We start from the raw sequence: 113,275 nt of genomic DNA, 5'->3' as shown, positions 1-113,275 counted from the left end.
CCGAGGCCTGCTTGGTGGGGGCCGCGAACTTGTTGAGGACGCTGCGTTTATTGGTGTCGACCTTGAAGTAGGCGATGTCCGAGATGGTGAGGGCCATGGCGAACTGCTTGACGATCTGCCAGCGGGCGCCGAGGCTAAAGGACATCTTGTTCATGTCCATGAGGGCGGCGTCGAGGGTCTGGGGGCGGACGGCGCTGCTGTCGTAGCCGGCGCCGACGTAGGTCTCCAGCTGGGGGAGAAACCAGTAGGAGGCGCCGGCCCGGACGCCGCCGGCGTCCTTCCAGAAGCGGGGGAGGTGCTGGATGGTGCCGTTGGTCGGTGACTTGAGGGGGCCATCGGGGCCGTCGGGATCCTTCTCTTCGGCGCCGAATCCTTCGGGCTCGGTGAGGGCTTTGTCGGCGCCGGTGAAGCCGCAGCCACGGTCCTTGACGCTGGCGTCGAGGACACACTGCTTGTCGAACACGGACCAGCGGGTGTAGTCGGCGAACAGGCGCAGCTCGACGCGCTCGGTCGGGCGGACGCGGAAGCCGAGGCGGATGATGTCGGGGAGGGTCTGGGTGAGCTCGGCTGGGGACTTGGTGGGGACCATCGGGCTGGCGAGGGCGTTGGAGAGCTTACCCTTGAGGGTCATGCCGCCGACGACGTTGGGCTGGCTGGTGTAGGAGGCGCCGATCCACAGGCGCTGCTGCCAGTTCCAGATGGCGCCGATGCCGAAGCCGCCCTGCCAGCCGGAGGCCTCGAGCCAGCTGCGGCCCTCCTTGCGGCTGCCGATTGGGGGGGGGATCACGAGGTCATCGCTGCCGTCGGCGTTGCGGGCCCGGATGGTGTCGGTCTCGCTGCGGATGGCGCTGCCCGAGACGCCGATGCTGAGGCCGATCTGGGGGATGTTGAAGGCCATCGCGCCGGTGATGTACATCGAGCGGATCTTGCCGTCGATCGTGTACCAGCGCTGGGGGCCGTCGTGGGCGCCGGGGTAGGCGCTGCTGTTGGCGTAGGCGGAGTTCTGGCCCCACACGGCCTGGCCGCCGAAGGGGAAGTAGAGGGCCGCGCCGGCGGAGAAGATCTTGGTGCCGAAGTCGGAGTGGGCGCCGAAGAAGGGGCTGACCAGGGTGTTTTGCAGCTTGGCGGTGCCCGAGTTGGCGGCGGTGCCGTCGTCCGGCGTGCCGGTGCCGGGGTTGTTGATCGCGGATTCGGGGCGCTGGTAGCTGGCCCAGCGAAACGCCAGGTTGGCGTCCAGCATGATGCGTGTGCCGGGCTTCAGCGCGATTCCCGCGGGGTTGTAGTAGATCGCGGTCGGGTTGTCCGTGGTGGGGTGTCCGTGCTCACCGCCGAAGCGGGCGGCCGAGAGACCCGAGGCGTGGGCCGTGGTGTCAAGGCTGACGCTGAGGGCCGCCGTGACGCCGCCGGAGAGGCCGAGGATCGCGGCGCAGCGGACCAGGGCAGAGAGGGGTGCACGACGCGGACGGGAGCGTAGCGGGCGGGCCATGGGAATCCTCGCGGTGGGCGGAGCGGCGGAGAGAAAGCGCGGCGAGTCGAAACGGCGCTTGAGCGGAGAGGCGGTCGCACTCTACTATGGAAGCCGGTCCCGGCGTGCAACAAAGAAGGCCATCCATGACGCGAGTACAGGTCGAACACCATGTGGTGAGGGGAGTCGGGGGGCTGGGGATGCTGGCCGTGTGCGGGCTGCTGTTTGGGCCGGGCTGCGGTCCGGACCCGCAGGGCAAGTTCGATGAATTCACCGAGCAGACCAAGGAGGGCAGCTCGACGGGTGATCCCGGGACGACCACTGCGACGAGCCGACCCACCGGTGGCACCGGGGCCACGACCGGGGGGCCGCCAGCGTTCGACATCAGCGGTGATTTCTTGCTGGCGGTGTCGACCACGGTCGACCGCAGCAAGCCGCTGCAGTTCATTGCCACCAACATGGTCACGGAGATGGACGGGAAGATGTTATTGGCGAGCTGCCTGCAGCCGCTGACGCTGATGGCGGGCAAGGTGACGGTGCCGCGGGTGCCGATCGGTGACCCGCTGTGCTTCGAGGGGCTGGAGATCGTGGACGGTGCGTTCACGATCGACGCGGGGATCGTGATGGTCACGGGTGAGGCCAACCCGATCACCGGTGCGAACATCGTCGCCAGCCTGATCATGGCCGGGACGATCAAGACCGACGACTTCTACTGCGGCACGGTCACCGGCGAGGTGAAGGAGCCGCCGGTCGGCGATATCACGGGATCGAGCTTCGCGGCGGTGCGTCTTGCGGACAAGAAGGTGCTGCCGACCGACGTGACGATCACTTGCGACGGCAAGACCGTCACCGACATGTGAACAAGACCGGGCACGTCGGCAAGTAGCAGCATTTTGATTCAGGCCGTCCGAGACATCCTCAAAGATCCCAGCATCCGCGTCGCGTACATGATGTGCCTGATGCTGGGCATCGCCTATGGCATCGTCATGGCGATCGTCGCGGTGTATTTGAACAAGGAGCGGGGGATCGACGAGCAGACGATCGGCGGTCTGGCGTTCTTCTTCTCGGCCGGGATCGCGATCTTCGCGGTGCCGATGGGGGCGCTGGTGCGGGTGCTGTCGCCGCGGGTGATGCTCGCGGTGGCGCTGGCGGGCTATGGGGTGGCGACGGCGGTGTTCCCGTTCCTGACCACCTTCACGGGGCTGGCGACGGCGCGGGCGATCGACGGGGCCTTCTCGGTGGGGGCGTGGATCAGCATCGAGACGATCTTGCTGATGCGGACCACGGCGCTCAATCGCGGCTTCGTCACCAGCCTGTACAGCATCGTGCTGGCGATCGGCTACGTGATCGGCAGCGTGTTCGCGGCGGGCTTCGTGTACATCGGGCCGAGCAAGCTGGCCTTCGTGTGCGCGGGGATGCTGGCGGTGCTGGCGGCGCTCTTGGGGCTCCTCCGACTCGACAAGCACATTGGGCCGGTCGCGGGCTCGGACCACGCGGAGCACGGCGACGCGTCGACGGCGTTGGAGCCGGAGGGCCCGCCGATTGGGGCGCTGCAGCTGTACTGGCAGATCAAGACGGCCTGCCTGACGACCTTCACCTACGGGTACTTTCAGGGCTCGCTGGTGCTGTTCTTGCCGCTGTTCCTGATCGATCACCGCGGGGTGGCGGAGGGGCCGACCAAGCTGCTCGTGGCGTTCTTCGCCGCGGGGATGGCGGTCAGCGTGGTGATCTTCGGGCGCATCGGCGACCGCCACGGGCACCTGAAGACGATCCGGGCGCTGGTGGCGATCGGGGCGGTGATCACGGTGAGCGTGGTCTATCTGCCGTGGTTCCCGGTGGTCGCGGCGATGGTGTTCTTCGCGGGGGCCGTGCTCGCGCCGGTGTACCCGCTGAGCATCGCGCTGCAGAGCTTGATCGCGGAGCCGCGCGACTACAACCGATCGAACGCGCTGCTGAACGTCTCGTATGCGCTTGGGACGCTGGCGGGGCCGCTGCTCTGCGGATATCTGTACGTCACCTACAGCGTCGGCCCGGACGGGACCAAGGTGCCCTTCGGCGGCGAGCTGCTGTTCTGGCAGCTCGCGGCGCTGTGGCTGCTGGTGCTGGTGGCGACCAGCGTGTTTCGTAGCGATGACCCGTCGCTGTGGCGGCGGCGGGCCAAAGCGCAGGGCTGAGGCGCTGGCGCGCTGGCTGGGCCGAGCCCAGGCCCAAGGTCAGGCCCAAGTTCAGGCCAGGCGCCGGGTTCAGGGCCGGCGGGCGATGATGCCGGTGACGAAGAAGTCGAGCGGTAGGCCGTCGTCTTCGCGAAACTCGCCGTCGAGGTGGGCGCCGAAGAGCTCGACGAGGCCGTCGAGGACCTCGCCTTCGAGGCCCTTGAGGGCGGGGTGGGTGACGTAGCCGGTGTCGAGCAGCCAGCGGGTGGCTTCGACGCCGGAGCCGAACCACAGGCGAAAGCCGTGCTGCCATGAGTCGTCGATGCGGAGGCCGCCGCGGGCGAGCAGCTCCTCGACGATGCCGATGTTCTTGGGGGTGGGAGGCTCGTTGATCTCCATCTCCATGCTCTCGGCGATGCGATGGTAGATGGTGAGGGCCTGCGGGGCGCTGGTGGCGAGCGAGGTGAGCACGCCGACGCGGCCGCCGCTGCGGACGAGGCGGCCCATCGCCGGGAGCACGCTGTGCCAGTCGAGGTAGGCGAGGGCGAAGCGCATCGACAGGACGTCGAAGGAGGCCGCGGGCGCGGCGGCGATGAAGTCCTCGGCCTTGGCCTGGATGGCGCTGAGCGCCAATCCCTCGCTTGCCGCGGCCTCGCGGGCGAGGTGGAGCATGCCGGCGGAGGGGTCGACGGCGACGGTCTCGCCGGGAGCGTTGAGGCGCATCATCGGCAGGGTCGCGGCCCCGCTGCCGCAGGCCAGGTCGGCCACACGTTCACCGCGGCGCAGGCCGAGGCCGCGGGTGAGGCGGTCGTTCGGGGTCTGGACGTGGCGACTCCATAGATCGTCGTAGCGGGCGGCCACGCGGTCGTAGGTGCTCTGAAACAGTTCGTCGGTGTTCGGCGTCGTCAACGAAGGCTCCGATCGGCGCAATCGATACACCGAGCGACGGAGCGGCGCAATGTCATGACCGAAGTATGACGGTCAGTGTGCAAATGACTGCACGGTTCGACCCGAATTCGCGGTCGCCCAGGCAGCTAGTGGGCAGCCGACTGCACGGCCTGACGACACACGAACACGTCGGCGGGCGGGAAGTTTGCCATCACTCGCTGCTGCTGGATCTGCTCGAAGTGGCCCTGGAGATAGCGCTGGAGGTTGAAGCGCGACCACCCGCGGACCGGGCTGTAGACGACGACGCGGGCGTGGAGGTAGCCGTACTGGACGAACACGCCGTCGCTGCCGAGCATGGCGATCGAGCTGGCGAGGATCGACTGGCGCAGCTCGGGTGTCAGCAGGCTCATGCCGAGGCAGGAGACGACGGCGTCGACGGGGCCCTCGTGGCCGGCGGCGGCGAGCAGCTCGTGGAGGTCGGCGGCGGAGCCGTGGATCGGGACCAGACGCGGGTCGGGGAGGCGGCGGGCGGTGGCGTCGAGGAGGGGGCCGTCGATCTCGACGGCGTAGAGCTTGGCGTCCGCGGGCATGGCGGCGAGCAGGGCTGCGGTGACGGTGCCGGTGCCGGCGCCGAGCTCGACCACCGCGCGGGCCCGCTTCAGCGCGGCGCCCTGAACGATCGCGTCGACCAGGAAGCGCGAGCTGGGGACGAAGGAGGCGGTCTGATCCCAGTCGCGAAACGCGTTGGAGAAGAACCGCCACACGGCTTGGAAACGGTCGAGCGCGGGGGGCACGGGCGGCCGGGATTGTAACGAGATCCGGGCGAATGTCACGCGGACAAGGCCGCGCGCCTGCGTGGGCACAGCCTTTTGGTGGCCGCATGCGGCGACCTGTGCAGCGGGCGCCGCGGGCCGATCAGCGGGCCGATCGGTGGACCGATCGGTGGGCTAATCAGCGGGCGATCGGTGGGCCGATCGGCCCACCAATCGGCAGCCAGCTCAGGCGTCGTGGGCGAGCGGCGGGTTGGCCTTGAAGGTCCAGCTGAACGTCGCCTGGCCCTCGCGCTGGTCGACCGGGTCGAGGGTGAGGCCGTCGACGGCCTTGACGATGCAGGAGCTGAGGGCCTCGGGGGCCTTGGTGCGCTCGGGGTCGATGGCGGGGTCGAGGATCTTGCCGGTCTTCTTCTCGACCTTGAACTTGACGGTCACCTGACCGTCGAGGTTGGCGTCGGCGACGAGGGCCTGGTCGTAGCACTCCTTGAGGGCGCCGGTGCGGGTCTCGAGGAGGGTGCGAGTGTCGGCGCGGTAGGTCTCGGCGTCGCGGGCGACGCAGGAGCAGCCGGGCAGCACGGAGGACACGGCGACGAACGCGAGGCAGGAGAGGGACTTGAGGATCTTGCTGGTCATGGTGGTTCTCCTGATTCCCTACGGCGCGGGCGCGGGGGCGGGCGCAGCAGCGGGGTCGCTGGCGGGCGGGGCAGTCTTGTCCTCGTGGTCGACATGCTCCTCGAGGACCTTCTTCTGGCCGGACTTGGGGTCGATCTCGACCTTCTTCTCGGTGACGTCCTGGGCGGTGATGTTGAACTCGACGCGGCGGTTCTTCTCCTTGCCCTCCTCGGTGGACTCGTCGGCGATCAGCTTGGTCTCGCCGAAGCCCTTGGCGGTGAACAGCTCCTTGGCCAGGCCGCCCTTGGTGATCATGTAGTCCATGACCGCCTTGGCGCGGGCGTCGGAGAGCTTGAGGTTGTGGCGGTCGGAGCCCTCGCTCGAGGTGTGGCCCTCGATGGCGATCTTCTTGATATGCGGGTTCTCCTTGATGACCTTGATGATCTCTTGCAGGAGGCTGTCCGACTCGGGCTTGATGGTGGCCTTGTCGAGGTCGAACTGGATCTTCTCCTCGAAGGCGATGCGGTTGTTCTCGACGACGACGCGCTTGGGCGGGTCCGGCACGGGCTCGGGCTCGGGCGGGGGCGGCGGGGGCGGGGGCGGCAGGCGAGGCGGGTCGCCGACGACCTGGAGGGCGGTGGCGTCCTCGAACACGGTCGGACCGCAGGCCGCGGCCTGGAGCGCCGCGAGCGTGGTCAGCGAGAGGAGCAGGGAGCGAGAGTGTTTCATGGGGTGTGTGCGGGGTGGGGACCGAAGCGGCCGCCAGGGAGGCGGGCCAGCCGGGGAGATCGCGAGGATCTACGGCCGGGCAAGGGTCGCCCAGGCGAGCGCGCGGCGCAAGTAGTCAGCGGGCGACTTGCCGAGGTCGGCGCGATCCCGGCCAATTGCCGCGGCTCGGCTCACTGCGGGGCAGTCGGGGCGCAGGTGGAGACGCCGGCGCCGACGATCAACAGCGGGGCGGCGTCGGTGAGGAGGGTGAGGTCCTGCTTGCCGTTGTTGTCGCTGTCGTCGTAGTCGAGGTGGGTGACCTCGCTGTTGGTGAAGTCGTTGTCGCTGTCGGTGAACAGGTAGAAGTCGCCGGCGAAGAAGGCGAAGGCGAAGGCGCCGTTGTTGATCTCGAGGGTGCCGAGCGGCAAGACGTTGACGACGCTGCCGTCCTGCTTGTCGAGCTCGACCAGCTTGGAGGGGTTGCTGCCGCCGAAGATGAAGGCCCGGCCGTCGCCGGTGCCGGTGACCTCGGCGCCGTCGAAGTTGGTCTTGCCGAGCTTGGACAGCTGCAGGTTGACGGGATCGATGGTGATGAAGTCGCCGATCTTGTTGCCCTCGGCGAAGGGGCCGTTGCCGCTGTAGGTGTTGCCGTAGATCTGGTCGCAGGCGTCGTTGGCGGAGTTGGAGACGAAGGCCATGCCGAAGTTGGTGACGCCCTGCTGGCCGACGACGTAGCCGGGGTCCTCGCACTTGCTCACGTCGGAGACGGCGATCTTGCGCAGCTCGCCGGCGGTGAACTGGACCCACGCGAAGCCGGTGCGGTCGACGGCCATCGAGAAGGTGCTGGGGAACAGGCCGGGGCAGTCGAGGGCGCCGAGCATCTCGAAGCTGTTGGTCTTGGGGAAGTACTTCCACAGCTCGGCGTCGCCGGAGAGCACGAAGATGCCGTCGTCGAGCGGGACCTCGATGTCGGGGCAGGCGCAGGCTTCGACGTCGCCGGTGGTGCCGGTGTCGGTGCTGCTGCCGGTGCCGGTGTCGTCGACGGCGCCCGTGCTGGCGGTGCTGGTGCTGTCGGTAGTTGTTGTGGTGGAGGACGAGGCGGTGGCGGTGGTGGTGCCCGGGTCGCCGGTGGAGCTGCCGCCGAGGGAGTCGCTGGCGGAGCTGGTGGTGGTCGTTGGGTTGGGGTCGTCGCCGGTGGTGGGGGTGGCGGTGGTGACGGTGGTCGAGGGGGCGTCGGTGGTGGCGGTGACGGAGGTGTCGCTCTGGCTGTTGCCGGCAGTCGTCTGGGAGGAGTCGCCGCAGGCGGCTGCGAGGAGGAGGGCGGGGGCGAGGCGAGTCAGGCCATGCATGGGGGCGAGGATACATGGGCTCGACAGGCGGGGGACGGACGGCGATGCTGCGGCCGTGACGGGAGCCGGGTGGTGGTTGCTGGTGATGCTCGTCGCTCCGGGGAGCGACGCGGGTGAGGCCCGGCGGGCGGCCTGCATGCGGCGCAATGAGGGGGCGCCGGTCCGCTACCGCGGGTTGGTGCGGGCGCTGTGCGCCGATCATCGCAACCTCGGCGGGGTCGGGGCGAGCGTGGCGGTGGGTGAGGGCGGGGCGCTGCGCTTCGTGGCGACGGCGGGCGAGCGCTGCGCTGGCGGGCCGCCGGTGACCGCGGAGACGGGGTTTCGCGTCGGTTCCTTGACCAAGCTGGTGACGGCGGCGCTGGCGTTGACGGAGGTCGACGCGGGGCGGATGGAGCTCGACGCGGCGATCGTGACGCTGCTGCCGGAGCTGGCGGCGTGGGACGATCGGCGGGCCGCCGCGATCACGCTGCGCGAGCTGCTCACGCATAGCGCTGGGCTGGCCGATCTGCACCCGTGGTCGGCGCCGGGGGACGAGTGGATCGACGTGCTCGGTGAGCGTCCGCTGTGGACGTCGCCGGGGACGCTGTGGAGCTACAGCAACGCCGGCTACGCGCTGGTGGGCGCGGCGATCGAGCGCAGCGCGGGCGACGACTACGCGGCGCTGGCCTGGGCGCGGGTGCTGGCGCCGCTCGGGCTGCGCCACGCGACGCTGGATGTGACGCGGGCGCTCCGCGGCGACGTGGCGTGCGGGCACCTCGGGCGCGGGGCGGGGGTGTTCACGATGGATCTGGCGGAGGACCTCGAGATCGGCGCGGGCGGGGCGAGCTGGACGCGACCGGCGGGCGGGATGATCGCGTCGGCGGGCGAGCTGGTCACGCTGGCGCTGGGGCTCGGTGATCCGCTGGTGTCACCGCTGTCGGCGGGGGCGATCGCGGCGCTGCTGCGGCCGGAGTTGGCGACGCACGAGCGGCCGGGGGAGTTCTCCGCGTTGGGGCTGCGGGCGCGGCGGCTGGGCGACGGGAGCTGGCTGTACATACACAGCGGGAACACCGGGGACTTCGCGGCGGAGCTGGTGCTGGTGCCGGCGCGGGGCTTCGCGCTGGCGCTGCTCGGGAACACCGGCGACCCGCTGCAGGCGACGGCGCTGGTCGGGGTGCAGGAGCTGCTGGGAGAGCGCGTGCCGCTGCCGCTGCCGGCGGGGCCGACGAGTGATTATGCGGGGGTGTACGTCGCGGGGGACGATGCGATCGCGGTCGAGCTTGTGGGTGGGTCGCTGACGATCGCGGGGCGCGGGCTGCAGGGGCGACTGACGCACGCGGGCGATCATCGCTTTCGGGCGGAGGGGCTGCGCGAGACGCTGACCTTCGTGTTCATGGGGCCGGGGCCGGCGAGTTATGTGCGCGGGCCGGCGTTCGTGGCGAGCCGGGTTCAGGCGCCGCGGCGGAAGTAGGCGAGGAAGCGGCGCAGGTCGAGGAGGCTGCCGTCGACGTCGAGGTGGTCGCCGAGCAGGGCCCAGGCGGCGGAGTCTTGCTCGAGGGCGAGGCGCTTCCAGGTGTCGGTGTCGGTGGTGATGCTGGCGAGCGGGGTTGGGGTGCCGGGGAGGGGTTCGCCGCGCACGACCTCGGCGACGCCGCGGCGGACGGTGACGACGTAGTGGTCGTCGGTGTCGCGGAAGTGGACGGAGATCGATTCATGGGCCGCGCCGGCGCGCTCGGGCATGAGGCGGGCGCCCATCGCCGCGAAGAACAGGTCGATCGGGAGGCCGGCGCGCAGCTCGTCGTCGACCGCGACGGCGAAGGGGGCCACGGGGCGGCGCAGGCGGATCGCGGCCTCGAGCAGGTAGGCGCGGCCGTTGCTGTTGTTGGTCTGTTCGCCGAGGGTCTGGAGGGCGCGGATGTTGAGCTCGGGGCTGGGATCGGGCGACCCGGCGGCGCGGAGCTTGGCGAGCAGGTGCAGGGCCCAGCGCGGCTCGTCGCGGGCCAACGCGGCCTCGACCTCGCGCAGCAGCGCTGGTGGGCCGCCCATCATGGCGACCTCGCGGGCGGCGGCGTCTTGCTGGGGGTAGAGCTGTTCGGGGCGCTCGTCGAACCAGCCGAGCTCGGCGCCGTAGATGGCGCGCACGGACCAGTCGATCTGGCCGTAGAGCTCGGTGAGGGCGGGCTTGTCGGCGAGCTGCGGAGGCAGGCCGATGCTGGCGGCGAGGCTGTCGACGTCGCGGCCCGCGTTGGCGCCGCGGAGCACCTCCGCGAGGACCCAGGCGATCGCGTCGCGGTAGTCGGTGAGGGCGGCGCCGATGGTGTCGCGGCCGCGGAGCGGGAGGGTGTGCGAGGGGATCAGGTGCTCCGGGGCGAGCCGGCGCATGCGGTCGAGGCTGTCGATCCAGGCGCGCACGGGGCGGGGGCTGGTGCCGCGGATCGTGTAGAGGTTCGGGAAGGCGGCGTAGTAGTTGTCGCCGGGGAGGAGCACGCTGCGCGCGGGGATCCACACGAAGAGCTGGTCGTGCGTCTCGCCGTGGGCCTCGTGGAGTTCGATCTCCGTGTCGCCGAAGCGCAGCGTTTGCAGGCCGGAGAAGGTGTGGGTCGGCATGCGGGCGCCGGTCGAGCCCGCGTGGTCGAGGTCGGGGGTCGGGCCGAGGGCGGTGCAGGGGAGCAGCTCGGGGCCGACGCTGCGGCCGAACTGGTGCTCGCCGCGGCGCGACTCGGCGGCGCGCAGGGCCTCGTATTGCTTGATGAAGTGGCCGGTGAAGGCGTCGGTGGCCCAGATCTGGGGCGGCGGGCCGTCGCTGATCCAGGCCCGGGCGCCGCCGACATGGTCGATGTGGCTGTGGGTGTAGATGATGGCGAGGACCGGTCCGGGGGAGCGGGCCAGCAGGGCGTCGCGGGCGAGGGCGGCGCGGGCGAGGTCCATGCCGGGGTCGACGACGACGTTGCCGGCGGAGGTACGCAGGACGATCGTGTTGGCGAGGTCGTAGCCGATCGCGACGAACACGCCCTCGGCGGGCTCCTCGACGCGGGGCGTGAACTCGTCGCAGCGGGCGGCCAGGACGCCGGGTAGGGGCATCGTGCGGGTCTGGAAGATCGGCGGCGGCGCGGGCCACAGCAGCGCGGTCAGACCGCCGATGAGGGCGAGCAGGAGGAGGAGCGAGAGCCCGCGGGCGCGGCGAGTCATGGCGGATCTCAGGCGGCGAGGAGGTCGGGTGTGGCGAGTGGGTCGGTGTCGCTGCCGCCGCTGCCCATGGCGGCACCATACCTGGTCTGGTGGCAACTCACGTGAGCGCGTGCGGTTTGATCGCGGACGGATCTCGGACCGGTCGCGGGGGCGGGGGCGTTGACCCCCTTAAACACGAACACCCGGGCCATGAGGCCCGGGTGTGCATGGAGGGGTTGGAGTTCAGTAGCGGCCGCGACCGCCGCGACCACCGCCGCCGCCGCCGCGACCACCGCCGCCGCCGCCACGCCCGCCGCCGCCACCTTCGTAGCCGCCGCCGCCGCTGTCGCGGTCACGGAAGCCACCGCCGCCGCCGCCACGCCCGCCGCCGCCGCCGCCGAAGCCGCCGCCGCCGCCGCCGCCGCCACCACCGCGGGGACCGCCGCCGGGCTTGTCCTCGGCCGGATTGACGCGGATCGCACGCCCGTCGAGGGACGCGCCGTCCATCTCCTTCTGGGCCGTGACGCCGTCCGCGGCGTCCGAGTAGCTGACGAATCCGAAGCCACGTGAGCGCCCGGTCTCGCGATCGGTCACGACCTTGGCCTCCACCACCGAGCCGAACTTCTCGAAGGCCTCACGAAGACCCTCATCCGTTGTGTTCCAGCTCAGACCACCGACAAACAGTTTTCTCGACATGCTTCTCTTCTTCCGACGTTGGCGCGGCGAACCGGGCCGGCAGGGCCACGGGTCGTAATTCCGGCGCCGACAGCCACCTGGGGGTGCCTGTCGCGCGGCACGATGCGCTCGTTCGCCCGGGATGTCAAATGGGGCCGGGCCGCGGGAAATCACGCGAGGATGCGGAGATGGCGGTAATTGGCGGCGTCTTTGGGTAATTGCCTGGCGAGGATCAGTGGCTGGTGGGGTGGAACACGCGGCCATGGAAGTCGCGGATCTCGCGGGCGTCGAGGCCGGCGAGATCGGCCTCGCGGCGAGCCCGACCGGTGAGGCCGGCGGCGAGGTCGTCCTCTTTCTCGGCGATCACCACGGTTGCGATCGCTGGGTGGTCGTAGGTGACGAAGTAGACGAACTCGCCGGGGAACCAGGCGTCGAGGCAGACCGGGTTGAAGTCGCCGGCGGGGCTGCCAGCGATGACCGGGCCGAGCTCGGCCATGGCGATCCTCGCGGCGGCGACGAGCTCGTCGAGGGTCGCGTCGCTGCCGAGCTCATCGGTGGGTGCGGAGAAGAAGGCGGTGCCGTTCTCGAACACCACCCACGCCATCAGCTCCGGCGGCTGCGAGCCGGTGGTCGGGTTCTCGTGGGTGAACACGTGCTCGAGCACCGAGCCGACGCTTCGGTTGTTCGCTGGCATCACGGCGCAGCATGCCCGGGGCGGGGCGGGAAGCCAAGCGCCGGCGGGCTCGCGCAGGGCCGCGCGGAGCTGGTTCGTGGGTTCGCGGTCGTTGTGGATGCACGCGAGGGCGTCGCTTCAGGCGGCCCACAGGGCGTCGGCGAGGCCGGCCGCGAGCTGCATGGCGCGGGCACGCCCCGGGACGCCGGCCTCGCGCACGAGCGCGTTGGCGGGCGAGTCGGCGGCGACGCTGGCGAGCACGGCTGCGGCCATGTTGGCGCGGGCGGCCGCGATCTCACTGCGGGTGTCGGCGTCGACGCGGGTGTCCAGCCAGGCGTCGATCGCCCACGCGAGCTCGGCGTGGCGGGCCTCGTCGGCGGCGATGCCCCGCATCACGGCGCGCAGCTGCGGGTCGGCGGCGTGTTCGGCCTGGTGAGCGGCGAGCAGGGCGGCCCAGGTCTCGCGGACACAGCCCTCGCTGGCGTTCTCGATCGCCAGCTCGCGGAGGCTGCGGGCGGCGATCGGGCGGCGCTGCGGCGGACGGCAGCGACCGCCGCGGGCGGCGACCAGGCGGGCGACGGCCTCGGCGTGGCGCAGCTCGTCGGCGGCGGCGGCGAGGATGCGGGCCAGCAGCTCCGCGGGGGCGCCGTGGGCCGCGAGCTCGCCGGCGAGGGTGGTGAAGGCGTAGACCGAGGCGGCCTCGTCGTGGGCGGCGCGGGCGAGGTAGGCGGCGACGGGGTCCGCGTGGGCGAGGGCGCCGCGGGAGGTGATGCATGCGTGGCTGCGGCCGTCGCAGTTCTGGACGATCTCGACGCAGAGGATCGTGACGGTGCCATCGGCGTCGACGCTGGTCTTGTCGCAGCTGACGATGTTCCACGCCTCGGCCGAGGTGAGGGCGTCGCAGATCTGGTTGCACAGCTCGCTCGACCACTCGAGCGCGCCGGTGGTGTCGGTGGCGCCGGTGTCGCCGGTGCTGGTGCCGGTGCTCGTGTCGCCGGTGGTGCTGGTACCGGTGTCGGTGCTCGAGTCGCTGGTGGTGCCGGTGCCGGTGTCGCCGGTGGTGCCGGTGGTGCCGGTGGTGCCGACCTCGCCCATTCCGTGTAGCCAGGCGTCGTAGGCCTCGGGCGTCAGCACGATCACGTGATCCTCGTAGATGCACTCGCCGGGGTCGTTGGTGTCGATCGTGGTGCTTGTGCCGGGGACGCTGGTGGTGCTCGGCGAGGTGGAGCTGGTGCCGGGCGCGTCGGTGGTGGGCTCCGCGTGGCTCGTGCCGGTGTGCGGGCTGTCGGTGGTGGTGGCGTCGGTGGTGGTGGCGGTGTCACTGGTGCCTGGCACGTCGCGCTCGGTGCAGCTTGCGAGCAGGGCGGCGAACAGGGCGGCCAGCGGTCGGGCGAGCTCACGTCGAGGTGTGGTGGTCAGCATGGCGGCGCCGCGATGCAAGCCACTTGCCAGGGCCTTGCGGGCTGCCGGGGGGCCTTCAGCGGCTGCGGGGAGGCGCGACGCGTCGCGGCGCCGGGGCGCTGTCAGGGTCGGCATGACACCGTCGTCGCGGTGGCGACGCGCGGCTCGGGTCGGTGGTGGACCTCGGAGCGACCTGTCCGAAGGGTCAGCTGCGTCGCAGGCTCGCGCCGCGGAAGCGGGTGGCGAGGCCGAGGCGGCGCAGGCCGATCGCCACGTAGTCGGGCTCCTGCTCGACGCCGACGCTGCGGCGACCGAGGCGCTGGGCCACGGCCGAGGCGGTGAAGGTGCCGGCGAACAGGTCGAGCACGAGCTCGCCGGGGCGCGAGCTGGCGGCGACGATGCGCTCGAGCAGGGCCTCGGGCTTCTGGGTCGGGTGCTCCTCGTACTCGGGCATGCGGTAGCGGACGCGGGGGAAGTACCAGACGTTGCCGGGCACCTTGTCGGCGCTGTAGAGGGCGGGGGTTGGTTTGCGGTAGTCGATGAGGCGACGGCGGGCGCCGGTGGGGGCCTCGACGCGGATCGCGTCGGCGTTGAAGGTGTAGCGGGCGGGGTCCTTCACGCAGTGGAGGATCGGCTCGTAGAGCGAGCCGAAGCGGCGGCGGGCCTGCACGCCGGAGCTGTCGTAGCGCCAGACGACGCGCGAGAGCACGTGCAGGCGGGCGCGCAGGAAGATGTCGAGGTGCGGCATGGACTGGGTGCTCGCCATCAGGTAGAGGCTGCCGTGGGGGGCGAGGCGCTCGACGCAGAGCTCGAGCCAGCCGGCGCACCAGGCGAGGTAGCTGGGCTCGTCGGGCCAGCGGTCGTGGCTGGCGCCGAAGCGCTTGCCGAGGTTGTAGGGCGGGTCGGCGACGATCAGGTCGACGCTGGCGGGCGCAAGGGTCCGCAGGGCCGCGTGGACATCGCCCCAGAGGATCGTCGCGGTCTCGCCGTGGTACTTGCGGACAGGCACGAGATCGCGCGAGTCTACGCGAGGAGAACCCCTCATGGAACGAGTCACCGGTATCGGCGGAATTTTCTTCAAGGCCCGCGATCCGCAGGCGCTGGGCGCCTGGTACGAGCGTCACCTCGGGCTGCAGCTCGGCTGGGAGACCGGCGCCATGCTGCGTTGGGACTCGCCTGGCGGCACGGTGTGGAGCCCGTTCAAGGCGGACACGCAGTACTTCGCGCCGAGCGGCGCGCCGTTCATGATCAACTACCGCGTGGTCGATCTGGAGCGGATGCTGGCGCAGCTGCGCGCGGCCGGGGTGGAGGTCGACGAGCGCACGGAGGTGTCGGACTTCGGCAAGTTCGGCTGGTGCATGGACCCGGAGGGCAACCGGGTCGAGCTGTGGGAGCCGCCGGCAGGGGGGTGAAGTGGCGGCTGAGATTGGCGGGAAATTTAAAAGTGTTGACATAGCCGCGGCGTTGCCTTAGATAGGACGCCGCTCGCTGAAGGCGGGTTTTTGTCATGCTGCGCCTCTGATCCATATCGCTCCTCGTGAGCCCGCGCCCCCCGATAGCTCGGCGTGCCTTGACGTGTGACGACGCCTGCGATGTTCCAGCAGGCGGTCGTCCGCGCCGGAGCGCGCGCCAGCGGCGGGAGTGAGCCGCACAGAGGCCTTGCACGGGCCCTGGCGGCGGGTGTGGGCGTGGGTGAGGCGGGCCTTGGAGCCGCGCCGACCGTGGGTCGGTGGCGGGTCTGCGGCGCCGCGGGTATGTGCATTGTCGGTGCGCACGAATGTGTGCACTTTGAGCGAGGCGTCATGCGCTGGGATATGTTCAAGGTGATCGTGGAGCGGCCGCGGGTGAAGGGTAAGGAGCACCCGCGCGGGCGGGACTCGGAGCGGGTCCGTCAGGACCCGGAGCACGCGCCGCTGCGCGAGTCGACGGCCCGGGGTCGGCAGGCCAATGGCAAGTACCTCAACGAGAATCTGGCGCCGCTGCGCCGCTTCGTGCTCGGGCAGGTCGGTCGCCCGTGGGACAAGGTGCACGCCGAGATCTGCGAGCACCTGCGCCTCGGGAGCGCGATCCAGCGGCACGTGCTCGAGCACCTCGACGATTTTGTGGTGCGCGAGGTCGAGGTGGTCGACGGCTGTCCGGTGCACCGCCGCCACGGCCGGCCGGTGGTGGCCTCGCTGTGGCGGCACATGACCTGGGTGTGCCCGCATAGCGGCATCCTGCGGCGCTCGCCGCCGCGGGAGCGGAGCGTGGCGGCGGCGGTGCGGGATCGGGTGGAGCTGGCCGATGGCGATCAGCTGCAGCGCCTGGACGGGGTCTGGTATCACTTGAGCCTGATGCCGCTGTCGACCCTGCAGGGGGAGCGCAAGTACGACGCGGTGCTGCACCTGCCCCTCGACGGGTCCGACTACTGGGCGGTGCGGCAGAAGCTCAAGGCGCAGTACGGCCGCGACGGCGTGTACGCGGAGAAGAAGATCCAGCTCGGCAAGCGGGCGCTGGCCCGCCTGCTCCCGGAGGGGATGCGATGAATCAGGACACACCCGCGCTCGTTCGCCTGCTCCCGGGGGATGCGATGGATCAGGACACACCCGCGACCGTTCGCGTGGTCGCCTCGGCGCGCACCTGGATCGAGGGCGACGCGGTGCAGCAGCTCGAGGCGACGGCCCGCCTGCCGGGCATGCGCGCGGCGATCGGCATGCCCGACCTGCACCCCGGGAAGGGCTCGCCGATCGGCGCGGCGTTCCTGTGCGAGGGGCAGCTCTACCCGCACCTGGTCGGCAACGACATCGGCTGCGGGATGGGGCTGTGGCGGACCGATCTGCTGCGCCGCAAGCAGAAGCGCGACCGCTGGGCCGATCGCCTCGAGGACCTCGACGCGGCGTGGGACGGCGACATCGCGGCGGCGCTCGGCGGGCTGGCGGCGAGCGAGCACGACGGCTCGCTGGGGACGATCGGCGGCGGCAACCACTTCGCCGAGCTGCAGGCGGTCGAGCGGGTCGACGACGCGGCGGCTCTGGCGGCGCTCGGGCTCGTGCCGGAGCAGCTGTGCCTGCTGGTCCACAGCGGCTCGCGCGGGCTCGGCGAGTCGATCTTGCGGGCGCACGTCGATGCGTTCGCGGCCGCGGGGCTCAAGGACGACGGCCCGGCGGCGGCCGAGTACATGGCGCGGCATGATCACGCGGTCGCGTGGGCGCGGGTCAACCGGGCGGTGATCGCGGGTCGCTTCGCGGCGGCGATCGGGGCCGAGCTCGTGGGTCTGCTTGACGTGTGTCACAACAGCGTCGAGGCGCTGCCGGGGACGCCGTGTTGCTGGTTGCACCGCAAGGGCGCGGCCCCCAGCACGCAGGGTCCGGTGGTGATCCCGGGCTCGCGGGGGAGCTTCAGCTACCTGGTGGAGCCGCTGCCGCGCGACGACGCGGGCCTGAGCCTGGCGCACGGGGCCGGGCGCAAGTGGAAGCGCGGCGACACCAAAGCGCGCCTGAAGGACCGCTACCGTCCGGCCGATCTCGTGCAGACGGCGCTCGGCAGCCGGGTGATCTGCGAGGACCGCGAGCTGCTCTACGAGGAGGCACCGGAGGCCTACAAGGACATCGACAGCGTGATCGCGGCGCTGCTCGAGGCCGGGCTTTGTCGGGTGATCGCGGTGCTGCGGCCGGTGATCACCTACAAGACGCGCCGACGCTGAGCGTGGGCGGGCAGGTCGAGACGCCGGCGCCGACGTGACTGCGGGCGCTGGGGCTCACTGCGGGGCCGTGGGCGCGCAGGTCGAGACGCCGGCGCCGACGATGCTGATCGGTGCGTTGGCGACGACCTCGGTGATGTCCTGCTTGCCGTTGTTGTCGCTGTCGTCGTAGTCGATGTGGGTGACCTCGCTGCCGGGGCCGCCCTTGCTGTTGGTGAAGAAGTAGAAGTCGCCGGCGAAGAAGGCGAAGGCCCAGGCGTTGCCGAGCTCGACGCCGGGCAGGGGGATGACGTTGAGCTTGGCGGCGGTGGCCTTGTCGATCTCGACCAGCTTGGCGGGGTTTTGCCCGGCGAAGAAGAAGGCCCGGCCGTCGCCGGTGCCGGTGACCTCGGCGGTGCCGTAGTCGGACTTGCCGATCACGCCGACCTGGAGGGTCATCGGGTCGATCGAGAAGAAGTCGGAGATCGCGTTGCCCTCGGGGATGCCGGAGGCCTTGTTGCCGTAGATGCGGTCGCAGGCGTCGGACTCGCTGTTGGACACGAAGGCCATGCCGAAGTTGGTGACGCCCTGCTGGCCGACGACGTAGCCCGGGTCGGTGCAGTCGTCGACGTTGGTCACGGCGACCTTGCGCAGCTCGCCGCCCTGGTACTGGACCCACGCGTATCCGGTGCGGTCGACCGCCATGGAGAAGGTGGTCGGCGGTAGGCCGCAGCCGAGCGGCCCGAGCTGCTGGAACATGTTGGTCTCGGGGAAGTACTTCCACAGCTGCGCGGTGATCGAGAGCACGAAGATGCCGTCGTCGAGCGCGACCTCGAGGTCGGGGCAGGGACAGGCGTCGACGAAGCCGGTGCTGGCGTCGCCGCCGGTGCTGGCGTCGCCGCTGGTGCTGCCGGTGGTGGTGTCGCCGACCGTGGTGGTGGTGTCAGCGACGCTGGTGTCGGTCTGGACCGGCATGCTGGTGCTGGCGTCGGTGGTGGCGGCGGTGGTCGAGGTCTGCGGGGTGTCGGTGGTGGCGCTGTCGGTCTGGCCGACGGTGCCGCTGACGTCGGTGGCCGTGTTGGCGGTCGTCGACGTGGGCGTGGTCGGGCCGGCGGTGGTCGGGTTGTCCCCGGACGTGGAGGCGCCGGTGCCGGTCTCGGTCGCGCTGGTGCCGGTGACGGGGTCGCCGCCGCAGGCGGTGAGCAAGGTTGCGAGGCAAAGGGAGGTGTGGCGCATCCGGGCAGGATACCCAAGCCGCGTCGCGGTCACGGGAGAGCTTGCTCGCGCACAGGACCGCGCGGGGCCGGCGTTGGCCCGGCTTCACGGCGTCGTTGGTCGACGATCGGTGCCGGGCCGCGGGGGTGTTGTCAGCCTGGCTTCACGGCGTCGGTCAGGTCGACGATCGCCTTCCATTGCTCGAGCTGGCGGGCGCGGGCGTCCTGCTCCTCCTCGAGGGTTCGCACGCGCAGGCGCAGGTTGGTGGCCATGGCGTCGGCGAGCTCGGCGAGCTCGGCGGAGCGGGCGGCGCGGCGGAAGGGCTGCCACTTGAGCACGACCAGCGCGAGCACGACGGTGCCGCCGAGCACCAGACCGCCGGCGAGCTTGGGGTCGCCGAGGGTCGCGGTGTAGGCCCCGGCGGCGAGCACCGCGATGGTGAGGACGGTGACCGCGACGGTGGCCTGGCGCAGGCGGGCGTGGCGACGGCGCAGCTGCTGCGCGGAGCGCAGGGCCAGCAGCTCGAGCTCGGCGAGCGGCTTGACGGCGAACACATCGGGCGCGGCGACGCCGTGCAGCAGGTTGGTGCTCCAGCTCTTCTCGAGGTCGATGTTGGGGCGGGCGCCCGGGTGGGCGGCGGAGGAGGGGGCGCGCGTGCGGGGCTGGACGATGTCGTCGCCGCCGGGTCCGAGGTCGCGAGCGTCGAGCACGGTGTCGGCGACGGCGGCGTCGCGGATCGCGGCCTCGGCCCGCTGCCGCAGCTTCTTGAGGCTGTGGGCGATCGCAGGGTTGTGGCGGGCCGCTTCGACGAGGAACTCACTCATGGCGCCGCTGCGACTGTGGCACAGCTTCGCCGGGTCGGCGCGGCACGAGTTCTCGCGGGTGTCGCCCGGATGGTGTGAGCTTGCCGCACACACCGCTCGTGTTCGCGCTCGGGCCTCAGAGGCGGGCCTGCACGCGCCGGCCACCGCCGACCAGGCCGGTGTAGATCGTGGGCGCGGCGAGGCCGAGCCAGGGGTCGCTGCGCGGGGTCAGGAACAGCTCGTTGTAGACGCGACGATTGAGCGCCTCGAGGTCGAGGCTGGCCGCGTCGGCGACGAACCAGCGGTGGATCCGCTGGTGGAGGTCGAACTCGTTGCGCACGGTGTCGAGGGCGACGGCGCCGCGGAGGTCCGCGAGGGCGCGCTCGAAGTCGGCGGCGTCCTGGGCGGCGTCACCGGAGCGCCACTGCTGCTTGCGCAGCAGGCTCAGGCTGGCCGACGAGAGCTCGAGCTCGGCGAGCCGGCGCTCGCCGAGGCGGGCCCACAGCTCCTCGTCGCTGAGGCGCTCGACGTCCTCGCCGAGGGCGCCGAGCATCGGCACCTCGATGCGAGCCTTGGACACGGCGATGGGTGCGGCGCGGCCGGCCCGCGGTGCGGCCTCGAGGCGGCCGCCTTGGCCCATGCGGCGCGGGCCCTGGCCGATCGCCGCGAGCTCGGCGTTGAAGCGGCGCTCGAGATCCGCGAGCCGGGCGGCGTGGTGGCTGCGCAGGGCGGCGGCGCGGGCGGTGGGACTCAGGCCGGCGCTGCTGCGGGCGAGCTGGGCGGCGCGCTGGAGGTCGGCGATGAAGGTCTTCGGGGTGGTGAGACCGGGGAGGACGTCGACGGGGCGGCCGTCCTGGTCGAGCACGTGGTGGGCGCTGTTGCCGGTGATGGTGCTCTCGATGCTGCGGCCGTCGCCGAAGTCGATCGTGATCTTCGGGGCCGGGCGCTCGCTCTGCCAGTGCAGCACGAACTCGGTCTGCAGCAGGGCGGCGACGGCGGGGTCGGGGTAGAGGAGGGCGCGGAAGAAGCGGCTGTTGGCGCAGCTGAGCTCGTCACGCAGGTCGCCGAGCAGGCGCAGCGAGACGATCGGCTTGCCGCTGGCGCGGGCGGCCGCCTTCGCTTGCTCGAGGTCGGTGTACCAGTAGAGGCGGGCGGCGGCGCAGTCCCTCTGGGCGCAGATCTCGTCGAGGCTGTCCTGCAGCTGCAGCTCGGCGGCGCTGGGACCTGTCCCGGCGGACAGGCCGAGCATCCGCGCGAGGGCGCCGGCGTCGGCGCGCGGGCGCAGGGCCGTGGCGAGGGCGTCGGCGTGGAGCTCGGTGAAGGCGGCGAGCCCGGCGGGGCCGGCCGCGCGCAGGCGCTGGCGGGCGAGCGCGGCGACGTGGGGGTCGGCGGCGGTGGCCAGGGCGGCGAGGGTGCGCAGGTCGTGGATGCTGGCCAGCATCGCGTCGGCGATCGCGGTGACCTCGGCCTCGACGCGGGCGGCCTGCGCCTCGGACCCGACCGGCGCGGCGCCGCAGAAGACCGCGCCGATCGTCATCACCCACGCCCGTAGTTTCTTGCTCGTCGTCATGTGCCTCGCTCCGTGTTGCTGTCGACGAGCAGTGTCGCCGAGGGCTGCGAGGCGGGCGGTCAGGGTTATGTAAAAGGTCAGGCGTCGTCGGGGTCGGCCGGGTGCAGGAAGGTGTACGGGCTCGGCTTCCACGCGGACGGCCAGGTGTGATCGACGCTCGGCCGGTTGCGCATGCGCTGGTAGAGCGCGCGCAGGTTCGGGTAGGTCTCGCCGAGCAGGAGCCCGAGGTGCACGGCGGTGGCGAGGTGCACGAACACCGCGAGGTCGGCGAAGGTGAGCTCGGAGCCGGCGGCCCAGTGGGCCATGCCGTAGTAGTACTCCCAGAAGAACAGCTCGTCGTGCAGGCCGTCGGCCAGCGCGTACACGGTGGCGGGCTCGAGGTCCTTGCCGCGTGTGGTCGAGAGGTACGAGTAGAGGTGCTCGGACACCTCGGCGAGGTTGTGGACCTCGTGCATGCGCGTGAGGGCGAGCGCACGGAGGGCGTTGGTGCCGGGGAGCAGCGGCGGGTCGGGGTGCGCGTGCTCGAGGTACTCCATGATCGCGAAGGGCTCGAACACGACGATCGCCCCGTCGGTGAGCACGGGGAAGGTGCCGCGGGGGTTCTTGGTGAGCAGCTCGGGGCTCGCGTGCTTGCCGGTCAAGGGCGGCAGCAGCTTCACCTGGTAGGGCAGATCCTTCTCCTCGAGGGCGAGCTGGATCATCCACGAGGCCGGCGAACACTCGACCACGCGCACGCCGCTGCACTCGGGGAGATACACCTTGATCTCGGACGAGCTCATGCGAGCGCAAGGTTTACAGAAGCGGCCAGATCGCGTCAAGCGTGGACCCGGGGCGGGTGGCACCGTGGTGGCGCCATGGTGGCCGCGGTGGCTGACATGGCTTGCTGGGCGCATCGGGATATACTGCGCGGCACCATGCCTGGGCCTGCAAACGCTCCTCCCGCGCGTCATGTCGTCATCGTCGGCGGGGGCTTTGGCGGCCTGTGTGCCGCGCAGGTGCTCGCGGGCGCGAAGGGCGTCGAGGTCACGATCATCGACCGCCGCAATCACCACCTGTTTCAGCCGCTGCTTTATCAGGTGGCCATGGCGGGCCTCAGCCCCGCCGAGATCGCGTACCCGATCCGCACGATCTTCAGCGGCAAGCGCAACGTGCGGGTCCTGCTCGCGCGGGCCACCGGCATCGACCTCGGCAAGAAGCTGCTGCGCACCGATGACGCCGAGATCCCCTACGACAACCTCATCCTCGCCTGCGGCGCCCGCCAGAGCTACTTCGGCCACAACGAGTGGGAGACCTACGCCCCCGGGCTCAAGTCGCTCGAGGAGGCGACCGAGATCCGGCGCCGGGTGCTGACGGCCTTCGAGCTCGCCGAGAAGGAGCCCGACCCCGACAAGCAGCGCAAGCTGCTCACCTTCGTCGTCATCGGCGGCGGACCGACCGGGGTCGAGCTGGCCGGCGCTCTCGGCGAGATCAGCCGCTTCACGCTGTCGCGCGACTTTCGTCGCATCGACCCCCGCCGCACCCGCGTGATCCTCATCGAGGCCGGCCCGCGCATCCTCGCCGCCTTCGATGAGAAGCTGGCGAGTCGCGCCACCGCCGACCTCGAGTCGCTCGGCGTGACGGTGTGGACCTCCACCAAGGTCACGCGGGTCGACGCCGACGGGGTCGACCTCGGCGAGGAGTCGGTCCAGGCCGCCACGATTTTGTGGGCCGCCGGCGTCGCTCCGTCGGAGCTAAACAAGAGTCTGGGGGTCCCGCTCGACCGCGGCGGCCGCGTCATGGTCGAACAGGACTGCTCGCTCAAGGACCACCCCGAGGTGTTCGTCGTCGGCGACCAGGCCCACTTCCTCCACAACGACAAGCCGCTCCCGGGCCTCGCCCCCGTCGCCATGCAGCAGGGCCGATGCACCGCGCGCAACATCCTGCGCGAGGTCAAGGGCAAGCCGCGTGAGCCGTTCCGCTACCGCGACAAGGGCCAGATGGCGACCATCGGCCGGCGCCGGGCGATCGTCGAGTTCGGCCGCTTCAAGTTCGCCGGCTTCTTCGCGTGGCTCGCGTGGCTGCTGGTCCACATCCTCTACCTCGTCGGCTTCAAGAACCGCCTCGAGGTGGTGCTCAACTGGAGCTGGAACTACTTCGCCTTCAGCCGCGGCGCTCGCCTGATCGTCGGCAAGGACTGGCGCTCCGCGGCCGGCCCAGCCCCGGCCCCGCGCGCAGTCGTCGAGGAACCGTCGGGCACGACGGCTGCTCCGCCCGCTCCGGTGGCCGCACCGGCGGCCGTTCCGGTGGCCTGAGCGCGCAGGCTCGCTCGCCGCCTCGCGGAGCTGCCACCGCGACTGGCAGGTGCGCAGCGGCTCGCGCACCCGGGCCGGCGAAAAATTGGCCGCTGTGTGCAGCAGGTCGATGAGCTGGCGGCCGAGCGACGCTCGTATAATGCCGCCGCCCCGGAGCCCGGATGCCCACCGCTGACCGTCGCAACCAGGTCGAGATGCACGCCGCGCCGCACACCGCGGAGGAGGCCGCCAAGCTCGACATGAGCGGCCCCTTGTACATGCGGGTGGTCGACGCCAGCAGCATGCTGGCCTTCTTCGTGCTCGAGTACCTGCTGGCCCGCGAGGTCTGGCGCGCCTTCATCGCCCTCGACGCGACGGCGCACGCCGGCTGGCTGGTGCCGGCCGCGTTCATCGCCGGCTACATCACCGCCGACTTCGCGTCGGGCGTGTTCCACTTCCTCGCCGATAACTACGGCTCGACCACCAAGCCCTTCGTCGGCCCGGTGTTCATCCGGCCGTTTCGCGAGCACCACATCGACCCCAAGGCGATCACGCGCCACGACTTCCTCGAGGTCAACGGGGCCAACTGCGCCATGAGCGTGCCGATCTTGCTGGCGACCTACTACCTGCTGCCGGTCGGCGCCAACCTGTTCACCCTGTTCCTCGGCGCCCACATCGGGATGTTCCTGTTCGGCATCTTCCTCACCAACCAGTTCCACAGCTGGGCCCACCTCGATGACCCGCCGCGGGTGGTCCGCGCGCTCCAGCGCTGGGGCCTCATCCTCGGACCCGAGCACCACCAGCGTCACCACACGCCGCCCTTCAACACCTACTACTGCATCACCAGCGGCTGGCTCAACCCCCTGCTGGCCCGCACTCGCTTCTTCGAGCGCCTGTACGAGCCGCTGCGCCGCGTGCTCGAGCCGATCTTCGGCGTCGCCGACGAGGTCGGCGGCACGAGCCAGTGTGCCGGCGGCCACAGCGACGAGCACGGGCCCGATCGGCCGGCGTGATCAGGCCCCGCGTGATCAGGCCCCGCGTGATCAGGTCCGCGTGGGCTCAGGCCCCGCGTCGGGGCGGGGCGTCGTCCCACACGGCGAGGCACTTGCGCTCCTGCCAGAATTGCTCGAGCGATCGCTCGGGGTCGGCCGCGCAGCGGATCGTCAGTGGGCTCAGGCGCACGCTGAGCGGGTGCGAGGCGCCGCCGTGCCAGGTGCCGATGTCGACCACCTCACGGCCTCGCAGCGAGAGCCCGTGCCGCTGCAAATAATCGGTGATCGCCGGCACCTGGAGGTCGACGCCGGTGGTCGCCTCGGCGTGCGGGTTTCGCAGCACCCGCGCCAGGTCGATCAGCGCCGCGAGGTCCTCCGGGTGGGCCGCGAAGTGGAGCTCGTAGCTGCGGTAGTACACCGACTCGAGCGCGTGGTCCTGGCGCACGAACTCGCCGTCCATCACGTAGCCGATCGCCCAGCGGTCCTCGCCGTACTTGCGGTCCCACTCGCGCTGCCGGGTCGTGCGCTGCTTCTCGCCGCCGGCCTTTCCGAGCCGTCGCTCCACCACGCGCCAGGCCATGCTTATAACCCCATGCTGCGGTTGGTCGCCGCGTCCGTGCGCTGGGCGCTGTCGATGATCGACTGGAAGATCGCGTCGCCGGTGAGGCCCTTTTGTTGGGCTCGTTCGAGCAGGTACTCGAAGGTCGGGCCGTCGGGCGAGTTGTACTTTTCGCGGTCGCGCGCGCGCAGGGCCTCGACCGCGGCGGCGTCCTGCATCATCGCCCGGGCGGTCATGCGCGCCTCGTGGCGAGCGGTGAAGGCGGCCCGTGCCCTGGCCTCGACGGACTTGCCGGCGCGCTGCAGCTCCGCGTCCGCGTCGGCGATCTTCGCCACCTGGTCGAGATAGAACTGCCGGACCTGCGGGTCGGTCCACGCCACGCCGGACGCCTTGAGCGCGCTCGCCTCGGCGGCGCTGGGCGGCCTCGGCAGCCCCGTCGGCCACGGCTGCGCCGGGGTCGCGGCCAGCTCGGAGCCCTCGCAGGCCGACGCCAGCGTCGCGCTGCCGGCGAGCAGCAGCGCCAGCCCCAGGCGGCTCAGTTGCATCCGCATACGGCCAGTATCTGCCACGGCGACGCGTCCTCGCAAGCCGTGTAAGCTCGCGGCCGGTCCCCGCGTTCGGGCCTGACCCGAGCCCCTCTCGCCATACGAGGCCCCCGATGTCGCGATTGTCCCTGATGCTGCTGTGCTCCGCCCTCCTGGGCCTCGCGCCGGGCTGCGCCAAGCGCAGCTACTCCGACGCAGCCTCTCCACCAGCGATGCCGGAGTCCGCCGGCTTCAGCGGGAGCGGCGGCGGCGGCGAGATGGAGGAGGCTCCTGGCGCGCCGTCAGCGGACTACGCCGAGTCCAAGAAGAGCATCGACTACGACGACGCCAAGGACGAGTCGTACAGCCGCAGCGAGCCGACCTCGGTGACCGCCGCGCCGGCGCGCAGTCCAGCGGGCGGGGTGCCTGGCACGGCGACGGGCAGCAGCGGCGACAACCGCATCGCCGAGCCCAAGCCCAAGCCGAGCGAGGCCCGCGAGGGCGACCCGCCGGCCGACAGCAGCGAGGCGAAGAAGCAGTTCGCCCGCCAGATCATCTACACCGCCGAGATGCAGGTGTCGGTGTACAAGCTCGAGGACGCCATGCAGCGGGCCGAGGCGCTGACGCTGGCCGCTGGCGGTTATGTGGCCAACATGTCGCAGGGCTTCTACGTGCTGCGGATCCCCGCGCCGGCGCTGCGCGGCGTGATGGACGAGCTGGCGCGCCTGGGCGTCGTCGAGGCGCGTACTCTGCAGGCCCGCGATGTCTCCGAGGAGTACGTCGACCTCGTCACGCGCATCCGGGTGCTGCGGGAGACCCAGCAGCAGTTGCTGGTCCTGCTCAAGCAGGCCCGCAACGTCGACGAGGCGCTCAAGGTCCGCGAGTCGGTCGACCGCATCACCATGGAGCTCGAGCAGGCGATGGGTCGCCTGCGCCTGTTGGAGAGCCTCATCGGCTTTAGCACCCTGACCGTGCGCATGAGCCAGCGCGGGCCGCAGAACACGATCCCCTCGAGCAACGATCCCTTCCCGTGGGTCGATGGCCTCGGCGTCGAGGCGACGGAGTGGAACTGACATGAACCACCGCAACGCATCCACCCTGCTCCTCGCCGCCGCCCTGCTCCCGGGCTGCGCCGCCTACAAGATCGAGCCGCCCGCCGGTTTCGCCGTGGTCCACGAGCACGGCTGGGAGACCCGCATGAAGGCCCAGGACAACGTCGGCCTCAGCGTGCGCCGCTTCGACAACGTCAAGGGCGGCACGCTCGCGTTCTGGGGCGCCGACCTGGTCAAGAAGCTCGGCAACCGCGGCTATGTGCTGAAGGCTCAGAGCGCGGTCAAGACCGGCAACGGTCAGGTCGGCACCCGCTTCGACTTCGACTACCAGGCCTACGACACCGAGATCCCCAAGTTCTACACGGTGGTGCTGGTCGTCACCGACAAGTACAAGGTCGTGCTGCAGGTCGCCGGTGGGCGCGAGCACGTCGGCGAGTACGCCCCGCGCGTGCCCGAGATGCTCGACGCGTTGAAGGTCCGCGGCTGCAAGGTGGGCTCGAAGATCTGCGGCGGGCCGCAGCCGCCCCCGCAGTCGACGCCGGCGCCAGCGGCCAGCGCGGTGGCCACGGACACGCCGGCCGCCGTCGCGCCCGCGGTCACGCCGGCCGTGGCCACGCCGAAGCCCTGAGCCAGCGCCGCCAGATTCAGGGCGCCGCGTGCAGCTCGCGGACAGCGGCGCGTGGGCTCGCGTGGCGCAGCTGGCCGGCGACGACGAGGCGCAGCGCGTCGACCTCGGCCCAGCGTGGCGGCAGCGGTGCCGCGACGACCTTGGCGCTCGAGTCGGGGATCTCGCCGACGCTCGCGGGCAGCGTGATGGTTTCGCCGGCGATCGCGAACTCGACGCGGGTGTCCGAACTGCGGCCGCGCAGCGGGGCGCTGCCGCGGGTGGTCCACCAGGTCGCGCTGCCGTCGCTGTGGAGCGTGCCGACCAGCAGCGGTGCGTCCTCCGCGGGGGCGCCGGCCATGTCCCAGCTCGACAGCTCCTTGATGAAGCCGTAGGTCAGGTCCCAGCCGTAGTCGGACACGAAGCTGTTGTCGCAGTAGGTCATGTAGTCGCGATAGCCGGTGGGCGAGCGCAGCTGGGTGTCGTGGATGCCGTAGCCCCACACGCCGATGCGGCCGTTGGGGTGGGGATAGTCGGGGTCGGTGCCGGCCTCGCCGCCGCTGCAGCGGATGTGATAGCGGCCCTGGCTGTGGCCGACCTCGTGGACGAAGGTATCGCGCGCGTCGGCGCCGCTGCCGAGGTAGCGGCCGGTGGCGATGCGCTGGAAGGCGAGGCCGACGGTCGGGGCCTCGGGGATGCCGTAGGCCTGGCCGAGCAGGCCGATCGGGTAGGCGTCGCAGCTCTGGAGCAGGCCGTACCAGTACACGTTGGCGGCGGGCTTGACCTTGGCGCGGTGGATGCCGAGCGCGGTGAGGACCGGTACGAAGCCCTCCTCCGCGGTGCCGATGGACTCGGTGTACTCCATCGGCTCGGCGACGGTGAGCTCGGCGCGCTCGACCGCGTTGTGCTGCTCCATCCACTTCTGCATGTCCAGCACGTCGTCGTCGGTGATCGTGGGCATGCAGGTCATGCCATCGAACACGTGCTTGACCGGGATGAGCTCCACCTTGATCACCATCGGGTTGTCCTCGACCACCAGCTTGCCGCGGCCGGCGAGCGGCAAGATCGGGGGCGGGTCGGAGACCTCGCCGCTGGCCGCCTCGGGGTCGGCCTCGAAGGCCTCGATGCGGTACTCCATGCCCGGGCGCACCAGCTCGGCGGGCAGCTGCCAGCGGAAGGTCCTGGTGAAGTCGCCGTCGTTGCTCGGACCCTCGACCAGCGCCTTGTACTCGTCGACGTGGGTCTCGCCCTCAGGCGTGTACAAGGTCAGTCGGGCCAGGAGCTCGCGCGGCACGAAGCTGGCGTGGAGGCTCCAGTCGGCGCGCAGCACGGTCTTGCGGCGACTGATGAGCGCCACGGCGTAGTCCTCGGGCGGCAGCTCGAGCCCGTCGCGGACGATCTCCGTCTGCACGCCCTGGGTCGCGGTCACGCGCGTGAGCCGGATGCCGCGCGCGATCGCGGGTGGTTCGGGGGCTTCGCCGGTGCTCGCGGCGGTGGTCGGCGTATCTGAGGTGGTCGGTGGTTCTGCGGTCGTCGTGGGCGCGGCGGTGGTGGTCTCTGCGGTGGTCGCTGCGGTGGTCTCTGCGGTGGTGCTCGCGGAAGTGGTCTCGCTGGTCGCGACCGGGTCCTCGCCGCAGGCGATCACGCTGAACAAACACACCGGGGTGAGGAGCCCGCAGGATCGCACGCGCATGAGCGGGGTCAGGCTATCACGTCGCTGTCAAGCGTGGTGTCAGGGGGGTCGAGGATTCGGGTCCGAGGATTCGCGGAGCCGATCGTGATCCGATCGAGATCGCGGGTGGGCTTGCGTCGGCGCTCGTGCCTCGCGTAAAAGGGGGAGGTCGTGAAGCTGATTCGCCGCGTCTCCCTGGGCGTCCGAGAGGGCAACTCCGACAAGGTCTACATTGTCGACCTGTGCGAGGTGAGCCGCGGCAAGTTCGTGGTGAACTTCCAATTCGGCCGCCGCGGGCAGCCGCTCAAGGATGGCACCAAGACGGACTCGCCGGTCGCCGAGCCGACCGCGCGATCGATCTTCGCCAAGCTCGTCGAGGAGAAGCAGCGCAAGGGCTACAGCGAGACCGCCGAGGCGGCGGCCGCCGCTTCCTCGACAGCTGCGAGTGAGCGCGCTGCTCCGCCGCCGCCGCGGGCACGCGGGCTCGGGCGGGAGTCCGCCGTGCTGGCCCGGCTCGGCAACAGCGCGAGCTTCCGCCGGCCGTGGGACTACGGGCGGGTGGTGTGGCGCGCGGGCGAGATGCGGCTCAAGGCCGCGGTGCCGCTGATGCTGGCGAAGCTGGGTTCGGGCGACGTGCGCCTCGAGTACAGCCTCGCGTGGGCGCTGGCTCGCTGCGGCGACGAGACGACCTTCGCGGCGCTGACGACGGCGCGGCGCCAGCTCGGGCTGACGCCGGACAAGGCGCTGGCCAACCTCGGGACGCTGGTGCCGAAGTCCGCGAAGTCGCCGATGGTGCAGCGGGTGGCGCTGGAGATGCTGCGCGCGTGGGGTGGCTCGCTGCGCGCGGCGGTGGTCGCGGAGGCGCAGCAGGAGCTGCCGCCGGGGCTGCGCTACGCGGCCTCGCAGGGGCCCGCGGAGGCGTTCTCCGAGGTGTTGGCGCGGGCCCTCGCGGCCGGCGAATCGGCGGCGGTGCTGGAGACCCTCTACCGCATCGACGACGAGATCGTGCGCCCCGGGTTGCTGGCGGCGCTGCGGCAGGTCGAGCTCAAGCCGGGCCGCTTCCGCGAGATCCGCCACATCTTCAAGATCGCCGAGCTGCGCGGCGACGCCGAGGTGTTCGGCCTGCTCGCGCACCGCTTCGAGAAGACCCCGGGCAACTACGCGGCCAACCGCCGCGGCACCCACGTCGACGGCCGCTACACCGTCATCGCCACCGAGCTCAAGAAGCCCGACAGTCGCCTGGCCTACGGCAGCAAGACGCGGACCTACCTGCGGCGGCGCTGTTGGAGCTCGCTCGATCGCCTGGGCAGCCTCGGCGACGCCGCCGGCTACGTGCGCATGGCCGTCGGCGTGCTGCTGCCCTTCACCGACGCGGACGCCGCCGAGCCGCGCAGCATGTCGCGCTACGACTACAGCACCCGCAAGCGCAACCACACCCACTTCGATCGCTTCGCGCCCTACCTCGCGCTCAACTACATCCTGTACGGTGAGAGCAGCCGCTACGAGCTCAAGGGCGTGACCCTGGCCTGGCGCTGCAAGGGTCGCTTCAAGCCGGGCGACCCGGCGCCCGAGGTCCGCGAGGAGGCGTACCCGAAGCTGTGGGACGAGATGCCGGTGGGGCTGCTGCACCTGCTGGCCGAGAGCGCGTGCGGGCCGGTGCACGAGTTCGCGGCGCGGGCGCTGCGGGCCAACAAGGAGTTCTGCGATCAGCTGGACGTCGACGCGATCGTGATGCTGCTCGGGCGGCCCTACGAGGTGACGGCGCGGCTCGGCTACGATCTGGCGCTGGCCCGCTACGACGCCAACCACCCGGACTTCGAGTTGGTGGCGGCGCTGGCGAGCTGTCCGGTCGACGACGCTCGTCGCACGGCGCGCAGCTGGATCGACGCCGACCGGGCGCGCTTCGCCGGGGCCCGCGACCTGATGGTCGGCCTGGTGCTCTCGGCCTACGCCGACACGCGGAGCTACGCGCGGACCCTGCTGGCCAGCGTGACCCTCGGGGGCGGCGCGGCCGAGGCCCTGATCGCCGGCGCCATCGCGGTGATGCTCGGCTTCCCCGATGACGCGGCCCACGAGCTGCGCGCGCGTGAGGGCGGCGAGACGCTGCTGCGCGCCTTCCCCCGCCCGCTGCGCGGCCTCGGCATCGACGTGCTGCACGACCTCGTGCGCCATCCGCTGGCCGGCGTGCAGACCTTCGCGGCCGACGTGTTGCTGGCCCACGACATCCGCCCCGAGGATCTGCCGGAGGAGCTGATCGTCGCGCTGGCGGTCGAGTCGAAGCACGCCAGCGTGCGCAGCCTCGGGGTGCGCCTGTTCGGGGGTTTGCCGGACATGACCCTGCTGACGCGGGTCAACCTGCTGCTGGCCTTCGCGACCTCGGCGCTGCCGGACCAGCGAGCGGCGATCCGCCCGGTGATGCAGCGCCTGGCCGCCTACGCGAGCTTCGGCGACTCGGTGGTGCCGCCGCTGCTGGTCGTGCTGCTGACCAAGGAGGAGCACGAGGGGGTGCACAGCTTCGTGCTCGCGCTGCTCAAGACCGATCTGGCGGCCGCGCTCGGGGCGGTGAACAAGGACGTGGTGCTCCGCCTGCTGCGCTCGAAGCACGCGCCGGCGCAGGAGCTCGGGGGCATCTTGCTCGGCCGCAACGTCGACCCGGCCAGCCTCGAGGTCGCCGAGGTCGCCCGCCTGGCCAGCCACGAGATCCTGTCGGTGCGCGAGGCGGCGTGGAAGTTCTTCCGCGAGAACAAGCCGCGCCTGCTCGCCGACATGAGCGCGGCGATCAAGATCCTCGACGCCAGCTGGGAGGACTCGCGCCGGGTCGCCTTCGAGCTGTTCCGCGGCTTCTCCGAGCACGACTTCACGCCCGACGTGCTGGTAGCAGTGTGCGACAGCGTGCGGGCCGACGTGCAGGCCTTCGGCCGCGAGCTGGTGACCCGCTTCTTCCAGGAGGGCCACGGCCACGAGTACCTGCTGCGGCTCAGCGAGCACCCGTCGGCCGACGTGCAGCTGTTCGCGACCAACTACCTCGAGGCCTACGCGGCGGGCTCGCTCGAGCGGCTGCGGGCGCTCGAGCCGTACTTCCTCGGCGTGCTGTCGCGGGTGAACCGCGGGCGGGTGGCCAAGGCGCGGGTGTTCGCGTTCCTGCGGGCCGAGCTGGAGAAGTCGCCGGAGGCGGCGCAGCTGGTGGCGACGCTGATGACGCGGCAGAGCCTGACGATGGCGATCGGCGACAAGGCGGCCAGCATCGAGGCGATGGTCGGGGTGGCGCGGCGCTTCCCCGACACCCCGCTGCCGATCGAGATCAAGGAGCCGCCGATGTGGGCGCGCAAGCAGGGCAAGGGGCAGGCCAAGGGGGAGGTGCGCCGTGGAGTTTGAGTACCGGTATCACGGCAGCTCCGCCGTCGATTCGAGCGCGCGCGCGACCAACATGTCGTTCGCGCCGGACACCAAGCGCGAGCCGACCTACTTCCGCGGCGAGCTCGAGAAGGCCCTCGAGTTCCGCGAGGCCATCTCCGCGTTGAACGCGGTGGTGGTCTCGGACCTGCGCTTCAAGCCCAAGGACAAGACGGTCTACCTGGCCTGGCTGGCCCAGCAGGAGCAGCTCAATTGGCAGCAGGTCGCGGTGCAGCGCAGCCGCAACGCCGCCCAGGTGAAGGACCTGCAGGCCGAGCTCGATCGCCTGATCCGGACCAGCAACGAGCGCATGGGCCCGTATTACGCGGCCAAGCGGCGCTACTTCGACTATCTGTACAAGAAGGACCTCGACGCCTGGTTCGTGCTCGACCCGGTGATCACGGTGCACCCGGACGAGGTCTTCTTCGAGTGCTTCAGCCAGGACGAGTCGACCTACGGGCGCCTCGGGGCCAGCTACGAGGTCTTCAAGAACATCGGCGAGTTCGCCTGCGGGACCACCAACATCGACTATTCGGCGGACCTCTACAACGAGTTCCAGAAGATCCGCCGCTACAAGACGACGATGTTTCAGGTCGACCCCTCGGGCTTCGAGGTGCAGACCCAGGCCGAGGATACCTTCAAGGAGCTGAAGATCGACCTGCCCGACACCTGGGTGCGCGGGTTCTTGCAGGTCAGCTCGGCGATGACGCTGCCGACCGTGAGCTTCGACCTGCACCCGATGGACGTGCACAACCTGTGCTTCGTGCTGCGCCGCAGCAAGGAGAAGACGGGGCCGCGCAGCCTGCGTTATCTGCTCAAGCCGGGCCAGCCGGTGCAGGTGGTGTTCGAGCCGTGGAACCTCAAGCTGACCTTCCCGCGCTCGCCCTATCTCGGGGACAAGGAGCACGAGATAAGGGTCTGGGGTCGACGCCGGATCTTCATCCTCGAGCGGCTGATCCAGCTGGCCAAGAAGTTCACGGTGCACCTGCTCGGCAGCGGCCTGCCGTCGTTCTACATCGCCGACCTCGGGCACATGAACTTCACCCTCGGGCTGTCGGGCTGGACCGCCAATGACTGGTCGCAGGCCGGCAACTTCGACCTGATGGCGCCGCGCGCCGAGGTCGACGAGTTCACCAAGCGGCGGGTCTTCGAGGGGCTCAAGAAGCACTGGGTCGCCAGCACGGACGAGCTGGCGCGCAGTCTGGAGCTCGACCGCGCGGCCGTGCTGGCGGCGCTCGGCATCTACACCCAGGCGGGCCGGGCCATCTACGACCTGAACAAGCAGGTCTACCGGGTCCGCGAGCTGAGCCGCGAGCCGCTGCCGATGAGCAAGCTGCGCTTCTCCAACGAGCGCGAGCAGTCGGCCAATCGCCTGGTCGACGAGAAGGCGGTGTCGCGCGTCCTCGCCGAGGACAGCCCGGCGGGCCTGCGCCTGCGCGGCAAGGTCAAGGACGGCCGCGTATACGAGCCGGAGCTGACGATCGACCGCGACCAGCGGCTCGCCAGCGCCACCTGTACGTGCAATTTCTACACGCAAAATAAGCTGTACAAAGGCCCCTGTGAGCATATACTGGCGCTGCGGATCTCGCACCGCCGCACGCAGGGATAATCACCCGTTCCCGAGGTACTCCCCCCAACCACGATCCACGATTTTGTCACGACAACGACGAGGGCAAGCCTTGCAACCCGGGCGGCGGATCGCCGTCCTTGTTCCATGCTCATCCACGCTTCACTGGCCCGCTCTTGACTGTGCGGTACATCGGGTAGCAGCGGCTATTCCGGTGTGGCTTCCGAGAAGCGAATGAGCCGCTGCTACCCGGTACCGCTGGAGTTGAGCGGTCCAGTCCTGAGAGCCTTCGAAGGGCCCTCGTCGTTGTCGTGACGCTGTTCGTCTCCGGCCCGCCTTCGCGGGTCGGCCCTGCGTGAGAGGTGCTCCCCGCCATGGCCGCCGGTCAACCGTCCACCCGCGAAGCGTTGTACGAGAGGATCCGTGCCTCCTCCAAGGATGAGTACATCCTCGAGGAGATGATCCGGCTCGGCTTTTGGCCGGCCAGCGGCGCGGCGCCGAACGACCCCGCCGACGAGATCCGCCGCCGCGGCGAGCTGCAGCGCCAGCTCGACGAGCTGCGCGAGAAGGGTCGCCGCCTCTACAACGAGAAGGCGCTGATCGCCGAGGCCCGCAAGCTGCGGATGGCCGAGTCGAAGCGCAAGCAGAAGGAGACGAAGGAGCGCCGCGAGGGTCAGCGCATCGCCAGGGCCCAGCTGTGGGCCCAGCGCAAGGCCAAGGAGCTGCTGTACCTCGGCGAGGGGGTCTCGGGCGGGCTGTCCGACAGGGTCTCCGACGCCGGCAAGCTGAAGACGCACGGGCAGCCGCACATCGACAGCGTCGAGCAGCTGGCGCAGGCGATGGGCGTCGAGCTCAAGGCGCTGCGCTTCCTGGCGTACAGCCGCCGCACCTCGCGGGTGAACCATTACCGCCGCTTCCTGCTGCCCAAGAAGACGGGCGGTCACCGCCTGATCTCGGCGCCGATGCCGAGGCTGAAGAAGGCGCAGCGGTGGGTGCTCGAGCGGGTGCTCGACAAGGTCGCGCTGCACGACGCGGCCCACGGCTTTCGCACCGGGCGGTCGATCGTCAGCAACGCGCGGCCGCACGTCGGCGCCGACGTGCTGGTGAACCTCGACCTCAAGGACTTCTTCCCGACGGTGTCGCTGCCGCGGGTCAAGGGCGTGTTCAAGTCGCTCGGCTACAGCGAGGCGGTGGCGACCGCGCTGGCGCTGGTGTGCACCGAGCCGGAGATCGACGAGGTGGTGCTCGACGGCATCACCTACTTCGTGGCCCGCGGGCAGCGGCATCTGCCCCAGGGTTCGCCGGCCAGCCCGGGTATCACCAATCTCCTGTGCCGCCGCCTCGACCGCCGCCTCGCCGGCCTGGCCGCCAGCCTCGGCTTTGTCTACACCCGCTACGCCGACGACCTCAGCTTCTCGGCGCGCCGCCCCGCGGTCGGATCGATCAAGGTCGGTAAGCTGCTGCGCGCGGTCGCTGACATCATCCGTCACGAGGGCTTCACCGTGCACCCGGACAAGACCCGGGTGATGCGCAAGGGCAGCAAGCAGGAGGTCACCGGGGTGGTCGTCAACGACCGCCTCTCGGTCGACCGGGCGACGATCCGCAAGTTCCGGGCGACGCTCTATCAGGTCGAGAAGGACGGTCCGGCGGGCAAGCGCTGGGGCGCGCCGGGCGGCGACCTGCTGGCGTCGCTGCACGGGTATGCGTGCTTCGTCGCTCAGGTCGACCCGCAGCGGGCCGCGCCGCTGCTGGCCCAGGTCCGGCGGATCTTCGAGAAGCACGGCAGGCCGCTGCGCGGCGGGCCCGGGCCCGGAAAGCCGCCGGGTGGTGGCGGCGGCAAGCCGCCCGAGGCGCAGGTCGCGGGCAAGCCCGGGCCGCAGGCCGAGGCGCCAAGGACCGAGTCGAAGCCGGAGGCCGAGAGCACCGCGCCGAAGAAGAAGCCGTTCTGGAAGCTGTTCTGAAGGACAGGTACACACATATGAACCGCGCCGCCCTGATCGCCCTGGTGTCCGCCCTCATCGCGGCCGCGTGTGATAACACCGCCAATACGATCCCGCCGGAGCCGGCGGGTCCGACCAGCACCACCGAGTTTCGCATCTCGGTGATGAACGCCTGCGCGACCGACGTGATCGTCAAGCTGGCCGACTCCGCGGGGGCGCCCGGGCGCGAGCAGGTGCTGCTCAAGAATCAGCGCGACACGATCACCGGGACGCGCGAGCAGGTCTACCTGATGGCCGGCAGCGAGGTGGCCGCCAGCTACCGGCCGAAGCAGGGGAATCAGAAGATCACGATCTCGAGCGACTGCTCGGCGCTCACGCCGGAGTCGTGAGACCGCGGCCCGCTTTAGACCCCTGGCGGACCCGGGGCCGCGGCCTCTCCTGGCGGGCAAATGTCAGGATCCGCCGAGGCACCGGTAGGACAGTGCAAGGATTGCCGGGTGGCGCAGGGCAATGATTCGCCCGGGCGCAGCGGATGGCTTATCGCAATGATTCGCCCGGCGTTCGTGCGCCCTTCGCACGTGCGCTGAGCCACAGAGTTCGCCGCGCCCGCGGGCCCGGGGCCCTTTCTCCGGCTGCGCGGGACCGTGTATGGTGGCGCCATGTTCGTGCGCCGTCGTCCACGTCACGCCGCGCTCCTGGCCGGTCTCCTCGCCTGCAGCCTCGTGGGCGCGTGCGCGGGTGACGGGCCGCCGGCGCGGGTGGAGCTGCAGCTGGCCGACGGGGCGCACACGCTGACGCGCGAGCAGCTGGCGGAGCTGCCGGAGCTGAGCGTGACCTACAAGGACCGCAACTACACGGGTGTGCGGCTGCGCGACCTGCTGGCCGCGCAGCGCCAGGAGCTCACGGCGCTGGTGGCCACCGCGGTCGACGGCTACAGCCAGGAGCTGTCGATCGAGGCGGTGGCCCGCGACGACGCGATGCTGGCCTACGCGGTCGATGGCGGGCACTTGACGGCCGCGGACGGGCCGCTGCGCCTGGTCGTGCCGAGCTCGCCGGGGCTGTCGGTGAAGCAGCTGGTGCGCCTCGCTCGCCCCTGACCTTTGAGACAGGTGCCACGGACATGTCGGATCGGACGTACTGCTTGCCCGCCGAGTGGGCGCCTCAGTCCGGCGTGCTGCTGACCTGGCCGCACGCGGACAGCGACTGGCGGCCGCTGCTGGCGGCGGTCGAGCCGGTGTTCGTGCGCATCGCGGCCGAGGTGGCGCGGCGTGAAGATGTCGTGATCGTCTGCAACGACGCGGCGCTGGCCGGGCGCGTGCGCGGGCTGCTGACGGACGCTGGCGTGGACCCGGGCCGCGTGCGCCTGCACGTGGCGGCGAGTCAGGACACCTGGGCCCGCGATCACGGGCCGATCACGGTGGTGCGCCGTGGCTGCCCGCTGCTGCTCGACTTCCGCTTCGACGGCTGGGGCGGCAAGTATCCCGCGCAGCTGGACGACCAGATCTCCCGCACGCTGCACACGCTCGGGGCCTTCGAGCTGGCGGCGATGGCCAGCGTCGACCTCGTGCTCGAGGGCGGGAGCATCGAGTCGGACGGCGAGGGCACGCTGCTGACGACGCGGCGCTGCCTGCTCTCGGCGGGCCGCGGCGGCCGCTCGCAGGCCGAGCTCGAACACCAGTTGATCGCGCTGTTCGGGCTCGATCGAGTGCTGTGGTTGGAGCACGGGCAGCTCGAGGGCGACGATACGGACAGCCACATCGACACGCTGGCTCGCTTCACCGACCCGCAGACGATCGCCTATCAGGGCTGCGACGATCGCGGCGACCCGCACTTCGCCGAGCTGCAGGCGATGGCGGACGAGCTGGGCCGGCTGCGGACCCTCGCGGGCGCGCCGTATCGGCTCGTGCGCTTGCCGTGGCCGCGAGCCTGCCACGCGGCCCCTGGGGCCCCCGGTCGGCGCCTGCCGGCCAGCTACGCGAACTTTCTGATCGTCAACGGCGCGGTGCTGGTGCCCACCTACGCCGACCCTGCGGATGAGCGCGCACTCGCGAGCCTGGCCGCTTGCTTCCCGGGGCGCGAGCTCGTGGGCATCGACTGTCGGACGGTCATCGAGCAGGGCGGCAGCCTGCATTGCCTGACGATGCAGCTGCCAGCGCACCTGTCTCTCGGGCCAGGTACGGCGTAGGCAGCGCAGGCGCCTGCTAGCGGCTGCGGTACGCAGGGCCGCGGCTCGTGGTACAAGCGCGTGATGCGACCTGTCCTGCCATGGGGGCTGCTGGCGCTCGCGCTGGGTTGTAGCTTCGACGCCTCGGGGATCACCGAGTCGGGCGGCAGCAATGGCGTCACGGCGAGCAGCGGCGCGGTCGACTCGACGAGCAGCGGCGGCGCGGCGAGCAGCGGTGACCTGCCGAGCAGCGGCGACGTGCCGAGCAGCGGCGCGGAGGGGACGGCGGCGGGAAGCTCGGGCGCGGTGGAGCCGGTCACCACGGGCCAGGCGGCGACCGGCGACCTGTCGACGACGACCGCCGCGTCGGACCCGGGCACCAGCGACGCCAGCGGCCCGGCGAACACCACCGGCGACCCGCCCGACGACAGCACGGGCGGGCCGAGCTGCCCGCAGCCCTACAAGCAGATCGTTCTGGTCGCGGACGCCAGCGTGCTCGCGCCGATGGAGAAGTCGCAGAGCATGATGGGCGAGGGCACGGTCGCGTTCTCCGGCGAGGCAGAGAAGGGGATCGTCAACTTCCCGGTCGCGCCGCCCTGCGCCGGGCCGGTCGCCGTGTGGGCGCGGGTGCAGGACCTCAAGGAGGGGGTCAATGACAAGGACCCGGACTCCTTTTACACCCACGCCGATAACGAGGCCGAGACCGCGTGGCTGTACGGCTGTCAGACCTACGACATGCCGGTGGGCTACCACTGGCTGCGCGTGCAGAGCGGCGTGCCCGGCGAGAAGTGCAACACGTACACCGACTGGATCCCGCAGCTTGACGCCGGCGCCCATACGATCTCCTTGCGCAACCGTGAGGGCCAGAGCGGCATGGCCGTGGCCGCGGTCGCGCGGCTGCTCGTCACCTCCGACTTCAACTACGTGCCGACGGGCAACGATTAGGTCAGGTCGCGGGCGCGGGCCCGCAAAGCTCGCGGCGATGAGGCTGGCCTGAGGGGCATGTCCTGATAGACAGGTCTTAAAGGTCAGCCGCGGAGCGCCGAGACCCGGTGGGTGGCGAGCCAGGTGTCGACCTCGACGCGGAAGCGGTCGCCGCCGGGCTGCGCTGCGTAGGTCTCGCGGGCTTGCTCGGCCAGCTGGCGGGCGCGGCTGCGGTCCTCGCGGCTGTCCCACAGGGCGCGGGCGAGCTCGAAGCGGGCCTGGGCGAGGTATAGCGGGTCGCGCGGGGTGGCGAGGAAGATCGCCAGGGCCTCCTCGAGCGGGGCGATCGCGGCGGCCGGGTCGCCGGCTTCGACGTGGGCGATGGCGATGCCGGTGAGGTATGCGGCGAGGTCGGGGTGGCCGGGGTTGGCGCGGCGCTGGGCCGCGGCGGCGCGTTCGAAGCTGGCGAGCGCGGCGGCGGGCTGCTGCAGGCGGATGAGGCTGGCGCCGAGGTTGTAGGCGACGCGGGCCTCGTCGGGGTGTGGACTGGCGAGCGCGGCGAGGATCGCCAGGGCCTCGCGGTAGCGTGGGACGGCCTGCTCGGGCTGGCCGCGGAGGACGGCGATGTTGGCGAGGTTGACGATCGCCCCGGCGGTGCTCGGGTGCCCGGGGCCGAGGCTGTCGCGGAAGATCTGGAGGGCGCGGCGCTGCGCGGCCTCGGCGGCGTCGAGGTCGTCGACGGCGAGCAGCGCGTTGCCGAGGTTGTTGCTGAGGTTGCCGACCTCGGGGTGGTCGCGGCCGAGGCTCGGCTCGGCGATCGCGAGGGCGCGGCGGTACTGCTGGGCGGCGCCGAGGTGGTCGCCGAGCATGTAGAGGCTGACGCCGTAGTTGCTGATCGGCTTGAGCTGGCGGGGATCGTCGGCGGGGAACGGGCTGTCGGCGAGGGCGGCGGCGAGGGTGTCGCGGGCGGCGGCGAAGTTGCCCTCGACGATCGCCACGGCGGCCTCGCTGGCGCGGGCGTCGGCGGTGAGCGAGGCGTCGGCGCCGTGGCGGGCGATCGCGGCGCGTGCGTGCTCGAGGGCGCGGCGGGCGTCGGCGGGGCGGGCCAGCTTCTCGGCCACGAGCGGGGCCATGCGGGTCCATGCGCGGGCGTCGCGGGCGTCGTCGCGGGCGGCGGTCGCGGCCCACACGGCGCGGTACAGGGCCTCCTCGGCGGCCGCGGCCTCGCCGATCTGCGTCAGGGCCTCGGCGAGGGTGGTCTGGCCGTCGGCGACTTGCGGGTGCCAGGCGCGGGTCTCGGCGACCGCGAGGGCGTCGCCGAGGATCGCCCGCGCGTCGCTGTAGCGGGCGGCGCGGACCAGGGCGGCGGCCTCGGCGATGCGGTCGCGGACGTGGCGGACGACGGGGTCGTCGCGGTCGGTCGGGTCGTCGCCGCCGCGTGTGACGCAGGCGCTCGGGTCCTGCAGGCCGTGGGCGATGGTGACGGCGCGCTCGACGAGGTCGGGGTCGGCGCGGGCGAGCAGGTCGACGGTCTGGCGCAGGTCAGCGCGGTGGTCGTCGAGGCAGCGCATGCGACTCGTCAGCTCGGCCTCGCTCTGGTGGCCGTAGACGCGGGTCGCCGCGCACACCCGGGTGTGCGCGTCGATCCAGGCGGTCGCGTGGGCGTCGAGGGCGGCGGCGGTGGTGTGCCAGGTGGAGGCGGCGTAGCGCGGGCCGGCGGCGAAGCGGGCCGCGATCGTGGCGCGGCGTTGCGGGTCCCACACGCCGGTGAGCTCGGCGGCGGCGCCGTGGCACAGGGGCGCGGGCGCGGGCGGGCTGCGCAGCGCGAGGCCGGCGACCAGGGCGAGGGCGAGGATGCTGACGCTGGCGAGGGCGAGGCGGCCGGGTCGCGAGCGACGGCCGCGCTCGCAGGCGGCGATGAGCGCGTGCATGTCGGGCCAACGGGCGGCCGGGTCGCGCATGAGGCCGCGCTGCAGGACGCCTCGCAGCCAGCGGGGGAGCTTGCGCGGGTCACCGTCGTGGCGGGCGAGCGGGTCGCCGCGGGCGGCGGTGGTGGGGTGGGCGTCGCCGGGTCGGGTCCCGAGCAGCGCCTCGTGGAGGGCGACGCAGAGGCTGTACTGGTCGCTGCGGGCGTCGGCGGGGCGACCCTGGCGCTGCTCCGGGGCCATGTAGGCCGGCGTGCCGAGCAGGGCGCCGTGGCTGGTCAGTGGATGTGTGGCGGCGGATGTGGCGTGGGCGGTCGCGTGGGAGAGGTCGCGAGGGGTCGGATCTGCTGTCCCTGGGGACATGTCGTCGGGGACATCCGGGACGACCGCCGAGGGGTCGCCAGTGCCTGTCCCGAGGGACAGATCTTCGCCGAGCTCGGCGGTGCGGGCGAGGCCGAAGTCGACGACGCGGACGCGGCCGTCGGGGCCGAGCAGGGCGTTGCTCGGCTTGAAGTCGCGGTGGACCACGCCGAGCTCGTGGGCCTGGGCGAGGCCGCGGGCGGCCTGAAGATAGACGCCCAGGACCTCCCGCCAGCCGCGCGGGCGCTCGGCCTGCCAGGCGGCGAGGGTGGGCCCGGCGACGAACTCCATGGCGAGGAAGACCTCGTCGTCGACCACGCCGACGTCGTGGATGGTGACGACGTTGGGGTGGGAGATGCGGGCCAGCAGGCGGGCCTCGCGGGCGAGGCGCTCGCGCAGGCGGGTCTGGTCGCGCACGCCGGCGGTGCGCACCAGCTTGAGGGCGACCTTGCGGTCGAGCTCGGGGTCGAAGGCGCGGTAGACCACGCCCATGCCGCCCGCGCCGACGGCGTCGACGATGACGTAGCGGCCGAGGGTCGCGCCGCGGGCTCGCGGGGAGGGGACGCGACCGGGGGCCTGCAGGCGGGCGAGGGCCGCGAGGGCGCCGCGACACGCGGCGCAGACGTCGAGGTGGGCCTCGGCCTCGCCGCGGGCGTCGTCGCAGAGCTCGCCGGCGGCGAGGGCCCACAGGGCGTTGTCGTCGGGGCAGGGCATCCCGGGGTGGCGGGCTATATACCGGAGTGGTCGGTGCCCGAGTAGGTGGTCCGCGGCGGGCTCTCTACTGGTCGGTGCCCGAGTGGGTGGTCGGGTCGTTCACAGCTGCGGGGCGCAGGCAGTAGGATGCACCGCGTATGAGCGGGTCCGAGTACGCCAGCTTCCTCGCCGCGCTGGCGGAGCCGTTGCGGGTCGCGGCGAGCTGCGAGGAGGCGGCGCTGCGGGCCGCGCTGACGGCTGCGATCGACGCGGGCGCGGTGGCCTGGCCGGAGCTCCGCGTCGCGCGGGCCGAGTTCGCGGCTGCGCTGGCGCAGCGGCTGGCGTGGGCGAGCCCCGGGGCGCTCGCGGCCGGGTTGGCGACGCTCGACCACGCCGGGCTGTGGCTGGCCCACGCGTGTGTCCTCGGGGACAGCAAGGCGCTGGCCCGCTTCGATGCCCGCTGCATCGCGGACCTCGACGCCGCGCTGCGGGCCGCGGGCGTCCCGGACGGGCAGGTGGCGGAGGCCAAGCAGCGGGTGCGGCACAAGCTGCTGGTGGCCGGGCCCGAGGGTCCGCCGCGCCTCGCCAGCTACGCCGGGCGCGGCGACCTGCGGGGCTTCGTGCGGGTGGTCGCGGTGCGCGAGGGCATCGGCCTGCTGCGCCAGACGGCGCGCCGCGAGGCGCACGAGCTGCCAGCGGCGGACGAGCAGCTCGAGCGGGCGACGGTCGGCGAGGACCCCGAGCTGCTGCTGATCAAGGAGCGCCACCGGGCCGTGCTGCGCGAGGCCTTCGCCGAGGCGCTGGCGCAGCTGGAGGGCCGCGACCGCACCCTGCTGCGGCTGTCCGTGGTCGAGGGCCTGACGATCGACCAGCTCGGGGCGGCGTTTCAGGTCCACCGCGCGACCGCGGCGCGCTGGCTCGCGGGCGTGCGCGAGGGGTTGTATCGGGCGACGCGTCGCGGGCTGATGGCCCGCCTGCAGATCGACCGCGGCGAGTTCGAATCGCTGGTGCGGATGATCCAGAGCCGATTCGAGATCAGCGTGTGTGAGATCTTACGGACTCCGGCGGGCTGAGGGAAAATTCGCGGCGGATGAAAAAAACCTGCGACCGCCGCGTGGGGCCGGCGTCGTGGGGGCATGTCGATCCACATCATGATGTCTCGCTCGCTGGCCTCCCTCGTCGCCGTCTCGTGCCTCGCGCTCGCCGCGTGTGAGAAGGAGGAGAAGGACAGCGCCTCGGACGGCTCGGGCGACGGTACGGGCAGCGCGAGCGCCAGCGAGGGCGGCGACACCGACCCCAGCGAGGGCGGCAGCGACCCCACCGACGGCAGCAACAGCAACAGCGGCAGCGCCAGCGACAGCGGCGATACCAACGGTCAGACCTGCGAGGGCGACTGGACGCTCGGCTCGGTGCCCTTCTCCGGCGACCCCATGCTCGGCCAGGCCTGCGACGGCGTGGTGCCGAAGAACTGCGCCGACGGCACCTTCATCAACTTCGCGTCGACGGGCGAGTGCATCTGCATCGCCGAGTGCTCGAGCCTGGGCGTGTCGGTCGGCGAGAATTGCACGGAGGACGGCACCTGGGTGTGCGCGGAGATCAAGGCGACCAACGCGAGCATGAACTCGGCGACTGTCTGCGTGAACAAGAACTGGAACCTGTGCACGGCGGCGGGGTGAGCACCGGCTCGGGCGTGGGATCTGGCCAAAAGGCCAGGTCCAACCGCAGTGGCCTTAGCGCCGGCGCCGGCGCATGAGCAGCAGCAGGGGCACGAGCAGGGCGGCGAGCGGGAGGCCGCGGCTGCCGGCTCCGGCGCGGTCGATGCCGCACAGGACCTGGCCGTGGTGGGTCTGGTAGACCGCGTAGAGGTTGCGGTCGACGTCGGCGCCCGCGACCTTGGTGAGGGTCATGTCGCGGAGGTCGGCGGCGGCGAGGGTGCTGCGCAGGCGGGTGATGCGGGCGTCGCTGATCGGGACGCGGGCAGCGAAGCTCGCGACGCCGTCGCGGAGCGTCCCGGTGGGCAGGTTGTCGGCCTCGGCGGCGAGGTCGTAGGCGTCGAGGATGCTGGCGGCGGAGAAGTCGGCGACGCTGGCGTCGATCACCCAGCCCGGCTCGCCGTCGCCGGCGACGCGCTCGTCGTAGAGCTCCTGGTAGTTGGTCTCGGTCTCGCTGGTGGCGATCAGGGCGGCGGGGTCGATCGCGGCGGCCGGGTAGTTGCCGGGGGCGAGGCCGCCAGCGGCGATGAGGTAGGCGGTGATCGTGAGCGACTCGCCGGGCGGGAGCGAGTGGGCGGCGAGGCCGTAGGGGATCTTGAAGGCGCCGGGTTCGATCGGGGGCAGGTGCAGCTCGATCGGCGCGAGCGCGCCGGTGGCCGCGTCGGTCTTGAGCTTGGCGGCGAACACCACGTCGCCGGCGTCGAGGTAGGGCTGGAGCGCCGCGGCGTAGTCGGCGGGCAAGGTGTAGCCGGACGTGTCGAGCCACTGCGCGACCGACATGCCGGTGTCGCCGGCGAGCAGGGTCCAGTCGTAGTCGGCCGTCTCGCCGCGCTGCAGGACCATGACGTCCCCGCGGTCGCCGCCGAGGTTGCCGCCGCCGTCCTTGAGGCCGCCGGCCGAGCCGCACAGGCCGCCGCCGCCGCTGTCGCCGTCGTCGACGGTGATGTGGACCTCGGGGGCGGTGAGGTCGTCGAGGGCCGCGAGCACGCCGAGCTCGGACTGCAGGACCATGGTCGGCTCCTGCGCGAGCGGGAGGATGAAGGCGGGCGCCCCCCCGGTGGCGCCCTTGTAGCCGGCCGAGGCCAGCAGCACGGTGCGCTCGGGGGTGAACGCGACGAGCAGCTCCTGCTCGCTCATGCCGCCGACGCGCTCGCTGTGCGACGGGAACAGCATGCCGCCGCAGGCGTGCGCAGGGGCGGCGGGCGCGAGGACGAGGGCGGCGATCAGCGCGGGGAGGGCGAGGCGAGCGAGCTGCGTGCGCATGCCGCATCATGGCACGCGCCGCGGGGGTGGTGTGCGAGCGGGCGCGGACGTATACGGGGGTTGCCATGAGCAAGCGCAACCCGACCTGGACGATCGGCCTGGTGCAGCAGCGCTGCGGCGAGGATCGCGAGCACAACCTCCGGGCCTCCTTCGCGGGCGTGCGTGAGGCCGCGGCGCAGGGGGCCGAGCTGGTGCTGCTGCAGGAGCTGCACACTGGCGTGTACTTCTGCCAGACCGAGGACACCGCGCGCTTCGACCAGGCCGAGTCGATCCCCGGACCCACCACGCAGCAGCTCGGTGAGCTCGCGCGCGAGCTCGGGGTGGTGATCGTCGGCTCGCTGTTCGAGCGGCGGGCGCCGGGGCTCTATCACAACACCGCGGTGGTGCTCGAGCGCGACGGCACTCTGGCCGGCAGGTACCGCAAGATGCACATCCCCGACGACCCGGGCTTCTACGAGAAGTTCTACTTCACGCCCGGCGACCTCGGCTTCACGCCGATCGACACCTCGCTGGGTCGCCTCGGGGTGCTGGTGTGCTGGGATCAGTGGTACCCCGAGGCGGCGCGGCTGATGGCGCTGGCGGGGGCCGAGCTGCTGCTGTACCCGACGGCGATCGGCTGGGACCCGCGCGACAGCGCGGACGAGCAGGCCCGCCAGCGCGACGCGTGGATCACGGTGCAGCGCGGGCACGCGATAGCGAATGGTTTGCCGGTCGTGGTCGCCAACCGCGTGGGTCGCGAGCCCGACCCGTCGGGGCAGGGGCCGGGGCTGGAATTTTGGGGCTCGAGCTTCGTCTGCGGGCCGCAGGGCGAGCTCCTGGCCAGCGCGGCGATCGAGGAGGCGAGCGTGCTGGTGACCCGTATCGAGCGGGCGCGCAGCGAGCAGGTGCGGCGGCTCTGGCCGTATCTCCGCGATCGTCGCATTGATGCGTATGCCGACATCACTCGCCGCTATCGCGACTGAGCCGGCGTGTTATCGTCGGAGGCGCGCTCCGGTCCCCATGAAGGCGCGCGCTCAAGCGCCAGTCGGCGATCTTTCACCGCCCCCAGCGACGGACTCGAGGTCGTCATCGCTGAGGTCTTCAGCGGCCGGCACGACGTTTGGGTCCGCGGGCTTCCTCTGGGTCTTCGGGTTCTCGGGCGTGATGACGACGGTCGGCTGCTCGGTGCTCATGGGGGCTCCATTTCAACGGGGTGAATGCGACTCCTGAGGTCGCGAGTTTGACATGCGAGTCAAGCGCACGGCCGGCGTCCTGGCCGACCGGGCCGGGCTCAGAGTGTGTTGATCTGACCGCCCCCAGCGACGGACTCGAGGTCGTCATCGCTGAGGTCTTCAGCGGCCGGCACGCCGTTGGGGTCCGCGGGCTTCCTCTGGGTCTTCGGGTCCTCGGGCGTGATGACGACGGTCGGCTGCTCGGTGCTCATGGGGGCTCCATTTCAACAGGGTGAATGCGACTCCTGAGGTCGCGGCTCGGACATTCGAGTCAAGCGCACGGCCGGCGTCCTGGCCGACCGGGTCGGGCTCAGAGGGTGTTGAGCTGACCGCCCCCAGCGACGGACTCGAGGTCGTCATCGCTGAGGTCTTCCGTGGCCGGGACGACGGTGGGGTCCGCCGGCTTCCTCTGGGTCTTCGGGTCCTCGGGCGTGATGACGACGGTCGGCTGCTCGGTGCTCATAGGGCTCCATTTCAACGGGGTGAATGCGACTCCCGAGGATATCGAGTGTGACAGTGGAGTCAAGCGCGAGGCGAGGAATTCCCTGGAGCCGTCGAGGTCTCAGCGCATGTTTGCGAGCCCTGGCGAGGATGTCCCGGCGCGGCCCTGCGATGAAGCTCGCTCGTGCGAATCCGGGCCTCGCGTTCGCACGCGATCGATCGGCGATTCGCAGGGCTCTGGCGACAGCTCGGTCCGAATGAGGCCGGTTCAAGTATCATCGCCCGCGCGTGACGGCATCCTGGAGAGTCTTCGCCAGAAAGACGCCCTTCGTGCAGCAGATGGAGGCCGTCGAGTGCGGCGCCGCGTCGCTCACGATGGTGCTGCGCCACTTCGGACATCACGCCGAGCTCGCGGAGGTGCGCGAGGTCGCTGGCGTCTCACGCGACGGCGTGACCGCCAAGAGCATCGTGCACGCCGCGCGGCACTACGGGCTCGTACCGCGCGCCCGCAAGCTCGAGCCGGAGGCGCTCGCTGGTGTGAGCGGCCCGGCGATCCTGCACTGGGAGATGAACCACTTCGTCGTCTTTGACAGGTGGACTGCGCGTGGCGTGCGGATCCTCGATCCGGGCGTCGGTCCCCGCCTCGTATCGTTCGCGGACTTCGACCTGAGCTTCACGGGGGTGTGCATTGAATTCACCCCGGGCGCTGACTTCGTGGCCAAGCCGCAGCGGCGCGCGGCGCTCGAACGCTACCTCGCCCTGCTGCGCGGCGCCCCCTCCGCGCTGGTCCTGCTCGCGCTCGCGTCGCTGCTGCTCAACGCGTTCGGCCTCGGGCTCCCCGTCGCCACGCAGGTCATCGTCGACCGGGTCCTCGGTCACGATCAGTGGAGCTGGCTGCCGATCGTGGGCGCCGCGGCGCTCGCTCTGATCGCGGCGCAGATGGTGGTCGGCGTCTCGCGAGCTGTGCTGCTCGCACGCCTGCGGGCTCACCTCGACGTCGAGATCGGCGCCTCGTTCGTACAGCACCTGCTCTCGCTCCCGATGCGGGTCTTCTCCCAGCGCTCGACGGCAGACCTGATCGGCCGCGTGCAGGGCATCGGCCGCGTCCGCGAGATGCTCGCCGGTGCCGCGGTCACGCTCGTCGTCGACGGCGTGCTGATGCTGTCATACCTCGCGCTGATCGTGATCTACGAGTGGCGGCTCGGGCTGGTCGTCGTCGCCGGCCTCGCGCTCTATGTCGTGAGTTTCGCCGTCGCGCGACCGCGACAGCTCGAGAGGTTTCGCGAGCGAAACGTCAAGGACATCAAGCGCGACGTCGAGCTGTATCAGGCGCTCCGCGGGATCCTCACGCTCAAGAGCGCGGGCCGGGAGCAAGGCGCCTACGAGCGCTGGCAACAGAAGTCGGGGCACGCCGACGTGGCCGGGGTCCGTGAGGCCCAGGGCCAGGACGTGGTCACCGTCGTGCTGCACATCATCCGGGCGGTGCTCCCGGCGATCATGCTCCTCGCCGGCGCTCACTTCGTGATCACCGGCGCCCTCACCTTGGGAGCATTTCTCGGCGTGCTGTTCCTACAAGGACTCATCTTCGAGCCCCTCGAACGCCTCATCCAGACGCTGCTCGCCGCGCAGGAGCTGCCCGTTCACCTCGAGCGCATCGATGACATTCTGCTCACCGCCCCGGAGTCGCCGGGCGGACGACCCTGTCCGCCCCTGGAGGGGCGCATCACCTTCGAGAACGTCAGCTTCCGCTATGGACCGACGTCGCCGCTCACGCTCGACAACGTCTCCTTCACGGTCGATCGCGGCGAGAAGATAGCGCTCGTCGGGCCCTCAGGTTCTGGCAAGTCCACCATCGGGCGCCTGCTCACCGGCCTCTATCGTCCGTCGAGTGGGCGCATCTTGCTCGACGGCCATGACCTCGCTGAGCTGGACCTCGCCACGGCGCGGCGCCAGCTCGGAGTGGTGCTGCAAGAGACGGCGATCTTCGACGGGACGGTGGCCGAGAACATCGCGCTCTACCATCGCGGTGCGCCGCTCGCCGCCATCGTCGAGGCCGCGCGGGTGGCCCAGATCCATGAGGACGTGGAGGCGCTGCCCCAGGGCTACGACACCCGGATATCAGCCTCGTCGTGCCCGCTCTCCGGTGGACAGCAACAGCGGCTGGCGCTCGCGCGGGCGGTGATGCATCGACCGGCGATCATGCTCCTCGACGAGGCGACGAGCGCGCTCGACAGCGTGACCGAGTCAGCCATCGAACAATTCCTCGCCAGTCGGCTCTGCACGCGGATCGTCATCGCTCACCGCCTGAGCACGGTCCGCGACGCGGATCGAATCCTGGTGCTGTCGCAGGGGCGAGTGGTCGAGCAAGGCCGGCACGCCGAGCTGGGGGCGCGCGGCGGGCTCTACGCGGAGCTCGCCAGGAAGGCGGACTCGAGGAAGAAGGAGTCGGTCGTTGCGAACCCGGCCGCGCCGGCGAGGGCTGTGTCCGCGGAGGACCTCGCACGCTCCGCTCTGCGTGCGAGCGACGAGGCGACCCGCGTGAGCCTCGCTCCGTACTTCGTCCGCCGCAGCTTCACCGCGGGCGCGACGATCGTTCATCAGGGGGAGCGCGGGTCCGGGCTGTTCCTTGTCGAGGAGGGTGAGCTCGACGTGGTACTCCATGAACCGGGGCTCAGGCCCTTCACGATGAGCCACGTGGGGGCCGGCGAGATCGTCGGCGAGCTCAGCCTGCTCGAGGGATCGTCGTTCATCTCGAGCGTCGAGGCGCGCACCACGACGCGCGTGCTGCACCTGCCGCAGAGCGACTTCGAGGCGCTGCGGGCGGCGCAGGACCCCGCGGGGGCGCAGCTCATCATGGGGCTCGGGCAGGTGATCGCGGGCCGTCTGCGGGCGATCGACGCGCAGTACGCGACGCTCGGCATCGCGGCGCGCCGGGCAACCACGACGGAGGTCGATGCGAAGTATGGCCACGAGATGGCGATCGCGGAGACCTCGCTCGGCGCGTCGCTCAGCTCGACCGAATGCCAGGACCTCGAGCAGATGGGGACGGTGATGCGGCTCGACGCGGGCACGGCGATCTTCCGACGCGGCGACCCGGGTGACCGACTGTTCCTCGTCCTCCGTGGGCGCCTCGCAATCGCGGAGGAGGGACGCGCCACGCCGCAAGTGACGCGGCCCGGCGAATTGCTGGGCGAGGACTCATTCTTCGACCTCGGCGGCCGCACCGAGCAATGTGAGGCCATCGAGCCCGTGACCGTGTTGGCCATCGACAACGATCGCCTGCGCGACCTCCTGCTCACGGGGGGCGAGGTGGGATGGAAGCTCCTCCGCCATCTCGTCCAGAGCCTCGTCGGCGACTTTCGCATGGCGACGCTACGCCTGCGCGAGGCCGTCGCCGGCAAGGGCAACGAGGCCGCGCTCGCACGCGCTGCACGCCAGCACGCCGAACGGCGTGCCCACGAGGAGGACGCTGCGCTCGCCGCGTTGCCCTCGCACCGCGGCCGCGTACCGGTCGTGCGAGAGAGCGACCCGCAGCTCGCAGGCGCCGCGTGCGTCACAGCGATGCTCCGCCATCACCAACGCCCCATTCGCCTCCAGGCGGTCGTGGAAGCCTGTCGCGAGCACGGCACGATCTCCGCGCGCTCGCTCGCGGCTGGCGCGAAGAGCCTCGGGATGATCGTTCGCCGCATCGGCGCCTCCGCGTCCGAGCTGCGCATGCTCGATCATCCGCTGATCGTGGCGACCCGCGCAGGCGGCTACGTGGTCGTCGAGCGCGCCCGACGCGGGCGGGTCTCGCTCATGGATCCGGCGCGAGGCCGGGTGTCTCTGTCCCACGGCGAGGCGATCGCTACGCTGACGGACGAGTGCCTCGAGCTCAGCCCCGAAGAGCACGCCGGGAGCCGCCCGACGCTCGGCGATCGCCTCGCCTCGCTCATCCGCCAGCGCAGGCATGCGATCGTCCTGGTGGCTGTAGCGACCCTCATCGTCCAGGTCGCCACGCTCGCCGTGCCGATGACCACGGCCTACGTGATCGGAGGAGCCCTGCCTGCGGGCGACGGTGAGGTGCTCTCGGTGGTCGCGCTTGTGCTCGTGACGGTGCTCGCCAGCCAGGCGCTGGCCAGCTTCGTGCGCAGCCGCGCCGTGCTCTACCTGCGAACCCACGTCGATCGCGGGCTCCTGCAGCAGCTGCTGCGGCACGTGCTCGGGCTGCCCGTGGTCTTCTTCGAGCAACACCCGCCCGGCGAGATCGTCCAGCACTTCGCGGCGCTCCGCTTGTTGCGGACGCTCCTTGGCACCGAGGGCATCGCCGTCCTGCTGGATCTCCCGATGCTGGTCATCGGGGGGGCTTATCTGCTCTGGCTCGACAGCGCGCTCCTCGGAGTCATCGCCGGCGCGGTCGCGGCATTTCTGCTTGTCTTCGCATTCGTATTACCGCGGTTGCGGACGATGGCCACCGATCAATACGCGCTCGCCTCACGCGGGCGAAACCTCCTGATCGAGGTGCTGGCCGGGCTCCCCACGCTGCGCCTGACCGGCGACCGCGACGCCGGCGCGCGCGCGTGGCTGCCCGTGTTTCGCCAGGAGCAGCGCCTCTCGGCCAGACAGGACTTCCTGACCTCCGTGCAGCGAAGTTCCCTCGCGTTCATTCGCTACTCGGCCATCGCTGCGGCGCTCTGGTGGGGCACCGCGCGTGTGCTCGCTGGCACGCTGTCGCTCGGGGCCCTGATGGCGTTCCTGGCGATGGCGACCACATTCCTCGCCGCGCTCGAAGGTGTGATGGCATATCTGTCGTCGCTGCTGCGGGCCGACGTGGCGCTGGCCAAGCTCAAGGACGCCTTCGCCGAGCCGCTCGAACAGTCGGGCGAGCGCGTGGCGCCCCCAGGCAAGCTCAGCGGGCGGGTGACGCTCGATGGGGTCTCATTCGGCTATACGAAGGACGGCCCGCGGGTGCTGAGGAATGTGTCGCTGTCGATCGCGGCCGGGTCCAAGGTCGCGATCGTCGGGGGGTCCGGCGCCGGCAAGTCGACGCTCGGGCGCCTGCTGCTCGGATTCTATATGCCTGACACCGGCCGGATCCTCTACGATGGTCGCGACTTGGGCGCGATCGACGTGACGCGCCTGCGCAATCAATTCGGCGTGGTCATGCAGGAGAGCTTCCTCTTCGCGGGCTCGCTCCGCGAGAATCTGACGCTCGGAAGCCCGGGCGTCGGGCTCGACGCCCTGACCGCGGCGGCGAAGAAGGCCGCCATTCATGAAGACATCGAGGCGATGCCCATGAAGTACGAGACCATCGTCTCGGAGGGCGGAGGCAGCCTCTCCGGAGGGCAGCGCCAGCGTATCTCGCTCGCGCGTGCGCTGGTCCACGATCCGGCGATCTTGCTCCTCGACGAGGCGACGAGCGCGCTCGACAGCCTCACGCAGCACGCCATCGAGGCCCAGTTGAAGGAGCTCTCGTGCACGCGGATCGTCATCGCCCATCGCCTATCAACGGTGATCGACGCCGATCAGATCATCGTGATGGACCGGGGTGAGATCGTGGAGATCGGTCGGCACGACGCGCTGATGCAGCGGCGTGGCATGTACCATCGACTCGTCGAGGCGCAGCTCTAACCTGGCAGGCAGCGAGGAAGCATATGGCCAAACAGATCTTTCGTGAGCGCGCGATCAAGGCATACGTCGACCCCGACACGCGAGGCCCGCTCTTGCCGTTGCATCCGCCCGCGGTCACGCGGCTGCTCGTGGCGATCGCCGCGCTGACGCTGGCGGCCCTCGTGGTGGCGGCGTTCCTGCGCGTGCAGGTCGTCGCCAACGGCCCCGGGGTGGTGCGTCCCGTGGGCGGCGTGGCGGTCGTGCGGGCTCCAGCCACCGGCACGGTGCGCAGGCTCGGCGTTGCGGTCGGGGAGAGCGTACGCCGGGGCGCGGTGCTCCTTGATCTCGGCGGACCCGTCGTCGCACACGTCGACGGCACGGTCGACGCGCTGCTGGTCCGTGATGGAGAGTTCGTCACGGCCGGCACCGCCGTCGTCAAGATCGTGCCCGGGGGCGAACGGATCGGTTACCTCGCCATCCCGGCACGCTTTCGCTCGGATCTCGGCGTTGGCCAGCCCGTACGGCTGTCGCTCGACGAGTATCCCGCGGCGGAGATGGGCTTCGGTCACGGTCACATTCTCCGTATCAGTGAGGACCTCTTGACTCCCGAGGTGGCGGCCGCGCAGCTCGGCGGGGTCGAGATGAGTGGATCAGCGAACGTCCTGGTCGAGATCGCCCTTGACGATCTCCCGCCACGCGCAGGTGGTAGCTTTCACAACGGGATGGTCTTTCAGGGCGTGGTCACGACCCACTCGGAGCGGGCGCTGACGCTGCTGTTTCCGCCGCTCGCGCGCGTGCTCGACTGACCGCCCCTCGCCTCCACGAGCATCGTCCGCCCGCTGCGACTGAGCCGGCGTGTTAGGTTCGCCGGTGATGTTGTCCGGCGCGGTGGTCGCGGCCTGGTGCGCGCTCGCGGGCGCGGGACCGGAGCTGTCTCGCGGGACAGGTCGAGAGGTGGCGGGGCCGGAGGCGATCGTGGCTCCGGAGACCGGCGGCGAGGCGGTCGGGCCGGAGGCGATCGAGGGGGCGGAGCCTGGCCGCGAGGCGCCCGTGGTCGAAGAGACGGGCCGCGTTGTGGAGGGGCCCGACGCGAGCGTGACCATGCCGCCGGCCCACCAGGCGGCGGGCGCCACGGCGGCGGATGAGATGGCTCAAGGGACAGGTGATCTCTGGATGGCCCGAGAGACAGGTGATCGGCCGGAGCTTCCGCGGGAGCACGTGGCGGCGGTCGGTCGCTTGCACGACTACATCGGGCTTGTCGCGGGGGGATCGCTGTCGTCGCGGCGGGTCGCGGCGGGGGCGGGTGAGGCGTCGGGGTCGCTGAGCGGCGGGGTCGGGGTCGGCGGGTTGATGGCCCGACTCGCGGGCTACGCGGAGCGGCACCCCGTCGGCGCCAGGGTCGTGCGCATGACGATGCCGGAGCTGATGCTGACGCTCGAGCTCGGCGGCAGCGCGGTCCGGCGCGACGCGGCGGCGCGCGAGCAGGGCCTCGCGCCGGGCCAGGGGGTCGCAGCCGGAGGCCGCGGGGTGGCCAACATCGGGGCGGGCTTCGCCAGCCCGGGCCGGGTCGGGGTCTACGCGAAGGTGTGGGTCGGGCAGCGCTTCCTGGCCCGGGCCAACGACGAGCTCGAGGGCGCGTACTTCATCGGCTCGGCGGGGCCGGGGGCGGGTCTGCGGGTGGCGAGCGCGCGGGTGTTCACGCTGCTGCTCGGCGGGGGGCTCGACGGGATGCTCGGGGTGCAGCGGTTCAATCGGTCGCGGCTCATCGCTCAGCTCGCGCCGGCGGTGGACCTCGCGGCGTACCTGCAGCCGCGGCCGAACGTGTACTTCGGGGTGGTGGCGCGCGGGGAGATCACGGCGATCGGGCAGCGTCACGGCGGCCAGCGGCTGCACGGGCGGGCGACCGCCGAGCTGGCGTGGAAGCTGCGGGCGGGCCTGCGGCCGCACTTCGCGGCGCTGCTGCTGGTGTACGAGGGCGGACAGATCGAGGCGGGGCCGGGGCACCCGCAGTTCGCGGCGACGGGCGAGCGCAGGAGCGGGCACCACCTGTTGTTCGCGGGCGGACTGACCTTCTGAGGCGCGTCGACGTGACCGCGAGCGTCGCCCGCATGGGCCCTGGGGGCGGAGCTCAGGGCGTGAAGGGCTCGCCGCGGGCGCGGAAGATCGAGAGGTGATCGGCGATGTGCATCGCGTGGTAGCGGTCGTAGGCGTCGCGCGTGAACTCGCCGAACACGGCGTGGGGCGCGAGCGCCGGGGCGGCCCTGAAGTCGTCGAGCGCCGCGAGCAGGCGCGCGAGCGCGGGTCCCAGCGCCGGGCCAGGGTCGCCCTCGTCGACGCCAGGCACCACCATCTCGAGGTCGTGGCGCATGAAGCCCTGACGCATGAACTTCGGCAGGATGAGGTTGCGGGCCAGCGCGCGCACCGGCCAGGACTTGCGGGTCGGGAAGCCGTGCACCGAGCACTCGATGCTGGCGGCCAGGTGGTGCAGCGCGCGGGCCGGGGACCATGTCCCATGGGCCAGGTCGAGGCCGTCGAGCGCCTCCAGGCGGTGGACGGCGTGGGTCGCCTCGGCGAGGGAGGGGAAGCGGAGGCGGCTCATTCCCGGCAGGATAACGCGTCGCGGCTGCGGGGGCTCAATTCACGGCGAGTCCGCGGTGCACGGCGATCTCGGAGCCCTCGGCGAGGAAGGCGGAGCGCGGCGGGCCGGCCAGCGCGGCGGCGAGTTCGCGGCCGTAGAGCCGCGCGAGGTCGCCGTGGAGGGCGGCCTCGGTCGCCGGCCACACGCGCCAGGGCGGGTGCTCGACGCGATACTCGAGGGTGCGACCGGAGCCGGCGGCGTAGCCCCAATAATGTTCGGTGATGAAGGCCGCCTCGGAGCCGGGCACGAGCGGGGCGGGGACGCCGTCGATGGCGAGGTCGAGGCCGTGCCACGCGTCGGCGAGGCGCCACTCGTAGGCGACGCTGCCGTGGACCCGGCCGGCCTCGGCGGTCTCCAGGGCGACGCGGTGGCGCATCGGCAGGGCGAGGTAGGCCTCGCCGTAGACGGTGCGCGCGACCCAGGCGATCGCGGCGCGGGGCACGAGCTCCTTGAGGAAGACGACGCCGCGCTTGTGGCCGTCGGCGTCGACGTGCGGCTCGCCGGGGCGACCGGGGCGGCGCACGTAGAAGCGCAGGTTGACCTCGGGGAAGTTGCGATGAAACGGGATCGGCAGGCCGAGCACGCGGGTGCCGAGGAACTGAAAGCCGACGACGCTGAGGTAGGTGGTGCCGCGCCAGGCGTCGAGCTCGACGCCCGCGGGCAGGTGCGGGGTGAGGATCGCGGGGTCGACCGCGTAGTTGAGCATGGCCAGGTGGCGCCACTGTGCGGTGAGGAAGCGTCCGGGTCCGGGCATGGCGAGCACGCGCGGTGATTGTACATCGTGACAGGCGGGGCGGAACGCGGTCCGTGTCCGGGGGCTTGCGCTCGCGTAGCATGGCGAGGTGCTCCCCGCGCTCCTCGTCGCGCTCGTTCTCGCGGCACCGGCCGGTGCGTCGGCGTCCGAGGTGATTGTCGGCGGCTGGGTGGTGCATGCGAGCAGCCGGGCGCGCCTGCCGGGGGCGCGGGTATCGTTGCACTGTGGATCGAAGTTCCGGCTGACGACGCAGTGGACCGACATGGACGGTGCCTTCGTGTTTCGCGGGGTGCCTGCGGGTCACTGCACGCTCCACGCGGCACTCGGCACGGACATGCCGGTGGTGAAGCTCGTGCTGCGTGCCGACGAGCGGCGGTTGATCGACGTCCCGCTCGACCCGGAATCGCAGCGCGGCGTCTATTGGACCCTTCAGGCGTGGGCCCAGCGCGGTGCCCACATTACCCGGGTTCCGCTCGTGGTCCCGCCCGGGGCCGAGGTCGTCTTCGGGGGCTTTGTCGTGCACCTACGCAGCCGCGAGCGTCTGGCCGGGGCGGTGGTCCTTCTGCGCTGCGGGGGCTCGGTCCGCGAGGAGCACGCGGACGCTGACGGGGCCTTCGCATTTCGCGAGGTCCAGCCGGGCGAGTGCACATTGCAGGTCCTGTGGGGCGGGGCCAACGAGACGATCGCGCTGGTGTTCGGCGCCGGCGAGCGGCGGGTGATCGATGTGGCCGTCGACCCCGAGCGCGCGCTGAGCATCAGCCCGGCCATGCGCGAGGAAATGCTGCGTGAGGGCGACACGGTCAAGATACGGCCTCGGAGCAAGCGGCCCGGATGAGGCCAGGCGCGACCGCGTGGCATATCCGCGCTGCTGCGGCGTGCTCGATAGCGAAGCGCGGGTGTGCTCGAGCGATTGCGTGTGCATGAGATATGGCGCGGGCGACATTGATCGCGTGGGCGCGCTGGTCAAGCTTCGCGGGCGCGGGGTACAAACGCGGTGAGGTCTGGTTGTCGGCGGCCCGCAATGCTGGGATGGCGAGGTGTGAGGTCGTGGGCGCGGGGGTGCCTGGTTGATGCGGGTGCACGGGCTCGGGGCGTGGATCGCCGGGGCCGCGTGCTTGGTCGTCGGGACGCAGGCGGCCAGGGCGAGTGTGGCGCCGGCAACGACGAGCGGAGCGGCGGCCCCGACGAGTCGACCGGCGGGGGCAACGACGAGTGGGGCGGCGGCGGCCTCGAAGAGTGCGGCGCCGGCAACGACGAGCGGAGCGACGGTGGTCGATCCGGGGCGCTGTCTCGCGGTGCCGGCGATCGTCGGGCTCGCGCCGGATCAGCAGCGCGAGCTCGGGGTGCTGTGCGGGCGGCGGGGCCGGCCGCAGCCGGAGCACGCGCCGCTGCTGGCACGCCTCGCGGCGCGCGGGAGCTGGGAGGCGACGGCGCTGGCGGAGCTGGTCGTCGGCGGCGCGCCGCACCTCGACCTCGGCGGTGAGGCGAGCGCGGCGGCGGAGCTGCTCGCGGTGCGGCGAGGCCTCGCGGGGCTCGGCGATCGCCGGCTCGCCGGGGCGGGCTGCAAGCCGTTGGACGCGGCGATCGACGCCTACTTCGCCGACGTCGCCGAGCGCGAGGTGCCGGTGCCGCCGTTCGCCGCGGCGACGCTGGGCGACGGGCGCTGCGTGCCGCTGGACACCGGGGCGCTGGCCGAGCTGCACCTGCTGACGGTCGCGGCCCTGCCCGGGCAGTCGCTGTTCGTCGCGGCGGCGGCGGGCGAGCGGGTCGTGTTGCAGTGGTTCGCGGCCGACGAGGCGGTGGTGCAGCGCGAGCGCCGGCTGTTCGTGGTCGCGGTGCCGGCGTGGTCGGTGGTGACGGTGCGGGCGGTCCACGCCGACACGGCCACGGCGCGCAGCTGGAGCGGCTTTGTCACCCACGACCGGACGCTGTGGGACGGGCCGGCGGAGTTCGGCTGCCTGCGCCTCTCGGTCGACCTCGACGCGGACACCACGCTGATGATCGACGGGCGGGTGCTGAGCCGCGGGCAGCGGCTGGCGCACCGCACGGTCGGGGTGCAGGCCGGGGCGCACGAGCTGGTGGCGCTGCGCTGCGCGGGCAAGGAGCAGTGTGTGGTTCGCTTCCGGGAGACGCTGCCGGCGGCGGTCGAGACGACGACGCAGAACCTGTGCCAGGACGTCGTGCTCGACCTGCACCAGCCGCGCAGCGTGGCGATCGTGCGGGCCAGCGCGGCGCCGGGCTGCGACGCGGCGCTGGCGTGGCAGGCCAACCTGCTGGCGACCGAGTACCTGCGCAGCAACGAGGCGCGCACGGGCCGGGTGTTCCGTGACCTCGCGTCGTACGCCACGATCACCTCGGCGCTCGGCAGCCTGCGCGACAGCTTGAACCCGACGGCCGGCGGCACGACCGGCGGCGCGACCGGGGCCGACAGCCTCGAGACGGTGGCGACGGTCGCCAAGGAGGCGTGGCGTCAGGGCATCGACGAGCTCGTCAGCCTCGAGCTGCGCTGCGGCAGCGACGGCACCAGCCTGTCGCTGCAGGGCTCGGCGATCTCGGTGCGCGAGGTGTTCGGCCGCGATCGCGGCGAGGTCGCGGGCCTCGACCTCAAGCAGCTGCTGCGGGTCCAGACCCTGCGCTTTCGCTCGGAGGCGCAGCTCGAGTCGAGCGTGGGCGGCGTGCTCGACCAGCTGCTCGGGCGCAGCTACCTGCGCATCCGCGAGGGCGCCACGGCGTTCCCGTACCGCACGCGGGCGCGGGTCGAGCTCGCGGCGTTCGGCCGGACGGAGGTCGACGGTCTGCCGCAGCTCGCGGCGTTCCACTTCGCCGCGGAGTTTCGCAAGCCGCCGGGCGAGTGTCAGGCGCTGCGCGGGCGCGACCGGCAGACCGCGCTCGCGGCGGTCGACATGCGGCTGCGCGGTGCGGACGCGCCGGTGCCGGTGCCGGTGTCGATCGCACGCCGCGACAGCGAGCTCACGGAGCACGACGCGGCGGCCTTGCGTGCCGCGTCGGCGACGCAGCTCGAGGGCAGCTTCGCGGCGTCGGGGCCGGGCACCTACCTGGTGGTGGCGCGCTGGGTCGACGCGAAGGGCGAGCCGGGGCCGGCGATCGACGCGACCTGCGTGCGCTTCGAGGTGCCGGAGCGCGAGCTGTGGGGGAGCGTGATGTTCGCGCCCGACCTGACGGTGTTGACGCCGATCCGCGACTATCGGGCCCACCTGCTGCGGGTCCAGCTCGGGCACACCTGGTACCGCCCGCGCCGCTGGATCGGGCTCGGCGTGGCCGGCGGATATACATATACCCGCTACGCCAGCGCGGCGGGCTTGCCCTCGTGGCAGGACTTCGCGGTCGGCGGGGAGCAGAGCATCCAGGCGATCGAGTGGCGCCGGCACGGGGTGGTGGTCGGGCCGCTGGTCGAGGCTCGCACGCGCCGCGGCAGCATCCCGGTCGAGCTCCGGGCCCGCCTCTCGGTCTCGGGCGGCGTGGCGATCGTCGATGTCAGCAAGGTGACGGCCTACCCCGACTTCGCGACCGGCTCATCGTTCGGCCCGTCCAACCTCCGCGTGCGGCCGACGATCGACAGCACGCTCGAGCTCGGGCTCAGCTACCCCGCCGGGCCGCTGACGATCGGCCACATGATCACGCTCGGGAGCACGGGGCTGCAGGACATGTTCTCGGGCACGCGGGCGGTGACGGCGGTCGGCGGGGCCAGCATGTACGCGGGCCTCGGGTTGATCCTCGGAGGTGCGCGGTGAGGCTCGGTCGACTCGCGCTCGCGCTGGGCTTGTTCGCGTCGGCGTGTGCGGGCTTCAACGTCGGCAGCGACGAGGGCTGCGCGGCCGCCTGCGCGAGCGCCCACGCCTGCGGCTTCTTGCCGTCGGGGCTCGGCTACGGGCCCACCAGCGACGCCGCGCTCGCCGACTGCGAGCGGCGCTGCGGCCAGTCGCCGCGCGACGACGACGACATCACGCAGATCTTGAGCTGCCTGGACGGCTCGTGGGAGACCAAGGAGGAGCTGACGGCGTGGTGCCTGGACAGCGAGGAGAGCGATCTGGCCGGCGACCTGACCTGCGCGACCGCGGTCCGCTGCTTCGCCACCGAGTTCAAGGGCAGTCGCCTGCAGGGCGACGTGCACATCGAGGTCTCGCTGATCTCCCTCGACGACTTCGTCACGGCCTTCGACGACGACGCGCTCACCGAGCTGTACGCGGCCCCGGAGCGCGTGCTCTCGAGCTGCGCCGAGGCGCTTTGTGGGCATCAGGACTGCGCCGACGACAGCACCGATCACCCCTGCGATGCGACGCTGTGCGGCCAGCAGCGCGTGAACATCGGATCGATCTGCAGCGAGCAGGGCGCCCGCGTCATCGAGATCGACGTCCAGGGGCGCCGCGGACCGCCGGTCACCCAGGTGCTGCTCGACGACAGCGAGGGCAGCAGCTGCAAGGAGTCGACGCTCACCTTCACCGCCGAGGACTACAACGTCGAGCCCGGCCCGGCCCGCGCCTCCGCCCGCATCGGCGGCAGGTTGCCCGCCAGCGAGCTCGCGCGCATCGGCGTCACCGCCGTCGACGACGAGGAGGGCAGCGCTGACTATTGCCTGCGCTTCCCCGGCATGACCCGCACGCTGCGGGCCGGGCAAAACGTGTTGCTGGTGCCCGTCGGGACCATCGACGAGCTGGTCGCGGCGGGCCTGCGCCCGCGTGGCTGCGACGAGTGAGGAGTCATGTCGGAGCCGCTGCACATCGTCCTCGAGTTCGCCCGGGCCGAGAGCGCCGGGCAGCCGCACAGCTTCCGCTTCGCGGCGCAGCCGTATCTGGTGCGCACGCCCGGGGGCGGCTTCGAGGCGTCGGAGTTCCCGTGGAGCCGCGCGCTGCTGGCCGACCTGCAGGCGCTGCGCGACCCGGCGGCCGAGCCCGAGCTGCTGCACCGGATCGGCGGGCTCCTGCGCGAGTTCCTGGCCGGGGTCGGCTGGGGCGCGCGCGAGGAGGCGATCGTCGCGGCGGCGCGGGCCGGGGCGGCGATCGCCATCACGATCCGCTCGGCGGCGGCGGAGCTCTACGCGCTGCCGTGGGAGCTGGTCGCGCTCAAGTCGACCGGGCAATTGCTGGGTGGGATCCCCGGGCTCGTGATCCGCTATGAGTGGCCCGAGACCAGCAGCTTCCCCGATCCGGTGACGCCGGCGCGGCGGCGCGGGCGGGTGCTGTTCGCGTGGTCGGCGGCGGGCGGGGCGGTGCCAGCGGCCGAGCACCAGGCCGCGCTGCAGGCCGCGCTCGCGGCGGACTTCGATCCGGCCCGCGATGTCGTCCCGCACGCCAGCTTCGCTGCGATCGCCGCGGCGCTCGAGCGGGCCGGTGGGGTCGATCCGCCGATCGACGCGCTGCTGCTGCTGTGCCACGGGGCCGCGATCGGCGGGGCCTACGGGCTCGCGCTCGACGCCACCGCCGGCGCGGCCGAGGCCAACGCGAGCGTGGTCGTCGACGCCGGCCGCGTGCAGCAGCTGATCGCCCCGCACGCCGGGGCGCTGCGCCTGGTGGTGCTCGCGGCGTGCAACAGCGGCGCCGACGGCGAGCCCGGCAACCACCTCGGGAGCATCGCCCAGATGATCCATCGCGCCGGGCTGCGGGCCGTGGTCGCCTCGCGCTTCCCGCTCAGCACCGCCGGATCGTCGCGCTTCTGCGGGGCCCTGTTCGCCGCGCTCGCGGGGCCGGGCACCTCGCTCGAGCGGGCCTTCGTCGTCGCCCGCGACGCGCTGGTCCGCGACCCCGGGCAGCTCGACTGGGCCAGCGTGCAGCTGTACGCGCGCGCGGCCGATGGCGACGCGACCTATCCGCTCACGCGCAGCGCCGGGCCGGTCGTTGCAGCTGCAGCGAGCCCGCTGCGGCGCTGGCCCTGGCGTTGGCTCGGGCTCGGGCTCGTCGCGGCGGCGGCGATCGCCGGCCTCGTGTTGGCGTGGGATCGCGGCGAGGCGCCGAGCGAGGTCGCCGTGGTCGCGCCGGAGCCCAGCACGCCCGCGCCGGAGCGGCCGGTCGTCGTGCCCGAACCGACCACGCTGCCCGTGACCCACCCGCCGACGCCGACGCCGACGCCGACGCCAATCACGCCGACGCCAATCACGCCGACGCCGGTGACACCGACGACCCGCAAGCCGGTCGTCGAGCCGCGGCCGACGACCCCGGCGACGAAGCCCGTGCTCAGCGGCGCGTGTCCGGGTGAGATCCAGCGCTACCTCGAGAATGCCCTGCCGGCCCCCGCGGCCGGGGGTGTGCGGCCCGACCTGCGGGTCCGCGTCGCCGCGGATGGCGGGCTCAGCTACGAGGTGCTCGGCGCGAGCAAGGGCTACGCGAGCGAGGCCGCGGCGGCGCGCCCGAACCTCAGCGCCCGGCTGACGAAGGAGCTCGCGGCCGCGTTGCCGTGCACGCTCAAGCTGCTGTCGCGGCCGTGAGCGGTGCGCCGGGCTCTGCGGCAGCGAGCTGTGTCCGGCCTGAGCGAGCCGGGCCTGGGTCGGCCGGGACGCTCGGGTCGGCGCGAAATCGCTTGCCGCCGGGCCCCGTGAGGTGCAACCGTCGCGGTCATGACGGCCGCTCCCCCCTGCATGCGTCGTGGTGCCGCGCTCCTCGTGGCCGCGCTCGTGGTCCTGTCTGCGGGCGATCTGGCGGCGGCGCCGAAGCTGGCCGCGCGGCCGTACGGCAACGTGATGGGCGACGGCCTCGGTCTGGAGCTCGGCGCCGGCCCACAGCCGACCCTTCCGGGAAAGGTCTGCGCGGCGGGGGACACCGTCCCCGGCATCGACGTGTCGTATTACCAGGGCGACATCGACTGGAACGCGGTGGCCGGCGACGGGGTGGTGTTCGCGTGGGCCCGGGTCTCGCACAGCCTCAACTTCAAGGACCCGAAGTTCGCCGCCAACCTCGCGGGCGCGCGGGCGGCGGGGATCCGCATCGGCGTATATCAGTACTTTGAGCCGAGCGAGGATCCGGTCGCCCAGGCCCAGCTGCTGCTCGACCTCACCGGCCCGCTGCAGCCCGGCGACATGCCGCCGATGATCGACGTCGAGAGCAAGGACACCGTGCCCAAGGCGCAGTACGTCGCGGCGATCCACGCCTGGCTCGATACCATCGAGGCCGCGACCGGGGTCGTGCCCTTCATCTACACCGGCTACTATTATTGGAATGACAACGTCGGCAGCGGCGAGTTCGCGGATTATCCGCTGTGGATCGCCAACTACAACCCGGGCTGCCCGCTGATCCCCGACGCGTGGGCGACCTGGACGATGCACCAGACCTGCGACTGCGGCGATATCGCGGGGATCGCCGGGGCGGTCGACACCGACCTGTTCAACGGCAACGCCGATGAACTGCAGGGATACGCGGTCGGCGGGGTGGTGTGCGGCGACGGCAAGTGCGTGTTCGGCGAGGACGTGTACACCTGCGCCGCCGACTGCCCGCCCTGCGGCGTGATCCCGCCGGAGGGCGCGACGATCGACAACGGCGCGGCCTGCTACGAGCTGTACGGCGATCCGCAGTACTGGCGCGACGAGGCGGTCGGGCAGGGCGGCTCGCTGGTGTGGACCAACGCCACCGATTACCCCGATCCGTCCAACTATGCGATTTTTCGCCTCGACTTCGCCGCGGCCGGCGAGTACGCGCTATCGGCGTGGATCGAGCCGCCCTTCGGCGAGACCAAGCAGGCCACCTATGTGGTCCACCACGCGGGCGGCGAGACGCCGGTGGCGGTCGACCAGTCGCTGGCCAGCGGCTGGGTCGACCTCGGCAGCTACACCTTCGCGGCGGCGACCGATCATTACGTGCGCATCAACGACAACACCGGCGAGAGCAACGACCTCGAGCTGTCGATCGTGCTCGACGCGCTGCAGGTCGTGCCGGTGCAGGCGGGGCCCGAGACGGACTCCGCGAGCAGCGGCGGCGGCAGCGGCGAGGCGACCGGGATCGGCAGCGAGGGCTCCGGCGCGGCGAGCTCGGGGGGCGAGCCGCCGCCGACCACCAGCGAGGTCGGTGGCAGCAGCGGGTCTAGCGGCGGGGTGGGGGGCGGCGGCGCGGCGCTGCCTCCGGGCTATGGCGACGAGGGCTGCGGCTGCCGCGGCGCGCCCGGCCCGGCAGCGCCTGGTCTGCTGGCCCTGATGAGCCTGCTGGGCCTGGTCGGCCGTCGTCGTCGCACGCGACGAGCGCTCACCAGGCGCTGAAGGCGACGATCATCGAGTCGGGCGAGTTGCCGCCGCAGCAGCCGCTGATGACGTCGGCGTCGTCCTTGGCGCGGAGCGTGACCTCGGCGCAGTTCCGGGCCGGGAAGGTGACCTTGCAGCCGTTGGCCATCGATGAGCCGGTGCAGGTCTTGCCGTTGGTGACGATCGTCCCGACGTTGACGCCGTCGCAGAGCACGTCCCAGGCGCCCTGGCACGCGCCAACACTGCCGTAGGTCCCGATCCCGACGTTGGCGACGCAGGTCGAGGCGCCCTTGCAGGCGATCAGCTGGTCGAAGGCCTGGAAGTCCTGGCCGTCGCTCGGCTGGAAGTTGTACTGGTCGTTGTCGCAGGGGTTGCCGCTCCAGCAGCCGCTGGCGGTGTCCATGCTGAGCATGTTGAGCGGGGCGCGCTGGCCGGTCGGCACGCACACGTTCATCTTGCACATGTTCGAGCAGGCGTCGTTGTCGACCATGTTGGCGTCGTCGCACTGCTCGACGTTGGCCTGCACGAAGCCGTCGCCGCACTTGGCCGTCTTGCAGCTCATGACGCAGGCGTCCGTGTTGACCATGTTGGCGTCGTCGCACTGCTCGACGCCGGCCTGGACGAAGCCGTCGCCGCAGGTCGCGTTCTTGCAGGTGCCGAGGCAGGCGTCGGTCTCGACCTTGTTGCCGTCGTCGCACTCCTCGCCCGGGCCCTTGCCGCCGTCGCCGCAGACGTTTAGCTTGCACATCGCGGTGCACGCCTTGTCGGGGCCGTTGGCCATGCCGTCGTCGCATTGCTCGGTGCCCATGAACAGCTTGCCGTCGCCGCAGACGTTGTTCTTGCATTCGGTGGTGCAGGCGGCGTTGTCGGCGTTGTCGGGGCCGGCGTCGCACTCCTCCATGTTGCCCGGCTGGACGAAGCCGTCGCTGCAGGCGGCCTTGGTGCACATCGTGGTGCAGTCGTCGGAGTCGATCATGTTGCCGTCGTCGCACGCCTCCATCGGCGCGAGCTTGCCGTCGCCGCAGGTGGCGAGCTTGCATTCGTTGGTGCACTCGTCGTTGTCGTCCGGGTTGCCGTCGTCGCAGCCCTCGCCGGGCCCGGGCTTGCCGTCGCCGCAGATATTGTTGGTACAGTCGGCCTTGCAGGAGTTCATGTCGCCGTTGTCGACGCCATCGTCACACTCCTCGCCGGGGCCCTGGTCGCCGTCGCCGCAGGCGTTGGCCTGGCAGGTCGCGTTGCAGGCCTTGCCGGGGCCGTTGTCGGGGCCGTCGTCGCAGCCCTCGCCCGGGTCGACGTTGCCGTCGCCGCAGGTCGGCTCGACGCCCGAGGACGAGCTGACATCGGTGGTGCCGTCGGTCGTCGGCGTGATCGAGGTCGAGCCGTCGGAGACCGCGAGCGTCGCGCCGGTGTCGGTCGCGGGCTCGGTCGTCGGCTCGGACGTCGGCGCGGACGTGTTGGTCTGTGCTGCGGTCGCTCCGCTGGAGCTGCCCGCGGTCGCCGTCGAGGTCGTCCCCGCGTCGCCGCAGCCAGCCACGACCCACAAGCTCGCAATTCCCAGCACGCATTGAAGTCTACGCATTCACCACCCCCACCTTGGAGCGCAGCGTATCAGCTGCGCCGGTGTTGGCGAGGCCCACGAAGGAGAACCGACCTCAGCTTGCGGAGGGTCCGCGCGCCCGCGCCTCGGCGGGCAGGCCCGGGATCGCGGCTTTGCCGAGCACGTAGGGCAGCAGCCGCGCGATGTTGCGGGCGTCGTCGATCGCTCGGTGGTGGGTGCCCGCGAAGCCGAGGCCGACCCGCCGCAGCGCCTGCCCCGTGCCGTACTGGCGCGCCTCGCCGAGCTGCTTCGAGAAGCCCTCCTTGAGGTTGCAGTGCAGCTCGCCGAGCGGCAGCTTGACCCGGTGGGCGGTCGCGTCGCGGCGAAACTGGTTGCGGTCGTAGCCACCCCACGAGCAGAACAGGGCCTGCTTGCCGCGGAGGAACTCGGCCAGCGCCGCGATCGCCTGCGGGAAGCGCGGGGCGGCGTCGACCTGGGCCTGCGTGATCGTGGTCAGGCGGGTGCAGAAGGGGGTGAGCGTGCGGTGCCGGCGCGGGCGCACGAAGGTCTGAAATTCGGCCCCGGGCGCCAGCGTGGCGGCGTCGACCAGCACGGCGCCGATCTCGATGATCTCCGTCTCTTCGCGGGGGATCGAGTCGTCGTCGCAGCAGGTCGCCTCGAGGTCGATCACGACATAATGAGTATGTGTTGGCATAAGTTCTGACTCCTTGTTTTGTTCGAGCGGTATATTGCACCGACCATGGCCCGCGCCCCCGGACACGATCCCGGACACGACCCCGAGCCCGCACCCGAGCCTGGGCTTGGGCGCGGGCTTGGGGCGTACACGTGGGGCGAGTACGTCGCCCAGCTGGTCGCCGAGCACGGCTCGCTCGCTGCCCTGGCGCTGCGCCTGGCGGAGCTCGCGGCCACCCCGGAGGACAGCGCCTCGGTCGAGCGCGCGCTCCGGCGGCTGCGCCAGCGCGGCAACCTCGACGGCGGCGACTACGGCCGCCGCCTGCTCCGCGCCTTCGGCCTGCCGCGCCCGATCGAGGCGCGGGTGCGCTGGCTCGGCGCGTATCACAGCCGCTTCAGCGACCTGCCGCGCTCGCTGTGCCAGGACCAGCTGCGCGTGTGGGACCGGCCGCCGGTGAGCGAGTCGCGGGCCCGGGTGTGGCTCGAGCTCGGGCAGGCCAGCGTGGCGCTCCGCGGCCGCGAGCTCGAGCGCGCCGAGCTGCACCTCCGGCGGGCCCGCGCCGCCGGCTCGCCCGAGCCCGCGGCGCAGATCGAGGCGGCGCTGGTCGAGGCGTTCCTCGCCAGCCGCCAGCGGGCGCCGGCTCGCGTGGCGCTGGCGCTGATCGATGCCGGCGAGAAGCTGGCCCAGGCCGACGGGCTCGCGCCGGACGAGCGGGCCTGCCTGCACGTGCGGTGGATCGATCAGCAGGCGTATCAGCGCAACCACCCGCCGGGCGACGCGGCGCCCGACCTGCACGGCGCGCTGGCGCTGTACCAGTCGCTGCCGCCCGAGGATCTCCACCCATTCGTCAGCTATCGCCGCGACGCGGGCCTCGCCTATGTGCATCACCGCCTCGGCGATCAGGCGGCGGCGACCGTGCTGGCGAACGCGGCGATCGGGCACGCCGGCGACGGCGGCTACCTGCGCCTGCGGGCGATGGGCCTGCAGCTGCTGGCGACGATCCTCGGCCCGATCGAGGGCGCCGCGGCCCGGGCCCGGGCCCTGGCGATCGCCGGCCGCCTCGAGGACGAGGAGCTGCAGGGGAGGATCTCGCGGGCGGCCGGGCGTGACGATCGCGTCACGCCCAGCGTTTGACCCGTCCGCGGGTCCGCGCGCTTGCGGGCATCCGGCGCGAGCGCGGGCCAGAGCGGGTACCTTCATGGCCCATGTACCGCTGGCTGCCCCTCGCGCTCCTCCTCTCCCTCACGGCGACCGGCAGCGCCCGCGCCGACGAGCCGCTGGCCCTGCGCGACAGCTGGGCCGGCAACCTCGACTTCTTCAGCACCGGCGCGCCGCTGGCGACCGACAGCAACAACGACGGCAAGGTCGACAAGCTGGCGCAGCCCGGCAAGGTCGCGGTCGCTGCGGCCGACCTGGCCCCGGCGGCGACGCTCGACACGGCCTACCTCTACTGGGGCGCGACGCGGCCGGCGGCCGCCTGCGACCCGGACGGTCTTGATAAGGAGGTGAGCTTCACGCCGCCGGGCAAAGCGGCGGTGATGGTGATGGCCGAGGTGTGTCATTGCTCGACCTCGCCGGGCTACGACATGCAGCTGTGCCGCGCCGACGTCACGGCGCAGCTCGGGGCGATGACCGGCGAGTACGCGGTCGACGGCCTCGACGCGCTGATCATGAACGGCGACACCAACAACGCCTCGTTCGCGGTCGTGCTGGTGTTCGCCGCCCCGGGGCTGCCGCAGCGGCGGATCGGCCTGTACGACGGCTTGCTCGGGCTCTCGGGCAGCGGCACGCCGACCACCACCGTGACCCTCGACGACGTCAACATCACCAACCCGGCGCAGGGCGACCTGACCTGGTACGCGCTCGAGGGCGACAGCGCGGTCAACCAGAACGAGTTCGTGCAGGTCAAGGCGCTGCCGGGCAACGGCACGGCGAAGCTGAGCGACGCGGTCAACCCGGCCGACAATCCCTTCAATCGAACGATCAACACCACCAAGCCGGCCCAGACCGGGGTGACCGGCGTCGACGTCGACCGCTTCTCGCTGGCGGGCATCCTGAAGCCCGGCGACGACACCCTCGAGGTCACCTACAGCGCCGGCCTCGACAAGTACTGGATCGCCTTCAACGTGATCGGCGTCGACGTGTTCGAGCCGCTGTTCTCGGCCAGCTCGAGCAAGACCTGGACGCTCACCAAGGACCTCGGCGGCGACGGCGAGCCCTCGCCCGGGGACACTGTCACGTACACGATCCACCTCGAGAACACCGGCACCGCGCCCGGCAGCGTCAACCTCAGCGACGAGATCCCGGCCGAGGCCGCGTCGTGGCAATTGATCGACGACGGCGGCGGTACCGACAAGAGCATCGGCAATACGCTGATCATCGAGAACCTCGCGCTCATGCCCAAGCAGGCGCTCGACGTGGTGCTCGAGCTCGTGCTCGCCGACCTCCCCGACCTGACGCCGGTGAACAACACCGCCGAGCTCGCGGGTGACGGCGGCCCGGTCCAGCTGATGGCCCCCGAGCTGCTGCTGCGCCGCGACGGCGACGACGACGGCGTGTTCGACAGCGACGATAATTGCCCCGAGCTCGCCAACCCGGACCAGGCCGACGCCGACATGAACGGCCAGGGCGACGCCTGCGAGCCGGTCGGCACCAGCGGCGATGTCAGCAGCGGCGATGTCGACACCAGCGCCAGCGCAGGCGAGACCGGGGGCGCGACGGGCAACGGGACGGGCAGCGGGACGGGCGGCAGCGGAGGGGGCACGGGGGGGACCGGCGGGGGCACGGGCGCCAGCGAGGACAGCGACACGCCGACCGGCGTCGGTCCGGGCGGCGAGGTGACGAGCGACAGCGGCACCGGTCTCGACATCGGCCTCGCTGACGACGGTTGCGGCTGTCGTGGCACGCCGTCGTCGGCGGGCGGACTGCTGCTGCTGCTCGCGCTCGGTCGCCGGCGTCGGCGGACGTGAGCCAGGCCCGGTGCGGTCACGGGCATATTTTCCGGGCGCCATCAGCGCCGCCCTGCGATATCCTGCGGGCCGTGGACACGCTCGCCAGCCAGATCGACGCCGCGAAGGGCGAGCTCGAGGTGGCGCTCGTCGGCGGCGATCTGCAGGCCGTGGGCGCCAGGCTCTTGCCCCTGTTGCGTGAGCTCGCCGAGGTCGCCGCCGAGATCGACGGCGAGCGAGCCCGACACGAGGCGATGCGCGACCAGTTCAGGGCCCAGCGCGAGCTGATCCTCGCGCTCGGCTGCCCGATCTTGCAGGTCCGCGGCGATGTCCTGTGCGTGCCGCTGCTCGGCCCCTACGACATGGACCGGGCCGCGCAGCTGCGCGACGCGGTGCTGCAGGCGGTGGCTCGCACGCACGCGCGCCTGGTGGTGCTCGACCTGACCGGCGCCGTGGTGCCGGAGCCCGCGGCGGCCGCCCACGTCGTCGATGTCTGCCGGGCGATCCGCCTGCTCGGCGCCCGCGCGGCGCTCAGCGGCATCGATCCCGGCCTGGCGCAGATGCTCGTCGGCCTCGACGGCGGCCTCGGCCAGGTGTCCACATTCCTGTCCCTCGAGACAGCTCTCGGGAGCCTGCAACGATGACCTCCGGCGACCCCGCGGAGCTCGTCCGCTTCATCGACACCAGCACCTCGCGCTACGAGCTGCGGGCCGACGGCGTGATCGTGCAGCGGGTCATCTCGACGAAGACGCAGACCCTCGCCGACGCGCGGGAGAACACGGCGGCCTTCGCCGCGCTCGCGGCCGGCGGGAAGCACCCGCTGATCGTCGACATGCGCAGCAACTTCACCACCGACCGCGGGGTCCGCGAGCACTACGCCAGCCCCGAGGCGACCGCCCAGTGCAGCGCGATCGCCCTGCTGACCCGCTCGGCCGCGGGCCGCGTGATCGGCAATTTTTTCCTCGCGCTGCAATCGTCGGACGTGCCCATGCGAATGTTCGGCGAGGAGACGGACGCGTTCACGTGGGTCCGCCGTGTCGCCCCGGCCCGCCGCCGCTGAGGCCGAGCCGTCGCCCGGGTCCGGCGCGTCGCCCCTCCGGGGCGGCCGAACCGATCATTCGGGTAGCGATCGCGGTGGCGGGCGGTGGTAGCTTCGCCCGGGCAGCAGCTTGCAGCTCCCATGACCTCGAGGTCGCCATCACGCGCCTGCCGCCATGAACGCCACACCTTCGCCGCTCTCGTCTTTCCCTCGCCGCGGGTTCGCGCGCGCGTCGTTCGTCGCGGCGCTGGTCCTCGCCCCGCAGGTGGCCGCGGCCAGCCCGTTCGCGCGGATCGTGCAGGCGCCCGCGGAGACCGAGCCGAGCGCCGTGCCCCCGACGGCGGCCACGAGCTCCGCGCCCGCGCCCGCGCCGGACGACGCCGACGCCATCTCCACGCGCGCGCTGCCCGGCGCGGCGGCGGCGACCCACGGGGACGCGAGCGCGACGGTCGCCTCGGGCGCGGCGGCCGACGCCGAGGCCGAGGTGTTTCGCCCGTGGGAGGTCGGTGGATTCGTCGACGCCAACTATGTCTATAACAACAACCTGCCCGACAACCACGTCAACCGCCTGCGCTCCGCGGTGCCGCGCACGGGCGAGTTCTCGCTGAACCTGGTGGTCGCGTACATCCGCCGAGACGCGGTGCCGGGCCAGTTCTCGCCGACCTTCGAGCTGGCGCTGCAGGCCGGGCCGGCCGCCGACGCGCTGATGTACTACGAGCCCGAGCCGGGCGGCGACGCCTCGCGCTTCGCCGGCAAGGAGGTGTTCAAGCACATCGGTCGGGCCAACGTCGGCTTCAAGACCAAACGCGGCACCGAGCTGAGCGTCGGCATGCACCTCTCGCCGGTCGGCATCGGCATCCACTGGACGCCCTTCAACTGGAATTACAGCGTGAGCTGGGAGCTCGACGGGGTGCCCTATTACCTCGCCGGCCTCAAGGTCGTGCACCCGATCAACGACCGCCACGGCCTGCAGCTGTGGGTCGTCAACGGCTGGCAGACCCTGGCCGACACCAACAAGGCGCCGAGCCTCATGCTCGGATATACCTACACCCCGAGCGCGCGCTTCAACCTCGCAGAATTCGCGTACTTCGGCCCCGACCAGGCCGACATCCGCATGGCCGCCTGGCGCATGTATTCGGACACGCAATTCACCTACAACGTCGACCGCTTCGGCGTCGGTGGATTGTTCGATGTCGGCGGCGAGCGGCTCACGGACCAGAGCGGCCGGCCGATGACGATGTGGATGACGGCGGCCCTGTTCACGCGCTGGCGCGTGCTCGGCAAGCAGCGCACCTGGGACATGGCGGCGCGGCCGGAGCTGTACTGGGACCGCGACGGGCGGATCTACGGGGTGGCCGACAATGTGCTGCTCGGCGCGACCTACACCAACGCGGTGCGCCTGACCGAGAACCTGCTGTTGCGCCTGGAGTACCGCTACGACCGGTCGAGCGCGCCCGGCGGGTATTTCTATCGCGGCGCCGCGATCGACGATACCCGCCCGCCCTTCGCCCGCGACCAGCACACGCTGTTCTTCGCGGTCGCCGGGGTGTTCGCGCACCGCTTCGGGCCCGGCCGCAAGTAGCGCTTGACATGCCGCGGGGGCGGGCGATGCTGGGCCGGGCGCGTCGCCCAGGAGGCCATGGATCGGCGAAAGATCGTGTCGCGTGAGGAGTGGTTGGTGGCCCGCAAGCAGCTGCTCGCCGAGGAGAAGGCGCTCAGCCGCCAGCGCGACGCCGTCAGCGCGCAGCGCCGCGAGCTCCCGTGGGTCAAGCTGGACAAGGACTATGTGCTGGCCGGCCCGGACGGCCCGGCGCGCCTCGCCGACCTGTTCGCCGGGCGCAGCCAGCTCATCGTCTATCACTTCATGTTCGACCCGAGCTGGGAGGACGGGTGCAAGAGCTGCTCCTTCATCGCCGACAACTTCGTCGGCGGCCTGGTGCACCTGGCGGCCCGCGACGTCGCCTTCGCGGTGGTCTCGCGGGCGCCGCTGGCCAAGCTCGAGGCGTTTCGTCGGCGCATGGGCTGGGACTTTCGCTGGTACTCGGCGCTGGACTCGGACTTTAACCACGACTTCCACGTGTCGTTCCGGCCCGAGGAGCTGGCCGGCGGCGTGGAGTACAACTTCACGCCGGGGACGAAATTCCCGGTGTCCGAGGCGCCCGGGCTCAGCGTATTCGTGCGCGACGGCGACGATATCTTCCACACCTATTCGACCTACGCCCGCGGTCTCGATCTGCTGATCGGCACCTACAATTACCTCGACCTCACGCCGGGCGGCCGCGGCGAGGACGGGCTCGCGTACGCGATGGCGTGGGTCCGCCTCCACGACCGCTACGCGCCGGCGACGTAGCTGGCGCGGGGTCGCAGCAGCGACCAGGCGAGCAGGCCGAGGCCGAGGAAGCCGATCGCGTTGACCAGCGCGTGGTAGCGCAGCATCGTCGAGAGCTCGACGGCCGTGCCATAAAAGCCCTGGGTTGCGAAGCGCAGGGCGAAGCCGGTGGCAACCAGCACGGCGAGCGCGGAGCCGGCGAGCAGCAGCCGCGGGGCGAGCGGGCGCCCGCGCAGGCGGGCGGCGACGGCGAGCTGGAGGCCGGCGAGCAGCGGGAGGGCGAATGCATAGAGGACCGCGCCCGCGAGCTCGAGCGGACGGCTCGCGGTGGCGATGCCGGCGGCGAGCAGCGGGAACGCCAGCATCAGCGCCGGGGCGACGAATGTATAGAGTTTGCGCGCGCGGCATGTCGGCCTCGGCGAGGCCGCGGCCGAGCAGGCCCGTCATCACCAGCACGCCGAAGCCGGCGGCGTGGAAGTGGCCGGCCGTGAGCACCGCCGCGAGCCCGCCGAAGCCGCCGAGGACGAGCTCGCCGCGGTAGACCAGCAGCCACACACCGGCGCCGGGGAGGAAGAGCAGGCCGAGGTCGATCGCCAGCTCGGGCAGCTGGTGGAGGCCGCGTCGGCGCAGGCGCGCGAGGGCGTGCAGGGCCGCGAGCCCGGTGAAGCCGAGCCACAGGCCCGCGAGCGCGAGCGAGGCGGCGCCGCCGGTCGGCAGGGCGGCCGCGCCGAGCAGGACGCCGAGGGCCCCGAGCGCGTGGCCGGCGGCGAGCCAGCGCGGGAGGGTGGAGGCCGCTCGCTCCGACCTGTCCGCAGGGACATTCTCGGCTGTCCTCTTGGACCTGTCCGCAGGGACAGTCAACGGCAGCAGCAGCGGCACGACGACCACGGCGACGAAGGCGACCGCGAGCTCGGCCAGAGTGGCGAGGTCGTGGAGCCCGGCGCCGAGCCACACGCCGAGCCCGAGCCAGGCGAGCAGGCCGAGGAGCGGGGTGAGCATGGCGGCGGGCACGGGGCGAGGATGGTATCAGGGTGATGTGCGAGCTGGAACTCGCGGAATGTGCGTACCTGGCTCGCGCTTTCAGGGCAGGTCCAGGACCATCACGAAGACCGCCTGCTTCGCGCTGTTGGCGGTCGCGAACACCTTGGGGTTGCCGACCAGCTCGAAGCGCTCGGCCAGCCCGGGTCCGAGCACCACGAAGACGCCGCTGCTCGCGGTCTGGTCGGGGTTGAAGCCCAGCTTGTTCTCGGACAGGTAGCGGATCTGTGCCTTCGAGTTGGGCATCTGTGACTGCAGCTTCGCGCCGGCGATCGGCTGTCCGGTGTTGTCGCGGACGATGCCGAGGGTGCCGCCCTGGTCGCCCAGCGGCAGGTTGGCCGCCAGCGCCGGCTCCTTCATCAGGAATCCCGACCACTGGGTCAGCGTGGCCGACGGCACGCCCCACAGGTCATGGTGGTCGCTCATCGGCCCGTACTGGCCCTGCATCGGTGAGGCGACGAGGGTGAAGCTGGTGAAGAGGGAGCCGCCAGCGAGCATCGCCGCGACGCCGATGCCCTCGGCCAGGGGCATCGCGCTGGTGATATCGACGATCGCCGCGCCGTTCGAGGCTGCCCATGACCACCGCGGCCGCGTTCTTCCCTCGACCAGCGCCGACAGCAGGCCGACGATCTTCACGTCGGTCGCCGGCAACGGCGCGGCCGTGGGGAATGCCAGCGTCGTGCCCGGGAGCCGCGTGTTGCCGCCGGGCGGCCCCGCGACGCACACGGCCTGCGGGTCGTGGTCGCGGAACTCGAGGCAGGCCCGCGACGCGCAGTCGCTGTTGACCAGGCACGGGTCGCCGATGTCTGCGGGCGGGTCGCCGCCGGTGGAGCCGATCGAGGTCTCACCGGCGCCGGTCGTCTGCTCGACGCCGCCGCTGCTCGCCGTCTCGCTGCCGGTGCTGCTGGTGCTGCCCGGCTCGCTGCCGGTGCTGGCGGTGGCGTCGCTCGTCGCGGTGCTGCCGGGCCCACCGCCGGTCGTGGGCGCGCCGGTGCTCGACGCCTCCGAGCTGGTCGGGATCGTCGCGCTGCTCGAGCCGGTCGAAGCGGGCGAGCCCGTGCTCGATTCGCCGCCCGTGCTCGCGGTGCCCGGGTTTCTATCCACGCACGCCGCGAGGGCCGCGAGCGACGCGACGACGAGGCCTCGGCTGGTCTGTAGCATCGGCGTAGGATACCCGTAACCCGGATCGTCAGGGCAGGAGCAGCCGCACGAGCTCGTCGATGTTCGGCCGGGAGGTAGATTCGAGCTTGTCGCCCGCGAAGCGGTCGAACAGGCGGCGGTGGGCCTGCAGCGAGAACTCGTCGCCGCGGGTCTCATAGTCGCGGACCCAGGCGAGCAGCATGCCGAGGTTTTGGTCCTGCGCCTCCGGGCTCGGATATTTGTGCGGCTCCCACGGGCGGGCGCGGCAGTTCTCGAGGCAGGTCTCGACGCCGGGGTTCAGGAAGACGAGGTTGGTACAGCGGCCAGCGGCGGCGGCGAGCAGGTCCGCGTAACAGCCCTCCACCACCCAGCTGTCGTCGGCATCCATGAATCTCGTGATCGCCGCGACGCTGGCCTGCAGCGGCCTGCGGGTCGGCGGACTCGTGGGCTCCCACGCCAGGGTGTCGAGGTCGAGGTGCGGCGCCTGGCCCGTCGCCGCGAGCGCGCGTGCCAGGGTGGACTTTCCCGAGCCGGAGTTGCCGAGGATGATGATTCTTGGCATGGCACGCATTCATAGCAGACGCGGGCGGGCGACCGGGGGTCAGCGACGATCGCCGCCCGAGGCCGACAGCGCCCTGGCGACGGCGAATCGGCATTTTGCGAGGATCCGCGGGTCGAGGTCGGGTTCGGCGACCAGCAGCGCCAGGGCCCGCTCGAGCGACGCGCGGCTAGAGCGTGCTGAAGCCACCGACCGCGAAGCCGCCCTTGGACCCGTTCCCTGCGAGCGCGAGCTTCACGCCCAGCGGCGGCGTGTGCAGGTTCTCCAGCGACGCGCTGATCCCCTTGGCGAGTTCGGCGACCAGGAGCTTCACCTCGGCGATCGTCGTCGCGCTCGCCTCCCCGACCTTGATCGCCGGCTTCCCCTCGAGCTGCGCCCCCACCACCGCCACCGCGAGCGTCAGGAGCCCCCCCGAGACCTGGACCTCGAAGTGGATCCGATCGTCGAGGAAGATCACCGCCGGCCACACCGCCGGCTCGGCCTCCACGCGCGCCCGCGGCGGCACGCCGAGGACCTCCGTGAGGCTGACGATGAGCTGGTTGACGAGCGGCTCGCAGGGCTGCCGGAGCAGCTCTCGCTTCGCCGAGCCGGCCTCGAAGGCCCCCGCCAGCGGCGGACGAGCCCCCAGACTCCGCAACCGGAGGCTCAGCGATCCCCCCTTCGGCAGGGAGAGCGGCTCGACATAGGGGCCGCTCTTCCCCGGAGTAAAGGCCACGGCGTAGACCTTCTCCGCGATCGCGCCGCTCTGCCCCTTGATCTGTGCCTGCAGCCCGAAGGCCACGAGCCCCCGCGTCTGCTCCGCCGAGAGCATCACCTTCAGCGAATACACGCCCGGCTTCAGCTCCGTCGTGTAACCGCCCTGCGCGTCGGTCTTGCCGCTCGCCACCGGTTCGTCGAGCGGCTCCTGCTCGATGAAGATCTCCGCCCCTGGCACTGGTTCTCCGAACGCCATCCCACACCTCCACCTCAATCATCGCATCTGATCGCAGCGGCGCGTGGCGCAACGAAGGCGCCCGCGACTCGGAGGCGCCGCACTTCCAGCGCGCGCGTCTCCCCTCGGAGCGCCGGCGCCCCCATATTGCCAGCACCATTTTCCCGAGCCGGAGTTGCCGAGGATGATGATTCTTGGCATGGCCTCGCATTCATGGCAGACGCGGGCGGGCAGCGCGTGCGCTGGCGAGTCCATCGCTGGCGGCTTCGCCAGCGTCGCCCGCATGGCGAACATTTCCGGGTCCTCGCGTTCCACCGATCCCCGTCGCCAATGGTACCTGCGGCGCGCTGCGGCGCCCAGATCGCGGCGCGACGCCTCAGGAGCGGAACACGATGTCCTCGCGGGCGAACCAGCGCGTGCAGGCCCACAGCGAGGCGGCGGCGAGGGCGACGAGGGAGGCGAAGACGAGGGCGATGAGGCCGGGCTCGGCGGTGCCGGCGATGAGCTCGCGGGTCGCGAGCGAGACGTTGAGGATCGGGATCAGCGCGGTGGCGAGGCTGAGCTCCGAGCCGGGCAGCAGGGCGATCATCGCCGGGAACAGGACCACGATCATCAGCGGGCTGATGATGCTCATCGCCTCCTTGTAGCTGCGGGCGTAGACCGAGAGCATGAGCAGGAGGGCGGCGAAGAACATGCTGAGCGGGAGCAGCAGCGCGAGCACGACGGCGATCGTGGCGGGCTCCAGCACCTGGGCGACCGCGGCGAGCAGCTCGGGCGGGATGCCCTCGACGCCCTGGGCGACGCTCACATAAAGGCTGAACATTGCGATCACGGCGGAGACGAGGCCGGCGAGGGCGACGACGGTGAACTTGCCGAGCACGAGGGTGCGGCGGCGGACCGGGGCGGTCAGCAGGGTCTCGAGGGTGCCGCGCTCCTTCTCGCCGGCGGCGAGGTCGATCGCGGGGTACATGCTGCCGGTGAAGCAGAAGATAATGAACATGTAAGGCAGCAGGCCGCCGATGACCTTGCCGAGGATCTCGCGGGCCTGGGCGATGTCGTGCTCGTTGACGCGGACGGCGTGGACGACCTGCGGGTCGAGCTTCAGGTCGGCGAAGCGCTGATTCAGGAGCTCCTGCTCGAAGCCCGCGATCGCGGCCAGGACGCGGCGCTTGGGGATGTCGAAGTCGTCGCTCGACTTGAACATGAGGGTCAGGCCGCCGGGGCGCAGGGCGGCGACGTCGCGGCGGAAGGTCGGGTCGATGACGATCGCGGCGTCGAGCTCCTCGCTGGCGATGCGCGCGGGCAGGGCCGAGACGTCGCGGGTGCGCTCGACGCGGATGCCGGGGGCGGCGCCCAGGCGGTCGGCGAGGCCGCTGTCATTCATCGGGTCGGCGATCGCGATGTGCAGCTGCTTGTCGCGGGCCTCCTGCGCGCGCGAGCCGGTGATGCGGGCGGCGGCGATGGTGAGCACCGGGAACAGCAGCAGGGGGACGACGACCATGGCGATCAGGGTCCGGCGGTCGCGCAGGGTGTCGGTGAGCTCCTTGCGGACGACGGCGACGAAGGGTGAGCGGCTCATGTGCGGGGCCCTCCGGCGGCTGAGGTCGCTTCTGAGGCTTCAATGCGGTGGATGAAGGCCTCCTCGAGCGAGCGCTCGCCGGAGGCGGCGGTGAATTCGGCGAGGGTGCCGTCGAAGATCGTTCGGCCGCCGTGGACGATCGCCAGGTCGTCGGCCAGCAGGGTCACCTCGCTCATGATGTGGGTCGAGAAGAGGACCGTCTTGCCGTCGTCGCGGCACTTGCGGATAAACTGGATGATCGCGCGGGCGGCGATGACGTCGAGGCCGGAGGTCGCCTCGTCGAAGACGATGACCTCGGGGTCGTGGATGATCGTGCGGGCGATCGAGACCTTCTGCTGCATGCCAGTCGACAGCTTGCCGACGCGGCGGTCGGCGAAGGCGTCGATGCCGAGCGAGGCGAACAGGGCGTCGCGGCGGCGGCGGTAGTCGGCCGCGGAGACGCCGGCGAGGTCGGCGTAGTAGCGCAGGGTCTCCTCGGCGGTGAGGCGCTCGTAGAGCCGGGTCGAGCCGGTGAGGAAGCCGAGCTTGCGGCGGGCGGCGACCGGGTCCTTGAGCGCGTCGATGCCGGCGATCTCGATGCGACCGGCGTCGGGGCGCAGGAGGGTGGCGATCATGCGCAGGGCGGTGGTCTTGCCGGCGCCGTTGGGGCCGAGCAGGGCGAAGATCCGCCCGGGCCGGCAGCGCAGCGAGAGGTCATCGACGGCCTGCAGCTCGCGGCCAGGTTGCCGGCCGTCGACGCCGAGGGTGCGCCGCTGCTGCCGCGAGAGGGTGAAGCGCTTGGCGAGGTGCTCGGCCGTGATCATGCGTGGCGCGGAGGGTACACCGGGTTCGGGCGCTGTACACTCCCGCCCGGCATGCACTTGCAGTTTCACATCCAGGCCGAGGACCCGGGCTCGCGCGCACGTCGGGGCGTGTTCGTCACCCCGCACGGGTGCGTCGACACGCCGGCGTTCATGACCGTGGGGACGCGGGCGTCGGTGACCGGTCTGACGCCGGCCGACCTCGTCGAGGTCGGCACCCAGGTCGTGCTCGGTAACACCTATCATTTGATGTTGCGGCCGGGCGTGGAGGTGTTCGAGCGGGTCGGTGGGATCCACCGATTCATGGGCTGGGGCGGGCCGATGCTGACCGACTCGGGCGGCTATCAGATCTTCTCGCTCTCGGAGGATCGGGTGATCTCCGAGAAGGGCGCGAGGTTTCGCAGCTACACCGATCGGCGGATGCATATGCTCTCGCCGGAAAAGTCGATCGCGGTGCAGACGGCGATCGGCGCCGACATCATGATGGTGCTCGACGTCTGCGTCGACGCCCGCTCGGATCTGGAGACCACGCGCGCGGCGATGGATCGCACACATCGCTGGGCGCTGCGCAGCCTCGCGGCGCGCCGCGACACCCGCAGGCGCTGTTTGCGATCATGCAGGGGGGGCATCTTCCCCGAGCTGCGGCGGGCCTCGGCCGAGTTCCTGACCGGGCACCCCTTCGACGGGTTTGCGATCGGCGGGCTCGCGGTCGGTGACACCCGGGCCGAGCGCGAGGAGGTCACGCACATGGCCGCCGAGCTGCTGCCGGCCGATCGTCCCCGCTATCTCATGGGCGTGGGCACCCCGCCCGATCTGTTGCACGCGATGCTGGCCGGCGTCGATATGTTCGACTGCATCCTGCCGACGAATCTCGGCTGGCAGGGCACCGCGTTCACGTCGACCGGGCGGGTCAAGCTGACGCGAGGCTTCAACGCGGGCGAGGACCGGCCGCTCGACGCCGGCTGCAGCTGCGCGACCTGCCGGACCTGGACGCGGGCCTATATCCACCATCTATTTCGCTGCGGCGAGGCGCTCGGGCCGCGGCTGCTGGCGATGCACAACCTCCACCATTACAACGCGCTGATGGTCGAATCGCGGGCCGCGATCGCGGCCGGGTGCTTCGCCGCCTACGCGCGCGAGAAGCTCGAGCGGATCGACCGCCACGAGCACAGCGATCGCCGGATCGGCGCGGCGGCATGAGCGGCGACGAATGCGAGGTGGTGACGACCGGGGACGGCATGAGCGGCGACGAATGCGAGGTGGTGACCACCCGCGACGGCGCGCGGGCGATGCTCGACCGGCGGGTCGGTGAGGTGATGCATCCGGTGGTCGGGCCGGCGATTGAGGCGGCGCGCCTGTACGTCGGGCCGTCGCGGCTGGCCGCGCGGCTGGCCGCGGGCGGCGAAGATCCGCTGCTGCTGCTCGACGTCGGGCTCGGCGCGGGCTCCAACGCGATCGCGGCGTGGCGGCTGTCGGAGTCGCTGCCGGCGTCGGCGCGGCCGCTGACGATCGTCAGCTTCGAGCGCTGCCTCGATCCGCTGCGGCTGGCGCTGGCGCCCGAGCACGCGGGCAGCTTCGGCCTCGCGGGCGCGGCCGGCGAGGCCGCGCGGGCGCTGCTCGCCCGCGGCGAGCATGCGACGGCGCGGACCCGCTGGCGCCTGGTCACCGGCGAGCTGCCGGACACGCTGGCGGGCGAGCCTGCGGACGCGGCCGATGTCGTGTTCTGGGACCCGTACTCGGCGCGGCAAAACCCGACGCTGTGGTCGGTGGCCGCGTTCGCGGCGGTGCGGCGCTGCTGCCGGGTCGGGGTGACGCTGCACACCTACAGCGGCGCGACGGCGACGCGGGCGGCGCTGCTGCTGGCCGGCTTTGTCGTCGGCGTGGGCGATGCGAGCGGGGAGCAGCGCGCGGGCACCTGCGCGGCGCTGCGGCGCTGCGACCTGGCGCGCCCGCTGGACCTACGCTGGCTGGCCCGGCTGTCGCGCTCGTCGTCGGCGCTGCCGGCCGACGCCCCGGCCGACGCGCTGCAGCGGATCTCGCGGCATCCGCAATTCGCGGAGAATATGTAGGCAGTTCCTGGGCGGGCACGCGTATGCCCAGTGCGGACGGCGGCGCGAAGGAGCGGGCGGCCCCGATCGCGCTATTTGTTGCCCACCGCGGCGTCGACGACGGCGAGGAAGTCGGCCTCGTTGATGCACTTTGTGCCGTATTTCCTGGCCTTCTCGGCCTTGCTCGAGCCGAGTTGGGTCGGCCATGACGAGGTATTTGAGGTCCTTGGTGACGCCCGGGCAAGGTGCCGCCGTGCTTCTCGACCATATCCTCGTACTCCTTGCGCGGCCGCGACAGCGCCCCGGTGAAGCAGAAGCTCTGGCCCAGGAGAGGCCCGCCGTGCGACGGGGCCACCGGGACGACGCCGACGGCGAGTAATCGGTCGATCTCGGCGGAGCGGGCCTTCAGGCCCAGGGTCACCACCTTGGCCTTGCTCGGGCCGAGGCCCGGGATCTTGCTGAGCTCGGCCTCGCTGGCCTTGCGGAGCTTCTCGAGCGTATCAAAGCCGTTGCTGACGATCAGCTTGGCGGTCAGCAGCGCGAAGTGTTCGATGCCGAGGAGGCCAGGAATAAGGGCAGGCTGAGCGGGAGCTTGGCCCGGAGGTTGGCGAGGATCTTCTTGGCGCTGATCTCCCCCATATGCTCGAGCTTGGCCACGTCCTCAAACCTCAGCTTGTAGAGGTCGCTGGGCTCGGTGGCGAGCTTGGCCCGCACCAGCTCGCCGATGATGTGGGCGCCGAAGTCGTGCACGTCCTGGGCCTCGACCCAGTTCTTGAGGCGGCCCTCGACGACCGCGCGGCACTGGGTGTTGCGGCAGGAGATGAACTCGCCCTCGCTCACCAGCTTGCTCTGCACAGACCGCGCAGGTGGTGGGGATGACCGCGGGCGGGCCGTGCTTGACGACCACCTCCTCGACCTGGGGGATGACGTCATTGCGGCGCGACACCAGGATCTCGTCGCCCTCGGAGATGCCGAGCGCCTGACGTTGGAGATGTTGTGGAGGCTGGCGCGCTCGAGGTCCGCGCCGCCGCTCCACACCAGGTCGAACTCGGCGATCGGCGTGACCCGGCCCGAGTCGCCGGTGTCCCAGACGATGCGATTGAGCCGCGTCACCTTGGTCTGCGACGCGACCTTGAGCGCGATCGCGGCCCGGGGCGACCGGCCAGCTCGCCGAGCAGCGCCTGCGTGCGGACCGGGTTGCAGCAATGACCAGTCCGTCGATCTCGTAGTCCACCTCGGCCCGCTTGCTGGCGGCGTATTGCCGGTACAGCTGCAGCGCTCCGGCGGCGTCGGTGGGGTAGTGATTCGGCGTCTCGAAGCCCAGCTGCTTGAGCCGCGCGAACTTCTGGACCTCGTGGACGGACTCCTCGCCCTCGAGATCGTAGAAGAGGACCGTGAGGTGCTCGCAGCCGTTGCCGTCGAAGCGCTTGGCGGTGCCGGACGCCATGTTGCGGGCGTTGGAGGCGTTCGGGAACGACCGCTTCATGTCGGTCAGCTTGAGCACGATCTCGCCGCGGACCGAGATGTGGAGCTTCTCCTTGAGCCGGGGCGGCACGCCCTTCATGCGCGCGACGTTGGTGGTGATCCGCTCGCCGATCTGGCCGTCACCCCGCGTGATCGCCTCGGTCATGACGCCGTCCTCGTAGATCACCTCGAGCGAGATGCCGTCCAGCTTCTCGGTGACGAACAGGTCGCCCACCACCTTGGGGAGCTTGTCTCTGGCCGCGTGCTCCTCACAGCGAGCGACCCATGCCGAGAATTCGGCCTCGTCCGTGGCCTTGTTGAGCGAGCCCATGGGGAGCTTGTGCTGGGCCTTCTCCCATTCGGTGACCGGGGCGCCCGCGGCCCGCGGTTTGGCCTTGGTCGGCACCGGAGCGCCCACGCTGGCGAGCACGGCGTGGCTCGGGTCGAGGGCCCGGAGCTCGTCCTCGAGCTGATCGTAGGCCGCGTCCGACACCAGCGGGTGGCCGTTATAGTAGGCGTCCTTGTACTTGCGCAGCAGCGTCGCCAGCTCGGCGATCCGCGCCGCGGGCCCCGCGGCGGCCGGGGCCTTGCCGGGCTTCGCGATGTCCGTGGGGGCCGTGGGGTCCGCGGGCTTGGCGGGCTTGGCGGGCTTGGCGGGCTTGGCGGCGGCTTGGCGGCGGGCTTGGCGGGTGTCCCTGCTGCGGTGGGCTTCTTGGTGGGCATGGCTTCTCCACGGCGCGATTCACGGTAGTTGCTTGCGCACCGAAGGTGCGCCGGGAGTGCGGGGCAAGCGAGGGTACACGCAGCGGGCCGGCGGGGGGCGGATGATCGCGTGGGTCGTGCAATGAGCGTGACGCGCGTCCCCGCGCAAGCGCGCTGCGCGTTTTCGTGGCCTCCCGCGGGCGACCAGCAAAGTCGGAGCCAGGCGAGGACCCACATTGCAATGCGGCGATCTCCGACAGCGACGATTGCGGCGAATGATAGTTCCAGGATCGTCGGCGCTCGACAATCGAGTGACCTGTGTAGATCAGCGGCGCCGCGGCTCGCGTCTTTGGGCTCACCCGGCCGCGGGTTCACGGGCTCCGCTTCGCGGCGATCTGGGTTAGGGTGCGGCCAATGCACTGCCCGGCCCGCGCCCTCATCCTCGCCCCACTCCTCGCCTGCGGCGACGCCACCGGCGAGGCGAGCACCGCCGCCACGAGCGAGGCTTCAGGGCCGAGCTCCACGACCACGGCGCCCACCAGCGGGGGCGAGGACTCGAGCACGGGCGCCCCGGTCACGACCGCAGCCACGAGCGGCGATCCCACGGGCGAGGCGAGCGGCGATCCCACGGCGGCGCCGACCACCGGCGAGCCGCCGCCGCCGCCCTTCGTGCAGATCGACCCCGACGACCCCCACCGGTTGCGCTGGCGCGGCCAGCCGTTCTACGCCGCGGGGTACTATCCCGGCGCCGCCTTCAACATGACCGGCCCCGACTTCGGCGGCGACTATCTGGCCTTCCAGACCGCGGTCATGGACGCCCTCGCCGCGGGCGGCATCAGTATTTCCGCGTGTGGATCAACTGGGGAATGTCGGTAATGACAGCGCCCCGCTCGAGGAGCAGTGGGACCACGATATCCTCCACCCGTACCAGCGCACCGGCCCCGGAAGCGCCGTCGACGGCGCGCCGAAGTTCAACCTCGACGCCTGGAACCCCGACTATTTCGCCTGGCTGGCGACGGCGGTCGACCTCGCCAGCGACCGCGAGCTGGTGGTCCAGATCATCCTCCTCGACTGCTGGCACGCGGGCTTCGGCCTGCAGTACGGCTTTGGCGAGCTCGACTACTTCGCGGCCGGGAACAACATCAACGGCATCGGCTTCGCCGACGAGGCCGCCTGGCTCGACACCGCCGGCCCGGTGTTCGCCCGCCACCAGGCCTTCGTCGAGCGCGTGGTCGACACCCTCGGCGAGCGCGACAACCTGGTCTGGGAGACCTGCAACGAGAAGCGCGCGGGCTCCCACGCGAGCCCCGACGATACCCGCATGGACGCCTGGCACGCGGCGATCGCCGACATCGTCCGCGCCCGCGAGACCGCCCTCGGGCTGGCCACCCACCGCCTCGTCGTGCCCGTCGACCTGCCCGAGCACCGCACCGTCGCCGGCCACCAGACACCCAGCGACGGCGGCGAATCCATCGCCGACATGCGCGCCCGCCTGGCCGGCGAGCAGTTCGCGTGGGGCCTCCCGCTCATCTCCGACAACGACTGCTGCCCGGGCCAGCCCGCCGCCGACGCGGTCCGCGTCAAGGCCTGGGCCGCCCTCACGGCCGGCGCCCACGTCGATATCTTTAATAATGAGATGTTCAAGGGCGCTGTGTTGGGCAATGCCAACACCGCGGCGGGCATCAAGGCCGTCGGCATCGTCGCGGCCTTTGTCCGCACCCTGAGGTCGACCTCGTGGGCATGACGCCGTCCGACGGCGTCGTCACCGGCGACGCCTGGACCTACGCCCGGCCGGGCGAGGAATATGGTGTACCTGCCAAACGGCGGCCAGGTCGAGATCGCCAGGCTGCCGCCGGCGAGAGCGCCCGGTGGTGGGACCCGCGTGAGGGCGGCGCCCAGGACGCCGGCCCCGGACCCAGCTTCACGGCGCCCGGCCCGGGCGACTGGGCGCTGCACGTCCGGGTGCCGTGATTGAGCGGCGCCGTCGGGTCGTCGAAGCACCGACGCGTGAAAGGGGGGGCGGACGGGTCGGCGACGTCGGTGGGCGGTGGCGCTACATCGGGATGTAATCCTGGCACAGGCTCGCCTCGACGGAGTCGTTGATCGCGGCGTTGAGGCTCAGCTGATTGGCGAGGACGAGGTTGATGTTGAAGGCGCCGCCGTCGGTGGCGTCGGGGATCGGTGTCTTGCCGTTGTAGGGGGTGAAGAAGCCCATGCTCACGTCCTGGTTGTCGCCGGGGCCGCCGGTCATGTCATTGTCGGCGAAGGCGAAGACGCGGACCTCGCGATCTTGCAGGGCCAGGACGGTCTCGTCGTAGGTGTGGGCGATGGCGAGGCCGCCTGGACGGCGCCCTTTTCGCCGAAGGTGTCATCGGTGCAATGAATGACCATGCGCAGGGTGTCCTCCATGGCGCGCCACTGGAAGCGCCGGCGCCCGTGAACAGGGCGTCGATGCTGTGCTCGGGCCAGTCGTTGTTGAAGCCGCCGCCGTTGACCTGCGAGTTGGACTGGGTGAAGTTCCACCACTTATTGAAGTCCTGCTTGAGGGTCTGGACGTCGGCGTAGGGGGCCCCGCCGTTGATGATGAGGGTGTCGTCGACGAATACGACGAGGCCGTAGTGCACGTCGGGGAGGACGTCGAGGGACTTGAGCTTGGCGTCGACGGTGAGGATCTCGTCCTCCAGCTTCTGCAGGAGGGCGAGCATCGAGGTCGAGACGTCCATGACGAAGACGATGTCGATCTGCTGCTTGCAGTTGGCGTCGCCGGACTCGCCGAAGCTGTCGAAGGTGGTGCCGCCGACGCTGGTGGTGAAGGGGTCGACGTCGCCGGTGGTGGTGCCGCTGGCGCTGGCGGTGGCGGTGGCGGTGGCGGTGGCGGTGGCGTCGCTGGTGCTGGTCGGCTGGCTGGCCTGGCTGTCGCTGACGCTGCCGGCGGAGGTCGGGGCGCTGTCGGTGGCGCTGGCGCTGGCTGTGTCGGTGGCGCTCGCGCTGACGGTGGTGGGGTTGGTCGGGTTGGTGGCGCTGGCGCTCGCGCTGGCGCTCGCGCTCGCGGAGCCGCTGTCGCCGCTGTCGCCGCAGGCCGGGGCGAGGAGGACCAGGGGGGTGACGCTGCAGAGGGCGAGGCGGCGGAGCGAGGGCATGGCAGCCGTTATCGTCCGGGGCGGCCGTCGGCGCAAGCGGGAAGGCCCGAGTGGGCCGGCCAAGGTGGCCCAGGCTGGGCCACCTTGGCCCGAGGCGGCGCAGTGGCGTGGTGAGCCGTGCGGGGTGTAGGAAGCGGCATGATCGACGGAGGCTTTGCCGTGACGACGCCGCTGTGGGACTCGGAGCCGCTGGCGCGGGCGCTCGGGGTGCCGGTGTACTTGAAGATGGAGGCGCTGCAGCCGTGCGGGTCGTTCAAGATCCGCGGGCTCGGGGCGGTGTGCGCGGCTCGGGTGGCCGCGGGGGCGCGGCGCCTGCTGTGCTCGTCGGGCGGCAACGCGGGGCTGGCGGTGGCCTACGCCGGGCGGCGGCTCGGGGTGCCGGTCACGGTGGTGGTGCCGCGCAGCACGACCGCGTGGGCGCGCGAGCGGATCGCGGCGGAGGGGGCCGCGGTGGTCGAGCACGGGGCGGCGTGGGCCGAGGCGCACGCGTATGCCCTTGAGAACATGTCCGAAGGGACAGCCTATGTGCACCCCTTCGACGACCCGGAGATCTGGGAGGGGCACGCGCCGATGATCGACGAGGCGGCGGTGCAATTGGCGAGTTACACGGGCGAGCCGCCGGGGGCCGTGGTGGTCGCGGTCGGCGGCGGAGGGCTGCTGTGCGGCGTGCTGCTCGGGATGCAGCGGGTCGGCTGGGGCGCGGTGCCGGTGCTGGCGGTGGAGACGACGGGGGCGGCCTCGCTGGCGGCGGCGATCGCCGCGGACGCGCTGGTGAGCCTGGCGAAGATCGACACGCTGGCGACGACGCTGGGGGCGGCGCGGGTCGCCGCCGAGGCGCTGACGTGGACGCGGCGCCGGCCGGTGCAGGCGTGGCAGGTCAGCGACGCCGCCGCGGTGGTCGCGTGCGAGCGCTTCCTCGACGACCATCGCGTGCTGGTCGAGCCCGCGTGCGGAGCTGGCCTTTCGGCCATCTACGACGCGGCGGCGCCGCTGCGCGGGCGAAGCTCGGTGCTGGTGATCGTGTGTGGCGGCGCGGGCGTGTCGTTAGCGCTCTTGCGCGCATGGGTGCAAGCGACGCGTGGCGCGTGAGCGGTGGGGGGGTCGGGACCCTCGACCGTGAGGGGGGTATGGGGGATCGTGGGGGCATGCAGCGATCGCGTCTTGAATTGGTAGTCGTCGCCATTGTCGCCGGGGCTTGCGGTGCCCTGCTCCCGGTCGTGCTCGCGGGGCTCGGGGAGCCCGTCGCCCACGCGGCGGGGCTCGGCACGGTCAAGGCCAAGGCATTCGTCCTGACCGACGGTGTGACCACGCGGGCCCGCCTCGATCTCGCGGTCGGCGGAGGTGCACAGCTCGACGTCTATGACGCGGCCGGTGGCGTCGTCGTCCGGCTCGACGCCACAGATGCCAGTCCCTACCCGTCGCTGAGCCTGTACAAGGACGGCGTGAAGCGGACCATGCTGACCGACTCGGGTGTCTACCTGTACGGCTCCGACGCGAAGATGCGGGCGGAGATCCAGGGCTCGACGACCTACGGGATGGTCAACCTCTACAACGAAGGGGTCATGTGCGCCAACCTTGCCAACTCGGCGATGAGCCTGTCGCCGGCGGATGGTCGCCGGCTCGCCCTCTCGGCCGACGGTGTCATCGTCTCCAACGCCACCGGCGGGTTGTTCAGCGCCGGGAAGGATCCCTTCTCGGCGGACCTGCGCGGGATCGTCACCATCACCGATCAGACGACCTCGCCGGATACCGTCAAGTACATCCGCGCGATCCCGTGATCATGCGCCGGTGGGTCGCGTGTCTTGGGCGGCGCGTGATCGCTGTAGCTCTCGTGCGTGGCGCGGTCGCGCTCACCGTCGTCATGCAGCCGGGGCTTGAGTGCCCGGCGGGCTTCTGCCAGCGTTGTCACTCTGGTGCCAGCGCGCGAGCCACCCCCCGCCGGAAAACGGCCACTCCGCGCTCAGGATCCCGGGCCCATGCCGTCGCGGCGGCAGGCGTCGCGCCGCAACGACGGCGACGAGGACGAGATGCCGACTGGCGTGCGGCCGCCGCCGCGGTCGTTCAGCGCACCGTCTCCGTCGTCCGCGTCCGGTGCTCCGCCCGCGGACGAGGCCGAGTTCCACGACTGGGACGGCCCACCGACGCAGGAGCTGATCCTAAGCTCGCGTCAGGCGGCGATGGCACGGGCCCCCGAGCCAGCGTCGCGCCCGGTCGCGGCGGCGCCGAGCCGCGAGCCGATCGCGGGGCCGCGACCCGCAGCGGCGACGCCGACGCGTGAGCCGGCCGCGGTGCCGCGACCGACAGCCCCCGCGCCGCGAGAGTCGCCGCGACCGACAGCGGGGCCGCGCGAGTCGTTCACGGTGCCGCACCCGGCGAGCCCGGCTCCGGCGCCGCAAGCATCGGTCGCGGCGGCGCGCGAGTCGTTCGCGGTGCCGCACCCGGCGAGCCCGGCTCCGGCGCCGCAAGCATCGGTCGCGGCGGCACGTGAGTCGTTCGCGGTGCCACAGCCGGCGAGCCCGGCTCCGGTGCTTGCGGGCGACGATGCCGGGGGTGACGACGTTGCGGTCGACGAGGTCGATGAGGCCGCGGGGGACGACGTTGCGGTCGACGAGGTCGCTGAGGCCGCGGGCGACGACGTTGCGATCGACGATGTCGGGATGGACGACCTCGCCGACAAGCCGCCGCGGTTCGGCGAGCTCCGGCGTCGCTTCGGCGAGCTCCGCGGTCGCTTCGGCCTGCTCCCGATCCGGGTTCGGCTTGCGATCGCCGGGACCCTCGCGGCGCTCGTGCTCGTCGCCATCGTCATGCTGGCCACGCGCGACCCGGCGGCCGCCTGCGCCGAGGCGGATGACCCGGCCGCCGCGCTCTGGGACGGTCGACGCGACGCGATCCACGGCGCGATCACTGCGACCAAGGTCAGCTTCGCCGAGAGCACCTGGGAGCGGGCCGCCGCGCGCCTGGATGCCCACGCCGCCGCGCTGCGGGCGAGCGGCCTCGCGGCGTGCGCGGCTCATCGACGCGGCGAGCGCTCCGACGCGACCTGGGCCCGTCAGTCGGCCTGTCTCAGCGGTCAATACGTGGCCCTCAAGGTCCTCACCGACGCCCTCGCCAGCGCCGACGCGAGGACCGTCGAGGGCGCCCTGTTTGCGGTCGGGGAGCTGCCTCCACCCGCCACCTGCGACGACATCGAGGCCCTCCCCGCGGCGATCGTTGCGCCCGGAGATCCCGCGGTCGCGGCCGAGGCCGAGCTCCGTCGCGAGCAGCTCGCGGCGGCGCGGCTGGCCGTGACGATGCGCCGGGCCAGCGAGGGTCTGCGCGTCGCCACGCCGCTCCTGACCCGCGCGCGTGAGCTCGGCGATCGCCCGGTCGAGGTCGAGGTCGCCGGCATCATCGGCGAGCTCCACGCGATCGCCGGTGACTTCGCGGCCGCCGAGCTGGCCCTCACCGACGCGGTCTGGCTCGCGGACCTCGTCGGGGACGACGAGCTGCTGGCCCGCCACATGGCGGCGTTGCTCCGCGTGATCGGCGTCGAGCTGGCGCGCCCCGAGGACGCGCTGCGCTGGCGTCGGCACGCCGAGACGGTGCTCGCCCGCTTGCCGCCCGGGTCACGCGGCGCGGCACATCTCATCGCTGGGCTCGGCACCGTGCTCGCCGCCTCGGAGCCCGGGCCGGCGCTTGCGCTGCTGCAGAAGGCGCTCGCGCTGGCCGAGGCGCAGGACGGCCCGGAGCACGAGCACGTGGCCGCGGTCCTGGTCCGGCTCGCCGAGGCCCAGGCGCGCAAGGGCGATCTGGCGGCCGCTCGCGCGAGCCTCACCCGTGCGCTCACGATCAGCGAGACGCGGCTCGGTCCCGATCACCCGGGCGTGGCCGCCGTCCTGCAGAGCTTCGCCGCCGTCGACGCGAGCAGCGGCGACGCAGCCGCGGCCGAGGTTCACCTTGTGCGGGCGCTCGCCATCCAGGAGGCGAGCCTCGGCCGCGAGCACGCCGATCTGGTGCCCACGCTCAGCCAGCTCGGTCGCCTCCTGGCGGCCCGCGGCGATCAGCTCGGGGCGGGCTCGTACTTTGAGCGGGCGCTCACCATCCTCGCGGCGCGGCCGGACGACGCCCCGGCTCGCCTCGCCGAGGTCCGGTATGACCTCGCTCGCACGCTGCGCGTGCAGGCCGTCGACCCCGGACGCCAGCGCGAGCTCGCCGGCCTCGCGCTCGCCAGCTTCCGCGAGCAGGACCCAGCGCGCCACGGCGACGCGATCAGCGAGCTGGAGTCCTGGCTGGACGAGCAGCCGGAGGGCTCGCGGGTCAAGAAGAAGCCGACGACGAAGAAGCCGACGAAGAAACCGACGAAGAAGCCGAAGAAGAAGCCGAAGAAGAAGCCGAAGAAGAAGTGATGCGCCGGCGCGTCGTCGTCACCCTGACCAGGTCTGCAGGTTCCGGGGGATGTCGCGCTCGCGGAGGATCCGCTCGAGATCGTGCGAGCGGACAGCGGTCGGCATGGCGTTGCTGCGCGGCGAGCGGTGCCGCGGCTTGACGGTCGCGCGGACGCTCGCGCAAGATGGCCAGTCGCGGCGGAGGGTGGTGGCGATGCACATCGAGGTCGATCGTTTCCTGGCGTTGACGGCGATGCTGGCGGGCTTCGTGCCGACGAGCGGGCCTCGCTGCGATGAGATCGAGGCCCACGAGGCCCACGAGGCCCACGAGGTCAGCGAGGTCCACGACGGTGGCGGCGGCTCCGAGGGCGCGAGGGATCTCGAAGCGGACGGGGCGTGATCGCGGGCCGGCCCTGTGCGAGGATGCCGGCGTGAACGACCCGCGGATCGTGCCGGCCGCGCTGCCGTGGGCCGAGGCCTGGCGGACGATCGGGGTCACGGGGACCAACGGCAAGACCTCGACCACGGTGCTGACCGCGGCGGCGATCCAGGCCGGGGGTGAGCGGGTGTTCTCATCGACGACGCTGGACTACTGCGTCGACGGGACCTCGCTGGGGCTGGTCCGCAACTGGCCGAACTTTCTCCGGGCCGCCGAGCGCTGTCACGAGCTCGGTGGCACCCGGGCGGTCGTCGAGATCACGAGTCAGGCGCTGGCCCGCGGGTACGCCAAGCGCTGGCGCTACGACGTCGGTGTGTTCACCAACCTGTCGCCCGATCACTTCAAGACGCACGGGTCGTGGGAGCACTACCTCGCCAGCAAGGCGCAGCTGTTCGTGCACCTGCCGGCGTACGGGGCCGCGGTGCTGAACGCTCGCGACGCCAGCGCCTCGTTGATCGATCGCGTGATCGCGGCCGAGGTGCCGCGGCTGTGGTTCGGGGTGGCGTCGCGGGGGCCGGCGCTGCGAGCCGAGGACCTGGCGGCGCGGCGGGTCGAGGTGTCGCCGCAGGGGACGCGGGTGACGCTGTGGCCCTCGCCGCTGGCCGAGGCTCTCGGTGGGTCGTTCGAGCTGCGCCTGGTCGGCGAGGTGTTCGCCGAGAACGCGCTGGCGGCCGCCTGCGCGGCACATGCGGTGGGGACAGCGGGGTCGGCGATCGTGCGCGGGCTGGCGAGCTGCGCGGGGGTGCCGGGGCGCTTCGAGCTGGTGCGGCGCGACGGGCCGGTGGTGGCGGTCGACTATGCCCACACACCCGACGCGCTGACGCGGACTTGCGCGACGGCGAGGTCGCTGGCGGGGTCCGGGCGGGTGATCGTGGTGTTCGGGGCGGGCGGCGACACGGACGCGGGCAAGCGCGGGCCGATGGGCGAGGCGGTCGGGGTGGCGGCGGACGTCGCTGTGGTGACGACCGACAACCCGCGGCACGAGGATCCGCGGGCGATCGCGGCGATGTTGATCGCGGGGATCGAGCGCGGCGGGCGGGCGCGGGTGATCGTCGAGGCCGATCGGGCGCGGGCGATCGCGCTGGCGCTGGCGGAGGCCGGACGGCACGATGTCGTGGTGGTCGCGGGCAAGGGGCACGAGACGGGGCAGACGATCGCGGGCGAGACGCTGCCGTTCTCGGACCGCGACGAGCTGCGGCGCTTGCTCGGGCCGGAGGTCGCGTGAGGGTGGGGCTCTTGCCGGAGGGCGCGAGGGCGGGGCCGTGGCGCGTGTCGGAGGGCGCGTGAAGGCGGGGCAGTGGCTCGCGTCGGACGGCGCGGCGGCGGGGCTGCTGGCGGCGGTCGACGCGGCGCTGATGCGGCATCGCCGGGGGCTCGAGCTCGAGTTCGGGTGGACGCAGCTCGAGCTCGCGGCGCAGGTTGACGCGCAGGCGCGGGCGCTGCGGCTGCGCGGGCAGGTGGCGCTGCCGCGGATGATCGCGGGGGTGAGGTCGAGGCTCGCGCCGCTGCTGCCGGGCGGCTGGTGCCTCGACCTCGCGGGGGTGAGCGTGCGCCCGGCGCTCGGCTGGCGCGCGCTGGGGCCGGGGGTGACCCGTCTGTGGCGCGCGCCGAAGATGGCTCTTGAGACAGGTGCGAAGGGACATGTCCCGGAGTATCACGGGCTGACGAGCGAGCTGCTGCCGGGTGACGGGCCCGTCCTGTTGCTGGCCGAGTGGCGGCAGTGGTCGCTGGTGCGGGCGGGCGACGGCACGGTCGGCTGGCTGTGTGGGCGGGTGGCTCCGAGGCTGGTGCCGGGGTTCGCTCCGACGCTGGCTCCGAGGCTGGTGCCGCTCCGACGCTGGCACGGCGACGGGTCGGCGAGGCCGCGGCGCTGCGGCGCCTGGCGGCCCGGCTGCGCGGGCACCTCGGGGTGCCGTACCTGCTCGGCGGGACGACGCGGCGGCACATCGACTGCTCGGGGCTGGTGCAGCGCTGCGTCCGCGAGGCGCTGGGGCTGGTGCTGCCGCGGCACTCGAGCGACCAGGCGGCGGTCGCGGGGGCGCAGGAGGGGTCCGGGCGGGCGCTCGGCGAGCCCGGAGACCTGCTGTTCATGGCCGGGCTGGACGCGGCGCAGGGGCACGTGGGGGTGGTGCTGCGGGGCGCGAGGCCGGGGGCGCGGACGCTGCTGCACGCGTCGGCGCGGCGCGGTGAGGTGGTCGAGGAGCCGCTCGATGCTTGCCTCGCGCGGGTCGGCCGGGTCGAGCACGTGGCGCTGGCGCAGCTGCTCGAGCTGGGGTGAGGGCGCGTGTTATGGTCGGCGGGGCAGCACCTCGGGGTGTCGTCCGTGCGGAGCTGAACATGAACTTGCGACTGAAGAATCTCGCTGCGGCGCTGCTGGTGGTGGCTTGCGGACCGACCAAGGACGACCTGCCCGGGACCGAGTCCAGCGGGACGACGGCGGGCGAAGTGACGGGCGGGGTGACGGGCGGGGTGACGGGCGGGACGACGCCGACCGGCTCGGGCGGCGTCGATGACACCGGGGGTGTGACCGGCTCGGGCGGGGTCGACTCGGCGAGCAGCGGAGGTGCGGCGGACTGCGCGGGGCTGGCGGAGGCGGCGTGCGAGGCGGCGCCGGAGTGCGCGCCGCGTTACGGGCTGGCGTTCGCGTTCGAGGGCTGTCCCGGGGGACAGGTGTACCTCGGCTGCGGGCTCGAGATGGCCTGCGACGCGGTGCTGTTGACGGTGTGCCGCGACGGGACCGACGAGGTGTATCAGCTGCCGTCCGGGTGCCTGCCGCCGGGGTTCACGGCGTGCGAGACGATGCTGGGCCTGTGCGCGGGGGCGTGCCTCGGGCTCGACGAGGCGGCCTGCCCGACGAAGCCGGGCTGCAGGTCGATCTTCGGCAACCCGCACGTGATGGAGGGCGGCGGCTTCTGTGTCGACGACCAGAGCCCCGTGTTCCTCGCTTGCGACGTCGACGGCGGGGCGTGCCCGCCCTCTGTGCCGACCGTCTGTCCCGAAGGACAGCCGGACCAGCGCTTCGACGTGCCGTCGGGCTGCATCCCGCCGGGCTTCATGGACTGCGAGGGCGGGGGCACGCCGGCCTGCCCCTGAGGGCGCAGGCGACGGGCCCGCTCGTGCTTCAGCTGCGAGCGGCCAGGTCGAAGCGGTCGAGGTTCATCACCTTGTGCCACGCCGCCACGAAGTCGCGGACGAACTTCTCCTTGCTGTCGTCCTGCGCGTAGAGCTCGGCGTAGGCGCGGAGGATCGAGTTGGAGCCGAAGACCAGGTCGACACGCGTGGCGGTCCATCTCACTGCGCCCGTGCTGCGCTCGCGAAGCTCGTAGAGACCGTTCCCGGCGGGCGCCCACGCGTAGCGCATGTCGGTCAGGTTGGCGAAGAAGTCGTTGCTGAGGACGCCCGGTCGATCCGTGAACACGCCGTGCTTCGTGCCGCCGTGGTTGGCGCCGAGGACACGCATGCCGCCGATGAGCACCGTCATCTCGGGTGCGGTCAGGCCCATGAGCTGCGTGCGGTCGAGCAGCAGCTCCTCCGCGCTGACGGCGTAGTCCTGCTTCAGCCAGTTGCGGTACCCGTCATGAATCGGCTCGAGCACGGCGAAGGACGCGACGTCCGTCATCGCGTCGGTGGCGTCGCCGCGGCCCGGCGAGAACGGCACGACGACCGCGAAGCCAGCGGCGCGGGCGGCCTGCTCGACGCCGACGTTGCCCGCGAGCACGATGACGTCCGCGACGCTGGCGCCCGTGTCCCTGGCGATGCCCGCGAGCACAGCGAGCACGCGGGCGAGGCGGGTCGGCTCGTTGCCTTCCCAGTCCTTCTGCGGGTCCAGGCGGATGCGCGCGCCGTTGGCGCCGCCGCGCTTGTCGGAGCCACGGAAGGTGCGCGCGCTGTCCCATGCCGTCGCCACCATGTCGCTGATCGACAGGCCGCTCCTGGCGATGTGTGCCTTGACGGCGTCGACGTCGTAGTTGCTGCTGCCGGCGGGGACCGGGTCCTGCCAGATCAGGTCCTCCTTCGGCACGTCGGGGCCGAGGTAGCGAGCCTTCGGACCCATGTCACGGTGCGTGAGCTTGAACCACGCGCGCGCGAAGACCTCGGAGAAGTAGGCGGGGTCCTTGTAGAAGCGCTCCGAGATCTTGCGGTAGACGGGATCTTTGATCATCGCCATGTCGGCGTCGGTCATGATCGGGCTGCGGCGGATCGACGGGTCCTCGACGTCGACGGGCTTGTCCTCCTCCTTGATGTTCACGGGCTGCCACTGCCAGGCGCCGGCCGGGCTCTTCTTCAGCGCCCACTCGTGGGTGAAGAGCATGTGGAAGTAGCCGTTGTCCCAGCGCGTGGGGTGGGTCGTCCAGGCGCCCTCGAGGCCGCTCGAGACGGTGTCCCGCCCGAAGCCCTTGCCGTTGGGATTGCGCCACCCGAGGCCCTGCTCGGCGAGCTCGCCGGCTTCGGGCTTCGGCCCGAGAGCGCCCGCGTCCCCGTTGCCGTGGCACTTGCCGACGGTGTGGCCGCCCGCGGTGAGCGCGACCGTCTCCTCGTCGTTCATCGCCATGCGCGCGAAGGTCAGGCGCACGTCCTGGGCCGTGCGGAGCGGGTCCGGCTTGCCGCCCACGCCCTCGGGGTTGACGTAGATGAGGCCCATCTGGACGGCCGCGAGGGGGTCCTCGAGCGTCGCGCGGTCCTCGCCTTCGTGGCGGCTGTTGGCGAGCCACTCCTTCTCGGAGCCCCAGTAGGTGTCCTTCTCGGGGTGCCAGATGTCCTCGCGACCGAAGCCGAAGCCGAAGGTCTGGAGGCCCATCGATTCGTAGGCGATCGTGCCGGCCAGGATGATCAGGTCGGCCCAGCTGATGCGGTTGCCGTACTTCTTCTTGATCGGCCAGAGCAGTCGACGAGCCTTGTCGAGGTTGACGTTGTCCGGCCAGGAGTTGATCGGTGCGAAGCGCTGGTTGCCGGTGCCACCACCGCCGCGGCCGTCGGCGACGCGGTAGGTGCCTGCGGCGTGCCAGGCCATGCGGACCATGAGACCGCCGTAGTGGCCCCAGTCCGCAGGCCACCACGCCTGACTGTCCGTCATCAGCGTGGTGAGGTCCTGCTTCAGCGCGTCGACGTCGAGCTGCTTCAGCGCCTCGCGGTAGTTGAAATCGGGGCCCAGCGGATTGGGCTTGCGGTCGTGCTGATGGAGGATGTCGAGGTTTAGCGCGCTGGGCCACCAGTCCATGGTGGAAGCGCCGACCGTGGTGTTGCCGCCGTGCATCACGGGGCATCTGCCGGACCTGGCGTGTTGGCTGTCGGGGACGGGCTGGGTCTTGTCAGTCATGGCGTGCGGATCCTTGGGTCGTGGGGTACGTGGACTGCGAGGCGCCGGCCTGCCCCCTTGAGGCCGCGAGCGGCCTCAGGCGGCGGGCTTGCGCAGGCCCTCGGCCGTGAGCGCGGCGATGACCGCGGGGCGCTCGCCGACGCGGGTCATGAAGGCGACGATGTTGGGCCAGGGCGCGAGGTCGATGCTGACGTAGCGGGTCCACGAGAGGACGACGAAGAGGTAGCCGTCGACGACCGTGAAGTCGTCGCCGGTGAAGTAGGGGTGGAGGCCGAGGCGGCGGTCGACGACGTCGAAGCGCTCGGCGAGCTTGGCCTTGACGACGGCCTTCCAGGCGTCGGGGCACTCCTTGCTGAACAGCGGGCTGAAGCCCTTGTGCAGCTCGGTGGAGATGAAGTTGAGGGCCTCTTGCAGGCGGACGCGGGCGAAGCTGCCGGGCGGCGGGGCGAGCCGGCGCTCGGGCACGCGGTCGGCGATGTACTGAACGATCGCCGGGCCCTCGGTGAGCAGCTCTCCGTCGTCGAGCAGCAGCGCGGGCACGAGGCCGTGCGGGTTGACGGCGTTGTAGTCGTGGCCTTGGGTGGTCGTCTTGGTCGCGAAGTCGACGCGCTCGAGCTCGAAGTCGAGGCCCGCCTCGCGCAGGGCGATGTGGGGAGAGAGGGAGCAGGCACCGGGGCTGTAGTAGAGCTTCATGCGCCTTGAATGCGCGTGAGGCCGCGAGGGTGTCAAGCGCTGGACCCAGCACCGGCCGCGCGGAGGCGGCGAGGCCTCGCCCAGAGAAGGCTCCAGAACAGCGTCCTGGCGGGAGCTGTGTGGGATTTGGTGGGCGTCGCCGCGAAGCCCCACGCGCGTGGCCGCGAGGCGAATGTGGCTTGCTGCGGCGATGCCCGTGTGGGAGCTTCCCGCGCCGTGATGCAGGGGGACGGGAAGGTTCGGCGGGTGGCGGTGATCGGTCATGGAGGCATGGCTGATGTGCACCTCGCCATGGTCCGCGGGCCCGGTGACTTCTCCAAGCTGGTTGTGCTCAAGGAGCTGCGTCCGGGGCTGGCGCAGGACCCGGAGATGCGGGCGATGTTCCAGCAGGAGGCCCGCGTCGCGGCGCGGATGAGCCACCCGAACATCGTGCACACGCACGAGGTGGGCTGCGTCGGCGGGCGGCCCTTCATCGCGATGGAGTACCTCGACGGCCAGCCGATGCAGCGGATCGTCCGCCGGGTGCGACGCGACACCGGGACCGGGCTGCCGCTGGCGCTGCACCTGCGGGTGCTGGTCGATGTGCTGGCGGGGCTGCAGCACGCGCACGAGCTGCGCGACTACGACGGTCGCCCGCTCGGCCTGGTCCACCGCGACGTGACGCCGCACAACGTGATCGTGACCGACGAGGGGCAGGTGAAGCTGATCGACTTCGGCATCGCCCGCGGGATCGAGAGCTGCGCGGACACCCAGGTCGGCACCTTCAAGGGCAAGGCCAGCTACTGCGCGCCGGAGCAGGCGCGCGGCGAGCGGGTCGATCGCCGGGCCGACCTGTTCGCGGTCGGGGTGATGCTGTGGGAGGCGCTGATGCAGCGGCGCATGTGGCCCGAGCTCGACGAGGTGGCGATCGTGCAGCGGCTGCGCGCGGGTGAGGTGCCTCCGCTGCCGGACGGGGCGCACGCGGAGCTGCGGGCGGTGTGTCGCCGGGCCCTGGCGATCGATCCGGGCGATCGACCGGCGACGGCGGCGGAGCTGGCCGAGGCGATCGTGCAGCACGGGCCGCCGCGGGCGTCGCGGCGCGAGCTGGCGGCGCTGCTCGGGCGTCACTTCGCGGACGAGCGGGCGGGGCTGCGGGCGCTGATCGAGGCCCAGCTGCGGGCGCCCGGGGAGCGCGACGCGGACGCGCCGATCGTCGACATGGCGCTGCTGACGGGCTCGGACAGCCACGTGGTCGGCGGGGCGGTCCACCCGGACGAGCCGACCCGGCGCGACGGGGTCGGCGGGCGGATCACGGAGCCGACGCCCGAGGCCCGCGCCGAGGAGGCGACCGAGTCGTCGGCGGGGCGGCCGCGGCCGCGCGCGCGCTGGCGGGCGGCGGCGGCGGTGATTGGGATTGCGGCGGCGATCGGCGTCGGGGCGGCGGGGTCGCGCTGGCTCGAGGGACAGGGCGCCAAGGACAGGGTCGTAGGGACAGGTCCTGAGGGACAGGTCGGGAGGGTCGTAGGGACAGGTCTTGAGGGACAGGTCGGGAGGGTCCGAGGGACAGGTCCGGTTGGACCTGTCGAGATGTTCCGAGGGACAGGTCCGGAGGGACAGCTCGTCGGGGACACGCCGCGGCCGGGAGTCGCCGTGGGTGTGCCTGCGGACTGCGACGCGGCGGACCAGCCGGAGGTCGAGCTGTCGGGGGAGATCGAGGGCGAGGCGCGGCTGCGCTGCGACCGGCGCTACCGCCTGAGCTTCGTGACCTGGCTGCGGCCGGGGGCGACGCTGACGATCGACCCGGGCACGACGATCGTCGGCGACGCGGCGACGCGGGGGACGCTGGTGGTCCAGCCGGGGGCGCGGCTGGTCGCCGAGGGCACGCCGGAGCGGCCGATCGTGTTCACCAGCGCGGCGCCCGAGGGGCAGCGCCGGGCCGGCGACTGGGGCGGGCTGCTGCTGCTGGGGCGGGCGCCGACCAACCTCCGCGACGCCGCGGGCGAGGCGACGCGTGGTCGGGTCGAGGGGCTGGGGCTCGGGGCGGACGGCGAGTACGGCGGCGACGATCCGGAGGACAGCAGCGGGGTGCTGCGCTACGTGCGGATCGAGTACAGCGGGATCACGCTGGGGCCGAACAACGAGATCAACGGGCTGACCCTGGCCGGCGTCGGTCGCGGGACGCGGATCGACCACGTGCAGGTGCGCCACAGCGCGGACGACTGCTTCGAGTTCTTCGGCGGCACGGTCGACGCGCACCACCTGATCTGCGAGGCGCCTGGCGACGACGCGTTCGACTGGGATCTCGGCTACACCGGGCGCCTGCAGTTCTTGCTGGCGCAGGGCGGGCAGGGGCACGGGATCGAGGGGGACAACGACCCGGCGGGGAGCCGCCGCACGCCGATCAGCGCGCCGCAGATCTACAACGCGACGCTGTGCGCCGGGGCGGCGGCGGGTGAGCGCGTGGGGGCGCAGGTCCGGCGCGGGAGCAGCGGGACGCTGGGGAACCTGGTGATCGCGGGCTTCACCGCGGGGGTGGAGCTGCGCGACGCGGACACGCAGCTGGGGCTTTACGGGGCGCTGGCGGTCGATCTCGCGGGGCCTGCCGCGCGTGGAGGGATCGCTACGGAGCGCGTGCGGGCGGGGACGGGGGCGGTCGGTTGCGACGGCGTGGGTCCGGCGAGCGAGCTGGTGCGCGAGGGGGTGGCGCCGCCGGAGGACGGGTTCTTCGACGCGTCGGCGCGGTACCTCGGGGCGCTGCGAGGCGCCGACGATCGCTGGGCGCGTGCCGGCTGGACGCGCTGGGACACGTGATGGGCTTAGAATCCCCGGGCGATGGCGCTGCTGCGAACCGAGAGCCTTGAGTTCGTGCCGCCCGATCGGTGTCTGATCGGGCGCTCGCGGGGTTGTGATCTGGTGCTGACGGGGCGCGACGTGTCGGGCGAGCACGCGGTGTTGCAGTGGGACGGCGCGCGCTGGGAGCTGCGCGATCTGGGGAGTCGCAATGGGACCCAGGTGGACGGGCGGCGGCTCGGCGCGGGCGAACGGGTGGCGCTCGCGGTGGGGGCGGAGATCCGTTTTGGCCGCGAGTCGGCGCCGTGGTCGCTGGTCGAGGGTGGGGCGCCGCAGGTGATGGCGGTGGCGGTGGAGGGCGGGGCGCGGGTGGTGGGCGAGGGCGGCTATCTGGCGCTGCCGGGGCCGGAGGCGCCGACGCTGGCGGTGTATCAGGACGCGGCGGGGCAGTGGGTGGCGGAGGGCGAGGGCGGCGTGCGAGGGGTCGCGGACCGGGCCGTGGTGGAGGCCGGCGGGCTGTGGCGGGTGCACCTGCCGGCGGGCTGCGCGGGGACCTGGGAGGACGGGGCGGCGCCGGTGCTGGTCGGGTCGCTGCGGCTGCGCTTCACGGTGAGCCGGGACGAGGAGGAGGTCGAGCTGGTGGCGTGGGCGGGCGAGCGGCGGATCGACCTGCAGGTGCGCGCGCACCACTATCTGCTGCTGACGCTGGCGCGGCGGCGGCTGGCCGATCGCCAGGCCGGGGCGGCGGCGGCGGACGAGGGCTGGCTGCGGCAGGACGACCTGCGGGCGATGCTGCGGCTCGGCGAGGACCACCTGAGCATCAGCATCCATCGCGCGCGCACGCAGCTCGGCAAGGCGGGGGTGGCCGACGCGGCGGCGGTGGTCGAGCGGCGGCCGGGGACGCGGCTGCTGCGGATCGGCGTGGCGGCGCTCGAGGTGGCGACGGGGCTGTGAATTCGGGTCGAGCGCAATATGCTCGGTGTTTTGGAATGATGGTAGTTCTATGGGCGGTAGAGGATATCGCTGCGGAGGACGAATTTCTCGCCGGCCGTGACTTCGCAGGCGCGGTGCATGACGCGGTGCTGGAACAGCAGGGCGCGGCCGAGGAAGCCGGCGTACATGGGCCGAGGATAGCGGGTGAGCGAGTGGGCACGGGGCGGTGAGTCGGCGCGAAGGGCCCTTGTGGGGGTCTGGCGCCGGCGTGGGGTCGGGCGTGCGGGTCGGCCGTAAGTCCGCGGTAAGGGCCTGCGCGGGGTGCCGGGGTCGCTATCCCGGCCGACATGAACCGCGTCAACGTCCCTTTCACTCTTCAGCTCCTCCTCACTGACCTGCACGGCGGGCCGCGGCCGCGGGTCGTTCTCACCGGGCCGGGCGCGCCGGCGCTGCACGCAGAGGTGGCGGCGGTGCAGGCCCGCTCGGTGGTGTGGGCGCGCGAGATCGGGCTCATTGACGAGTCGCAGGCGCCGCGGCTGGGCCGGGCCCGGATCGCGTGGTTGCCGGCGCGGGCCTACCCGCGCGGGTTGGTGGGGCCGCTGCAGATCGCGGCGGACTGGACGACGCTGTTTTGTCTGCTCGACGATCGCATCGAGGACGAGGGGGACCCGGCGGCGGTGGAGCGGATGCTGGCCGGGCTGGCGGCGATGTTCGAGCCGGGGGCGCTCGCGGGGGACGACGCGTGGCAGCGGGCCTGCGTCGACCTGCGCGAGCGGATCGCGGCGACGGGGCGGGGCCGGTTGGCTCGCTTCGCGGCGCGGGTGCGGGAGCTGTTCGCAGCGTTCGTGGTCGAGGCGCAGACGCGCTCGGCGGGGTCGATCCCGGGGCTTGCGAGCTATCTGCAGCTGCGCGAGCAGACGGTCGGGTTGCACGTGGAGTTCGCGCTGGGGGAGATCGTGGAGGCGATCACGCTGACGCCGGCGGAGCGCGGGCATGCGGGGCTGGTGACGCTCGCGCGGCTGGCCAGCGATCTGGTCGGCTGGGCCAACGATATCTACACCCACGAGAAGGAGATGCGGGCCGGGGAGACGCACAACCTGGTGTTCGTGCTGGCGCAGGCGGAGGGGCTGCCGTTGGCGGCGGCGGTGGAGCGGGCGGTGGCGATGCACGACGCGGCGCTGCTGCGCTTCGTGGCGCTGGCGGACGAGCTCGGGGGGTCGGGGTCGGGGGCGCTGCGGCGCTACGCGGGATGCTGCGCGCGTGGGTCCGTGGGCACCTCGACTGGGGGCGGGAGACGGGGCGCTACGCGGGGGAGCATGTCTGAAGGGACAGGTTGGGGCCGGGACTGGGGCCGGGAGACGGGGCGCTATGCGGAGGAACATGTCTGAAGGGACAGGTGCGTGGGCCGGGACTGGGGGCGGGAGACGGGGCGCTATGCGGGGGAGCATGTCTGAAGGGACAGGTCGGTGTCCCGGGACAGGTGTCCCGGGGCGGGGCCTTTAGGCGGGGCTGTGGTTCGGAGGTGCATGTGATCTCATTGGGTTTTCACGTGGGCTCGGGGGCTGCACAGGGGATCGGGTATGAACCCGAGCAAGCTGTCCATGGTCCTCGCTGTCACCTGTTTCCTCGCCGCCGGGCCGGCGCTGGCCGCCTCGGATGTGCGGGTGGTGATCCCGGCTCCGGCCGCGGTGCACGTGTACGACGACACCCAGGTCGGGATCGTGGTGTCGAACATCGGCAACCAGTCGGCGTCGACGGTGAAGCTGACGATCGACCTGCCGGCGACGCACACGAGCCCGACCGTGTACGTGATGGGCACGCTGGCGAACGTCGACAGCCGCTGCACGAAGTCGGGGACCAAGCTGACCTGTACGCTGGGGACGATCGCCAAGGGCAAGAGCACGACGGTGAGCTTCGCCATCGCGCTGCCGGAGGCGGCGGAGGTCCTGTCGATCAGCGCGGCGGCGACGACGACCTCGAGCGAGAACAGCCTGGCCAACAACGCGGCCAGCGTCACGCCGAGCCTGATCAACTACTCGGTGGCGGTGCAGGACGGGGACCTCGGGCACAACTCGCACTGCACGGGCCAGGGCCTCACCTCGTACTTCGAGTGCGAGCTGTTCCCGAGCTCGCTGTCGGCGCACGACGTGGTGTTCCACGGCGACGGGACGCTGACCTTCGTCGACGCGCCGCCGGAGTACACGGGGGTGTGGTCGCAGGACTCGGGCGACAGCCTGGCCTTCACCTACTACGAGAACGGGGTGCCGTTCGCGGAGTTCGTGGGCCACGGGACCAACCCGGGCTGCTTCGAGGGGGTCACGGAGTTCCTCGGCAGCGCCTACGTGGCGCCCTACGAGGTGTGCGTGTAGACCTGTCGCAACGGTCAGGTCGAGGTCGACTTCCGGGCCGGCAACGGGGAGACTCGGCCGATGGCTGAGCCCGACGCGACGGTCACGACGCATGACGGCGGGGCGACGACGGTTGTCGCGGAGGCCGCTGGCGAGGCGGACGCGCTGCTCGGGCGCGGCGCTCGGCTCGGGCGCTACGTCGTGCTCGGGCACGTGGGCTCCGGCGCGATGGGGGTGGTGTACGCGGCGTACGATCCGGAGCTCGACAGGAAGGTGGCGCTGAAGCTGCTGCGCGCGGGGGCCGGCGCGGCGGGGCAGCGGGCCCGGCTGCTGCGCGAGGCGCAGGCGCTGGCGAAGCTGGCCCACCCCAACGTGGTCGCGGTCCACGACGTCGGGGCGCTCGGCGATCACGTGTTCGTGGCGATGGAGTTCGTCGACGGGGTGACGCTGACGCGCTGGCTCGGCGAGCGGGCGCACGAGTGGCGGGAGGTGCTGGAGCTGTTCGTCGCGGTCGGGCGCGGGCTGGCGGCGGCGCACCAGGCGGGGCTGGTGCACCGCGACTTGAAGCCCGACAACGTGATGATCGGCGCTGACGGTCGCGTGCGGGTCATGGACTTCGGGCTCGCGCGGGCCGACGATCTGGGGACCACGCTCCACGACTCGCAGGGCCCGCGGAGCAGCGCGCTCGAGCTGGAGATCACGCGCGAGGGGGCCGTGCTGGGCACGCCGAGGTACATGGCGCCGGAGCAGTGGCACGGGGCGATCGCCGACGCGCGGGCGGACCAGTTCGCGCTGTGCGTGGCGCTGTGGGAGGCGCTGTACGGCGAGCTGCCGTTTCGCGGCGGGACCGCGGCGGCGCTGATGCTGGCGGTGACGCGGGGGGTGATCACGCCGCCGACGCGACCCGGACGGGCGCCGCGGTGGTTGCGGCGGGTGGTCGAGCGCGGGCTGGCGACGGCGCCGGAGGACCGCTTCGCGTCGCTCGACGCGCTGCTGGCCGCGCTGACGCGGGGGCAGACGCGGGCGCGGCGGCGCTGGCTGGCGGGCGGGCTGGTGGCGTGCGTCGCCGCGGTGGGGGCCCTGCTGGGGGCGCGTCAGCTCGAGCGGGTGCGCGGGGTGGCGGCGTGCGAGGCGGCCGGCGCGGAGATCGAGGCGGTGTGGAATGAGGCGGCGAGGGACTCGCTGGAGGCGGCGCTGATGGCCACGGGGGTCAGCTTCGCGGGGGACACCTTCGCGCGGGCGCTGCCGTGGATCGATCGCTGGAGCGGCGAGTGGTCGCGGGTGCGGATCGACGAGTGCGTCGCGGCCGAGGTCGAGGCGACGAGGTCACCCGAGCTGCACGCGCTGTCGCTGGCGTGCCTCGATGAGCGACGCGACGAGCTGGCGGCGCTGCTGGCCGTGCAGACCGAGGTCGACGCGGCCGGGGTGGGGCGCGTGGTCTCGGCGGCCGCGGGGTTGTCACCGGTCGCCGCGTGCGTCGAGGCGGCGGCGCTGGCTCGGCGCCCGCCGCTGCCCGCGGACGAGGCGCTGCGGGGCAGGGTCGCGGAGCTGCGACGCGAGCTGCTGCGGGTGCTGGCGCTGCAGGCCGCGGGCAAGCACGTGCGCGGGCTGGCGCGGGCCGAGGAGCTGCTCGGCGAGGCCGAGGCGATCGGGTATGCGCCGCTGGTGGTCGAGGCGCGGGCGGTGCTCGGGGGGCTGGCGTCGAATGCCGGCAAGCTCGACGTCGCGGAGGAGGCGTTGACGCGGGCCTACGTCGACGGCGGGGCGCAGGAGCTCGACGGGATGGCGATGGCCGCGGCGACGCAGCTGGTGTTCACGGTCGGCTCGGCGGGGGCGCGCTACCCGGAGGGCCAGCAGTGGGCGCGCTCGGCGGAGATGCTGGTGCGCCGGCTGGGTCAGGTCGATCGCCTGCCGGAGGCGGACCTGCTGACGCACCTGGCGTCGGTGCACCGGGTCCATGGCGAGTACGAGGAGGCGCTGGCGCTGTATGTGCGGGCGCTCGAGATCCGCGAGCGCGAGCTGGGCGGCGAGCACCCGCACGTGGCGCGGGCGCTGCACAACCTCGGCAACGTGTATGAGGCGACTGGCAGGTTCGCGGAGGCGCTCGAGGTGCACGCGCGGGCGCTGGCGATGATGCAGCGGACCCTCGGTCCGTCGCACCCGAACGTCGGGCTGTCGTACAACAGTCAGGCGGTGATCCACGAGAAGCGCGACGAGCACGAGCGGGCGCTCGAGCTGCACGCGCGGGCGCTGGCGATCCACGAGCAGGTCTTCGGGCCCGAGCACGCGAACGTGGCCGGGTCGCTGAACAACATGGCGCTGGTCCACGAGGCCCGCGGGGAGCTGGCGGCGGCGCAGCGGCTGTACGAGCGGGCGCTGGCGATCCGCGAGCGGACGCTGCGTCCGGACGACCCCGACATCGCCGACACGCTCGACAACCTGGCGGGCGTGCACCGGGCCCAGGGTCGGCTGGACGAGGCGCTGGCGCTGCGCGAGCGGGCGCTGGCGATCACGGAGGGGGCGCTGGGGTCGGCCCATCCGGACGTCGCCGGCAACCTCAACAACCTGGCGCTGATCCACGAGGAGCGCGGGGAGCTGGCGCGAGCGCAGGAGCTGTATGAGCGGGCGATCGCCATCCACTCGGCCGCGCTCGGGCCGGAGCACCCGCACGTGGCCGAGACCCTGGTCAACCTCGCCGGGGTCCACCGCGCGCGCGGGGAGTTCGCGGCGGCGCAGGGGCTGTACGAGCGGGCACTGGCGATCTGGGAGAGGTCGCCGGAGCGCGAGCCGCGGCAGCTGGGGCACGCGCTGGTCGGGCTCGGGGAGCTCGCGCTGGAGCGCGGTCGCCCGGCCGAGGCCGTCGCGCCGCTCGAGCGGGCCGAGAAGCTGTGGCCCGCGGGCGAGGTGCCGCCGCTCGAGCTGGCCGAGCTGCGCTTCGCGCTGGCGCGGGCGCTCGGCCGCGACTCGCCGCGGGGGCGCGAGCTGGCGAGGCTGGCGGCGGACGCCTACCGGGAGGCCGGATCGGTCCACGTCAAGACGCTCGCGGCGGCCCTGGCCTGGCAGGCCGCGGGTCGTGGCGGGTGAGCTGGCTGAAGGGGCAGGTCATGGCGGCGGTCCGCAGGACCGGGTGTTCGTCGACGGACGCGCGGACACGGACGGCTCAAAGCTCACAGAATCTCGTCCTGCGGTCTTGGCAAGATGGGGCATGGCCGTCACGATCCGCGTTTCCCTCGCCGCGTGCCTCGCCTCCGGCTGCTTCGCGCCGGTCGGCAACGGGGCCGACACGTCCACGAGCAGCGGCAGCGACAGCGGCAGCGACAGCGACAGCGGCAGCGGCAGCGACACGCCCACCACGGGGGAGCCCTCGCAGTGCACCTGGAAGAACCTGGGGATCTCCGGGCCCCCCGTCCGCTCCGAACATTCCATGGTCTACGTCAGCGAGGATGATCTGATCCTCCTGTTCGGCGGCACCGTCGACGGCGTGGAGCTGAACGATCTATGGAAATTCGCGGGGGGACAATGGCATGAGCTTAAAACCTCCAGTCCCCCGCCGCAGATACGCTCCCACGCCGCCGCCTACGATGAGATCCGCAAGGTCATGGTCGTATTTGGCGGCGCCACCGGCCATCAAGACGCGCTCATGCCCCAGGGTGACACCTACCTCTACGACCCGGCGACGAACACCTGGCAGAAAGCGCCGACACCCGTGGCTCCGACGCCGCGCTACGGCGCCTCGATGGCCTATTATACCGGCATTGTCGTGCTCTTCGGCGGCAACCTGGACAAGGACACCACCGACAGTGAACACTGGTCGTGGGACGGCCTCCAATGGGGGCCCCTGGATGCGAGCAACAATATGCGCCCCGGCAACCGCTCGCGCCACATGGTCGCCATGGACCCGTCTGGCGGCAAGCTGCTCTTGTACGGCGGCTGCGCGAAGGGCAGCCTGTGCGTGTTTGATGACCCGACCAATGCCTACAATGACACCTGGTCGTGGGACGGCAAACAATGGACATTGCTCAGCGAAACCGCGGGGGACGGCCTGCTCGGGGCGATGGCCCTCCACAGCGCGGGGAACAGACTCTATCGATTCAGCGAGCACGCGAATTTCCTCTGGGACGGCTCGATGTGGTCCCCGCCCCAACCGACCGACCTGATCTCCGGCCTGGACTTCGCCGTGGCCGATCACTCGAGCGGGCTGATCCGCTTTGGCGGCAACATCGCGGACCAGAGCACCTGGGTCCTTGACTGCCCGCCTTGAGGGTTGCGCGGCGGTGGCTCGCGGGGATATAGGTCCGCGGTGACTCGCTCGTCCGTGGCGTCCGGGGGTCTGGTGCTGGCTTCGCTGTTGGTTGCGGGTGCGGTCGCGTGTCGGCCGGGTCCATCGACCACGCCGGTGGTGCGGGCGATCGCGGTGGAGGCCGGGCCGCCCGTGCCGGTGGCGCCGCCGCAGCCGGTGGGCGTCGGTGTGGTGCGCGACGGGCCGCTGCTGCCGGCGCGCGAGGCGACGGTGCCGCGGCCGGTGGTGCACGCGGAGCAGCCGGCGGCGTGGGTGGAGGCGGCGGACCGCTTGACGGCGCTGGCGAACGGGCGGCGGCGCGGCTGGGAGCGGCTGGGCGAGATGGCGGACCGCTTCGGGCACCGCCTGAGTGGTTCGCCGGCGCTCGAGCGGGCGATCGACTGGACCCTCGAGGTGATGCGCAAGGACGGGCTGGTCAACGTGCGGCGCGAGAAGGTGATGGTGCCGCACTGGGTGCGAGGGGTCGAGCGGGCGCGGGTGGTCGCGCCGATCGATCGGCCGCTGGTGATCCTCGGGCTCGGCGGCACGGTGGGGACCAAGGGGCCGCTGCGCGGCGAGGTCGTCGTGCTCGAGTCGCTGGCGCAGGTCGCCGAGAAGGGCGCTGCGCTGCGCGGCAAGATCGTGGTGCTCAACACGCCGATGGCGCTGTTCAACCACGCGACGCAGGACAGCGGCTATCGCGACGCCGTGCCGATCCGGACCTCGGGCGCGAGCGAGGCGGCGAAGGTCGGGGCGAAGGCGGTGCTGATCCGGTCGGTCACGGCCTCGAGCCTGCGGACGCCGCACACCGGTGCGGTGCGCTACACCGAGGGCGTGGCGAAGATCCCGGCGGCCGCGCTCACGCTCGAGGACGCCGAGCTGCTGGCGCGGCTGGCCGCGCGCGGGCCGACGCAGGTCGAGCTGTCGCTGGGGGCGCGCACGCTGCCGGACGCGGTCAGCGGCAACGCGGTCGCGGAGATCCGCGGGCGCGAGCTGCCCGACGAGGTGGTCGTGATCGGCGGACACATCGACTCGTGGGACACCGGCGACGGCAGCACCGACGACGGCAGCGGATGCATGATGGCGATCGACGCGGCGGCGATGCTGCGCGAGCTCGGGCTGGTGCCGCGGCGGACGATCCGGGTGGTGCTGTTCACCAACGAGGAGAACGGCCTGCGCGGCGCGCACGCCTATCACGCGGCCCACGGCAAGGAGAAGCACGTGGCCGCGATCGAGGCCGACTCGGGCAACGGGGCGCCGCTGGGCTTCGGGGTCGGCGGCACGCCGGAGCAGCTGGCGGCGATCCAGGCCTACGCGCCGCTGTTCCAGGGGCTCGGCGCCGGTCAGATCACCGCGGGCGGCGGCGGGGCCGACATCGGGCCGCTGATGCAGGACGGGGTGCTCGGGCTCGGGCTCCACCCCGATGGCAGCACCTACTTCGATCTGCACCACAGCCCGGCGGACACCTTCGACAAGATCGACCCGGACCACCTGGCGCGCAACGCCGCCGCGCTGGCGCTGATGGCGTTCATCCTCGCCGAGCGCTAGGAGCACGCGTTGGCCGGCGCGCCGTCGTTCGCGTCGGCGCTCGATCGTCTGTGAGCGCTAGTTGGAGCCGCCTGAGTTGGGCGGCAGGGAGCCCTCGGAGCCGGTGCTGCTGTGCACGGACTCCTGGCGGAAGGCGCGGATCTTGAGGACGCGGCGCTCGTCGGCCTCGGCGACGTGGAAGGTCCAGCCGGCGGCGGAGGTCTCCTCGCCGGGGCGCGGGATGTACTCGAACTGGTGGAACAGGAAGCCCGAGAGGGTCTCGTAGTTGCCCTGGATCTCGTCGTCGAGGTCGATGCCGAGGACCTTCTCGACCTCGTTGCAGTTGATGGTGGCGTCGAAGAGGTAGCTGCCGTCCTCGAGGGCGGTGAACAGCTTCTCGTCCTCCTCGTCGTCGTTCTCGTCGTAGATCTCGCCGACGACCTCCTCGACGGCGTCCTCGAGGGTGACGATGCCGGCGGTGCCGCCGAACTCGTCGACGACGATGGCGAGGTGGGTCTTCTTGCGCTGCAGCAGCGGGAAGAGGTCGAGGACCTTCATGTTCTCGGGGGCGAACACGGTGGGCCTGGCGATCTGGCCGACGGTGACGGTGTCGAGGTGATCGAGGTGGCGCAGGATGTCGCCGATGTACGCGACGCCGACGATGTTGTCGGTGGTGTCGCGGAAGATCGGGACGCGCGAGTAGCCGTGCTCGTCGTTCAGGACCATGAGGCGGCGCAGCGGGGCGGTCTCCTCGATGGCGATCATGTCGACGCGGGGGGTCATGATGCCGCGGACCGGGGTGTCGGAGAGGTCGAAGACGTTGTTGAGGAGCTCCTTCTCCTGCTCCTCGAGCACGCCCTCCTGGCGCGAGGAGGCGACGATCATGCGGATCTCCTCCTCGGAGTGGGCGCTGTGGTGGCCAGGCACGGGCTTGAGGCCGAACATGCGGACGATGCCGTTGCCGGTGGCGTTGAGGACCCAGATGACCGGGCGGAACACGGTGCCGAAGGCGATCAGCGGGATCGCCACGAGCATGGTGACCTGCTCGGCGCGCTGCAGGGCCAGCGACTTGGGCGCGAGCTCGCCGAAGACGATGTGCAGCGCGGTCGACAGGCTAAACGCGATGATGAAGGAGATCGTGGTGACGTTGGCCTCGGCGATGCCCCAGCTCAGCAGGGTCGGGCCGCTGAGGTGCTCGATCGCCGGCTCGGCGAGGAAGCCGATCGCCAGGCTGGCCATGGTGATGCCGAGCTGGGTCGCCGCGATGTAGAGGTCGAGGTCCTTCAGCACCTTCTGGGCCAGCCGCGCGCGCGAGCTGCCCTCGTTGGCGAGCTGGTCGACGCGGGTGCGACGCACGCTGACCAGGGCGAACTCGGCCGCGACGAAGAAGCCGTTGACGAGCACCAGCAGGAAGACCCACAGCAGGCCGACGAGGTCGCTCATCGCCGCGCGCGCTCCTCATGGCCGAGCCCAGGGTGTGAACCGAGGAGGCGGCGAGGGTGGGAGGGCCGGGAGGTGGAGGGCCGTGAGGCGGTGGGCCGCGAACTGGGGGGCTCGTCGAACAAGGCCCGCGATTGTATCAAGGTTGGCGCCGGCGCGCGCCAGCGGACCAGGCCTTTGAGATCGGCCAATGCGGCGGTCCTACGGGGTGTTGCGGGCGGTGTTGCGGGCGGGTGGGCTGCATTTGGCGAGCGCTTCCCCACGTGCGGCGCGATCTGCGGGGCCAGGCCGGCGGCGGAGCGTGTTAGCGTGCCGGGCGATGGTGAAGACAGGCCCGAAACCTCGCTCCGCGGCGCCGCGGGGGCTCGCGTGCTGGCTCGGGGCGTGGGCGCTCGGGCTGTGTGGGGGCTGCGTGGAGTTCGAGCACAACAGCGAGGACGGGGGTGACGGGGGCGACGGGGGCAATGGGGGCGCGAGCCAGGGTCCGGGCGAGAGCAGCGGGGGGACGCCGACCAGCGGTGGCGGCGACGAGGCAGAGTGCGGCCTGTGGAAGCAGGACTGTCCGGCGGGCAGCAAGTGCGCGCCCTTCGACGGCGACGGGGACAACATCCACGACACGGCGCGCTGCGTGCCGGTCGGCGGCATGCCGGGCCAGGCCGGCGACGACTGCACGGTCGAGGGCTCGGTCGCCAGCGGCCTCGACAGCTGCGACCTCGGCCTGCTGTGCTGGAACACCGACGCGCAGAACCAGGGGCGCTGCGTGACGATGTGCAGCGGCACGCCGGCCGACCCGCAGTGCCCGAGCGGGCTCATCTGCGACGTCAGCAACGGCGGCGCGCTGCCGCTGTGCGTGACGAGCTGCGACCCGCTGGCGCCCGCCTGTCCCATGGGACAGATCTGTCTGCCGGGCGGACCGAGCCAGGACTACTTCGTGTGCGACGTCGACGCGAGCGGCGACATGGGCGGCTACGGGGACGCGTGCGCGTACGTCAACGTGTGCGACGCGGGGCTCTTGTGCCTGGGCTCGGCGTCGGTGCCGGGCTGCAAGTCGGCGGGCTGCTGCAGCGAGTACTGCGACCTGTCGTCGGCCGACGCGCAGTGCACCGGGGAGGGCCAGGTGTGCCTGTCGTTCTACGGCGGCGACGCGCCGCCGCCGGGGTATGAGAACGTCGGCGTGTGCTCGCTGCCGCTGTGAGGCGGGGACCATGGGGGCTAGGGCACGGTCACGCCGTAGTAGCTCGCCATCAGCTGGGCGATCTGGGTCACGGTGTCGCCTTGCGCGATCGCCGGGAAGTCGGTGGCGTCGCCGTAGCAGGTCTGGAGCGCGGTCGTCACCGCTGCGAGCAGCGAGGGCCAATTCCCGGTGCTGCCGCGCACGTAGGGCTCGAGCTGCTTGATGAGGAGATAGTGGCTGCCGGGGTTCCACTTGATGGTTGAGGACTCCATCGTCGTCGCGGCGCTCGCGGAGGTGACGCGGCTTACGAAGGTGACGCGGTGGAGCACGCGCCAGCACGGCGGCGCCTCGGTGTTCTGCATCGCGGAACGGAGGGCGACCGCGTTCGGGTCACTGCTGGTGAGCCAGCTCGGGTTCACCACGCGATTGAAGAATTCACGGTAGTTGCTCGCCGTGGGGGCGAGATAGAAGGTCATGAACCGGTATGCGTCGACGCGCCCGGGCGCGGGCTTTGGCCACCTGGATGTTCGGGGCAGATAGCGAGGTCGAGTCGTTGGCCAGGGTCGTATGCGTTGTCAGGACGGGCAACGTCGAGCCGGAGGGGGGTGTCAGGGCAGGTCGCCGGCAGACCCAGGGTGACGGTCGCGCCGCACCCGGTCGTGGTCGCGGCCTTCGTCAGCGCGAACATGCCCGCCGAAAGCGAGAAGGTGAGGTCAGGCGGGCGCTACCGAGGCGTTGCCCTCCATGCTGAGTCCGGCCAGTCCCTTGAATTGGTAGCCGCCCCCGTGCGTCTCGGTGAACCCGTCGAGCGACTCCTCGGTCTCGGCGTAGAGCCCGCCGTACGCGGTCCACACATAAGTGTTGCAGAGGTTGCGTTTCACGAGTTGCGTCGGGTCGCTGGCCGCATCGCCGGCACTGCCCTGGCCCTTCGTCACCGGGGTCGACGACCCGAGCGAGAGTGCCGGCCGGTTGCCGGCGCCGGGGACGTACTTGGACATGCTGGCCTTGGCCCGGTTCGCGTCGACCCAGCTCGCGGAGCCCTGGGCGACTGCGTCATTGTCGGCGTACTGGTTGTAGAGTTGCTGGTGCTCCCGGTCGATCTGGCTCTTGAGCGCGTAGGCCTCGGCGACGCGGTGGTAGCTCGCGTCGGCGCCCGACGCTGCCGCGGGGAAGAAGGGATCTGTCTTGACCGTGAACGTCGAGTTCTTGTCCCAGTAGCCGAAGCGGCCGTCGAGGCAGCCCTGGCGGGTGTAGAACGGGTTGATGGGGAAGGTGATGATATTCCAGTCGGGCGGGATGTTGAGGTCCGGCACCATCTGGTAGCCGACGAGGGCGCTGTTCGAGAGGAGACGAAGCGCGTAGAGATCGGCGGTGCTCGATTTGACGAAGGCGCTGCCCACGTTGAGCGGCACGAAGCGGGCGCCCAGGCCGTCGCCCGCGTTGTAGAAATATCCCTGCAGGTCGGTCTGGTTGAGCTGGGTCTGGCTCAGCGTGAAGGCCGCGGTGGCACCGTTCACCACCGAGGTGCTGCCCTCGATCTCGCTCGCGATACCCGCCTCCCAGTCGACCTTGACGACCTCCGTGGACGTGCCAATTCCCAGCACAGTAGCGATGAAGCTGCTGCCGGCGGAAATACCAAACCGGGCCTTCATATCCACGGAGTAGTCGAAGCCCTTGTCCCGCTGCGCGGTATAGGCGTAGTTGACCTCATCGGCGCAGGTGAAGGCGACGGTGCTGGCGCCGCAATAGGCCCCGAGGGGGTTGGTCATGTTCTCGCCGGGCACGGGCGGCGCGCCCTCGATGTATCCCATGAGCTGCGGCGCGAACTGCACCTGTCCGATCCATTCGAGGCCGAGGTTGGCGACCTTGTACCCGCCCGCGAGCAGCCATTTGCCGCCCTGGATCAGGCTGAAGCCGCGCTTCAGGACAGCCACCGCGTCGCCGGCCGCGTCGACCTCGATCACGCCGTACTCCTCGACCCCGAGCGGCATGCTCGCGTTCGCGGCGACGCTGGTGGCGACGCCGCCGGCGGCATTCGTGATCTCGGGGATGTCGGGGCCGATGGGCGCGGTGGAGGAAACGGGAGTCGCCGGAGTGACGGCCGCACGCGAGGGAGCCGGAACCGGCGCAGCAAACGACGAGGAGGCGGTAGCTGGGTGATTGTTGGGGGTCAAATCAAGGATGCTGGTGGTCGTGGGATAGACCATCGGCCACAAGGCGACGAGCCCGGCTGCGGAGCCCGTCTTTACCGTATTCATGTTGGCGATGATCGTGTTGGCAGTGAGCGCGCTGTTCCAGATGCGCATTTCCTGGACGAAGGCATTCAGCCTGTTGGGGGAGGCATTCGCGGTCCCGAGTCTGACCAGGCCGCTGCCGGAGTAGACGCCGTTACCGGTGTTACCCTGTTGGACTCCGGTCGTGCACAGGATGCCATCGATGTAGACCCGGCGACGGGGATTGGACGTAGTGTCATAGACGAACGCCCAGTGGTGCCATTTGAAGTCGGTACAGGCCGGGTCCGTGTAGTT

98 protein-coding genes and 2 pseudogenes (1 of these 100 cut by a window edge) are annotated in these 113,275 nt (G+C 71.8%); 54 read left to right on the top strand and 46 right to left on the bottom strand.

The features are described from left to right. Positions 1–1,486, bottom strand: partial view of an OmpP1/FadL family transporter gene (locus IPJ59_RS27565; protein WP_293274006.1) — the 5' portion only. The gene continues 62 nt to the left of window position 1, outside the view; 1,486 of the gene's 1,548 nt are visible here — the first part of the coding sequence; it begins with the start codon at positions 1,484–1,486; its stop codon lies off the left edge, out of view. 125 nt (positions 1,487–1,611) lie between these two features. On the opposite strand from IPJ59_RS27565, the gene IPJ59_RS27560 reads away from it, so the two are divergent. Together IPJ59_RS27560 and IPJ59_RS27555 are read left to right on the top strand one after the other, a co-directional pair. Then, positions 1,612–2,325, top strand: coding sequence for a hypothetical protein (locus IPJ59_RS27560; protein ID WP_293274005.1), 714 nt, complete (start codon positions 1,612–1,614; stop codon positions 2,323–2,325). Between the two features lie 33 nt (positions 2,326–2,358). Next, entirely contained in the window at positions 2,359–3,639 is a 1,281-nt protein-coding gene (locus IPJ59_RS27555; protein WP_293274004.1) for an MFS transporter, read from the top strand. Between the two features lie 69 nt (positions 3,640–3,708). Here IPJ59_RS27555 and IPJ59_RS27550 read toward each other — a convergent pair whose 3' ends face one another. The 5 genes from IPJ59_RS27550 to IPJ59_RS27530 all read right to left on the bottom strand — a co-directional run bounded on the left by IPJ59_RS27550 (position 3,709) and on the right by IPJ59_RS27530 (position 7,948). Continuing rightward, positions 3,709–4,527: a class I SAM-dependent methyltransferase gene (locus tag IPJ59_RS27550; RefSeq protein WP_293258648.1), complete on the bottom strand. Its 819-nt coding sequence runs from the start codon at positions 4,525–4,527 to the stop codon at positions 3,709–3,711. A 125-nt stretch (positions 4,528–4,652) separates the two neighbouring features. Further along, a complete protein-coding gene (locus tag IPJ59_RS27545) occupies positions 4,653–5,300 on the bottom strand; it encodes a class I SAM-dependent methyltransferase (protein WP_293274003.1) in 648 nt (215 codons plus the stop codon). Positions 5,301–5,504: 204 nt separating this feature from the next. After that, positions 5,505–5,912 carry a hypothetical protein gene (locus tag IPJ59_RS27540; protein WP_293258644.1) on the bottom strand — a complete coding sequence of 136 codons (408 nt, stop codon included), beginning with the start codon at positions 5,910–5,912 and terminating at the stop codon, positions 5,505–5,507. An 18-nt stretch (positions 5,913–5,930) separates the two neighbouring features. Beyond that, positions 5,931–6,620, bottom strand: coding sequence for an OmpA family protein (locus IPJ59_RS27535; RefSeq protein WP_293274002.1), 690 nt, complete (start codon positions 6,618–6,620; stop codon positions 5,931–5,933). A gap of 170 nt (positions 6,621–6,790) precedes the next feature. Further along, positions 6,791–7,948 carry a hypothetical protein gene (locus tag IPJ59_RS27530; RefSeq protein WP_293258640.1) on the bottom strand — a complete coding sequence of 386 codons (1,158 nt, stop codon included), beginning with the start codon at positions 7,946–7,948 and terminating at the stop codon, positions 6,791–6,793. 55 nt (positions 7,949–8,003) lie between these two features. Between IPJ59_RS27530 and IPJ59_RS27525 the strand changes: the two genes are divergently transcribed. Beyond that, positions 8,004–9,398, top strand: coding sequence for a serine hydrolase domain-containing protein (locus IPJ59_RS27525; protein ID WP_293274001.1), 1,395 nt, complete (start codon positions 8,004–8,006; stop codon positions 9,396–9,398). Here the strand turns inward: IPJ59_RS27525 and IPJ59_RS27520 are convergent. The 5 genes from IPJ59_RS27520 to yhdJ all read right to left on the bottom strand — a co-directional run bounded on the left by IPJ59_RS27520 (position 9,377) and on the right by yhdJ (position 14,853). Beyond that, a complete protein-coding gene (locus IPJ59_RS27520) occupies positions 9,377–11,116 on the bottom strand; it encodes an alkyl sulfatase dimerization domain-containing protein (protein WP_293274000.1) in 1,740 nt (579 codons plus the stop codon). The genes IPJ59_RS27525 and IPJ59_RS27520 overlap by 22 nt on opposite strands. A 222-nt stretch (positions 11,117–11,338) precedes the next feature. Continuing rightward, positions 11,339–11,791 (bottom strand): RNA recognition motif domain-containing protein, encoded by a 453-nt coding sequence (locus tag IPJ59_RS27515; RefSeq protein ID WP_293273999.1) that lies wholly within the window; start codon positions 11,789–11,791, stop codon positions 11,339–11,341. A gap of 211 nt (positions 11,792–12,002) precedes the next feature. Further along, a complete protein-coding gene (locus IPJ59_RS27510; protein ID WP_293273998.1) occupies positions 12,003–12,464 on the bottom strand; it encodes a hypothetical protein in 462 nt (153 codons plus the stop codon). A 117-nt stretch (positions 12,465–12,581) separates the two neighbouring features. Continuing rightward, a complete protein-coding gene (locus tag IPJ59_RS27505; protein WP_293273997.1) occupies positions 12,582–13,865 on the bottom strand; it encodes a ferritin-like domain-containing protein in 1,284 nt (427 codons plus the stop codon). Between the two features lie 184 nt (positions 13,866–14,049). Continuing rightward, positions 14,050–14,853 (bottom strand): adenine-specific DNA-methyltransferase, encoded by an 804-nt coding sequence (yhdJ, locus tag IPJ59_RS27500; protein ID WP_293258628.1) that lies wholly within the window; start codon positions 14,851–14,853, stop codon positions 14,050–14,052. Positions 14,854–14,887: 34 nt separating this feature from the next. On the opposite strand from yhdJ, the gene IPJ59_RS27495 reads away from it, so the two are divergent. From IPJ59_RS27495 to IPJ59_RS27485, 3 genes are all read left to right on the top strand, one after another. Then, complete coding sequence (locus tag IPJ59_RS27495; RefSeq protein ID WP_293258626.1) at positions 14,888–15,256, top strand: VOC family protein; 369 nt, start codon at positions 14,888–14,890, stop codon at positions 15,254–15,256. A 390-nt stretch (positions 15,257–15,646) separates the two neighbouring features. Continuing rightward, entirely contained in the window at positions 15,647–16,369 is a 723-nt protein-coding gene (locus IPJ59_RS27490; RefSeq protein WP_293273996.1) for a hypothetical protein, read from the top strand. 44 nt (positions 16,370–16,413) lie between these two features. Next, on the top strand, positions 16,414–17,526 hold the full coding sequence (locus IPJ59_RS27485; RefSeq protein ID WP_366524705.1) for an RNA ligase RtcB family protein: 1,113 nt from the start codon (positions 16,414–16,416) through the stop codon (positions 17,524–17,526). Positions 17,527–17,580: 54 nt separating this feature from the next. On the opposite strand, the gene IPJ59_RS27480 is transcribed toward IPJ59_RS27485, so the two are convergent. The 4 genes from IPJ59_RS27480 to IPJ59_RS27465 form a co-directional block, all read right to left on the bottom strand. After that, positions 17,581–18,738: a hypothetical protein gene (locus IPJ59_RS27480; protein WP_293273994.1), complete on the bottom strand. Its 1,158-nt coding sequence runs from the start codon at positions 18,736–18,738 to the stop codon at positions 17,581–17,583. 131 nt (positions 18,739–18,869) lie between these two features. Next, a complete protein-coding gene (locus IPJ59_RS27475) occupies positions 18,870–19,541 on the bottom strand; it encodes a hypothetical protein (RefSeq protein WP_293258619.1) in 672 nt (223 codons plus the stop codon). A gap of 115 nt (positions 19,542–19,656) precedes the next feature. Further along, positions 19,657–21,090: a thioredoxin domain-containing protein gene (locus IPJ59_RS27470; RefSeq protein WP_293273993.1), complete on the bottom strand. Its 1,434-nt coding sequence runs from the start codon at positions 21,088–21,090 to the stop codon at positions 19,657–19,659. A 77-nt stretch (positions 21,091–21,167) separates the two neighbouring features. After that, on the bottom strand, positions 21,168–21,869 hold the full coding sequence (locus tag IPJ59_RS27465; protein WP_293258615.1) for a glutathione S-transferase family protein: 702 nt from the start codon (positions 21,867–21,869) through the stop codon (positions 21,168–21,170). Between the two features lie 135 nt (positions 21,870–22,004). Between IPJ59_RS27465 and IPJ59_RS27460 the strand changes: the two genes are divergently transcribed. Both IPJ59_RS27460 and IPJ59_RS27455 read left to right on the top strand, forming a co-directional pair. Further along, positions 22,005–23,381: an NAD(P)/FAD-dependent oxidoreductase gene (locus IPJ59_RS27460; RefSeq protein WP_293273992.1), complete on the top strand. Its 1,377-nt coding sequence runs from the start codon at positions 22,005–22,007 to the stop codon at positions 23,379–23,381. A gap of 161 nt (positions 23,382–23,542) precedes the next feature. Further along, complete coding sequence (locus IPJ59_RS27455; protein ID WP_293273991.1) at positions 23,543–24,373, top strand: fatty acid desaturase family protein; 831 nt, start codon at positions 23,543–23,545, stop codon at positions 24,371–24,373. Positions 24,374–24,419: 46 nt separating this feature from the next. Here IPJ59_RS27455 and IPJ59_RS27450 read toward each other — a convergent pair whose 3' ends face one another. Both IPJ59_RS27450 and IPJ59_RS27445 read right to left on the bottom strand, forming a co-directional pair. Next, complete coding sequence (locus IPJ59_RS27450; protein WP_293273990.1) at positions 24,420–24,932, bottom strand: hypothetical protein; 513 nt, start codon at positions 24,930–24,932, stop codon at positions 24,420–24,422. Between the two features lie 2 nt (positions 24,933–24,934). Further along, on the bottom strand, positions 24,935–25,462 hold the full coding sequence (locus IPJ59_RS27445) for a hypothetical protein (RefSeq protein ID WP_293258607.1): 528 nt from the start codon (positions 25,460–25,462) through the stop codon (positions 24,935–24,937). A gap of 107 nt (positions 25,463–25,569) precedes the next feature. Between IPJ59_RS27445 and IPJ59_RS27440 the strand changes: the two genes are divergently transcribed. Both IPJ59_RS27440 and IPJ59_RS27435 read left to right on the top strand, forming a co-directional pair. After that, positions 25,570–26,508, top strand: coding sequence for a DUF4349 domain-containing protein (locus tag IPJ59_RS27440; protein ID WP_293258605.1), 939 nt, complete (start codon positions 25,570–25,572; stop codon positions 26,506–26,508). A 1-nt stretch (position 26,509) separates the two neighbouring features. After that, positions 26,510–27,115 (top strand): hypothetical protein, encoded by a 606-nt coding sequence (locus tag IPJ59_RS27435; protein ID WP_293258603.1) that lies wholly within the window; start codon positions 26,510–26,512, stop codon positions 27,113–27,115. 16 nt (positions 27,116–27,131) lie between these two features. On the opposite strand, the gene IPJ59_RS27430 is transcribed toward IPJ59_RS27435, so the two are convergent. Beyond that, a complete protein-coding gene (locus IPJ59_RS27430) occupies positions 27,132–28,784 on the bottom strand; it encodes a hypothetical protein (RefSeq protein WP_293273989.1) in 1,653 nt (550 codons plus the stop codon). Positions 28,785–28,934: 150 nt separating this feature from the next. Between IPJ59_RS27430 and IPJ59_RS27425 the strand changes: the two genes are divergently transcribed. From IPJ59_RS27425 to IPJ59_RS27395, 7 genes are all read left to right on the top strand, one after another. Further along, complete coding sequence (locus IPJ59_RS27425; protein ID WP_293273988.1) at positions 28,935–32,138, top strand: WGR domain-containing protein; 3,204 nt, start codon at positions 28,935–28,937, stop codon at positions 32,136–32,138. Next, positions 32,128–33,765 (top strand): SWIM zinc finger family protein, encoded by a 1,638-nt coding sequence (locus IPJ59_RS27420; protein WP_293273987.1) that lies wholly within the window; start codon positions 32,128–32,130, stop codon positions 33,763–33,765. Before IPJ59_RS27425 ends, IPJ59_RS27420 begins: the two co-directional genes overlap by 11 nt. A 332-nt stretch (positions 33,766–34,097) precedes the next feature. After that, positions 34,098–35,684, top strand: coding sequence for a reverse transcriptase family protein (locus IPJ59_RS27415; RefSeq protein ID WP_293258597.1), 1,587 nt, complete (start codon positions 34,098–34,100; stop codon positions 35,682–35,684). Positions 35,685–35,701: 17 nt separating this feature from the next. Beyond that, positions 35,702–36,052, top strand: coding sequence for a hypothetical protein (locus tag IPJ59_RS27410; protein WP_293258595.1), 351 nt, complete (start codon positions 35,702–35,704; stop codon positions 36,050–36,052). A 270-nt stretch (positions 36,053–36,322) separates the two neighbouring features. Further along, a complete protein-coding gene (locus IPJ59_RS27405; RefSeq protein WP_293273986.1) occupies positions 36,323–36,760 on the top strand; it encodes a molybdopterin-dependent oxidoreductase in 438 nt (145 codons plus the stop codon). A 23-nt stretch (positions 36,761–36,783) separates the two neighbouring features. Beyond that, the gene (locus IPJ59_RS27400; protein WP_293273985.1) at positions 36,784–37,848 is read left to right on the top strand and encodes an agmatine deiminase family protein; all 1,065 of its coding nucleotides are present in this window, start codon (positions 36,784–36,786) and stop codon (positions 37,846–37,848) included. A gap of 63 nt (positions 37,849–37,911) precedes the next feature. Next, positions 37,912–38,772 carry a hypothetical protein gene (locus IPJ59_RS27395; protein WP_293273984.1) on the top strand — a complete coding sequence of 287 codons (861 nt, stop codon included), beginning with the start codon at positions 37,912–37,914 and terminating at the stop codon, positions 38,770–38,772. Positions 38,773–38,855: 83 nt separating this feature from the next. On the opposite strand, the gene IPJ59_RS27390 is transcribed toward IPJ59_RS27395, so the two are convergent. Then, entirely contained in the window at positions 38,856–41,750 is a 2,895-nt protein-coding gene (locus IPJ59_RS27390; protein ID WP_293273983.1) for a serine/threonine-protein kinase, read from the bottom strand. A gap of 137 nt (positions 41,751–41,887) precedes the next feature. On the opposite strand from IPJ59_RS27390, the gene IPJ59_RS27385 reads away from it, so the two are divergent. Together IPJ59_RS27385 and IPJ59_RS27380 are read left to right on the top strand one after the other, a co-directional pair. After that, positions 41,888–42,802 carry a hypothetical protein gene (locus tag IPJ59_RS27385; protein ID WP_293273982.1) on the top strand — a complete coding sequence of 305 codons (915 nt, stop codon included), beginning with the start codon at positions 41,888–41,890 and terminating at the stop codon, positions 42,800–42,802. A gap of 63 nt (positions 42,803–42,865) precedes the next feature. Continuing rightward, a complete protein-coding gene (locus tag IPJ59_RS27380; protein ID WP_293273981.1) occupies positions 42,866–43,405 on the top strand; it encodes a hypothetical protein in 540 nt (179 codons plus the stop codon). Positions 43,406–43,459: 54 nt separating this feature from the next. On the opposite strand, the gene IPJ59_RS27375 is transcribed toward IPJ59_RS27380, so the two are convergent. After that, positions 43,460–44,704, bottom strand: a complete 1,245-nt coding sequence (locus IPJ59_RS27375; protein WP_293273980.1) for a DUF2330 domain-containing protein — start codon at positions 44,702–44,704, stop codon at positions 43,460–43,462. Between the two features lie 65 nt (positions 44,705–44,769). On the opposite strand from IPJ59_RS27375, the gene IPJ59_RS27370 reads away from it, so the two are divergent. Continuing rightward, positions 44,770–45,666 carry a carbon-nitrogen hydrolase gene (locus IPJ59_RS27370; protein ID WP_293273979.1) on the top strand — a complete coding sequence of 299 codons (897 nt, stop codon included), beginning with the start codon at positions 44,770–44,772 and terminating at the stop codon, positions 45,664–45,666. Positions 45,667–45,717: 51 nt separating this feature from the next. Here the strand turns inward: IPJ59_RS27370 and IPJ59_RS27365 are convergent, their stop codons facing one another. The 3 genes from IPJ59_RS27365 to IPJ59_RS27355 form a co-directional block, all read right to left on the bottom strand. Then, positions 45,718–45,876, bottom strand: coding sequence for a hypothetical protein (locus IPJ59_RS27365; protein ID WP_293273978.1), 159 nt, complete (start codon positions 45,874–45,876; stop codon positions 45,718–45,720). A 98-nt stretch (positions 45,877–45,974) separates the two neighbouring features. Continuing rightward, positions 45,975–46,127 carry a hypothetical protein gene (locus IPJ59_RS27360; protein ID WP_293273977.1) on the bottom strand — a complete coding sequence of 51 codons (153 nt, stop codon included), beginning with the start codon at positions 46,125–46,127 and terminating at the stop codon, positions 45,975–45,977. Positions 46,128–46,225: 98 nt separating this feature from the next. Continuing rightward, a complete protein-coding gene (locus tag IPJ59_RS27355; protein WP_293258573.1) occupies positions 46,226–46,378 on the bottom strand; it encodes a hypothetical protein in 153 nt (50 codons plus the stop codon). A 266-nt stretch (positions 46,379–46,644) separates the two neighbouring features. Here IPJ59_RS27355 and IPJ59_RS27350 point away from each other — a divergent pair, with 266 nt between their 5' ends. From IPJ59_RS27350 to IPJ59_RS27340, 3 genes are all read left to right on the top strand, one after another. Beyond that, positions 46,645–51,966: an ATP-binding cassette domain-containing protein gene (locus IPJ59_RS27350; protein WP_293273976.1), complete on the top strand. Its 5,322-nt coding sequence runs from the start codon at positions 46,645–46,647 to the stop codon at positions 51,964–51,966. A gap of 23 nt (positions 51,967–51,989) precedes the next feature. After that, the gene (locus tag IPJ59_RS27345) at positions 51,990–52,751 is read left to right on the top strand and encodes an HlyD family secretion protein (protein WP_293273975.1); all 762 of its coding nucleotides are present in this window, start codon (positions 51,990–51,992) and stop codon (positions 52,749–52,751) included. A 67-nt stretch (positions 52,752–52,818) separates the two neighbouring features. Continuing rightward, entirely contained in the window at positions 52,819–54,021 is a 1,203-nt protein-coding gene (locus IPJ59_RS27340) for a hypothetical protein (RefSeq protein WP_293258567.1), read from the top strand. 52 nt (positions 54,022–54,073) lie between these two features. On the opposite strand, the gene IPJ59_RS27335 is transcribed toward IPJ59_RS27340, so the two are convergent. Both IPJ59_RS27335 and IPJ59_RS27330 read right to left on the bottom strand, forming a co-directional pair. Then, positions 54,074–54,544, bottom strand: coding sequence for a DUF1569 domain-containing protein (locus IPJ59_RS27335; RefSeq protein ID WP_293258565.1), 471 nt, complete (start codon positions 54,542–54,544; stop codon positions 54,074–54,076). A gap of 34 nt (positions 54,545–54,578) precedes the next feature. Beyond that, positions 54,579–55,337 carry a YqjF family protein gene (locus IPJ59_RS27330; protein WP_293274057.1) on the bottom strand — a complete coding sequence of 253 codons (759 nt, stop codon included), beginning with the start codon at positions 55,335–55,337 and terminating at the stop codon, positions 54,579–54,581. A gap of 88 nt (positions 55,338–55,425) precedes the next feature. Here IPJ59_RS27330 and IPJ59_RS27325 point away from each other — a divergent pair, with 88 nt between their 5' ends. The 5 genes from IPJ59_RS27325 (at position 55,426) to IPJ59_RS27305 (ending at position 63,534) form a co-directional block, all read left to right on the top strand. After that, entirely contained in the window at positions 55,426–56,172 is a 747-nt protein-coding gene (locus tag IPJ59_RS27325) for a carboxypeptidase-like regulatory domain-containing protein (RefSeq protein WP_293273974.1), read from the top strand. Positions 56,173–56,605: 433 nt separating this feature from the next. Continuing rightward, positions 56,606–59,089, top strand: coding sequence for a hypothetical protein (locus IPJ59_RS27320; RefSeq protein ID WP_293273973.1), 2,484 nt, complete (start codon positions 56,606–56,608; stop codon positions 59,087–59,089). Next, positions 59,086–60,051 carry a hypothetical protein gene (locus tag IPJ59_RS27315; RefSeq protein WP_293258561.1) on the top strand — a complete coding sequence of 322 codons (966 nt, stop codon included), beginning with the start codon at positions 59,086–59,088 and terminating at the stop codon, positions 60,049–60,051. Before IPJ59_RS27320 ends, IPJ59_RS27315 begins: the two co-directional genes overlap by 4 nt. 6 nt (positions 60,052–60,057) lie before the next feature. After that, a complete protein-coding gene (locus IPJ59_RS27310; protein WP_293273972.1) occupies positions 60,058–61,776 on the top strand; it encodes a CHAT domain-containing protein in 1,719 nt (572 codons plus the stop codon). A 150-nt stretch (positions 61,777–61,926) separates the two neighbouring features. Further along, positions 61,927–63,534: a GH25 family lysozyme gene (locus IPJ59_RS27305; protein WP_293273971.1), complete on the top strand. Its 1,608-nt coding sequence runs from the start codon at positions 61,927–61,929 to the stop codon at positions 63,532–63,534. Here IPJ59_RS27305 and IPJ59_RS27300 read toward each other — a convergent pair. Together IPJ59_RS27300 and IPJ59_RS27295 are read right to left on the bottom strand one after the other, a co-directional pair. Beyond that, a complete protein-coding gene (locus tag IPJ59_RS27300) occupies positions 63,521–65,077 on the bottom strand; it encodes a DUF4215 domain-containing protein (protein ID WP_293273970.1) in 1,557 nt (518 codons plus the stop codon). The two genes, IPJ59_RS27305 and IPJ59_RS27300, sit on opposite strands and share 14 nt — an antisense overlap. Positions 65,078–65,168: 91 nt before the next feature. Further along, on the bottom strand, positions 65,169–65,768 hold the full coding sequence (locus tag IPJ59_RS27295; protein WP_293273969.1) for a 3'-5' exonuclease: 600 nt from the start codon (positions 65,766–65,768) through the stop codon (positions 65,169–65,171). 45 nt (positions 65,769–65,813) lie between these two features. On the opposite strand from IPJ59_RS27295, the gene IPJ59_RS27290 reads away from it, so the two are divergent. From IPJ59_RS27290 to IPJ59_RS27265, 6 genes are all read left to right on the top strand, one after another. Next, positions 65,814–66,881: an FUSC family protein gene (locus IPJ59_RS27290; RefSeq protein ID WP_293273968.1), complete on the top strand. Its 1,068-nt coding sequence runs from the start codon at positions 65,814–65,816 to the stop codon at positions 66,879–66,881. A 71-nt stretch (positions 66,882–66,952) separates the two neighbouring features. Continuing rightward, positions 66,953–68,716 (top strand): hypothetical protein, encoded by a 1,764-nt coding sequence (locus tag IPJ59_RS27285; protein ID WP_293273967.1) that lies wholly within the window; start codon positions 66,953–66,955, stop codon positions 68,714–68,716. 71 nt (positions 68,717–68,787) lie between these two features. Next, complete coding sequence (locus IPJ59_RS27280; protein WP_293258548.1) at positions 68,788–69,339, top strand: STAS domain-containing protein; 552 nt, start codon at positions 68,788–68,790, stop codon at positions 69,337–69,339. Continuing rightward, a complete protein-coding gene (locus IPJ59_RS27275; RefSeq protein WP_293258546.1) occupies positions 69,336–69,755 on the top strand; it encodes a DUF7793 family protein in 420 nt (139 codons plus the stop codon). Before IPJ59_RS27280 ends, IPJ59_RS27275 begins: the two co-directional genes overlap by 4 nt. Positions 69,756–69,909: 154 nt before the next feature. After that, a complete protein-coding gene (locus IPJ59_RS27270) occupies positions 69,910–71,316 on the top strand; it encodes an outer membrane beta-barrel protein (protein ID WP_293258544.1) in 1,407 nt (468 codons plus the stop codon). Between the two features lie 57 nt (positions 71,317–71,373). Beyond that, complete coding sequence (locus IPJ59_RS27265) at positions 71,374–72,084, top strand: DUF899 domain-containing protein (protein ID WP_293273966.1); 711 nt, start codon at positions 71,374–71,376, stop codon at positions 72,082–72,084. Here IPJ59_RS27265 and IPJ59_RS27260 read toward each other — a convergent pair. The 7 genes and pseudogenes from IPJ59_RS27260 to IPJ59_RS27230 all read right to left on the bottom strand — a co-directional run bounded on the left by IPJ59_RS27260 (position 72,066) and on the right by IPJ59_RS27230 (position 78,113). Continuing rightward, positions 72,066–72,428, bottom strand: coding sequence for a YndJ family transporter (locus IPJ59_RS27260; protein ID WP_293273965.1), 363 nt, complete (start codon positions 72,426–72,428; stop codon positions 72,066–72,068). The genes IPJ59_RS27265 and IPJ59_RS27260 overlap by 19 nt on opposite strands. Positions 72,429–72,552: 124 nt before the next feature. Continuing rightward, positions 72,553–73,062: pseudogene (locus tag IPJ59_RS38180) on the bottom strand (YndJ family transporter); the annotation flags it as partial. A gap of 81 nt (positions 73,063–73,143) precedes the next feature. Further along, the gene (locus IPJ59_RS27250) at positions 73,144–74,262 is read right to left on the bottom strand and encodes a hypothetical protein (RefSeq protein WP_293273963.1); all 1,119 of its coding nucleotides are present in this window, start codon (positions 74,260–74,262) and stop codon (positions 73,144–73,146) included. 28 nt (positions 74,263–74,290) lie between these two features. Further along, positions 74,291–74,803: a P-loop NTPase family protein gene (locus tag IPJ59_RS27245; protein ID WP_293273962.1), complete on the bottom strand. Its 513-nt coding sequence runs from the start codon at positions 74,801–74,803 to the stop codon at positions 74,291–74,293. A gap of 166 nt (positions 74,804–74,969) precedes the next feature. Beyond that, positions 74,970–75,752 carry a carboxypeptidase-like regulatory domain-containing protein gene (locus IPJ59_RS27240; RefSeq protein ID WP_293273961.1) on the bottom strand — a complete coding sequence of 261 codons (783 nt, stop codon included), beginning with the start codon at positions 75,750–75,752 and terminating at the stop codon, positions 74,970–74,972. A 355-nt stretch (positions 75,753–76,107) separates the two neighbouring features. Then, entirely contained in the window at positions 76,108–77,310 is a 1,203-nt protein-coding gene (locus tag IPJ59_RS27235; RefSeq protein WP_293258533.1) for an ABC transporter permease, read from the bottom strand. Further along, entirely contained in the window at positions 77,307–78,113 is an 807-nt protein-coding gene (locus IPJ59_RS27230) for an ABC transporter ATP-binding protein (protein ID WP_293258531.1), read from the bottom strand. The genes IPJ59_RS27235 and IPJ59_RS27230 overlap by 4 nt, the downstream gene beginning before the upstream one ends. 51 nt (positions 78,114–78,164) lie before the next feature. Between IPJ59_RS27230 and tgt the strand changes: the two genes are divergently transcribed. Together tgt and IPJ59_RS27220 are read left to right on the top strand one after the other, a co-directional pair. After that, positions 78,165–79,310 carry a tRNA guanosine(34) transglycosylase Tgt gene (tgt, locus tag IPJ59_RS27225; protein ID WP_293273960.1) on the top strand — a complete coding sequence of 382 codons (1,146 nt, stop codon included), beginning with the start codon at positions 78,165–78,167 and terminating at the stop codon, positions 79,308–79,310. Further along, a complete protein-coding gene (locus IPJ59_RS27220) occupies positions 79,307–80,179 on the top strand; it encodes an MnmC family methyltransferase (protein WP_293273959.1) in 873 nt (290 codons plus the stop codon). The genes tgt and IPJ59_RS27220 overlap by 4 nt, the downstream gene beginning before the upstream one ends. A gap of 232 nt (positions 80,180–80,411) precedes the next feature. Here the strand turns inward: IPJ59_RS27220 and IPJ59_RS38175 are convergent. The 3 genes and pseudogenes from IPJ59_RS38175 to IPJ59_RS27210 all read right to left on the bottom strand — a co-directional run. Further along, positions 80,412–80,678 (bottom strand): annotated as a pseudogene (locus IPJ59_RS38175) (helix-hairpin-helix domain-containing protein); the annotation flags it as partial. A gap of 11 nt (positions 80,679–80,689) precedes the next feature. Next, a complete protein-coding gene (locus IPJ59_RS27215; RefSeq protein ID WP_293273958.1) occupies positions 80,690–80,815 on the bottom strand; it encodes a hypothetical protein in 126 nt (41 codons plus the stop codon). 4 nt (positions 80,816–80,819) lie between these two features. Further along, entirely contained in the window at positions 80,820–82,115 is a 1,296-nt protein-coding gene (locus IPJ59_RS27210) for a hypothetical protein (RefSeq protein ID WP_463673375.1), read from the bottom strand. 623 nt (positions 82,116–82,738) lie between these two features. On the opposite strand from IPJ59_RS27210, the gene IPJ59_RS27205 reads away from it, so the two are divergent. From IPJ59_RS27205 to IPJ59_RS27195, 3 genes are read left to right on the top strand one after another with little or no spacing between them, the layout of a single operon-like run. Beyond that, positions 82,739–83,200, top strand: coding sequence for a hypothetical protein (locus IPJ59_RS27205; RefSeq protein WP_293273957.1), 462 nt, complete (start codon positions 82,739–82,741; stop codon positions 83,198–83,200). After that, positions 83,175–84,068, top strand: a complete 894-nt coding sequence (locus tag IPJ59_RS27200) for a hypothetical protein (protein ID WP_293273956.1) — start codon at positions 83,175–83,177, stop codon at positions 84,066–84,068. Before IPJ59_RS27205 ends, IPJ59_RS27200 begins: the two co-directional genes overlap by 26 nt. Beyond that, positions 84,065–84,295 (top strand): hypothetical protein, encoded by a 231-nt coding sequence (locus IPJ59_RS27195; RefSeq protein WP_293273955.1) that lies wholly within the window; start codon positions 84,065–84,067, stop codon positions 84,293–84,295. The genes IPJ59_RS27200 and IPJ59_RS27195 overlap by 4 nt, the downstream gene beginning before the upstream one ends. An 82-nt stretch (positions 84,296–84,377) precedes the next feature. On the opposite strand, the gene IPJ59_RS27190 is transcribed toward IPJ59_RS27195, so the two are convergent. Then, positions 84,378–84,575 (bottom strand): hypothetical protein, encoded by a 198-nt coding sequence (locus IPJ59_RS27190; protein WP_293273954.1) that lies wholly within the window; start codon positions 84,573–84,575, stop codon positions 84,378–84,380. A gap of 1 nt (position 84,576) precedes the next feature. Continuing rightward, positions 84,577–85,464: a vWA domain-containing protein gene (locus tag IPJ59_RS27185; protein ID WP_293273953.1), complete on the bottom strand. Its 888-nt coding sequence runs from the start codon at positions 85,462–85,464 to the stop codon at positions 84,577–84,579. A gap of 159 nt (positions 85,465–85,623) precedes the next feature. Between IPJ59_RS27185 and IPJ59_RS27180 the strand changes: the two genes are divergently transcribed. The 3 genes from IPJ59_RS27180 (at position 85,624) to IPJ59_RS27170 (ending at position 89,849) form a co-directional block, all read left to right on the top strand. Next, entirely contained in the window at positions 85,624–86,553 is a 930-nt protein-coding gene (locus tag IPJ59_RS27180) for a pyridoxal-phosphate dependent enzyme (protein WP_293273952.1), read from the top strand. Positions 86,554–86,609: 56 nt separating this feature from the next. After that, on the top strand, positions 86,610–87,242 hold the full coding sequence (locus IPJ59_RS27175) for a hypothetical protein (protein ID WP_293258517.1): 633 nt from the start codon (positions 86,610–86,612) through the stop codon (positions 87,240–87,242). A gap of 198 nt (positions 87,243–87,440) precedes the next feature. Next, entirely contained in the window at positions 87,441–89,849 is a 2,409-nt protein-coding gene (locus tag IPJ59_RS27170) for a tetratricopeptide repeat protein (protein ID WP_293273951.1), read from the top strand. Positions 89,850–89,867: 18 nt separating this feature from the next. Here IPJ59_RS27170 and IPJ59_RS27165 read toward each other — a convergent pair whose 3' ends face one another. Then, positions 89,868–90,050 carry a hypothetical protein gene (locus tag IPJ59_RS27165; RefSeq protein WP_293273950.1) on the bottom strand — a complete coding sequence of 61 codons (183 nt, stop codon included), beginning with the start codon at positions 90,048–90,050 and terminating at the stop codon, positions 89,868–89,870. Here IPJ59_RS27165 and IPJ59_RS27160 point away from each other — a divergent pair. After that, positions 90,043–90,228 (top strand): hypothetical protein, encoded by a 186-nt coding sequence (locus IPJ59_RS27160; protein WP_293273949.1) that lies wholly within the window; start codon positions 90,043–90,045, stop codon positions 90,226–90,228. The genes IPJ59_RS27165 and IPJ59_RS27160 overlap by 8 nt on opposite strands. Before the next feature lie 31 nt (positions 90,229–90,259). After that, positions 90,260–91,492, top strand: coding sequence for a Mur ligase family protein (locus IPJ59_RS27155; protein WP_293258509.1), 1,233 nt, complete (start codon positions 90,260–90,262; stop codon positions 91,490–91,492). A 429-nt stretch (positions 91,493–91,921) separates the two neighbouring features. Here IPJ59_RS27155 and IPJ59_RS27150 read toward each other — a convergent pair whose 3' ends face one another. Further along, on the bottom strand, positions 91,922–92,170 hold the full coding sequence (locus IPJ59_RS27150) for a hypothetical protein (RefSeq protein ID WP_293273948.1): 249 nt from the start codon (positions 92,168–92,170) through the stop codon (positions 91,922–91,924). Positions 92,171–92,176: 6 nt separating this feature from the next. Between IPJ59_RS27150 and IPJ59_RS27145 the strand changes: the two genes are divergently transcribed. Both IPJ59_RS27145 and IPJ59_RS27140 read left to right on the top strand, forming a co-directional pair. Continuing rightward, positions 92,177–92,545, top strand: a complete 369-nt coding sequence (locus tag IPJ59_RS27145; RefSeq protein WP_293273947.1) for a C40 family peptidase — start codon at positions 92,177–92,179, stop codon at positions 92,543–92,545. A gap of 59 nt (positions 92,546–92,604) precedes the next feature. Continuing rightward, positions 92,605–93,360 carry a hypothetical protein gene (locus tag IPJ59_RS27140; protein WP_293258505.1) on the top strand — a complete coding sequence of 252 codons (756 nt, stop codon included), beginning with the start codon at positions 92,605–92,607 and terminating at the stop codon, positions 93,358–93,360. Positions 93,361–93,388: 28 nt separating this feature from the next. On the opposite strand, the gene katG is transcribed toward IPJ59_RS27140, so the two are convergent. Beyond that, positions 93,389–95,584 (bottom strand): catalase/peroxidase HPI, encoded by a 2,196-nt coding sequence (katG, locus tag IPJ59_RS27135; protein ID WP_293273946.1) that lies wholly within the window; start codon positions 95,582–95,584, stop codon positions 93,389–93,391. Positions 95,585–95,659: 75 nt separating this feature from the next. Continuing rightward, entirely contained in the window at positions 95,660–96,277 is a 618-nt protein-coding gene (gene gstA, locus IPJ59_RS27130; RefSeq protein WP_293258501.1) for a glutathione transferase GstA, read from the bottom strand. A gap of 9 nt (positions 96,278–96,286) precedes the next feature. Here gstA and IPJ59_RS27125 point away from each other — a divergent pair, with 9 nt between their 5' ends. The 7 genes from IPJ59_RS27125 (at position 96,287) to IPJ59_RS27095 (ending at position 108,154) form a co-directional block, all read left to right on the top strand. Then, positions 96,287–99,067, top strand: a complete 2,781-nt coding sequence (locus IPJ59_RS27125) for a serine/threonine-protein kinase (protein WP_366524698.1) — start codon at positions 96,287–96,289, stop codon at positions 99,065–99,067. Positions 99,068–99,088: 21 nt separating this feature from the next. Then, a complete protein-coding gene (locus IPJ59_RS27120) occupies positions 99,089–100,000 on the top strand; it encodes an FHA domain-containing protein (protein WP_293258497.1) in 912 nt (303 codons plus the stop codon). 326 nt (positions 100,001–100,326) lie between these two features. Further along, complete coding sequence (locus IPJ59_RS27115; RefSeq protein WP_293273945.1) at positions 100,327–101,367, top strand: terpene synthase family protein; 1,041 nt, start codon at positions 100,327–100,329, stop codon at positions 101,365–101,367. Between the two features lie 213 nt (positions 101,368–101,580). Further along, positions 101,581–102,348 carry a hypothetical protein gene (locus IPJ59_RS27110; protein WP_293273944.1) on the top strand — a complete coding sequence of 256 codons (768 nt, stop codon included), beginning with the start codon at positions 101,581–101,583 and terminating at the stop codon, positions 102,346–102,348. Between the two features lie 60 nt (positions 102,349–102,408). Next, positions 102,409–105,411: a serine/threonine-protein kinase gene (locus tag IPJ59_RS27105; RefSeq protein WP_293273943.1), complete on the top strand. Its 3,003-nt coding sequence runs from the start codon at positions 102,409–102,411 to the stop codon at positions 105,409–105,411. 121 nt (positions 105,412–105,532) lie between these two features. Continuing rightward, complete coding sequence (locus tag IPJ59_RS27100; RefSeq protein WP_293273942.1) at positions 105,533–106,588, top strand: Kelch repeat-containing protein; 1,056 nt, start codon at positions 105,533–105,535, stop codon at positions 106,586–106,588. A 39-nt stretch (positions 106,589–106,627) separates the two neighbouring features. Continuing rightward, positions 106,628–108,154, top strand: a complete 1,527-nt coding sequence (locus IPJ59_RS27095) for a M20/M25/M40 family metallo-hydrolase (protein WP_293273941.1) — start codon at positions 106,628–106,630, stop codon at positions 108,152–108,154. Positions 108,155–108,211: 57 nt separating this feature from the next. Here the strand turns inward: IPJ59_RS27095 and IPJ59_RS27090 are convergent, their stop codons facing one another. Continuing rightward, the gene (locus tag IPJ59_RS27090) at positions 108,212–109,576 is read right to left on the bottom strand and encodes a hemolysin family protein (protein ID WP_293273940.1); all 1,365 of its coding nucleotides are present in this window, start codon (positions 109,574–109,576) and stop codon (positions 108,212–108,214) included. A gap of 316 nt (positions 109,577–109,892) precedes the next feature. On the opposite strand from IPJ59_RS27090, the gene IPJ59_RS27085 reads away from it, so the two are divergent. After that, complete coding sequence (locus tag IPJ59_RS27085; protein WP_293273939.1) at positions 109,893–110,768, top strand: hypothetical protein; 876 nt, start codon at positions 109,893–109,895, stop codon at positions 110,766–110,768. 17 nt (positions 110,769–110,785) lie between these two features. Here IPJ59_RS27085 and IPJ59_RS27080 read toward each other — a convergent pair whose 3' ends face one another. Together IPJ59_RS27080 and IPJ59_RS27075 are read right to left on the bottom strand one after the other, a co-directional pair. Continuing rightward, the gene (locus IPJ59_RS27080; RefSeq protein WP_293273938.1) at positions 110,786–111,223 is read right to left on the bottom strand and encodes a hypothetical protein; all 438 of its coding nucleotides are present in this window, start codon (positions 111,221–111,223) and stop codon (positions 110,786–110,788) included. A 237-nt stretch (positions 111,224–111,460) separates the two neighbouring features. Continuing rightward, the coding region (locus IPJ59_RS27075; protein ID WP_293273937.1) for a LamG-like jellyroll fold domain-containing protein at positions 111,461–113,275 on the bottom strand (1,815 nt) is incomplete at its 5' end.

It is taken from the genome of Nannocystis sp., from assembly GCF_016714285.1.
Lineage (GTDB): Bacteria > Myxococcota_A > Polyangia > Nannocystales > Nannocystaceae > Nannocystis.
This window is presented reverse-complemented; position numbering and strand designations above follow the sequence as displayed.

Coding starts and splice junctions, on each gene's coding strand:
- tgt (WP_293273960.1), top strand. CDS start 78,165: ATGCACTTGCAGTTTCACATCCAGGCCGAGGACCCGGGCTCGCGCGCA.
- IPJ59_RS27270 (WP_293258544.1), top strand. CDS start 69,910: ATGAACGCCACACCTTCGCCGCTCTCGTCTTTCCCTCGCCGCGGGTTC.
- IPJ59_RS27475 (WP_293258619.1), bottom strand. CDS start 19,541: ATGAGTGAGTTCCTCGTCGAAGCGGCCCGCCACAACCCTGCGATCGCC.
- IPJ59_RS27390 (WP_293273983.1), bottom strand. CDS start 41,750: ATGCCCTGCCCCGACGACAACGCCCTGTGGGCCCTCGCCGCCGGCGAG.
- IPJ59_RS27285 (WP_293273967.1), top strand. CDS start 66,953: ATGTACCGCTGGCTGCCCCTCGCGCTCCTCCTCTCCCTCACGGCGACC.
- IPJ59_RS27245 (WP_293273962.1), bottom strand. CDS start 74,803: ATGCCAAGAATCATCATCCTCGGCAACTCCGGCTCGGGAAAGTCCACC.
- IPJ59_RS27260 (WP_293273965.1), bottom strand. CDS start 72,428: ATGCTGGCGTTCCCGCTGCTCGCCGCCGGCATCGCCACCGCGAGCCGT.
- IPJ59_RS27455 (WP_293273991.1), top strand. CDS start 23,543: ATGCCCACCGCTGACCGTCGCAACCAGGTCGAGATGCACGCCGCGCCG.
- IPJ59_RS27335 (WP_293258565.1), bottom strand. CDS start 54,544: ATGAGCCGCCTCCGCTTCCCCTCCCTCGCCGAGGCGACCCACGCCGTC.
- IPJ59_RS27400 (WP_293273985.1), top strand. CDS start 36,784: ATGTCGGATCGGACGTACTGCTTGCCCGCCGAGTGGGCGCCTCAGTCC.
- IPJ59_RS27540 (WP_293258644.1), bottom strand. CDS start 5,912: ATGACCAGCAAGATCCTCAAGTCCCTCTCCTGCCTCGCGTTCGTCGCC.
- IPJ59_RS27380 (WP_293273981.1), top strand. CDS start 42,866: ATGTCGATCCACATCATGATGTCTCGCTCGCTGGCCTCCCTCGTCGCC.
- IPJ59_RS27230 (WP_293258531.1), bottom strand. CDS start 78,113: ATGATCACGGCCGAGCACCTCGCCAAGCGCTTCACCCTCTCGCGGCAG.
- IPJ59_RS27405 (WP_293273986.1), top strand. CDS start 36,323: ATGTTCGTGCGCCGTCGTCCACGTCACGCCGCGCTCCTGGCCGGTCTC.
- IPJ59_RS27205 (WP_293273957.1), top strand. CDS start 82,739: ATGCACTGCCCGGCCCGCGCCCTCATCCTCGCCCCACTCCTCGCCTGC.
- IPJ59_RS27250 (WP_293273963.1), bottom strand. CDS start 74,262: ATGCTACAGACCAGCCGAGGCCTCGTCGTCGCGTCGCTCGCGGCCCTC.
- IPJ59_RS27470 (WP_293273993.1), bottom strand. CDS start 21,090: ATGACGACGAGCAAGAAACTACGGGCGTGGGTGATGACGATCGGCGCG.
- IPJ59_RS27485 (WP_366524705.1), top strand. CDS start 16,414: ATGGATCAGGACACACCCGCGACCGTTCGCGTGGTCGCCTCGGCGCGC.
- IPJ59_RS27440 (WP_293258605.1), top strand. CDS start 25,570: ATGTCGCGATTGTCCCTGATGCTGCTGTGCTCCGCCCTCCTGGGCCTC.
- IPJ59_RS27445 (WP_293258607.1), bottom strand. CDS start 25,462: ATGCGGATGCAACTGAGCCGCCTGGGGCTGGCGCTGCTGCTCGCCGGC.
- IPJ59_RS27520 (WP_293274000.1), bottom strand. CDS start 11,116: ATGACTCGCCGCGCCCGCGGGCTCTCGCTCCTCCTCCTGCTCGCCCTC.
- IPJ59_RS27535 (WP_293274002.1), bottom strand. CDS start 6,620: ATGAAACACTCTCGCTCCCTGCTCCTCTCGCTGACCACGCTCGCGGCG.
- IPJ59_RS27330 (WP_293274057.1), bottom strand. CDS start 55,337: ATGCCCGGACCCGGACGCTTCCTCACCGCACAGTGGCGCCACCTGGCC.
- IPJ59_RS27275 (WP_293258546.1), top strand. CDS start 69,336: ATGACCTCCGGCGACCCCGCGGAGCTCGTCCGCTTCATCGACACCAGC.
- IPJ59_RS27385 (WP_293273982.1), top strand. CDS start 41,888: ATGAGCGGGTCCGAGTACGCCAGCTTCCTCGCCGCGCTGGCGGAGCCG.
- IPJ59_RS27110 (WP_293273944.1), top strand. CDS start 101,581: ATGGTCCTCGCTGTCACCTGTTTCCTCGCCGCCGGGCCGGCGCTGGCC.
- IPJ59_RS27160 (WP_293273949.1), top strand. CDS start 90,043: ATGCACATCGAGGTCGATCGTTTCCTGGCGTTGACGGCGATGCTGGCG.
- IPJ59_RS27435 (WP_293258603.1), top strand. CDS start 26,510: ATGAACCACCGCAACGCATCCACCCTGCTCCTCGCCGCCGCCCTGCTC.
- IPJ59_RS27355 (WP_293258573.1), bottom strand. CDS start 46,378: ATGAGCACCGAGCAGCCGACCGTCGTCATCACGCCCGAGGACCCGAAG.
- katG (WP_293273946.1), bottom strand. CDS start 95,584: ATGACTGACAAGACCCAGCCCGTCCCCGACAGCCAACACGCCAGGTCC.
- IPJ59_RS27240 (WP_293273961.1), bottom strand. CDS start 75,752: ATGGCGTTCGGAGAACCAGTGCCAGGGGCGGAGATCTTCATCGAGCAG.
- IPJ59_RS27115 (WP_293273945.1), top strand. CDS start 100,327: ATGAACCGCGTCAACGTCCCTTTCACTCTTCAGCTCCTCCTCACTGAC.
- IPJ59_RS27515 (WP_293273999.1), bottom strand. CDS start 11,791: ATGTCGAGAAAACTGTTTGTCGGTGGTCTGAGCTGGAACACAACGGAT.
- IPJ59_RS27530 (WP_293258640.1), bottom strand. CDS start 7,948: ATGCATGGCCTGACTCGCCTCGCCCCCGCCCTCCTCCTCGCAGCCGCC.
- IPJ59_RS27505 (WP_293273997.1), bottom strand. CDS start 13,865: ATGCTGACCACCACACCTCGACGTGAGCTCGCCCGACCGCTGGCCGCC.
- IPJ59_RS27140 (WP_293258505.1), top strand. CDS start 92,605: ATGAACTTGCGACTGAAGAATCTCGCTGCGGCGCTGCTGGTGGTGGCT.
- IPJ59_RS27265 (WP_293273966.1), top strand. CDS start 71,374: ATGGATCGGCGAAAGATCGTGTCGCGTGAGGAGTGGTTGGTGGCCCGC.
- IPJ59_RS27235 (WP_293258533.1), bottom strand. CDS start 77,310: ATGAGCCGCTCACCCTTCGTCGCCGTCGTCCGCAAGGAGCTCACCGAC.
- IPJ59_RS27220 (WP_293273959.1), top strand. CDS start 79,307: ATGAGCGGCGACGAATGCGAGGTGGTGACGACCGGGGACGGCATGAGC.
- IPJ59_RS27105 (WP_293273943.1), top strand. CDS start 102,409: ATGGCTGAGCCCGACGCGACGGTCACGACGCATGACGGCGGGGCGACG.
- IPJ59_RS27295 (WP_293273969.1), bottom strand. CDS start 65,768: ATGCCAACACATACTCATTATGTCGTGATCGACCTCGAGGCGACCTGC.
- IPJ59_RS27190 (WP_293273954.1), bottom strand. CDS start 84,575: ATGACCGGCGGCCCCGGCGACAACCAGGACGTGAGCATGGGCTTCTTC.
- IPJ59_RS27450 (WP_293273990.1), bottom strand. CDS start 24,932: ATGGCCTGGCGCGTGGTGGAGCGACGGCTCGGAAAGGCCGGCGGCGAG.
- IPJ59_RS27185 (WP_293273953.1), bottom strand. CDS start 85,464: ATGCCCTCGCTCCGCCGCCTCGCCCTCTGCAGCGTCACCCCCCTGGTC.
- IPJ59_RS27100 (WP_293273942.1), top strand. CDS start 105,533: ATGGCCGTCACGATCCGCGTTTCCCTCGCCGCGTGCCTCGCCTCCGGC.
- IPJ59_RS27365 (WP_293273978.1), bottom strand. CDS start 45,876: ATGAGCACCGAGCAGCCGACCGTCGTCATCACGCCCGAGAACCCGAAG.
- IPJ59_RS27120 (WP_293258497.1), top strand. CDS start 99,089: ATGGCGCTGCTGCGAACCGAGAGCCTTGAGTTCGTGCCGCCCGATCGG.
- IPJ59_RS27125 (WP_366524698.1), top strand. CDS start 96,287: ATGCGCGTGAGGCCGCGAGGGTGTCAAGCGCTGGACCCAGCACCGGCC.
- IPJ59_RS27410 (WP_293258595.1), top strand. CDS start 35,702: ATGAACCGCGCCGCCCTGATCGCCCTGGTGTCCGCCCTCATCGCGGCC.
- IPJ59_RS27560 (WP_293274005.1), top strand. CDS start 1,612: ATGACGCGAGTACAGGTCGAACACCATGTGGTGAGGGGAGTCGGGGGG.
- IPJ59_RS27465 (WP_293258615.1), bottom strand. CDS start 21,869: ATGAGCTCGTCCGAGATCAAGGTGTATCTCCCCGAGTGCAGCGGCGTG.
- IPJ59_RS27195 (WP_293273955.1), top strand. CDS start 84,065: ATGACGCCGTCCGACGGCGTCGTCACCGGCGACGCCTGGACCTACGCC.
- IPJ59_RS27090 (WP_293273940.1), bottom strand. CDS start 109,576: ATGAGCGACCTCGTCGGCCTGCTGTGGGTCTTCCTGCTGGTGCTCGTC.
- IPJ59_RS27395 (WP_293273984.1), top strand. CDS start 37,912: ATGCGACCTGTCCTGCCATGGGGGCTGCTGGCGCTCGCGCTGGGTTGT.
- IPJ59_RS27340 (WP_293258567.1), top strand. CDS start 52,819: ATGTTGTCCGGCGCGGTGGTCGCGGCCTGGTGCGCGCTCGCGGGCGCG.
- IPJ59_RS27360 (WP_293273977.1), bottom strand. CDS start 46,127: ATGAGCACCGAGCAGCCGACCGTCGTCATCACGCCCGAGGACCCGAAG.
- IPJ59_RS27430 (WP_293273989.1), bottom strand. CDS start 28,784: ATGCGCGTGCGATCCTGCGGGCTCCTCACCCCGGTGTGTTTGTTCAGC.
- IPJ59_RS27175 (WP_293258517.1), top strand. CDS start 86,610: ATGCAGCGATCGCGTCTTGAATTGGTAGTCGTCGCCATTGTCGCCGGG.
- IPJ59_RS27460 (WP_293273992.1), top strand. CDS start 22,005: ATGCCTGGGCCTGCAAACGCTCCTCCCGCGCGTCATGTCGTCATCGTC.
- IPJ59_RS27370 (WP_293273979.1), top strand. CDS start 44,770: ATGAGCAAGCGCAACCCGACCTGGACGATCGGCCTGGTGCAGCAGCGC.
- IPJ59_RS27480 (WP_293273994.1), bottom strand. CDS start 18,738: ATGCGCCACACCTCCCTTTGCCTCGCAACCTTGCTCACCGCCTGCGGC.
- IPJ59_RS27290 (WP_293273968.1), top strand. CDS start 65,814: ATGGCCCGCGCCCCCGGACACGATCCCGGACACGACCCCGAGCCCGCA.
- IPJ59_RS27085 (WP_293273939.1), top strand. CDS start 109,893: ATGGTGAAGACAGGCCCGAAACCTCGCTCCGCGGCGCCGCGGGGGCTC.
- IPJ59_RS27490 (WP_293273996.1), top strand. CDS start 15,647: ATGCGCTGGGATATGTTCAAGGTGATCGTGGAGCGGCCGCGGGTGAAG.
- gstA (WP_293258501.1), bottom strand. CDS start 96,277: ATGAAGCTCTACTACAGCCCCGGTGCCTGCTCCCTCTCTCCCCACATC.
- IPJ59_RS27165 (WP_293273950.1), bottom strand. CDS start 90,050: ATGTGCATCGCCACCACCCTCCGCCGCGACTGGCCATCTTGCGCGAGC.
- IPJ59_RS27415 (WP_293258597.1), top strand. CDS start 34,098: ATGGCCGCCGGTCAACCGTCCACCCGCGAAGCGTTGTACGAGAGGATC.
- IPJ59_RS27170 (WP_293273951.1), top strand. CDS start 87,441: ATGCCGTCGCGGCGGCAGGCGTCGCGCCGCAACGACGGCGACGAGGAC.
- IPJ59_RS27495 (WP_293258626.1), top strand. CDS start 14,888: ATGGAACGAGTCACCGGTATCGGCGGAATTTTCTTCAAGGCCCGCGAT.
- IPJ59_RS27310 (WP_293273972.1), top strand. CDS start 60,058: ATGTCGGAGCCGCTGCACATCGTCCTCGAGTTCGCCCGGGCCGAGAGC.
- IPJ59_RS27305 (WP_293273971.1), top strand. CDS start 61,927: ATGCGTCGTGGTGCCGCGCTCCTCGTGGCCGCGCTCGTGGTCCTGTCT.
- IPJ59_RS27375 (WP_293273980.1), bottom strand. CDS start 44,704: ATGCGCACGCAGCTCGCTCGCCTCGCCCTCCCCGCGCTGATCGCCGCC.
- IPJ59_RS27510 (WP_293273998.1), bottom strand. CDS start 12,464: ATGCCAGCGAACAACCGAAGCGTCGGCTCGGTGCTCGAGCACGTGTTC.
- IPJ59_RS27080 (WP_293273938.1), bottom strand. CDS start 111,223: ATGACCTTCTATCTCGCCCCCACGGCGAGCAACTACCGTGAATTCTTC.
- IPJ59_RS27345 (WP_293273975.1), top strand. CDS start 51,990: ATGGCCAAACAGATCTTTCGTGAGCGCGCGATCAAGGCATACGTCGAC.